The organism is Pseudoalteromonas sp. NZS37 (assembly GCF_015864265.1).
Classification (GTDB): Bacteria; Pseudomonadota; Gammaproteobacteria; order Enterobacterales; family Alteromonadaceae; genus Pseudoalteromonas; species Pseudoalteromonas arctica.
Window position 1 is genome coordinate 1 of record NZ_JADYXL010000004.1, and the last position, 115,343, is coordinate 115,343.

A 115,343-nucleotide genomic window follows, 5' to 3' on the forward strand; every position below is an offset into this window, starting at 1 on the left:
CTTTTATAAGTTCAGGCTCCCACAACCACTGAAATAAATAAGAATGAAACGACACGCTTAAAGCGTGTTTTTTTATGTCTAAAATTTGGTGTGTATATTGTGGCTCATAACCCGAAGGTCGTCGGTCCGCTTTTTACAAACTCAGGCTCCCGCAACCATTGAAATAAATAAGAATGAAACGACACACTTAAAGCGTGTTTTTTTATGCCTGAAATTTGATGAGTGTGGTGATTTAGCTTATAGGTTAAAGATCGTCTTCACAGCATGAGGCATTCACTACTCATAAGCACAAGCTCCCGTCCCCTGAGATACACTTCACAAAAGTTATAAACGACTTAAAATAAATCGTTATTACTTAAAACTTTGTTTAGTTTGTGTTAAAACGGCACAAATATTTTTGGGTTGTTACAAATATGACTGAACTTTACCACTGGTTTGATTTAATAGGCATTGCGGTGTTTGCTGTATCGGGCACTTTGCTAGCGTACGAGAAAAAAATGGATGGCTTTGGGGTCGTAGTTTTAGCGACAGTAACTGCTATTGGTGGTGGTACAGTGCGAGATCTAATTTTAGATGTTCCTGTGTTTTGGTTACACGATCAAAGTTACTTTTTTGCCATACTAGCTTCAGTATTTGTTACAACACGCCTTATAAATAAACAAAAGCCGATACCTCATTATATTTTACAAACAGCGGATGCGTTTGGTTTAGCTTTTTTTGCAGTAATGGGGGCACAAAAAGCGCAGCTTGTTGGTATGCCCGATATGACTGCGGTAATTATGGCTGTAATTACAGGCTGCTTTGGTGGATTAATTCGAGATGTGCTTGCACGCGAGATCCCTATGCTATTAAAAGGTGAGCTTTACGCTATTACCTGTATAGCGGGTGGCACTGTTTATACGCTGGGCATTAGTTTTTCGTTAGCAACCGAAATGGCGATGGTATTAGGTATGTTAATGACCTTATTACTTCGTTTGGCTGCTATAAAATGGCAAATCACATTACACGTTTTTAAATATCCTGACTAAACTGGTGTAATCACACCATTTACTAGGATAAGGAATGTCGTTAGCTCGTATATTTTCTCGTGCTCAAGTGGGTATAAATGCCCCTGAAGTTATTGTAGAAGTTCACCTAGGCAATGGGTTACCCGCTTTTCATATTGTAGGCCTGCCTGAAGCGTCCGTTAAAGAATCAAAAGACAGAGTGCGTAGCGCACTCGAAAACTCTCAATTTGGTTTTCCCGACCAACGAATAACCGTAAATTTAGCCCCAGCTGACTTGCCAAAAGATGGTGGCCGGTTTGATCTTGCTATTGCGGTGGGTATTTTAGTCGCCTCTGGGCAAATAGTGTGCCCTGATATTCATAAGTACGAGTTTTATGGTGAGCTTGCTCTTAATGGTGAGGTGCGTGGTGTAAACGCTATTTTACCTTCGGTACTTGCTGCAAAAGAGCAAGATCGTTGCTGCTTTTTACCTCTTGCAAACGACAGCCTAGCAAGCCTAGTTAATGGCGTTAAACGCAAAGCCGTAAGCTCTATTCAAGAAGTGTGGGGGGACTTACTTAATCAACAACCCTTACCATTGAATATAGAGTACCCCGACTGCACACAAGCCCCTGACTTTTTACTCGATTTAAGCGATGTGAAAGGTCAGCCCGGTGCAAAGCGAGTACTCGAAATTGCTGCAGCTGGCGGGCATAATTTATTATTTTTAGGGCCTCCTGGCACTGGTAAATCAATGCTTGCCCAGCGAATGGCTACAATTATGCCTACTATGTCGGACGATGAAGCTATTTCAACAGCTGCGCTTTACTCTATTATTGGGCAATCCATAGATTTAACTAATTGGCGACAGCGGCCATTTCGTAATCCACATCATACTTGTTCAGCTGTTGCTTTGGTGGGGGGCTCTTCGAATCCCAAACCTGGTGAAATTTCTCTGGCACATAATGGTGTGCTCTTCTTAGATGAGTTACCGGAATTCGAGCGTAAGGTACTTGATTCACTGCGTGAGCCAATGGAAACCGGTACAGTTACTATTTCACGTGCAGCTAGGCAAATGGAGTTTCCGGCGCAGTTTCAGCTTATTACAGCATTAAATCCAAGCCCAACAGGAAGTCATACAGATAAGCGGGCAACTCCCGATCAAGTTATGCGTTATTTATCGCGCGTGTCGGGGCCTTTTATTGACCGTATTGATTTGCAAATAGAACTACCTCGTTTAACGAGTGTTGAACTACAAAGTACTCAGCCGGAGGAAAGTAGTGCTGAGGTTAGAGCAAGAGTTGAAACGGCTTATTACCTACAACTAAAACGTCAAGGTAAGGTTAATGCGAGGCTTAATAATAAAGAAATGAGTGTGCACTGTGTACTGGCGCCAGCAGAGTTGCAGTTTTTAGCCAGAGCAAGCGAGAAGTTGTCTTTATCGCCACGCTCTTATCATAGAGTGATTAAAGTGGCGCGGACTATTAGTGATTTAAAAGGCGCTGAAAACATTAGTTTAAATGAGCTTAAAGAGGCACTTAATTACCGCGCATTTGAGCGCCTTATTGCGCAATTAACTAAGTATTAAATAGAAAGCATATACCCTTTACCGCGTACGGTAACAATGCGTTTTTGATCTTTTTCGTCATTTAATTTTTTACGTAAACGACCAATCAGCACATCAACAGTACGATCGTTTGGACTCCAATCGGGCTGGCCTATTTCTTCTGATATTTTTTCACGGGATGTGGCTTTACCCGCATTACTAATTAAGCAAATAAGCACTTTATGTTCGGCTTCAGTTAAGCGTGATTCAACGCCTGCAGCAGTAATTAGTGTGCGGTTATCGGGGTGAAGCTTAAAGTCAGCATACTCTATAAATTCTTCGCTTTCGTCGTCTTCTAGGTTAACGGCAACACGCTTATAGAGCGCGCGCATGCGAAGTTCTAACTCAAGTAAATCGACGGGCTTACAAATATAGTCATCAGCACCTTGTGCAAGGCCTGCAATACGATCGGCTTGGGAGTCACGACTCGATAATACAATAACGCCAATATCGGTAAGTGTGTTTAATTCTTTTGCCAGCTGAAGCCCATCACGCTTTGGCAAAACAATGTCAATTATGGCTAATGATATAGCACCGCGCAGGTTTACCCGCTGCCTTACAATGTTAAGTGCATCAGCGCCAGTTGGGTCTACCTCTATTGTAAATTCGGTATCTGCAAAGTGATTTTGGATGCGTTTAACGAGTAGTTCATCGTCTTCAACCAATAAAACATTAATAGCCATAGTACTTTATTTTGAATGCTTATAGCTCTGTATGGTAGCACCATTAGGTAAATGCTGAGAAGGGGGTTTATTAGTTTTAAGTAACTTAATATTTCAAAGGTGTATAAGACGTTATTAGAGGATGAGGTTAGCACCTTTAAACTAATTAAAAGGTGCTAAATAATTAATACTACTATTAATAAATCTGTATTAAGTCGTTATTTTAAAGGTTCAGGCTCAGTTATTTTTATACATTGAGTCCCACCATTGAGGTTCATCTTTTAGCTTTTTATCAAAGTATGCGAGCATGGTGTTCCACCAATCAAATCGTTTATCGCGTGCAAAAATTTGGTGGTCGGCGCCTTTGTATTCGATTAACTCTACGTCCTTATTAAGCAGTTTAAGCGCAGTGTACATTGTTAAGCTTTCGCCAACAGGTACATTGGTATCGCTATCACCATGAAGAAGCAGCATAGGTGTTGTTACTTTGTCGGCATGAAATACAGGGCTATGTTGGCTGTAAAGCTCAGGGTTATTCCATGGGAAGCTATTTTTTGATGCTTCGCCAGAATATAAGTAGCCCCACCAACCTTCACCCCAATACGAGGTAATATTAGAAATACCCGCATGAGCTATTGAAGCACTAAATATATCGGTTTTAGTTGCCAATAACATGGTCATGAAGCCACCGTATGATGCCCCTAAATTTCCTACCTTTTCACTATCAACATAGTTGTATTTCTTTAAAAAGGCTTGCGTGCCTTCGATAATATCGTCTGCAGTGTAGTCGCCCCAGGCATTAACATGCTGCGCTGAAAACTTTTGTCCAAACCCTGTTGCGCCAGTAGGCTGTACTACATAAACAACGTAGCCATTTTCTGCCCATAAGTTAAACGGATAACGACCTGTAAAACCACGCGTAACTGGTGAAGTGCCGCCGTAGTAATACACGAGCGCCGGGTGCTTTTTAGTTTTATCTAAATTGCTAGGAATATAAACGCGGCCAGTTATTTCAACCCCATGTTTATTTTTAAAATTAAACTCCTCTAATGTAGGGAGTCGTGTATTTGCATAGCTACTTGGTTTTGAATCCCATATTAAATCTGTTTTATTTTTACTTACGTTAAGGCGTTTTAGCTGTTGTGGCGCTAAAGCGTTAGTGCCACTTAATAAAATTTCGGTATTACGGTCGTGTGAGTAACTAAATTGTTCAACAATATCCAATCCTGTATTTAACTTTTTAAAGCGCTGTTTACTTAAATCAAATAGGTAAAGCGGTTGAGTGTCTTGCTCTGTTACTTTAATGAGCGCATCGCCGTTTTCTAAAACTTGCAGTTGGCCAATAGCAGAATCGAATTGTTTACTAAGTGCTTTTACGTTTTTACCGCCTTCAGTAAGTAGGTAAAGTTGCCCGTCGTAGTTATTAGCAAGCATTGCTTTTGGTAGAGCTCTGCCTGCGCCATTTTTAAAGTCAGGGCCTGCAATTACATAAATATCTTTATTTGCGTATTTGGCTAAATTAAATGTTTTGAATTTACCAAGCGATGAAAGCTTGTTTGATTTTAAATCGAGTTCGGCTAACTCTGTTTCAGGGTGGGTTGATGCTTGCATTGCCATTACTGGGCGGCTCATTAATATTTTGCCACGGTTACTATTTGAATCTTCAAGGCTGTAAGAAAGAGGACCTTGGCTAAGTGCTTTTGTTAAACCACTTTTAGTATCAAGCATGTAAATTTGGCTGGTGGTACGTGCATACGACCAACGATCTTGTAGACCTTTATAGTGCTTGGTTAAGCTGTTAGTGCTCTCAGGTGATTTAGACCAGCTAAACAAAAGACTGGTGTCGTTATAAAAGGTAAAGCCATTGGCTCCTTCTAAATCGTTTGCTAATGTTTTTATTGAGAAGTTTTTACGGCTAAGTTGTTTAAGCTCACCATTTAACAAATACACTAAATATTGGTTATCTGGACTCCAAATAATGTTACTTGGTTGGCCTGCTTCGAAGCGATAAAGCGTTTGATTATCTGAATCTTTAAGTACAGTAACTGTATTTGCTTGGTTTTGTGTTTTATCGCTATAAGTGCGAGTAGTAGTAACGTACTGCTTAGCATTAGGTGCGAGTGATAATTGGCTGATCGTAGGGGCATCAAACAATTGTTTTGCAGATAAGCGTTTTGTTTGTGAGGCGCTAAGCGTAATTTTATCAACGTCGCTTTTAGGTGCAAAATCAAGCGTTACATCGTGCCAATTAGCTACTTGTTGGGCTACTATTAAAATAGAGTGAGTACTGTTATTTAAAGCTAACTTATAGCTATTTTTATCACCTGTTTGTAGTTCGCCATTAATAAATAACTGACCTTGCTCAATCCCTTTTAAGGTAAGCGTACCTTGTGTAAAGCGGGTTGTTTCAATATTAAATTTTAGTGCCTGTAACCCACCTAAAGTGAGCGCATTGATTTTATTAAACGGCTGCCAGTTTTGTTTTTTCCCAAATACAGAAAAACTATCTGAGTCTGCTTGTAGCTGCGGCAATAGGTTATTAATAATGGCATTGCCATGAGGTGTTTGAAAAGGCTTTAACTGCATGTCCTCGGCAAGTGGGCCGATAAACTGAATTTTTGATTTATCCAATGGTGCAGCTATTGCAGCAAAGCTTAAGCTGCTAAGCGTTAAAAGAGCTGCTGCGTACTTAAATAGCTTATTTTGATGACACCATGGTGCGCTAAATTTCATTATTATGCCTATTATTATTGGAAGTTTGGCCAAATATAGCATGTATTGATACCATGCTCACATATCCAATATAGAGGAGAGAAAGTGACTTTACTGATAGTTTATATGGTAGTGGCGATTGTTATTTCGTTTTTATGTTCTGTGATGGAGGCTGTGTTATTAAGTATTTCGCCCAGCTATGTTGCATCACTTAGGAAAGATCATCCTGAGCTTGCTAAACAGCTCGAAAAACTTAAAAACAATATAGATCAGCCTTTAGCTGCTATTTTAACTTTAAATACGGTTGCCCATACTGCGGGTGCTGCTGGGGTAGGCGCACAGGCAGCTGTCGTGTTTTCCGATGCGGCTGTAGGCATTGCATCAGCCATTATGACATTCCTCGTATTAATTCTTTCTGAAATTATTCCTAAAACCTTGGGGGCTAATTACTGGCGAGCTCTAACGCCAAGTGTTACTTACGCTTTGAGGTTTTTAGTTATATTGCTAAAGCCTTTTGTATGGTTTGCACAAAAGCTAACAAATTTAATGGGTCCAAAGCACGATGAGGCTTACTATATTCGTCAAGAGATAGAGGCAATGGCTGATATAGGTACGGAGTCGGGTGCATTACATCAGGATGAGTCCGAAATAATTCGTAATTTATTGCATTTTAGACATGCAAAATTATGCGACTTAATGACGCCTCGAACGGTTATTTTTAAAATCCACAAAGACTTAACAGTGAATCAGTATTTAAACGATCACGGCTCGTCGTCATTTTCTCGTATATTGGTATTTGATAAAGACAGCGACGATATTGTTGGGTTTGTGCATAAAAACGATATTATGCTGGCATTTCACCGCTTAGGTACCGATTACAAAATTAGCAAATTGATTAAGCCTATTTATACGGTGCCGAGTTCTCAAAATGTATCGTCGTTACTGCAAACTCTTTTAACAAAGCGCACGCATATATGCCTAGTTGTAGATGAGTACGGTGACGTGCAGGGTATTGTAACGCTAGAGGACATGATTGAAGCTTTAATGGGGCTAGAGATTGTAGATGAGCGTGACCAATCTACTAATATGCGCGCAGTAGCAAGGCAGCGTTGGCACAAACGTTTAGCAAGTAGTGCACATATAGTCAGCGAAGAAGATAAACACACTCGGGGTGATAATTAGTTAACCAGCCCCGATTAAATATTAATACCGCTTTAAGCGGGGCTACCATCAGTTTTCAGCCAATCTTTAGCCCAAGATATAAATTCGTTTTGTGGTTTAGGACGACTAAATAAAAAACCTTGTATGGCTAGTTTTCTTTTATAGTGCCTTAAATAAACGAGCTCTTCTGGGCGTTCAACGCCTTCTGCTACTAAGTCTAAATTATCTTTACTCGTAATATTAAATAACGAACTTACGACCACTTGAGAAAATAAATCTGTTTCTATATGGCTAATAAGTGAACGGTCTATTTTAATTTCAGTAAAAGGAAGATTTCGAAGCTGATTCATATTAGTAAAACCAACACCAAAGTCGTCTAGCGATATACCAAAGCCATGCATTCTTAATCTGTTTAGTGTTTCTAATTGCATGAGGCTTGAGAGTGCATGTTGTTCTGTTATTTCTATAATTATGTTACTAGGCGTGAGTTGGTTTAATTCTAAAATGAGCAGTAATTTATTAGGGCAGTTTAAGTCGTCGAGCTGAGTTGGCGATAAATTAAATGCCATTTTAAAATCATGACCTAGTTGCGCTTTCATATTTTTGAATTCGCTGGTGGCCTTTTCAAAAAGAGAAAATGTAATTTGATTAATTAAGTTGTGTTGTTCGGCAGTGTTTATAAAACGGTTAGGTAAAATAATATTGCCGTCTTTACTTGATAAAATACGTGCTAAGACTTCAACGCTTTCAATTTTATTGTTATCAGCGTTTATTTTTGGTTGGTAAAAAGGCGTTATTTCATCGTTTTTTAATGCATCAATAAGCTCATCTTGTGAAATGGCTGACTCTTTTAATAAAGTGTGGCTGTTTAATTGCGCCACTTTAATAAGTAACCTACTAACCTGAGACAGTTGCACTGGCTTTGAAATATTACCAATGAGGTGAGCGTTATGTTGTTTCGCGAGATTGGCAGCTAAGCTAATAACTTTATGGTCCATTTCAGAAACAATTATAATACCGCCTTGATAATGTAACTCTCCTAAGTGGCGGATTAGTTCCATGCCGTCCATTTCGGGCATATTGAGATCAGTAAAAATAGCATCAAAGTAGTTGATATCCTCTTTAACTTTTTCAAGAGCTTCTTTTGCATTCAGGCACGTAGTTATAGTGTTAGACATACCCAATTCGTTAAGTATAGCTTCCATAACGATCAAAATTGCTTTTGAATCGTCAACAACTAAAATATTAGGCACTATTTTGTCCACTGTTATCCCTTTCAATGTATCGCTTGGAGTTACTATAAAAGTAGTAGTGTTTTTTTATTTTGTCAGTATCAAATACTTTTATTTTGAAAATAGTTACCTAGCACCTTCACTCGTGTTTTTAAGCTGATTAGGTATACTAGCGCCATTATTTTAAACGGTCTTAATTATGATAAGAATAGATCTTACTTTAGCCGAGCAACCATTTTCGCTTATGGTGTCTGGGCAAAGAATTGTGCAGGTATTTCACGCGCAACAAGCCATTACCTTTGATAACCCTCGTGAAAACTATTTTCAATTTACTTACGACAACAAAGTAATAGGTATTGATACAGCGGCAGTGGAAGAGCAAAGCATTTCGCTCTTTGTGGATGAGCAATTTGTGACACAACTTGCGTTACCAGCACCTACAAATGGATCACCTAAAAAAGGCTTTTTAGGTCTGGCTGCATTAGGTTTTAAGCTTTTTAAAAGTGCTAAGGTAATTAAAGTAGTGCTTGCAGGGGCTTCTGTTGCAGGCTATGCGTGGTTATTTAGTATAGAATTTGCATTAATGCTAATTGGGTGTTTAGTTGTACACGAATACGGCCATGTGCGAGCAATGAAATACTTTGGCATAAAAACCAAAGGTATTTACTTAATCCCATTTGTAGGTGGGCTAGCTGTAAGTGACGACAAAATAACGACTCGTTGGCAAGATGTAGTTATATCGCTAATGGGGCCTGCATTTGGTTTAATTACCTCGGTACTGGGTGTCGTTTTATATTACGCCACCGAGATGGAAATATTTGCAGGTGTGGCAGTTCTTAGTGCGTTATTAAATTTATTTAACTTGTTACCTATTTTACCGCTTGATGGCGGGCATGTATTAAAAAGTATTAGCTTTTCAATGCGTTCATGGATTGGTTTAAGCGTATGCTTATTAGGCGTACTATTTGGCTTATGGCTGAGCTACACCTTTGGCTTAATGTTACTGGTATTCTTTTTGTTTGTAGGTGCGCTGGAAATTGTATTTGAGTGGCGAGGCCGTCACTACTCACACTTAATGCCGCTAGATAAATATGGCCAAGGCTTTTCAGCGGTAATGTATGCAGTTGTAGTCGCTGGGCATGTAGCTGTAATGATGCACTTTGCCGATTCGGAAAATCCAATATTGAGCCTGCCGATGACTATTTTATCGAGCTAGTATTTTTATTTTTTCTAACTAAATAAGTTAGTTTTTTGCATTAATATTTTATTTTTCGACTTTTATGTTGATTTATTGTTAATTGAATTCTAGTGTAATATAAATTAGAACAATCTTAGCGGATCAACTGGATGTTATTTAGAAAGGAAGCTGTCGCTCAGCAAAGTGAGCGTTTAACTGGTGTGATTACGCTAGCACAACCACTATCAATAAAACTTATCGTATTTGTTTTGGTATGTATTGCGATTGTAGTGATAAGCTTTTTATTTACAGCAGAGTATTCCCGCAAGGAAACAGTTCGGGGGTTTTTAATACCCAATAAAGGGATAATCCAAAGCTTTGCTAGTCAAGGTGGTATGATTGAGCTGCTATTTGTACAAGAGGGTGATGCCGTTACTAAAGGTCAGCCGTTGGCGACCATTATTGTGCAACAAAATAACAGCCAAGGCATAGCCTTGAGTACCCAGCTTGTTGAGCAGCTAAGTATGCAAATACAGTTGCTCAATGATGAGATAACACAAAACCTTACCCTAAAAAAGCAAGAGTCACTTAACTTGCAAGCGCAAAAACGTGCACTTACTAATGAGCAAGCTGCATTACAAAGTCAACTTGCTCTAGCTGATGAAAAATTAGGGCTACTTAACCGCCAACAAAGCAACCTTAATCAACTTAATAAAAATGGCTTTTTATCAAACATCGAGCGAGAGCAACAGCAGCAAGCCCTGTTAGATGCTAAGCAAGAAAAACAAAACCTAGCGCGCTTGCTGATGCAGCAAGAAAACCAATTAAGTCAACTTAGCTTTAATATTGCCAATGTGCCCCAGCAGTATACGTTGCGTATAAATAGTCTTAAACGCCAACAAGCGGATATTCAAAACCAGCTCACACAAATTAAAAGTAACTATCAATATACCATAACAGCCAGTAACAGCGGTGTTGTTACTGGCATTCAAGTGGTTGAAGGCGAAACACTTACCCAAGCCAAACCACTGTTGCATATTATTCCCGAAGGCTCAGAGCTAGTAGCAGAGTTGCTGCTACCAACACGTTCAGCAGGCTTTATACAGCTAGGTAACGATACGCGCCTGCGTTTTGATGCTTTCCCTTATCAACGCTTTGGTTTCATTAACAGTAAAATTATCCGCATCGACAAAGCACTCATTACCCCAAATGAAATACGTTTGCCTATAGCACTGCAAGAGCCAGTATATCGTTTGCGAGCGACACTCAGCCAACAACAAATGCAGGCCTATGGTAAGGCGTTTGAGCTGAAAAGTGGCATGTTGTTTGAGGCAGATATTATGTTGGAGCAGCGCACATTAATCGAGTGGTTACTCGAGCCACTGTACAGCCTAAAAGGGCGCGTAAGTTAAGTGTAGCGTTTTATAAAATAAAGAAAAATTTGAAAGTTTTGGTGGTTTGCTAAATGCAAACAACCGAAAAAGACGGCCAGCTTTAGTTAACTTTAGCGAGCAGCTAAAGCTAGCCTATTAATCGCTCACCTTTATTGAAGGGGAGTATATTAACAACCCGATGACTTAACTAAAAAGCATCGGATTTATGGAGTATAACATTATGCGTGAATTAAACGTAAAAGAAATTAATGAAGTAAATGGTGGAGTGAGGGGTTTTATTCTCTCTTATATAGCAGGTAAAGTTTTAGATGCTGCTATATCTGCAGATTGGAGTCAAGCAAGTCATAACTCAAGCAACCCAATGGCGGCTACTAACCGTCTTTAACTAAAGGCTGAATAATTAAAGGTTAAATATCTAATCTATAAATTTCGATATTTAACCTTTTATAAAGTGAAAGCATTAAATTGTATTGATGTTTGAGGTGTATGAATTTTGAATATATTTTTTTATTTAGTAGCTTCTTTTTTTATTTTTTTTATTCCGACACTCTTAGCTGAGGTGACTGTTAGGATTATTTCAAGCTACTACAATCGACTCAGTCTAGATTTGTTACCTTATCTCTCGATTTCTATATCTATTATTTTCTTTATTCCTATTTTGTTTACAGTGACTCCTGGGAGGGGGTGTAAAGAAAAAGTAAAGTTTTTAGAATTAAGAAAAGTGATTTTTTTCAATTTATTATGTCTTTTCTTTGTGGTGGTTTGTCTTTGGCTTTTTTTCGGGTATGTCGACGATTATTTTCTTTTAGAGGGTGAGTGGTTTATGTCCGAGGCGGCAACATTAACGAGTGGTGCAGCTTCGTTAGCTATCTTATTATTTGCAGCCTGTGTTGTGGCTCCTTTAATTGAAGAGCTTGTGTTTAGAGGGTGGTTATATAAAAAAATTGAATTTATTCAACCGCATATAAGAATTTCTGTTATAGCAATCATCTTTAGCTTACTGCATTGGCAATATGAACATTTTCATACTTTTATATCCATTTTCTTAGTAGGTATGTTGCTTGGCTATATTAGATTAATTTTTAATAACTTGTCTTATGCGGTACTAGCTCATGTTGCTTATAATTTATTTACATTTGTTGCGTTGTTGTAAGTTCAAAACTCTGATTATAAAAAGTTGTTGGGAACGCTCTACATGCTCTAAAGCATAGGTTAGATATTTATTTAATTTAAGTTGAGATCCATACCTTGTTAATTATTACTTAGTGACAAAGTTCTGATATTGCAATAGGCAGAATATGAATGAACCAAATTTAAATTTTACTCTTATTAAAAATATACCACTTATCCTTCAATCCGAAATAGCTGAATGCGGCCTAGCCTCTGTGGCAATGGTGGCAAGCTATCACGGTCATAGGCTGGATATGCCAGCCATGCGTAAGCGCTTTTCGGCTAATTTAAAGGGGATGAACTTACAGCAGTTGATTGAGCTAGGTGATAATTTAGGGCTAGCTAGCCGTGCGCTACAATGCCCGCTTGATGAAGTTCATAAACTGCAAACGCCGTGTATATTGCACTGGGATATGAATCACTTTGTGGTATTGACCAAAGTCTCTGGTAAAGGATCTTCAGCTAAGTTTGCTATAAACGACCCAGCTGTTGGTAAACGCAGTTTAAATAGTAAGGAGTTTAGTAAACACTTTACCGGTATTTGTTTAGAGCTGACTCCAACCAGTCAGTTTGAAGCCAAACAAGAACAAGCACAGATGAAGTTTACCCAACTTTGGAGCTCAATGAAGGGCTTAAAAGCAGGGCTAATAAAACTGATTGCGTTGTCACTGGTATTGCAATTATTTGCTTTGATGACCCCTTATTATATGCAGTGGGTGGTGGATGAAGTACTCATTAGTTTTGATGAATCGTTATTAACGGTACTTGCCATGGGTTTTGCTCTGATTGCGATAATTTCAGTGGTGACTAATGCGGTACGAAGTTGGCTAATTTTACGTCTTTCCAGCCTTTTGAATATGCAAATGGGTGTGAACTTACTCCGGCACTTATTGCGGCTACCGATGAATTATTTTGAGTCGCGCCATGTCGGCGATATTGTGTCGCGCTTTGGCTCATTAGCACAAATACGTGAGCGTATTACCACGGGGTTTGTAGAAACACTGGTCGATGGCGTGATGGCTATTACAGTATTGATTATGATGCTAATTTATTCGCTAAAGCTCACTGCAATAGTTGTAGGTGCAATTGTGCTGTATACCTTAGTGCGTTTAGCGCTGTATAGGCCGCTGCACCAAGCTACTGAAGAAGTGATTCAATCATCTGCCAAAGAGCAATCGAACTTTTTAGAAAATATTCGCGGTATGCAAGCCATAAAATTGTTTGGTAATGAATCGCAGCGTCAAGGTATTTGGCAAAACCGTTATGCAGAGGTCATTAATAGTGAAATCCGTTTAGGGCGTTTAAACATTAGCTTTGATTCATTTAATAAGCTGTTATTTGGCCTTGAAAATGTATTGGTGATTTACTTTGCTGCATTGCTAGTTATGAGCAATAGCTTGTCTGTTGGTATGGTACTGGCGTTTATTGCTTATAAAAACCAGTTAACCAGCCGCTTTGCCAACTTAATTGAGCAAATTATTCAATTCAAAATGATGCGCTTACACTTAGACCGTATTGCAGATATAGCACTCACGAAACAAGAAGCTAATCGTGACGGTGAAATGGCCTATACCGGTGATGACGAAGGTAAAGTTAAAGGCCAGCTTACGCTCGAGAATATTTGCTTTAGTTACAGTGAAGAGCAAGTGCCGATTTTAAATAATGTTAATTTAACGCTGAATACCGGTGACTCGATTGCGATTACAGGACCATCTGGCGCGGGTAAAACTACGCTAATGAAAATTATGCTGGGGTTATTACAGCCGACCTCGGGTAAAGTGCTGCTGGATGGTAAAGATATCACCCAGTTTGGTCTTAAAAACTACCGTAAACAAATAGCTGCAGTAATGCAGGATGACACATTGTTAGCTGGCTCAATCGCTGATAACATCAGCTTTTTTGACCCACAGCCGAATTATTTAAAAATAGAGACGTGTGCTCGTCATGCGGCTATTCATGATGATATTACCAAAATGACTATGGGTTATAACTCATTAGTAGGTGATATGGGATCAAACTTGTCGGGCGGGCAGGTGCAGCGGCTATTATTAGCGCGAGCGTTGTATCAATCGCCCTGCGTGTTGTTTATGGATGAAGCGACTAGTCATTTAGACAAAGGCAACGAAGCCAAAATAAGTGAACAAATTCAGCACTTACCCATCACACGGATTATGATTGCTCATCGCCAAGAAACCATTAACATGGCCAGCAAAGTCTATCAACTGAAAGAGGGTAGGTTGGTGGAGCTACAACAGCAGAGCGAGAGTGCATAAAACAATCAAGGCGTGTGTATTACACGCCTTTTTATTATGTTTACAGTTAATAAAAGCTCAATACCAGCGATATAAAAACCCCAGTTACAAACAACTGCACAACACAAAACCCCATAATATCTTTTGCTTTTAAGCCTGCGATAGCAAGGACTGGTAATGCCCAAAACGGTTGAATTAAATTAGTCCACGCATCACCCCATGCAACGGCCATTGCAACGCGAGGTATATCGGCGCCTAGCTCTTGCGCTGCGGGTATTACAATGGGTGCTTGTACAGCCCATTGGCCACCTCCAGAGGGAACAAACATATTAACGAGCCCTGCACTTATAAAACTAAAGAATGGCAAGCTATCAGCATCTGCAACGGCAATAAAGCCACGTGATATTTGTTGTGCTAATCCGCTATCAACCATTACCGCCATGATGCCGGCATAAAAAGGAAATTGAATAACAATGCCAGCCCCGCTTGGAATTGCTTGTTGCAGACTGTTAAGTAAATTATGGGGTGTTTGATGCAGCGTAATAGCTAAAAACAAAAATACGGCAATAACGCTATTAAGGTTTAAGTTTCCGCCAGCAATAAAAAAGTAATAACCTAAATATGCCAAACCTAATAAGCCAATTGCCATACCAAGTAGTTTACTTTGTTCCAAATGTTGGGCGGGTCTGGTTATTGTTGTGGGCTTAGGTGTTGTCTCTTGTAAAAGAGCTGGGTCGATATATACGCTTTCTTGCTCGCTTGGCAGCATATAGCAATTAACGAGCGGCATAATAATGAATAAACCAATTAATATGGCTATATTAAAGCCCGCAAATAAAGTGTGCTCTGTACTAATAATACCAATGCTGGCCTCTGAAAAGTGATCATCGGTTGCGATAGTTAAAGGAATCGAACCGGCTAATCCGCCATGCCATACAACAAAACCTGAGTAAGCGCTGGCTACTAATAATCGATAATCAACACGAGTATGTTTAGCAATTGCCTTGGCAAAAAGGGCACCAATAACTAAGCCAAATCCCCAATTTATCCAGCTCGCTAAAAGCGAAATAAGCGTTACCAATATAATTGCTTTAGGTGCTGTATTTGCGAGTGTTGCTAGTTTTTCTAATAACTTACTTATAGGTGGCGTACTTGCCAACATGTAGCCTGTAATTAACACTAGTAGCATTTGCATAGCAAAGCTTAATAAGTTCCAAAATCCACCTCCCCACGCTTGTAATACTTCAATGTTGGTTGCGGTTGTAAATAAGCTCGCACTAATAAGGGTGATTATTGTAAGTATAATTACAAATATAAAAGGGTCGGGAAGATAGCGCTCTACAATTTTAGTAAAAGGGCGGGCTATTTTATTAAGCATAAGCACAACTGTTTTGGTTATTATTTTAACGCTAATTAATCATGAAAAATCACCATTGGCAAACAGCATTTAGTTTTATATTTGCGGTTAAAAGCTTAAACATTGCTTAAAAGCATCGCTTACAGTAACGTACTGTTTATAGATAATTTACTAACGAAGACTTTGTATTATGCCGGTGATATTTAAAAGGCTAGCGTTACTTGTTCGCGCTCATATAGATCAGTTGAGTTGGCAAGCAGTGGCATTAGCTATTTTGACTCATATGCTATTAACATGGAGCTTACTATTTATAGCGAATGAGAAAGCGTTAACCTCGCTTACTACCTTTTTTTACTATTACACAGTAACAACATCAACGGTGGGATATGGTGACTTTAGTCCAACTACTGATCTTGGTCGTTGGGTGGTTGCATTAATACAAATTCCATTTGGTTTAGCTTTATTTGGTGTTTTGCTAGGAAAAGCAGGACAAACTGTTACTTACTTAATTAGGCGCGCTATGACTGGTGATAAAAACTTTGCTCACAGTAACCACCATATTATTATTTTTGGTTGGCACGACACTCGTACAAAAAAGATGATTGATTACATTTTGGCAGATACGAAACGTACTGACCGTCGTATTTTACTCGCGGTAACAGAGCAAATGGATCATCCTTTTTTAGCTAACGAAAGCGTTGATTTTGCACGTTTAACGAGTTTTACAAATTTAGCTGAACTAGAGCGGGTAGCTATTTGCAGTGCTGATAAGGTGATTATTGATGGTCAAGATGACGACCAGACATTTACGACAGCCCTGCGCATAAGTCGCTTAGTAAAAGATGATTGTCATATAAGTGCTCACTTTTTAGATGAAACTAAAGTTGAGATGATGTTAGAGCATTGCCAAAATGTAGAATGTAGTAGTGCAAAATCAGCTGAGATATTAGTACGCTCAATGCAAGATCCAGGTTCGAGCCGTGTGCAAGAGGAGCTGCTATCTACTTTGCACGGCGATACACAATTTAGCTTGAAAGTACCAAGTGGCTGCAAAGATATGGAGTTTGGTACTTTGTTTCATCATTTTAAGCTTGAGCATGATGCAATACTGTTAGGTGTTGCCCATAATTTAAGTGCGCAAAATATGGATTTAAACCCACCATTAGATTACAAAGTAAGTGAAGGCGATATTTTGCACTATATATCGGTAGATCGAGTATTAAGTAGTGAAGTAGACTGGTCGAGCCTAGAAAAATAATGAATGAAGTTGTATTTTTAATTGTTGTTTTAAGTGCTTACATATTACCTGTCGTTATTGTACTCAACAGTAAGCGTACACAGGGTCATGAAAAGAATGGCTGGCTAATGGGAATCATTATATTTTCTTGGTTAGGTTTAATGATGTACTTTACCATTGTGCCCAAGCATAGGCACAAAAAGAAAAAGGCTAAATAGAGTAGTTAGCCTTTATAGCCGTTTTCGTTGGAATAATTACTCTTCCAACTGTTTGAGTTTATGCTCAATTAGAGGGTCGTCAGGTAGAAGTTGCTGGGCGACTTCTAATAGCTGAATAGCATCATTAGGGTGCTCATCTTGGTGCTTAAGTGCCACATCTATTAATGGCTGAATATCAATTTTTGCTTGATGCTCTTGTACATACACTTTTTTTTCATCAGCTAAAATTTTATGCGCTGTACTCAATAATGCTAAACGATGGGGGGAGCCTGCATTAGCCGTATTGAGACTTTGATAATAATCTTCTTTTAAGCGTAAGGTTTTGGTTTGCAGGCGAAACTGTGCAATATCGATTTGCTGATGTTGAATGAAATCAACGGCTACTTGCTTATAAAACCCAAACTTATTCAAATATGTAGCGTGTGTGCCATGTCCCATACCAAATACTCGCAAGTGAGTTAACTGCTTATAGCGCTTGGCGTGCATTCGGTCTATACGATTAGTAGGATCGTAAATAATATAGCCTTGGGCATCTCCTAAATCTAGATCGTGATAATCTTGCTGCCAATCAAACTGCTGAGCTATATCGGTACTAGAGCGGTCATCCCACGGTACTAATTCTTTATTTTTAGTACTTACCGGATGGAAGAACAATACTTGGTTTAGTTTTAATAGTTTAGCAAAAGCGCCAACAGCAAATCCGCCACGACTTAAACCATAGCCAAGTCGACAGTCAAATGGAGTGATTAATGTTGATAATTGCTCGAGAAAAAAGATTAAATTACGATTACGAAACCAATTACTTTTACCTAAATGCTGAAAAGCGATTACGTTTACGTTTTGTTTTTGAGCCAAGTGATAACCCCATGGTGCAAAATCAGGGTGAAGATCTTGCTCTTGCACGTTAGTGCCAGCAGGGGAAAAGGTAAAAAGCAGGGGTTTATTAACGTCAACAAAATCATACTTAACAAATACATCGCCGAGTAAATCACTACCCGTCATGGGTAATCGAGTTTGTTGCTCATTGCGCGGGAGAGTTAACCATTCATCTAACCAATACAGTAATTTCATTAATCCTCCAGCTATAAGTCAATATAGATCATATCAAACTCAATGAAATTAGGTCAAACCGATAGGGTATTACTGCGCCATTTTGATTATTTCATCCCAGTCATTTTTAGTAACAGGCATTATTGATAGTCGTCCGCCTTTTTTAAGTGCGATTTCAGTAATATTATTATTGGCTTTAATATCTTTAAGGCTAATTAATTTTTTTAAATGGCTTTGGTAAGTAACCTCAACAACAACCCAGCGTGGTTTGTCGCTGGTGGCTTTTGCATCGTAATAGTCGCTACTTAAATCAAACTGAGTAGGATCTGGGTAGGCATCGTGTGCCACTTCGGCAATACCCGCTACACCTACGTGTTTACAGCTTGAATGGTAAATCATCACTGAATCACCGAGCTTAACGCCATCACGCATGAAGTTTCGCGCTTGGTAATTACGCACGCCTTCCCAAAGAGTCGTTTGTTTTGGTGCGTTTTTTAAATCATCTAATGAAAACGCATCGGGTTCAGTTTTAAATAGCCAGTAAGCCATAACAGTATTCCTAACAAATATTTACTTCCCACTATTGTATAGTATCATTTGGATACTAGGGTAATGAGGAAGAAGTAATGAGCCAAGTATTAGATGATTTATTGTCGTTGTTAACACTTGAAGAAATTGAGCAAGGTTTATATCGAGGACAAAGCCAAGATTTAGGCTTTGGTGCTGTGTTTGGCGGTCAAGTTATGGGGCAGGCGCTTTCTGCCGCTAAAGAAACTCTACCTGAGGGGCGTATAGTTCATTCATTACATTCTTACTTTTTACGCCCAGGCGATCCAGCTAAACCGATTGTTTATGATGTCGAAACTATTCGCGATGGAAAGAGCTTTAGTACTCGCCGAGTAAAAGCGATTCAGTACGGTAAGCCAATTTTTTATATGACAGCGTCGTTTCAGGGTGAAGAAAATGGTTTGTCGCATCAAGCAACAATGCCTGATGTACCCGCACCTGAAGAGTTACGCTCATCACTTGAGTTTTATCAAGATAACGCTTCGCATATCCCTGAAGTCATCCGTAATAAGTTTACGCGTGAAATGCCAATTGAAATGCGACCAGTTACTTTTCATAACCCGTTTAAACCAGAAGTTATGGAGCCGGTAAAGCATATTTGGTTTAAAGCTAATGGTGAAATGCCAGACGATCAGCGCATCCACAATTACTTATTAGCGTATGCCTCTGACTTTGAGTTTTTACCAACTGCATTACAGCCACATGGTGTGTCGTTTATGCAGCCAAATATGCAAGTAGCAACGATTGACCATGCCATGTGGTTTCATCGCCCATTTAAAATGGATGATTGGATTTTGTATTCAATCGATAGCCCAAGTGCGAGCAATGGATGTGGTTTGGTACGCGGGCAGTTTTTTGATCGCCAAGGCAACTTGGTTGCCTCAACAATGCAAGAAGGGGTTATGCGCCAGCGCTAACTCCCTTCTATAGATATAGTACTAGTTACACTGATCTTGTACTATATCGCTGATTGACTGCCAGACGCGTGCTGGCAGTAATGTTTTAAGGTGTGCGTAGGTTTCGCAAAGTTGTGTACTGCCTACTAAGCCTTTATCACCCTCTGTTATTAACGACTCGCCACGTAAGTTCTCGATAAAACTAACAAGTACTTTTTTATCAAAAAATTCAGGTGTTTTAATACCATGCAGTGTGCCTAAACGCTGTGCAAGCACTTGGCTCTCTCGTTCTAATTCTGCTTTTTCAATGCCATCACTTGTTTGAATAAAACCAATCACAATAGCGTAACGTTGTAGAGTAAAACTAAGTGCTCGTCCAAGCATTTCTAGCTTAGCTAAGCAGTCATTACTGTTCGTTATATGAATGTTATCGCCATCAAACTCAATTAAATTTTGATCAGCAAAGTTAGCTAAAATACGCGTTATATAGTTTTCATCAAGAGGCTGTAAATACCATTCTTTAGCAAATAATGGATAAAACGTTTTTACAAGTTGCTGGCATTGCTCAATAGTTGTGCTGTGTTGTTTAAATAGATGTAGTGCAATTAAGCTTGGTACTGCAAATAAGTGCAAAATATTGTTTCGGTAGTAATTAAACAGTACTTTTTCTTTATCGCTAATAGTAATAATTTCGCCAAATTCATCACTGATAACTTCAAACTTATTCAGCTTTAATGCATGCGTTAGTAATTGCTCAGGTGTTTCGTCTGGCGCGGTTACTTTATCGCTATAGCTTGCATCGCGCTGTAAGCGCAGATAAAAATCAAGTTGTGCTAATAGCTTTGGTTTACTCAATGCTTGTTTATCGTTAACCAGCAATATCATCGCTAGTAAGTTAACCGCATTAAGCGCCGCCGCATTATTAATTTTAACCATTACTTGGTCGGCAAGTTTAGTTACTTGTGGCGCTAACCATTGTGGCTTTTGTACATCGGTAGGGTGTATTGAATCACGCCAATCAGGTTGGTTATCGTTTAAGTATTGGTTAATCGAGATTGGATCACCAAAGTTTAAATTACCACGACCGTAGTTTTTAAGGTTTTTGATTGCCTTAAAAATACCAAATATAGATTCGCCTTTTTTATCTTTTCCATCTAGCTCTTTAAGGTAGGTGTTAATTTCCATTACGTGCTCGTAGCCAATGTACACAGGAACGATAGATATTGGTCTGTCTATTCCGCGTAGCATTGCTTGTAATGTCATAGATAGCATACCTGTTTTAGGTGGAAGTAAGCGCCCAGTTCGGCTTCGACCGCCTTCCGTGTAAAACTTAACAGAGTAACCTTTAATAAACAGTTGGCTTAAATACTCTTTGAATATGGCAGAATAAAGTTTATTGCCTGCAAACGAGCGACGAATAAAAAATGCCCCAGAGCGTCTAAATATGCCACCGGCAGGGAAAAAGTTAAGATTTATACCTGCAGCTATATGTGGTGGAACTAAGCCTAAATGATAAATAGAGTAAGTAAGCAGTAAGTAATCCATATGACTGCGATGACAAGGCATATAGATTATTTCATGGCCTTTATCTGTTAGTTCATGAATTTGTTCTGCGTGTTTAATATCAATACCGTTATAGAGCTTATTCCACAACCAAGTTAAAAATCGCTCGGCCACACGTATCATTGCTTCAGAGTAATTAGCAGCTATCTCATCAAGTAGCTTAAGTGCATTTTGGCGGGCTTCTGTTTGGCTAATGTTTTTAGCTTTAGCTTCATCTTGAATTGCTTTTTTTATTGTAGGTGACGCTAATAATGAATTAAATAATTGTTCACGAGAGGGCATTTTAGGGCCTGTAGCAGCTAGCTTTTGGCGCTTAAAGTGAACACGAGCTACACGTAATAATTTATGTGGTAACTCGCTTACATCGGCTTTTTCATTGACTAAAAGCGATAAGTCGAGTGGTTGGCTAAAGCGAATAAAGTTGTCGCGTCCTGAAAACAACACCACAAAAAACTTTCTAAACCAGCTAGGAGTTAGAGAGTGCGTAATTAAAGTTCGTAGCCCCGGCTTTTCTTTACCCGGGTCGCGACCCCATAAAATAGTAACCGGAACCACTTGTACGTTTTGCTGCCCACTTTGTATTAGGTATTCAATAATTTGTTTACCTTGAGCTAAAGCATTGGTTGGCTTAGCTTCATCACCAAACAGTGGTGGTGGATTTTTAATACCAATAAAACGGTCTAAATCTTGGTTACCTAATACTTGCTCTTCGGTTGGGCTAGGTAGACCATTTTTTTTACACGCATGTGCGAGAGCCGCTAAATCAAATCGTGAATTTAAACGCACTATATAAAATGTAGGGTACTCAGGGTTTAGATCATACTGTTTAATCGGATTTTCTGGCAGCACTTTGCTTTTTACAAATAAGCGGCTAAATCCAGCAGACATAACATTTAAACAATAATTAAAAATACGCATCGACTCACCATATTGAGAGTATTAAGGGCAAAATTAGCGCAGTAGGATACCATAATATCTAAAAATCCCTTAGTTTGCGTAATTAAGGTGTTAACTTGTTTATTGACTAACAGTAGAGGTATTAGTTCAAGTATAGCTAGTAAGCATGTATGGGTGCTTATTTAATCAAATTTATAGGCATTGTATTGTTTCTAAATAGTTGTTGCATTTATCACCAATACCTCTATAATACGCAGGCTTTCAAAATTCCTCTGGGAACTAGAAAGGATAAATTAAGCTTGGATTTCAAGCTAATAAACAGGAGTTCCGATTTGGAACTCAACGTAGATATAATCAAACAGCCGACATCTTAAGTTTTAAGATTGTTTCGGTCGTTTTTTTATGCTCTTTTATATGCTCTTTATATTGAGGTTAAGAATGTCAAATCAACGCATTCGTATTCGCCTAAAAGCTTTTGACCACCGTTTGATTGACCAATCAACGGCAGAAATCGTGGAAACTGCGAAACGCACTGGCGCACAAGTACGTGGTCCAATCCCACTACCTACACGCTTTGAACGTTTTACTGTACTAACTTCACCGCACGTTAATAAAGATGCGCGTGATCAGTACGAGATCCGCACCCATAAACGTCTGATAGACATCGTAGAACCAACTGACAAGACTGTAGACGCGCTTATGCGTTTAGATCTTGCTGCTGGTGTTGATGTTCAAATCAGCCTGGGTTAATCGAAAGATTAGAGAGGTTTTAGGAAAATGGCATTAGGTCTAGTCGGTCGTAAAGTGGGTATGACACGAATCTTCACTGAAGATGGTGTATCTATCCCTGTGACAGTTATTGAAGCGACACCTAACCGCATTGCTCAGATCAAATCTGACGCAACAGACGGTTATAACGCGCTTCAAGTAACCGCAGGCACTAAAAAAGCAAGTCGTGTAAACAAAGCTAAAGCGGGTCATTTCGCTAAAGCTGGTGTTGAAGCGGGTCGCGGTCTGTGGGAATTCCGCCTTAACGGTGGTGAAGGCGATTTTGAAGTAGGCGCTGAGCTTACTGTTGAATTATTCAACGAAATCAACAAGGTTGACGTAACCGGTACTTCTAAAGGTAAAGGTTTCCAAGGTGGTGTTAAGCGCTGGAATTTCAGCATGCAAGACGCTACACATGGTAACTCTCTATCTCACCGTGCTCCTGGTTCAATCGGTCAAAACCAATCACCTGGTAAGGTGTTTAAAGGTAAGAAAATGGCCGGTCATATGGGTGCTGAGCGTGTAACGACTCAAAACTTAGAACTAGTTCGCGTTGACGCTGAGCGTAATTTGCTTTTAGTTAAGGGTGCAGTACCTGGAGCTATTGGCGGTGACGTTATCGTTAAACCAGCTGTTAAAGCATAAGTCCTGGAGATTTAGTGATGGAATTAGCAATTAAAGACGCTTCTGGCGGTCTTGAAGTTTCTGAAGCTACTTTTGGACGTGAGTTTAACGAAGCATTAGTACATCAAGTAGTTGTTGCATACGCAGCAGGTGCTCGTCAAGGTACTCGTGCTCAGAAGACACGTTCTGAAGTAAGCGGTGGTGGTAAAAAACCATGGGCTCAAAAAGGTACTGGCCGTGCACGTGCCGGTACAATCCGTAGCCCAATTTGGCGTTCAGGTGGCGTTAGCTTTGCAGCTAAACCACAAGACCACAGCCAAAAAGTAAACCGTAAAATGTACCGTGGTGCGATTAAAAGCATCTTATCTGAATTAGTTCGTCAAGAGCGTTTAATCGTTGTTGAAAGTTTTGCTCTAGCAGCACCAAAAACTAAAGAACTAGTTGCTAAGCTTAAAGAACTTGAGCTTAAAGATGTTCTTATCGTGACTGAAGAAGTAGATGAAAATCTTTTCTTATCGGCACGTAACCTTTATAAGGTTGACACACGTGATGTAGCTGGTATCGATCCTGTAAGCTTAATTGCTTTCGATAAGGTACTTATTACAGCCGCTGCTGTTAAGCAACTTGAGGAGGCGCTAGCATGATTCGCGAAGAACGTCTTTTAAAAGTGATCCTTGCTCCACATATCTCTGAAAAAAGCACAATTGCTGCTGAAGAAAACAATACTATTGTTTTTAAAGTAGTAAATGACGCAACTAAAGCTGAAATTAAAGTAGCAGTTGAGAAGCTTTTTGAAGTAGAAGTAACTGGTGTTCGCACACTTAACGTTAAGGGTAAAACAAAACGTACTGGCGCACGTTTCGGTCGTCGTAGCGACTGGAAGAAAGCTTACGTTACTCTTAAAGAAGGCAGCGAGCTAGACTTTGTCGGCGGCGCCGAGTAATAAGGGGATAGAATTATGGCACTTCAAAAGTGTAAGCCTACTTCTGCGGGCCGTCGTCACCTAGTTAAAGTGGTTAACTCTGATCTACATAAGGGTAAGCCATACGCACCACTTTTAGAGAAAAACTCTAAATCAGGTGGTCGTAATAACAATGGTCGTATTACGGTTCGTCATATCGGTGGTGGTCATAAACAACACTACCGTTTAATCGATTTTAAACGTACTAAAGATGGCATTCCAGCTACTGTTGAACGTTTAGAATACGATCCAAATCGTAGCGCAAACATCGCTCTTGTATTATATGCAGACGGTGAGCGTCGTTACATTATCGCACCTAAAGGCTTAAAAGCTGGCGATGCAATCCAGTCTGGTGTTGATGCACCAATCAAGCCTGGTAATGCATTACCAATGCGTAATATGCCTGTAGGTTCGACTGTTCACAACGTAGAATTAAAACCAGGTAAAGGTGCTCAAATCGCACGTTCTGCTGGTGCATACGTTCAAATCCTTGCTCGTGATGGTCAGTATGTAACATTACGTCTTCGTTCAGGCGAAGTTCGTAAAGTTGAATCTGATTGTCGTGCGACTCTAGGTGAAGTAGGCAATGCTGAGCATATGCTTCGTTCACTTGGTAAAGCAGGTGCAAATCGCTGGCGTGGTATTCGTCCGACAGTTCGTGGTGTTGCCATGAACCCGGTAGATCACCCACACGGTGGTGGTGAAGGTCGTACATCTGGTGGTCGTCATCCTGTGTCTCCATGGGGTAAACCGACTAAAGGTGCGAAGACGCGTAAGAACAAGCGTACGGATAAATTTATAGTACGTCGTCGTACTAAGTAATATTGAGGAATAGCCATGCCACGCTCTCTCAAGAAGGGTCCTTTTATAGACCTACACTTGCTGAAGAAGGTAGAGAAAGCTTTGGAAAGCGGTGAGAAAAAGCCAATTAAAACTTGGAGCCGTCGTTCAATGATCATACCTAACATGATCGGATTGACCATTGCTGTCCATAATGGTCGCCAGCACGTACCAGTTTTCGTTTCTGACGAAATGATCGGTCACAAACTAGGTGAATTTGCACCAACTCGCACTTACCGTGGCCATGCTGCGGATAAGAAAGCGAAGAAACGATAAGAGGGGAAGATAAATGCAAGCATTAGCTAAACATAAATTCGCCTCTGGTTCGGCGCAAAAAGCACGTCTAGTTGCAGATCAGATCCGCGGGTTACCTGTAGATCGCGCACTAGAAATCCTGGCGTACAGCCCTAAGAAAGCGGCTGTATTAGTTAAGAAAGTACTTGAGTCTGCTATTGCTAACGCAGAGCATAACGAAGGTGCTGACATTGATGAGCTTCGTATAACAACGATCTTTGTGGACGATGGTCCTACAATGAAACGTATTATGCCTCGTGCTAAAGGACGCGCAGACCGCATCCTTAAGCGTACAAGCCATATCACTGTTATGGTTTCAGATAGCTAGGAGTATAAGTAATGGGACAAAAAGTTCATCCTACTGGTATTCGCCTAGGTATATCTAAACCTTGGGTTTCTACCTGGTACGCGAGTTCAAAAGATTTCTCTGCACAGCTTTTTGGCGATCACAAAGTTCGTACATTCCTTACTAAGGAATTGAAAACGGCTTCTGTGTCTAAAATCGTTATTGAGCGTCCAGCAAAATCAATCCGTGTAACAATTCATACGGCTCGTCCGGGTGTTGTTATCGGTAAAAAAGGCGAAGACGTAGAAAAATTACGTCAAGCGGTAACTAAAATCGCTGGTGTACCTGCTCAGATTAATATCTCTGAAGTACGTAAACCAGAACTAGATGCACAACTAGTAGCAGACGGCATTGCCTCTCAACTAGAACGTCGTGTTATGTTCCGTCGCGCTATGAAGCGTTCGGTACAAAATGCAATGCGCATCGGTTCTAAAGGGATTAAAGTTGAAGTTAGCGGTCGTCTTGGCGGCGCTGAAATCGCACGTTCAGAATGGTATCGTGAAGGTCGTGTACCTCTACATACTCTTCGTGCTGATATCGATTACGCAACTTCTGAAGCCTTAACCACTTATGGTATCATTGGTGTTAAAGTTTGGATCTTCAAAGGCGAAGTTATTGGTGGTTTACCACTAGTACAAGAGCAAGAGAAGCCAGCTAAACGCGCACCAAAGAAAGCCAAGAAAAGTGCTAAGTAGAGGTAGCGACTAATGTTACAGCCAAAACGTACAAAATTCCGTAAAATGCACAAAGGCCGCAACCGCGGTTTAGCGCAAAACGGTAACAAAGTAAGCTTCGGTACTTTCGGATTGAAAGCAACTGGCCGTGGCCGTATGACTGCTCGTCAAATCGAAGCAGCTCGTCGTGCTATGACGCGTCACGTGAAACGTCAAGGTAAAATCTGGATTCGTGTCTTCCCTGACAAACCGATTACAGAAAAACCTCTTGAAGTTCGTATGGGTAAAGGTAAAGGTTCTGTTGAATATTGGGTTGCTGAAATTCAGCCTGGTAAAGTACTTTACGAAATGGAAGGTGTTTCAGAAGAGCTTGCTCGTGAAGCATTCGACCTTGCTGCTCGTAAATTGCCATTCAAAACAACTTTCGTAACTCGGACGGTAATGTGATGAAAGCTAGCGAACTAAAAGACAAAAGCGTAGAAGAGCTTAATGCTGAACTTCTAGGACTACTTCGTGAGCAATTTAATATGCGCATGCAAGCTAGCACTGGTCAGTTAGCTCAGACACACACGCTGAGAACAGTACGCCGCGATATCGCGCGTGTAAAAACAGTTATTAACCAGAAGGCAGGTCAATAATGAGCGATAAAATTCGTACTCTTCAAGGCCGTGTAATCAGCGACAAGATGGAAAAATCTTTCACTATCGCTATCGCACGTTATGTGAAGCACCCAATCTATGGGAAATTCATTAAACGTACGACTAAGTTACACGTACATGACGAAAATAACACAGCAAAAGCGGGTGACGTAGTTACTATCCGTGAATGCGCACCAATTTCTAAGAATAAATCTTGGACTTTAGTAGACGTTATTTCTAGTCCAAAACAAGCTTAATTTTTTAATTAAGTTAGTTTTGTAAAAAAGCCCCGGCATTAGCTGGGGCTTTTTGTTTTTAAAGCACCTGCAAACAGTAAACTAGGATGAGCGGGTCACCTGGATTAGTCTTCTATCTGAAAATACAAAGTTATCTTGGGGAGTAGTGAGAGTTTCATGTACCAGTTACTTTTTTGCTAGCAGAACCATCTACTGAATCAGAAGAAGTTAGATAATAAACTTACATATCTCAGTTAATTTAATGCCAATATGGGGTCATCTAATTCGTGGTGTTACTTTTCTTTTACAGTCTTTTAGTCTGAGAACTCACTTACCTTATTTTATTACAATAATACAGTTTCAAAGTATCTAAAATAGACATCCATACACAACTTCTATCATTAGCTTATCTGGTTTTTTTATGTCTAAAACCTCAATTTATCGCCTTAAATTAATATTCTGGTATGATTAGCAAATATGCGCTTTTGAATGAATTTTTGAGGTAGTAATGACGCGTAGTTTTGAATTTCATTTGACTGATGAAGTAGCCACGGTTGCAATGGGTAATCGCGTTGCTGATATTATAGAGCAAGGTGCGGTTATTTATTTACATGGTGATTTAGGCGCTGGTAAAACAACGTTTACAAGAGGGGTAGTGCAAGGCTTTGGACATACAGGCAAAGTTAAAAGCCCAACGTATACACTTGTTGAACCTTATGAACTCGAGCGCGCAAATGTTTATCATTTTGATTTATACCGCTTAGGTGACCCTGAAGAACTAGAATACATGGGAATACGCGATTATTTTTCACCAGATGCAATTTGCGTTGTTGAGTGGCCTGAAAAAGGTGGTGAATTTATTCCTGTGCCTGATTTAGATATTACTCTAAGCTATATGGGTAACGAACGTAAAATTGTTATTAATAGCGCCAGTGAGCGTGGTGTAGCAATTGTCGAAAAACTAAATAACAAATAATAATATAGTTAAGGCAGTAATTATCAAATGAGCCGAGGTGTAGTTAAACTCTTTATTTACCTTATGGTTATTACCATAAGCTTGCCGCTGTGGGCCAAAAATACAATTAATAGTGTACGCGTATGGCCGTCCCCTGATAGTACGCGTGTGGTATTTGATTTAAATGATAAGCCTGACTTTAGCTATTTCATGCTTAAAAACCCAAGCCGCTTAGTAATTGATTTAGAAAACACTAACGAGTTAAAAATACTACCAGGTGTACCACCAAAACATCAAATAGTGAGCAAGCTACGCTACTCAAAACCTAAAAATAAGCACAGTGTTCGGTTAGTGTTTGAATTAAACGCACCAGTAAAGCCAGTTGTATTTGCTTTAGCGCCTACAGGCCCTTATAAAAATAGGCTCGTTGTTGATTTATACAATAAAAGCCAAGCTGCCACAGTTGTTTCTCCTGCTCAAACAGCAGCTAAAAACCGCCAGTTAAGCCAAGAGCGCGATATTGTGATTGCAATTGATGCGGGTCATGGCGGCGAAGATCCAGGTTCAATTGGTCCATCTGGCACGTACGAAAAAACAGTAACACTGCAAATTGCAAAACGTTTAGAGCGCATGATTGATGGCGAACGTGGGATGATTTCGCGCATGGTACGAAGCGGTGACTACTTTGTAAAACTTAATACGCGTACCAATCGTGCTCGTGAAAAAAAGGCCGACTTTTTTGTCTCTATTCATGCTGATGCATTTACGAGCCCGGGACCAAATGGTGCCTCTGTTTGGGTGTTGTCGTTAAGGCGTGCTAATTCAGAGATAGGTAAATGGATAGAAGATAAAGAAAAGCACTCTGAGCTTTTAGGTGGCGCTGCGGATGTAATGAAAGATGCCGCTAACGAAAAATACTTAGCGCAAGCATTACTTGATATGTCGATGGATCACTCTATGAAAACCGGCTTAAACGTAGCTGACGAAGTGGTTAAAGAGCTACGTAAAGTTGCTAAGTTGCATAAGAAAGATCCCCAACATGCGAGTCTTGCTGTACTTAAATCACCAGATATCCCATCAATTTTAGTAGAAACAGGGTTTATATCTAACCCACGAGAAGAAAAGCTGCTTAAAAGTGCTAACCATCAAGAGCGTTTGGCTAAAGCTATATTTACTTCAATTAAAAATTACTATTTAAAAAATCCACCTGATGACTCTTTATTTGCTAAATTAAAGTCGCAATATCCAACAAAGCACAAGGTACGCCCGGGTGAATCTTTAAGTATGTTGGCGAGTCGCTATGGCATTACAGTCACTGAATTAAAACAAGTTAATAAGCTTAGCTCTAATACTTTGTTTATTGGGCAAGAGCTCGATATACCACAAAGTTAGTCATTATTATTAGCGCAATGCTTGCTAGGAAATCTCATGAATATTGAAATATTACCCGCGCGTTTAGCTAACCAAATTGCCGCAGGCGAAGTGGTTGAGCGCCCAGCGTCGGTAGTAAAAGAGCTAGTCGAAAACAGTTTAGATGCTGGCGCTACACGTATTCAGATAGATATAGAGCGTGGCGGTCATAAGCTTATTCGTATACGTGATAACGGTTCAGGGATAAGTAAAGATGAGCTAACGCTCGCGCTTTCTCGTCACGCTACGAGTAAATTAAAATCTCTAGATGACCTTGAAAATATTTGTTCACTTGGTTTTAGGGGAGAAGCGCTTGCGTCAATTAGCTCTGTATCGCGTTTAACGCTGAGCTCAAAACCAAAAGATCAAGAAGCTGCTTGGCAAGCATTTGCAGAAGGTCGCGATATGGCCGTGCAAGTAAAGCCAGTAGCGCACCCTGATGGCACAACCATTGAAGTAAAAGATTTATTTTTTAACACCCCAGCTCGTCGTAAATTCTTGCGTACCGAAAAAACTGAATTTAGCCATATTGATGAGTTGATAAAGCGTATTGCGCTTAGTCGCTTTGATGTCTCTATTACACTAACTCACAACGAAAAAGTAGTAAGGCAGTATCGTGCGAAGACAGATCCCTCTCAGGCTATTACACGTGTAGCGCAAGTTGCAGGTAAGGCTTTTGCTGAGCAAGGTTTGCATATTCAATCAGGAGAGGGTGGCTTACAGCTGCATGGTTGGGTGCTACCTGTAGGGTCAGCTAATACGACTCAGTATACTTATGTTAATAATCGTATGATGCGCGATAAACTTATTCTGCATGCTATACGCCAGGCATTTGAAGAAGTAAGCGGAACACAAGAATTACCCGGTTTTGTCATTTATATTGATATAGACCCTCGGCAGGTTGATGTAAATGTTCATCCAGCTAAGCATGAAGTGCGTTTTCATCAAGGGCGCTTAATTCATGACTTTATATTACAGGCTATTAAGCAAGTGGTAGTGCCGCTGCAAGGTGAGTTTACGAATGAACCACTTAGCTCTGAGGTGGAATCTGCGCCTGTGTTTATGGGGTCAGCGCATAGTAGTTCTAATGATACAAAAGCGGATGGAGTATTTGATTACCCTAAATCGCAATTACAGCCCTCTTACTATGGAAGTGCTGGTAGTTCGTCATCAGGTACTAGAAGTGTTGGCGGTGGCGGGGCATACCGTGCTACACCAAGTACAAGCCATCATGATGTAAACGCGTTTTATCAAGGTGTGAGTGAGCAACATGCTGCGCATTTTGATAATGTAGCAAACATACCTGTAGCACAACACCAGTTAGAGTCTGCGCATAATGTTTTAAAGACAGTTTCAATCATCAGTGTTAATGAAGGTGCGTGTGTATTTAGTGTTGAGCAGCAATTGTATTGCTCACATTTCAAATATGCATTGGTAGATGATTGGCATAATCAAATTAAAGAGTCCGGAAGTTTAGAAGGGAAAGCTCTTTTGCTGCCCGTAAGAGTAAACTTATCAAAAGAAGATTGCTTACTTATAGAAGCTCAGCAATCGTGGTTTACTTTACTTGGTTTTGAACTCGTAATAGAAAAACAGTTTGTAATGGTTAAAAAATTGCCAGCGTGCTTATATTTACTTGATGTAAGTACAGCGATAGGTGAGCTACTTGATGGGTGTAAAGCAGGGCTTGAAAATATAGAGAATTGGTTAGAGTGGCAGATAAAATGTGTACCCCCCCGGTTTTATTTAAGCAATGTGTTTTTAGCGCAACAAATGCGCTTACAAAATAATCCGCAAACTATTGAACGCTTACGCGAAAAAGCAGTTAAAATAGAGCTAAATCACTATTTAATGCAATTAGATTAAGGTATCAGTGTTGAGTAATTTACCAGTCATATTTTTAATGGGTCCAACTGCTGCTGGTAAAACAGCATTGGCAATCTCACTGTGCGAGCATTTAAATACAGAAATAATCAGCGTTGATTCAGCGTTAGTGTATAAAGATATGAACATTGGTACTGCAAAACCTGATGCAGAAGAACTTGCTAAAGCTCCGCATCATCTGATCGACTTACTTGACCCGAGTGAAACATATTCAGTTGCTGATTTTAGGCGCGATGCAGTACAAAAAATTGACGAATTTCATAGACAAGGTAAAGTGCCTGTATTGGTTGGAGGTACAATGTTGTACTTTAAATCTTTAATTGATGGTTTATCGCCTTTGCCTGAAGCAGATACAGTAATAAGATCAGAGCTAGAAGCACAAGCTAAAGAATTTGGCTGGCCTCATTTATATAAAGAATTAGTTAAAGTTGACCCAAAAGCAGCCGAAAAAATAAGTGAGAATGACTCACAAAGGATTAACCGAGCTTTAGAGGTTTACAGGTTAACTGGTAAGACCATGACTGAGTTGCAAAAGCAAAAACAGCCGGCTTTACCTTATACTTTTCATCAATTTGCGATTGCACCGCAAGAACGTAGCGAATTACATCGCCGAATTGAAGAAAGGTTTAAAATAATGATTGATCAGGGGTTTGAAAATGAAGTTTCGACCCTATATCTACGTAAGGATTTACACCCCAATATGCCTTCTATTCGTTGTGTTGGTTATAGACAAATGTGGGATTACCTTGCGGGTGAAACAAGCCATGATGAAATGGTTTTTCGTGGCATCGCAGCAACACGTCAATTGGCAAAACGTCAGTTAACGTGGCTTCGTAGCTGGCCTGATGTTACTTGGTTAACAACGGGTGACGAAGAAAACTTGCATCGTGTAGTAAGTTCGCTAAGCTAGTAGTAGTTGAATATTGTTTTTTATCAAATAAGTTCAGCCACTTAATTATAATAACACCTAGAACGAAGGAACAATAACATGGCAAAAGGCCAATCGTTACAAGACCCATTTTTGAATGCACTACGACGTGAGCGCATTCCAGTATCAATCTTTTTGGTAAATGGCATAAAATTACAAGGCAAAATTCAGTCATTTGACCAATTTGTTATTTTACTAGAGAACACCGTAAATCAAATGGTTTATAAGCATGCAATTTCAACAGTTGTCCCTGCTCGCGCAGTTAACTTCCAAGCAGTTCAAGGGAGTGAAGACACTGAAGAACCAGAAGCTGGTAACTTTTAATTAGGAGCATAATGTTTGTTTGACCGCTATGAATCCGGCGAACAGGCAATTTTAGTTCATATCGACTTACCTAAAGAAGGGGATCGTGAAGATCTTCATGAATTAGAAATGTTGGTATCTTCTGCTGGTGTTAGTAGTTTGGCGGTTGTGCAAGGCAGCCGTCAAGCACCACATCCGAAACTATTCGTCGGTACCGGTAAAGCAGAAGAAATAGCTGAGATTGTCAAAATCCACAATGCAGATGTCGTAATTTTCAATCATCAACTCAGGCCGTCACAAGAGCGTAATTTAGAGCGTGTTTGTCAGTGTCGTGTGCTTGATAGAACGACGCTAATTCTTGATATTTTTGCCCAACGTGCACGTACCCATGAGGGTAAGCTGCAGGTTGAATTGGCACAACTTCGCCATATGTCGACTCGATTAATTCGGGGCTGGACCCATCTTGAACGCCAAAAAGGCGGGATTGGTTTACGTGGACCTGGTGAAACCCAACTTGAAACAGATAGACGATTACTTCGTGCCCGAATTCAAAATATCCGTGCGCGTTTAGCTAAAGTAGCAGTGCAACGCGAACAAGGTAGGCGAGCTCGTACTCGTAACGAAATACCTACGGTATCGTTAGTTGGCTATACCAATGCGGGTAAATCTACATTATTTAATCGAATTACGAATTCAGATGTATACGCGGCCGATCAGTTGTTTGCAACGCTTGACCCGACTCTACGTAAGCTTGAATTAGGTGATGTTGGTCCTGTTATCTTAGCCGATACAGTGGGCTTTATTCGTCATTTACCGCACGACTTAGTTGCTGCTTTTAAAGCAACGCTAACTGAAACTCGTGAAGCTGATTTACAGTTACATGTAATTGACGCAGCAGACTCTCGTCTTCAAGAAAATATTGAACAAGTACAATCGGTGCTTAAAGAAATTGAAGCCGATGAAGTACCACAGCTATTAATTTATAATAAAATTGATGCGCTGGATAACGTAAGCCCACGTATTGATCGAGATGACGAAGGCCAACCTATAAGAGTATGGCTTAGCGCTCAGACTGGTGAAGGGTGTGAATTACTTAGTGAGGCTATTAGTGAACTGCTTGCTAAGAAGATGTTTAACGAAACATTATTTCTTACGCCATTGTATGGTCGCCTAAGGGCTGCATTGTTTAGTTTAAATGCAGTACATGAAGAACGCTTTGATGAGCAAGGTAATTGGCTGTTAGATGTTAGAATGCCAATGGTTGAGTGGAATCGTTTAATTAAAGAATTTGGTCCTGAAATTGCTGGTTTTATCAACCGTAATTAAAAATTGACGTTTTAATGTCGGTTTTTGTATGAGAAACGCGGTAGATTTGTTAGATTTAACACAATTTCCTAATTTATTTAGATAACAATGGAGTATAGCTATGGCCTGGAATGAACCGGGTAATAATGGCAATGACAAAGATCCGTGGAATAATAAAGGCGGACGTGATCAAGGCCCACCTGATTTAGACGAGGTGTTCCGCAAGTTTAGTAACAAGTTCGGCGGCTTATTTGGCGGGAAAAAATCCGGCAATGGTAGCGGCGGTGGACTTGGCGGAGCCGGTATTTCATTCATACTTATTATCGCCGTTATTGTATGGGCGTTAAGTGGTATTTATACGGTTAAAGAAGCCGAGCGTGGTGTGGTTCTTCAATTTGGTAAATATGACCGAATTGCTGATCCTGGTCTGCGTTGGAAAATGACGTTTATTGAAACGGTAATCCCAGTAGATATTGAAGCAGTTCGTTCATTATCGGCTTCTGGTTTTATGCTTACTGAAGACGAAAACGTAGTGAGCGTTGAGTTTCAGGTGCAATACCGTGTTATTGACCCATACCTTTATGAATTTAGCGTAACTAACGCTGATAGTAGCTTAGAAGAAGCACTAGATAGTGCACTACGTTACGTTGTGGGCCATGCAAAAATGGACCAAGTATTAACTAATGGCCGTGAGGTTGTTCGTCAAAATACATGGGATGAGCTTAATAAGATTATCGAACCATATAACTTAGGTTTAATTGTTACTGACGTGAACTTTAAAGACTCTCGTCCGCCAACTGAAGTTAAAGATGCATTTGATGATGCGATTGCTGCACAAGAAGATGAAGAACGTTTCATTCGTGAAGCAGAAGCATATGCTCGTGAAATTGAACCGCGTGCTCGTGGTCAAGTAACGCGTATGACTCAAGAAGCGGAAGGTTACCAAGAGCGTATTACATTAGAAGCACAAGGTGAAGTAGCTCGTTTTGAAAAGCTATTACCTGAATATCAAGCAGCTAAAGAAGTTACTCGTGAGCGCTTATACATTGATGCAATGGAAGAAGTGTTAGGGAGTAGTTCTAAAATATTGGTTGATGTTAAAGGCGGTAATAATATGCTTTATTTACCACTTGATAAGATCATGGATAAGCAAGGGACAGCAACACGTGTTGCACTTCCAAGCTCTAGTGATATTCAAGATTTACGCAATAAAGTAAATACGTCACGCAATAGCTCTGTTAATAGTGGCAATGACCGCTTTAACAACGACCGCTTCAATGATGGGAGATAATCATAATGAAAAACTTTAGTTTAGTAATACTATTAGCTGCCATTGTTATGTCTTTCTCATCGGTATTTGTTGTACCTGAAGGGCAAAAAGCAATTGTAATGTTATTCAGTAAAGTACAAAAAGACAGCGACGATCAAGCGATTGTATATGGCCCAGGCCTACAATTTAAGGTGCCATTTTTTAGCCAAGTTCGTCGCATTGATGCACGTATTCAAACGCTAGATGGTGCGCCGGATCGCTTTGTTACTAGTGAGAAAAAAGACTTAATTGTTGATTCGTTTGTAAAATGGCGTGTTAATGACTTTAGCGCTTTTTACTTACGTGCCCGTGGCGATAAGCAATATGCTGAAACGCTACTTAAACAAAAAGTAAATAATGGTCTTCGTACAAACTTTGGTACACGTACAATTCGCGAAATTGTATCGGGTGAGCGTAGCGAGTTGATGGAAGAAGCGTTAGTACAAGCTTCTGAAAGTGCACGTGAGCTTGGTATTGAGGTGCTAGACGTACGTGTTAAGCAAATTAACCTACCACAAGAAGTGAGTAGCTCTATTTACCAACGTATGCGCGCTGAGCGTACTGCTGTTGCAAAAGAGCATCGTTCTGAAGGTCAGGAAAAAGCCGAGACTATTCGTGCGGGTGTTGACCGTCGTGTAACAGTAATGCTTGCCGATGCAGAACGTAATGCGCGTTCTGTACGTGGTCAAGGCGATGCTGATGCCGCAGGCATCTATGCAAGCGCGTATAACAAAGACCCTGAGTTCTTTAGTTTTGTGCGTTCGCTTGAGGCTTACAAAAAGACTTTTAAAAATAAGCAAGACGTTATGGTGCTTTCACCAGATAGCGACTTCTTCCAATATATGAAAGGCGCTAAAGCTCAATAGGCTTTACGTTAATTATTTAGAAGTTAAAAAGCCTCGCATTTGCGGGGCTTTTTGTTAAACACAGTCTAGTGCTTTAAATCACTGTTATTTATGTGGTTATTAGCTAATATTTGGATATAACAAATGCGCGCAGAAAAAATAAGCTGAACAGGGGTGATCTTTACTTTAGTTTTCTGGTAAAATCTCGTCCTAATTTTCTCTAAGTGAATTTACGATGGGTAAAAACGTTGTTGTATTAGGCACCCAATGGGGTGACGAAGGAAAGGGTAAGGTAGTTGATCTCCTTACAGACAAAGCATCTTTAGTAGTTCGTTATCAAGGTGGCCACAATGCGGGTCATACTTTAGTTATCGAAGGTGAAAAGACGGTTCTACACCTTATTCCATCGGGTGTATTACGTGACAATGTTAAATGTGTGATTGGTAATGGTGTAGTTTTATCACCAGAAGCGCTAATGAGAGAAATTGGCATGCTTGAAGAACGCGGCGTACCAGTACGTGAGCGTCTTTTAATAAGTGAAGCATGTCCGCTAATCTTGCCTTTCCATGTTGCATTAGATGTAGCCCGCGAAACTGCTCGTGGCGATAAGCCAATTGGTACAACTGGCCGTGGTATCGGTCCTGCGTACGAAGATAAAGTGGCTCGCCGTGGTTTACGCGTAGGCGATTTATTTAATCCTGAATTATTTGCAGCTAAATTAAAAGAAGTTCTTGAATACCATAACTTCACTTTAGTTAACTACTACAAAGTAGACGCTGTAGATTTCCAAAAAACGTTTGATGATGCAATGGCTGTTGCTGATATCTTAAAAGCAATGGTTGTAGATGTAACTGAGCTTTTAGATCAAACGCGTTTAGCAGGCGAAAACATTTTATTTGAAGGTGCACAAGGTACGTTACTTGATATCGATCACGGTACTTACCCTTATGTAACATCTTCAAATACTACAGCTGGTGGTGTTGCTACTGGTGCAGGTTTTGGTCCATTAAACCTTGATTACGTTTTAGGTATTATTAAAGCGTACACTACACGTGTTGGTTCAGGTCCTTTCCCTACAGAGCTTTACGACGGTCTTGAGAAACAAGATCCAGTTGGTAAGCACTTAGGTGATAAAGGCCATGAGTTTGGCGCTACAACAGGTCGACTTCGTCGTACTGGTTGGTTAGATGCAGTGGCTATGCGCCGTGCGGTTCAAATCAACAGTATTTCAGGTTTTTGTTTAACTAAGCTTGATGTTTTAGACGGCTTAGAAACGCTTAAAATCTGTATTGGTTACAAGCTTGAAGATGGCACAGTTACTAACGTAACACCATTAGCAGCTGAAGGTTACGATAAAGTAACGCCAGTATACGAAGAAATGCCAGGTTGGTCAGAAAACACTGTTGGTGTAACGAGTCTTGACGGTTTACCAAAAGCTGCGATTGACTACATCAAGCGTATTGAAGAAATTACGGGTGTTCCAATTGATATTATTTCTACAGGTCCAGACCGCGTAGAAACTATGGTACTTCGCAATCCGTTTGCGTAATTACCATTAGATTAAAAAAAGCTGCCTAGTGCAGCTTTTTTTGTATCTAAAATTCACCTTGGAACGATCTTTGTATATATTTTAATAAGTTTATTTTTATAAGTGGTGAGCATGCGTTTATTTTACCGTAATTGCGTATTAAGGCTTTCATTAATTCCGCTGTCTTTATTTATAGCAACCAACAGCTTAGCTACAGAAAGCCCTGCTGCTGTACCGCTGTATACAGAATCTGAGCTAATTGCGTTAATAAATAAAAATACGCATTTAGCGCGGGTGAAGGCAGATGATTGCCAGTTAGTGCAAGATATAGAAGCACGAGCCAATAAAATGGCATTGCCGTCTTATCAATTTTTATACGGCGATATGCTGGCTTATAACGTGTGCGTGGATCGTAATGTAGAGTTAGGTGTGTATTACATGCGAAAAGCGGCTGAACAAGGCTTAGCGGCAGCGCTAGAGCAGTTAGGGCGTTACTACGACACCGGGCGTTTAGTTCAGCAAGATAAAGCAATGGCAATTACGTATTTGCGTGAAGCGTCGTCGCAAGGCAATTTAAAAGCACAACTACGTTTGGTTAAATTATTTAATGATGGCTATGGCAGCCCGCGTGATTTTGAAGATGCATACCGTTGGCTATTTAATTCTATGGTCGCAGATAAAGCGACTCATAAAAAAATTGAGCGAGCGCTGACTAAGTTAGCGCAAAAAATGCCAGATAGTGTGGTTGCGCGAGCTCGCCTTCCTATTTAATGGCTCTTAAAAAACAAAACCCTAACTTTTTAAGTTAGGGTTTTTGAGTTTTTACAGGTAGTAAAAGTGTTTAACTTTCTTCTTTAGCCTTTGTTTGCGGGTCTTTTAAGACCGACATTTTAGGCGGCTGTAATGCAACAACACGCTCGCCTTCTTGCGGCGGTTTTTCCATGTTAATTGTAAATGGTCTTAGCTTAATTGGCGTATCGTCGTCGCTGTCTTTATCACCTTTAAGAATAAACAAAGGGATAGCCTCAGGGTTCATTTCTAGGTATTGCTCCCAGCTAAACTCATCTGAGATACGTGTTGAACTAACCTTACCGCCTTTAGCTATGATACTGCTCAAACGTGCGTATGAGCCTTCGTCTCCAAACAGTATTTGTCTAGATAAAAACGTTGCGCTGTCTTTATTTGCTTTAGCATGCGACGTTGATGAGCGAAGCGAAAATACATTTTTTTCATTAAGTAAATGCGAAAAGTATTGAACGCCTAGCGCATTATGATGACGGTTTGGCGATAGCGCTAAGACACTGCGAATAGTTGTTAGAGGTAAGTAGCGTTCAGCATGCTCTGATTGCGGGTTACCATAATAACAAGCTAAGCCATCCATACGTGCCATTCTGCAGTTTTCCCATGCAGGATCTGAAAGGTGAACCGGAATATTCTGCTCTTGTAAGCCACGTCCAATTGCACGCGATACATGGTTTGCACCAATAATTAATATTGTGTTTGGCGATGGTTGGCGTACACCTAATAGCTTGGCAACAGGGATGGCTGTTAAGCTTTGCAGCACAACCGTAATGATGATCACCGTAAATATAAGTGGCACCATCTTTTCAGCATCAGCAACGCCAGCTTCCATCATACTTAGTGCAAATACCGACCCAACGGCTGCGGCAACTATACCGCGTGGAGCAATCCAGGCAAGTACCAAGCGAGACTTCATTGGTAAGTCAGTACCAAAGGTCGAAATAGCAATACACAGTGGGCGTGCAACAAAAAGCACAATAGCTAAAAATATAAATACATCGCTGTCGAGCATCATCAAATCAGAAAGCTGTAAACGTGCTGCAAGTAAAATAAACAGCGTTGATATTAATATCATCGACAAGTCTTCTTTAAACTCAAGTACAGAATCTATTTCTAAATCGTCTTGGTTCGCAAGCCAAATACCAAATACAGTTACTGCTAATAAGCCTGATTCATGGCTTAAATAATTTGATACAGAAAAACTAATAAGGACTAGTGCTAAAATCCCAAACTTATGTAATTCAAATGGCAGCCACTCGCGACGCATTAATAGGGTTGTTAGCCAACCTGCAGCAACACCAATACTTAAACCAACACCTAGGGTTTTAACTAAAGCAATAATAGTATGACTAAATACTTCGCCTTGGCCTACAAGCATTACAGCTTCAAATACCAATACAGCAAATAATGCGCCAATAGGATCTATTACAATACCTTCCCAGCGAAGTATGCGGTCTATGTCTTGTGTTGGGCGCATTGAGTTTAATAGCGGTGCTATAACGGTAGGGCCAGTAACAACGAGTACTGCGCCTAGTACCGCAGCAACACGCCAGTTAAGCTCAAGCAACCAGTAGGCGCTTAGGCTAATAATAATGCAGGTAGTAAGCATACCGATTGAGCAGAGATTCCTTACAACTTTTCCTATCCCTTTTAATTCTCTGAAATGCAGAGTTAAGGAACCTTCAAATAAAATGATGGCAACGCTTAGTGATACTACTGGAAACAGTAAATCACCTAAAAGTGCATCAGGGTCTAAAACACCACTAAATGGTCCAAGTAAAAGACCAGTAAGCAATAAAAAAAGAATAGCGGGTACTCTAAAAGCCCACGCGACCCATTGGGCAAGCACAGAGCAAAGTGCGATACCGGCTATGTAAATTGCTGACATAGATTAAGAATTCCTTATTTATGACGATATGTTTAGAAAGTATAACTTTTGTTAATTATTAATACAGGGGTATACACCGGAAACTGAAATATTACTAATCAATTTTAGCTGCTTATAAAAGATTAGTAGGCTTAAATTATTTAGCGAGAACTTAGCCACCTTATTTTAAAGTGTATTAATTGTTTAATTTATTGAATTTTAATAACAATATAAAGGGTATGAGTGTTTCGTATTAACTTAGTTCGAATTTTAACCTTGATTTTAAAGGGGTATTTGGTGTATTATACTTCGTGTTCTAATAATTAGTCATCTAACGAAGTTTATTGAAGATAAAAGATGCTTGTTAATCTTAACGTCATTTTTAATCTTTATAATCATGTGTTAGTGATGTTTCTAGTATTTGAGCATTACAAAATATCATTTGCCGAATTCTTGGTATGGTTTTGCCAAACAAGTTTATTTAATTATTTAAGTAAATAAAGGTTTGAGTTGAACTATTACTTTCAATATTTAGCCCCCCATCGTGGCGGTTAAATCTCGGTCCTTTGGTCTTCACCCTATCTGTTGGTGTATCAGACTTTAGAGGCTCTATGTATGTTGTTAATAAAAAAGCCACACACAGCTTTTTACAGCGATGCATAAACAACACTTTTAAATTTTTTGATTAGTGCTGCTCAATATTATTGGGTTGTTGCTACTTTTACTTAACCTCAAATCTAAGCTTCTTGTTTTAGATATGGTTTTTGCGTGTGTGTAAAAAAGTGTTGCCTAAATGAAAAGAAAAATTCGAAGCTATGTTTTAAACCTAGCTACTTAGTTTTAGCTCGTCTAATTAAGATGAGCGCAGATAAAATGGAAAGTTGAGCATTTATGCAAAAGTTAAATTGGCGACGTATCGTACTTAAAGTAGGTAGTGCATTAATTGCACCAGATCAAGATGGCTGCCGTTCGCGTTACATATTAACCATCGCACAGTTCATTGTTCGTTGTCGTGCCCGTGGAATCGAGGTGATTTTAGTATCATCGGGTTCTGTAGCGGCTGGAGCGCATTTATTCCCATCAGACAAACCTCGCTCTGTGGTGATGAAAAAAGCAATGGCAGCAGCAGGTCAAACAGAAATGATCGCCATGTGGGACCGCTTTTTTGACTTTCCATCTGCGCAGCTATTATTAACGCACGGCGATTTACGTGACCGCGAGCGTTACCAAAGTATTCGCGAAACTGTGTTCACTCTACTTGAGCACGGTATTCTCCCTATTATTAATGAAAACGATGCGGTGACAACCGATGAGCTACGAGTGGGTGATAACGATAACTTATCAGCGATGGTTGCAGCTGCAGCGGATGCCGATGCTTTATTAATATTCTCAGACGTTGATGGGCTATATGACAAAAACCCTAACTTACATAATGATGCGGTGTTACTGCCTGAAATAAAATCAATTGATGAATCTATTTATGCTATGGCAGGATGTGCTACAAGTGCTGTTGGTACTGGTGGCATGAAAACCAAAATAGAAGCTGCAGAAAAAGCAACGTCACATGGTATCGCGACTTACATTATAAACGGCTTTAAAGAAGAAACATTTACGAAACTGCTAGCTGGGGAAAATCCTGGTAGCATATTTTTACCGTACGAAAAACCGATGCTGGACTCTGTGCATTGGATGACACACACAGCAAATGAGCAAGGTGAAGTTGTTGTTGATGGATCATTTGATGAATCCCTTGAAGGTGAAAGTGGCTGTATTCGCGGTGATGAAATCATGGAAGTCCATGGTGAATTTGCTGTTGGTGATACTATTTTAGTACGTAGTGAAGACGGTACGCGTTTAGCTAAAGCGACCGCAAATTACAGTAGCTGTTTGTTAAACTTTATTGCAGACAACGAACAGAGTGAATTCAGCGAAAAAATGCAGGATTCAATTGGACCAGTTATATCTGAAAAACATATCGCATTATTGGAGAAGTCATGAGTTTAATTACGGACATTTCACGCCAGACAGCTAAAGCTGCCCATACACTTGCTTTACTCGATACCGAGACTAAAAATCAAGTACTAATTGAAATGGCAGCGGCACTAAGAGAGCAAAAAGCATTTATAATCAAAGAAAACGAAAGTGACCTAAGCGCAGCACGCGACAATAACTTAGCAGCCTCAATGATCGACCGCTTAACGCTAAACGATGAGCGTATTGAAGCAATGGCAGAAGGCATTGAAGTAATCGTAAGCCTGGACGATCCTGTTGGTCAGCTACGTGATATTACAGAGCGTCCAAATGGCATTAAAATTCGTAAAATGCGCGTACCTCTTGGCGTTGTATGTATGATTTACGAAGCACGCCCAAATGTAACAGCAGATGCTGGCGCATTATGTTTTAAATCAGGTAATGGCGTAATTTTACGTGGCGGTAAAGAAGCACTTAAAAGTTCGCAAGCTATCGCAAGTGTAATGCACAGCGTACTTGAAAAGCATAACTTACCAGTATCACTTATTTCAGTGATTCCAGATCCAGATCGTGCACTATTAATGGAATTAATGCAGCAACGTGAAAGCATTGACTTAATAATTCCACGTGGCGGTGAAGGCTTAATTAACTTTGTTACTGAAAACAGTACGATTCCAGTAATTCAGCATTACAAAGGCGTTTGTCATCTATATGTAGATAAAGATGCAGACCTAGAAATTGCGCTTAACTTACTACTTAACGGTAAAACGCAGCGTACCGGTGTTTGTAATGCACTTGAGGGCTTAGTAGTTCATCAAGATGTTGCAGATGAGTTTTTAAATCTGTGCGCAGTTGTATTACGCCAAGAAGGTGTAAAAATAAATGCTGACAGCTTTGCAGCTAAATACTTTGATAATGCAACTGTGTTAGCCGATAACGAATTTGGTGAAGAATATCTAGACCTAGAAATCGCTATTCGCGTTGTACCAAACTTTACGGCAGCGGTTGAACACATTGCACAGTTTGGTTCAAACCACACTGAAGTAATTTGCACTAAGAACGCAGCCGCTGCAGAGTTATTCCAGCGTAGTGTTGATGCTTCTGTAGTTATGGTTAATACATCATCTCGCTTTTCTGATGGCTCACAGCTGGGTCTAGGCGCAGAGATTGGTATAGCAACTTCTAAGCTTCATGCATACGGCCCTATGGGACTTGAGTCACTGACTACTGAGAAGTACTTAGTGAATGGTGAAGGCCAAGTTCGCGAGTAACCGCTAAAGCTTAATTTCATTAAAAAGCCGAGTATGGAAATACTCGGCTTTTTTGTTTTTTCAGACTACTCTGTAATTAATTTAGTTTTTCAAGCCAGTCGCTTGCAGGTTCAGGCCTGTGTAAATAATAGCCTTGAAGAATGACTTCTGGATATTCTTGCAATAAATCAAAGTGGGACTGGTTCTCTACACCTTCGGCAACTATCTCGAGTTCAAATAAACGGCCTAAGCTTACAATCATATCAATAATTAACTTATCGTTATTATCAGTCGGTGCTTCCAATACAAAAGAACGGTCAATTTTTAGTTCTTGTATGGGTAATTGTTTAAGATAAGTTAAACTCGAATATCCAGTACCAAAGTCATCAATTGATACCCTAATACCTAGCTTCTTGAGAAAGTGAACAGCCTCAATAGCCGCTTCCATGTGATTAAGCAATGTACCTTCAATTATCTCAATAGTGAGTTGCTGAGGATTAATGCTATGTTGCTTTATTTGTTGGCTAATAAAGCTTAAAAAACGCGCTTCATGAAAGTGCCTGCCACTTACATTAATTGATAGGTTTAACTCAGGGTGAGTTTTACTAAGTTGCGTTAATATTTCAAGTGCATTTGAAGTTACCCAGCAATCTAAGTCATAAATTATATCTGACTCTTCGGCTATAGATATAAACTCACCAGGGCTAATGAAGCCTTTTTGAGGATGCTCCCATCTTAATAAAACCTCAGCCCCTTTAAGGGTTTGGCTTCGGTCAAATTGGGATTGTAAATATAGGGATAACTCATTATTTGAGATTGCTTTACGTAAATCTTGCTCTATTTCAAAACGGCGTTTTGCTTGCTCGCCAAACGAAGTATCAAAAAAGGTAACTCTATTACCGCCTTTTTCTTTTGCTTTGTAACAAGCCGCCTCACAGTTACGGATTGTTTCTATAGCACTTTCCCACTGATCTTCCCGAGGAAAAATATACGTGCCAATACTTACTGTTAAGCTAACGTCTTGTTCATCAACGACAAAGGGGTGGTTTACACTTATGATCAGTTCTTGGGCTTTATTTTCAGCCATAGCTTGGGCTCTGATCCTGCCAACGCCTTTTTCAACTGTACACAGTACTGCAAATTCATCACTGCCTAAGCGAGCAATAACATCTTTTTTATTCACCTTAGAATGAATTCGTTTAGTTAATTCTTTTAAAATGTTATCGCCAGCGAGTAGGCCTAATCCATCATTTATTGAGTGGAAGCTGTCTATGTCAATAATATAAATATAGGCATAACTATTTTCGGTACTACAAACCTGAAGTTGCTGCTCCAACTGCTTTAAAAAACCATTTCGGTTGGGCAAACCTGTAAGTTCATCATGCCATGTGAGGTAGTGAATTCTTTCTTGCGTTATCTTAACGCTAGAAATATCACTAAATACACCAATATAGTGCACGTTGGTATCTTGCTCGCCTTTTACCATACTAAGAGTTAATAACTCAGGATAAAGCTCGCCATTTTTTCGTCTGGTTACTAGCTCTCCACTCCAATAGCCTGCTTGGTTTGCATGATGCCATACTTGATCAAAGCTAATACTAGGGTGGTTATTTTGTTTAATATCGTGCAACTGCATTTGCAGGGAGTCAGATTCAGAGTAACCTGTAATCCGGCAAAATGAAGGGTTTACGGCAATAATTTTTCCGTTACTGTCGGTAATAACAACGCCATCAGCGGTTCCCGTTAGGGCTTGATAAAATAATTTTTGTTTTGATGAGAGCTCTTTTAATTCTTCTTCTCGCTGGCTTAGCTCTTGTATTAGTGATTCTATTTCAAGTAGCTTGTCGTGCAGGTCAAAGTTTTTTTCTATAAGCCTATCTAGCATGCCTTGAGCGGTAATATGAGTGCGAATGCGTGCTCTAACGAGCGCTAGCTTGTAAGGTTTGTGTATGTAGTCAATTGCGCCCATAGCAAAGCCTTTTTCTTCAGACTCTTCTTCGGTAAGCGCAGTTACAAATATGACGGGGATACCTTTGGTATTTTGTTTCGCTTTGAGTATATTACATACTTCGTAGCCGTCCATGCCAGGCATCATTATGTCTAATAAAATCAAGTCAGGCCGAGTTGACTCAATAAAGATCAAAGCCTGCTCACCACTAGTAGAAATACGTACATCGTAGTCAGTTAAAAGTCCTTCTACTAATACGTGTAAATTACTAGGTTCGTCATCAACAATAAGAATTAAAGGTTTATGTTTTTTCTCTGTGGTTAATCCATTACTGTTTGCGAGGTAATTTGAATGCACTATCTGTCCTTCTCTGCGTTCTTTACAATATTAAATCTAGTTCAGGTTAGTGGTTATGCCTAATTTTTATTATCGTTTCTATACTTATCAATAAGCTCAATTACTAACGCGTAGTTAAAATGATCAATTGCTTCTTTGAGCTTAAATAGAGAGTGGCCTCTCTCATATTGATACATTTCTAGCTGTCTAATCAAACTGCTAGGTACGGGGCGAGCCGTTAATGCTAATGAGTATATATTATCAATAACCGAGTCTTCGTTTTCTAGTTCATGTTGCTGTATATGTTCTTTTTTAAAGCTGTAAGCTATCAAAAATTGTTTTACAGCAAAAAGTGTAAGTATTAATTGCTCATTAAAATGAGATAAATTAATACTTTTCTTATCTATTAAGCTTTTCTCAACACTTTGCGCACTTTGTTGCAGTAGCTCAAAGCCTAATGTGCCGGCCAAGCCTTTGAGTGTATGTACTAGTCGAATTAAGCTTTCTAACTCTCCATTTTTGATTAATATATCAGCTTTAATCGAAAAGTCATTGTAATCGTTGACAAACTGAGTAAATAATTTAGCTAACAATTCGTCATTGTTTTCTAGGTTTTCTTTTGCTAAAGGCAGGTTTATAGTGCTCAGAGATTCGCTACTTTGCAGATGCTTTTCAATACTTTCGTAAAGCGCATCAAAAATAATCGGTTTTACTAAAAAGTCATCCATACCCGCTCTAAACGCTGCTTTTTTATCATTAGGATCTGCGGCTGCAGTAATTGCAATTATGGGAGTTTTGTAGCCTCGCTCTCTTAATATGCTTGTTGCTTCAAGCCCATCCATAACTGGCATTTGAACATCCATAAAAATAATATCGATGTCATTTATCTCTACTTTATCTAATGCATCATGTCCATTATCAGCAATGATCACGGTCATATCTAATCTTGCTAAAAGGGCGGAGGCTATTTCTTGGTTAATTCTATTATCATCAACAACTAATGCATTAAAACCCGAGAATTTAGGGTGAGGCTTTAATTGCTTTTCTTTAAAATTATTTGGTGAAAGCTTTCTTAAAATTTCAACTTCACTATTTTTATTACCAATAATTATAATGTCTATATTTTCATTTTTTGCAATTGGCTCAGGAGACTCTTCATCGGTAATTAATAAAATTAGTGTCAATTTTTCATTAACGTTTTTATTTTGAGCGTACAGTTGTTGTAAAATAAAGTTATCGTTGAGCTCTTTTTTTTCTATCGACATTATTACAATACTAAATGGGCTACTAGGCTGAGACATTTTTGCAATGGCCCTTAATGGTTCTTGTGTTGTTTCTGTCGTTATATTTATATCACTTAGTAAGTCCATTAATTTTTTAATTTGCTCATTATCGGGGCTAATTAATAAGGCGTGTTTTTTAAGCTTTTGTTGCTCAGATAAAGTAAAGGGTAGAGTAAAGAAAAACTCGCTACCTTGATTAATCGTGCTCCTTACTTGTATATCTCCGCCCAGCAATTTAGTTAATTGTTTGCTTATAGTGAGTCCTAAACCGGTCCCACCATACTTTCTTGTTGTGCTTGAATCACCTTGCGAGAAAGACTGAAATATAATTTTTGATTGCTCTTCAGTCATCCCAATACCCGTGTCTTTTATACTAAAGCGTAGGTTTATTGTTTTTTCGTGTTGAGATGTCGCTTCTATAATTAATGATATTTCACCATGCTCTGTAAACTTAATTGCGTTACCTACACAATTATTTATTATTTGGCTTAAGTGCATTGGGTCGCCAATAAGCTCAAGTCCTGCATCAACGTGTAAAGTGAAATTTAGTAGCAAGCCTTTTTGCTTGGCATTTGTTGAGAATAAATTTTGAACGTTAGAAACAATAGTATATAAAGTAAAAGGGATTTGCTCTAACTGGACTTTTTCCGATTCTAGTTTAGAAAAATCTAGAATATTATTTAAAATCTGCAATAAATTTTGAGCACTTGAAAAAGCTTTATCTGCATAATGTTTTTGTCTTGAGGGAAGCTCACTGCTTTGTAAAAGCTGCAACATACCTAATATGCCATTCATTGGAGTGCGAAGTTCATGACTCATATTGGCTACAAAATCTATTTTTGTTTTATTGGCTTTATCGGTTTGCTCCATAGCGCTCGTCAGGTCGGCATTCATTGCTTCCATTTGGGAATTTAATACGCGGGTTTCATTGAGTAGCTCTTTGGTTTGCTTATTTTTTAAATATAAAGCGTTGGCTGCTTTTATTACCGATGCTATTTCAGTTTGATTTTGGCTGGTATTTGAAATAGTTACTGGCTTTTCGTTGTTCATGTCTTTAAGTAATAAAGTGAGCTGGGTAATCGGTTTTATAACTGATCTAAAAATAAAATAGCTTAATAATAAAATGATTAACATAATTAAAACGGCAAATATATTTGCCTGTTCTGTATTTTTTGTTAAGTGGCTACTTAGTAGCTCTTCTGTTTCGGTTAGTTTATTTTTTTCTATATTTTTAATTTCATTAGTTAAATACAGCAATTCGTTTTCTATGCCTGTAAGCACTACATTTACAGAAAAAGTGTAGCTACGGGTGAGTAATACAAGTTGGTTATAAGCTTGTTTTAAGCTTGTTGTTTTATTGGAGAGGGATTCATTTATTACAGAGGTGCTCGTTAGTTTTTTATGTAAGTGATTTAAGTTTTGTTTTACATTTTGTGCTTCATCAAAATTAGGTTTATAGAGATAGCTTATAATTGCGTGTTTTAAATTACTTATTGTGAGTAAAACATCGTTAAAAATAACTTTATTAACATTGTTTGAAGACCCTTCTAAATCACTAATTGTTACCTGTAGGTCATCAATAGGCTGTTTGAACTGAGTAGTGTAAAGGTGTTCGCGTTTTTGTCTGTTTACGACAACTTGGCCAAATGTATCTTGGTAATTATTTAGATACTCGCCAAGGCGTATTAGTGAGTTTTGATACTCAGGGGTTTGGTTTTGAGTGTTTGTTTTTAGCTGCTCGAGATTTAGATTTGCCTTATTTAAATAAAAATTAAATTTGGTAATCGTATTTTCATTTGCATTGTCAATAAATGAAACTGCATGCCCTTGCAGGGAAATAATATCGTTTTCTAAGTGATTCACAGCTTCACTTTGAATAAGCGCGTTATGCTGCGACTTTTGCAAGTTAAGTAAGGACGTTTGCGAATAGTTAAACAAATAGCTTTGTAAAAGAAGTAATCCAATCAGCGAACACAAAGCTAATATTATTTTTGATTTAATTGAATTTATTATCATTATCGGCTAATCAACTCATACCATTTTTGTAGACTGTAGTCATAGGTTGGCATAACTGTATTCCATACTGCTACATTGCTAAAGCGTTTATGGTAACTACCGCCATTACGTTGCGCACCAGCTTTAATAGCTACGTCGCCATTTGTATTTAATAAGTCTATGTTTGTTGCTTTTCCACCGTACCAGTAATCCCATTCGGCCGGCGATAAGAGTAGTTTAGAGCGTTGTGGGTTACTAATGTAATAACCTTGGCGAGCAATAAATGCACCAGGCCAGCCTGAAAGCCACCAATTCATATAATCGTAAGCTGCATCTTTTACGCTACTTTGTGTTTGTGACGATAAACACATAACACCATGCCAGCCTCGGTAGCCTTCTTTTGGCGCGGCAAAACGAATATTAATATTTTGGCTGTTTAACGCAGAGACGGCAGGCGAAAACATACTTTCTATATGGGCTCGCTTACTTCTCATAAATTCAATCGACTCAGGAACCGAGTTCCAATAGCCACTAAAGTGACCTTGGCGTTTAAAGTCGAGTAATATACTAAACAATCTATCAAGTTCTGGGCGAGTCATCGCACCTATATTTTTAAATTTTATAAGCCCTTTACTTTGCGCTGCTAGGGCTAGGTCAAATAATCCAATGGTAGGCGCATTTACGATAGCTACTTTACCTCTGTTCTCGTCATCAAGCAGCCAACTCCAGCTTTCGGTTTCGTATGCTATACCGGGCTTAATAAAATCGGTGTTGTAACCAAAAGAGTCAACATTATGCACATAAGGTAAAAAGCTAATATGATCGCTTTCTTGTGCGCTTAATGTGCCATCGGGTTGAACATTTAATAATTTATAGGGAGCATCACCTGCACCAATACTTGCAGTTTCGGTTAATTTTCCCGTTTTAGTAAGTGGATTTATCTCGTTAAAGTAGGTGAGTCGTTTTTTTTCTATTGGCTGTATAGAACCTGCATCCCAAAGCACATTAATGCTGTTTGACCATTGTTCGTATAAATCAAAGGAGCTAGGGTCCATTGATGCCTTTTGCAAAACGGCAGCGCTGCCTGCGGGAGTAAATTCTATATTAATACCCAAGTCACTCATCGCTTGTTTGCGGATAGCCTCTTGGAGTGTTACATGCGTACCAAGCACTCTTAATGTGACTTTTTTTCGGGCAAAAACATAAGGCGCATGTGTTATTGCACCAGCTGTTAAACCTATAGCAGCTAGCTTTTTTAGCGTCGAACGCTTAGGGTTGTCCATGTTAAGCCTAAAGTACTAATGTGTGACATTATGTATAGCTAAGAACTTGTAAAGACACAAGTTGAATGGATAAATTTAAAATTATATAGAATGAGAAATTAAAATAGTAGGGTATCAAAAAATAATAAAACAATGGAAAAATAGAAGAGTAGAGCGAATTTGAAAAGGAGTAGGAAAGTGGTGGAGCTAAGCAGGATCGAACTGCTGACCTCCTGCGTGCAAGGCAGGCGCTCTCCCAGCTGAGCTATAGCCCCACATTCCTAAGTTACATATAATGTAACTGCTTGACTGCTGAGTTCCAAGCGGGACGAACTTTAAGTTTTTTTATAAAATTGGTCAAGTATTTTTTCGTAAATTTTCACTGTTTACGTCAATTTTTGTTAGACTCGGCTTAATTCAAAACTAAAACGATAAAAAACAATGAAAAAATGTGTTCTAGCGCTTATGGTTTTACTCGCTGGCTGTGCCTCAAATGATGAGCCGCCTTTTGAAATAAATAATAAACAGTTTCACGAAAAGCAAGATGAGCAAGGCAATAAGCTTTTTGCTTATGTTGTTTCGGTAAAAGCTAAGCATCGTGAAAACTTTAACCTAGACCGTGGTCCTAACAATAGACCAAGCCGTGGTGAGGTTAAGCAGTATATAGAGAAAGAGCATTTTGAAGAGTCGAGCATTCTGAAGTTGCAGCTAGAAGATCAAGCAGTTGAATTATTAAATCAAGAGCTAAAAGAGCGTGAGTATTGCGATAACAAACATGAAGTTAATGATGTTTTATGGCGAGATTTGAGTGTACAGCTAAGAGGGCGTTGCTTGTAATATGTTGGCTGATAAAACGAAGTTAGCAGAGCTTTTGGCGCACCTAGATATTAACTATGATGTAATAGAGCATCTGCCGCTACATACTAGCTTAGCGGCTGATGAGTTTATGATTGAGCGCCCAGGTACTCGTCTTAAAAACCTATTTTTACGCGATAACGAAGGCAAGCGACACTTTTTAGTTATTACAGCGCACAATAAGCAACTCGATTTAAAGGCACTATCAAAGCAACAAGGGCTTTCGCGTTTAGGGTTTGCATCGAGTGAACGCTTAGCAACGTATTTAAAAGTGGCTCCTGGGTGTGTATCTATGTTGGCTCTTTTAAATGATAAGCAAAACGAAGTGAGCTTATGGGTCGATCAAGATATTTGGGGTGGTGATTTGTTTCATTGTCATCCGTTTGAAAACACCCAAACATGGTTGCTTAGTAAAGCTGATTTAGAAACATTTTTTAATCACACAAAGCATCAACCGCGCGTTGTATTTTTACCCTCAAAATAAGCCCACATAATTAACGATAAACCGCATAAGCAAACCGCGAGCAGCGTAAACATAAACGCTGTTTGCCCATGATGTTGGTACACCACACCGGGTAATAACGACCCCAATGCCCCACCACTGTAATAAAACGATACATATCCGCCATTGGTTACGCTTGGCGGGGCTTTACTTATTTTATTAACGAGCGGTGCGGCAGTTGAATGAATCACAAACATAGCACCACAAAACAAAGTAAATGCGATTAAAAATAAGCTAAGCTGGTGGCTCATTAATAAAATAATACTCACACTATAAAAACTAAATACCGCAGTTAATAAATGCCAAGGCGAAGGGACTTTTTTAAGTAACCAAGGTGCAGCAATAGAGGCGAGGGCACCAACTAAATAACCACTGTAAACTAAACCTATGTCACGAGTATTGGTAATTAAAAACGTGTTTTGTAATATAAACGGTAAGTAATTAAGTAGTGCAGCAAAGCAAAAAAACATACAAAAGACGGCACCGTACACTTTAAGGATAGCGCCTTCTTTAAGTTGTTTAATGTAATCCAGAGGGGAGAGCTGCGACGGTGTAGCTGGGTTTGTAAAGCGAGAATGCTTAATTGTCAAAGCTAAGCAAATAAGCATAAAAGCAATTACGTAATAAAAGCTCTGCCAATTCCATAAGTCGCTAAACAAAGCTGCGAGCACACGACCAAAGTAACCACCAACTATACTGCTACCAATATATAGGGTCATATTTTTTTGAAGTGTATCAGCGCTATAGCTCATACCTATATAGCTAGTCATTGCTGTTAAAGCTGCAGGGAGTGTTAAACCTTGTAAAAATCTGACTAATAATAAAAGCTCAAAGCTAGGTACATAAATAAAAAGTAAGCAGCTAAGGCCTAAAAGCACCATTGCAATACGTAATATAAGTAGTGGATTTATTTTTGCTAAAAATAAACCATAAACGAGCGGGGCAATGGCTAAGGGCAGCATAGTTGCAGTCATTAAGCTGCCAGCTACCGCAGGTGCTACATTAAATTCGCTCGCAAAAAGGCTAAGTAGGGGTTGGGGTGCATAAAGCACAAAAAATATAAATACCGAGCAAACGAGTAGATGAGGTAAACGCATTATATGGCTCGTGCATTTGCTGATTGGTTGCGTGGTATTGTATTAAAAATTGCTTTTAATTCATAATTAAAACCATAGTCATTGCGCTATATCATGGTTTGTTTTAACTAGTTTGCTAGATTAATGTCGATAGCGCTGTTATTTGAACTCGTTGGTGATTAAAATAGCGATAATATTAGTTTTTAGTGGAACAAAGCCATGGGTTCATTACAAGACCAATTGCTTCAAGCAGGATTAACAACATCGCATAATGCTAAAGTTGCTAAATCAGAAAAGCGTAAGCAACAAAAAAAGCAAAAGAAAGGGGCTACTAGCAACCCAAGTGATCTGCAAAAGCATATTCAACAAACCAAGCTAGAACAGCAAAAAAAAGCTGAAGAGCTTAACCAAACACGCCAAGTGAGCTTAAAGCAGCGCGAGCAAGAAGCGCGTGTTAAACAAATTTTAGAGCACCACAACCAAGACGCTATTCGTGGTGAGCGCACATTTAATTTTACTTATCAAAACAAAGTAAAAAATATCGACGTGAACGAGAAAACGCAAAAAGCGTTATCGGGCGGTCGTTTAGCTATTTGTGTACTAGAAGGGCAATTTTACGTATTAGACGACGAACCAGCACGCAAAGTGGCTGAAGTTGACGAAAAGTATATTGTTTTTCATGTAGAGCCAGAAAACAAACCAAAAGATGAAGATGACCCGTACGCAGACTTTGAAGTACCAGATGATATAGTGTGGTAATAGTCCATTAAGGGTAAGCTCATTTTTATTTGCTAAAGTATATAAAAGTGAGACAGAAACGAGTTAGCGGTTTTTGGTTAAGTTGATCGTCTAGCGTCGTTTCGTACGTATGCTTTTTATTTGATTGTTTACTACAATCAATAGAACAGTTTTTCTAACCGTCAAAAAAGAAGAGTAAATACAATGAGCAAGATGAAAACACTACTATTAGGCGCGGGCATTACTTTAGTCGCAAGCTTCTCGTTTAATGCAGCTGCTGCCGATGGCGCTGCACTTTATACCGCTAAAAATTGTCAAACTTGTCATGGCGCTGAAGGTAAAGCACCAATTATGGGTATGTACCCTAAACTAAACGGTCAAAACAAAGATTATTTAGTAGCGCAAATGAAAGATATTAAGTCAGGTGCACGTAATAACGGTATGACCATGGCTATGAAAGCAATGGTTGCAACGGTAACTGATGAAGAGTTTGAAGCAATTGCAGATTACCTAGCTAACGTAAAATAATTTACGCAGTTATACCATTTTAATACAATTGGTATTTTAGTTTTACAAACAGCCACACAATAGTGTGGCTGTTTTGTTTGGTGTTTGCTATAAAATAGAGACTGCTTTAGACTTCTAAACATCTGTTCGTACAGGTTAATAATGTACGTTTTTAAAAGGCTTATTATGTTTGATTTACCCCAACTCGATTTAAAAAATAAAGTATCGGCACAAGAGTGGCAACTGCGTATTGATTTAGCTGCGTGTTACAGACTGGTAGAGCACTTTCGTTGGGGGGATTTGATCTATACGCATTTATCAGCACGTTTGCCTGGCACCGATCATTACTTAGTGAATGCCTTTGGTTTAACCTTTGATGAAGTAACTGCCTCTAATTTAGTGAAGGTCGACTTAGACGGTAACATTATTGACGATACGCCATTTAGTATTAATCCAGCTGGTTTTACTATTCACAGTGCGATTCATGAGGTACGCGAAGACGCTCATTGTGTTATTCACCTTCATACTAAAGAAACAATCGCTGTAGCTACACAAAAAAATGGTTTATTACCGCTTAGCCAATATTCAATGTTTTCACTGCCATCGCTTTCTTATCATGGTTACGAAGGGCTTGCAGTAAACGACGACGAGCGAAAAGTGCTGCAAGATGATTTGGGCAGTACTAACCATATGTTATTGGTAAATCATGGTGGCTTAACAGTAGGGCCAACGGTAGGCGATGCGTTTATGCGCTTTTATGATTTACAGCGAGCGTGTGAAATTCAATTGGCGCTACAATCAAGCTCGCAAGAGGTGATTGAAGTACCGCAACCTATAATCGACAATATTTATAATCAAGCAAACGTAGTACACAGTGGCAGCACTGGCGGGCAACTTGCGTGGCCTGCGATGTTACGTAAAGCGTATCGACTTGACCCTAGTTTTGCAAAATAACCCATAGCGGTTAATAAGGAATTTTAATGAAAGTAAATCGCGTTGAAGTATTTGATATTCACTGTCCTGATAGACCTTCTTGGACACCTGTGTTTGTACGTATTCATACTGACGAAGGTATTAGTGGTGTTGGCGAAGCGGGCCTTGCATACGATTTAGGTCACAGTGCTGCAGCGGCTATGATTAAAGAAATGGCCGACGCCTTTTTAATCGGCCACGACCCTTTTCAAACAGAAAAACTATGGTCACGTATGTTACGTGAGAGCTTTTGGGGTTTAGGCGGCGGACCTGTTGTATATGCTGCAATGAGCGCAATTGATACCGCACTTTGGGATATAAAAGGTAAAGCGCTTGGTTTACCTGTATATCAATTGTTAGGCGGTAAAGTTAACGACAAACTACGCACTTACGCTTCGCAATTACAGTTCGACTGGGATAGCGAATTTAAAGCGCTCGTACAGCCGCAAGAATATGCAGAAGCGGCTTTAAAGGCGATGGCCGAAGGTTACGATGCAGTAAAAGTAGATCCAATTCAGTACGATAAAGACGGCAATACTTATTACGACCGTACAAAAATAATCTCACGTACTGAAATGAAGCTATACCGTGCGCGTATGCAAGCTATTCGCGAAGCAGTAGGCGACGAAGTAGACATTATTTTCGAATGCCACAGTTTACCGGGTGTTACAACCGCCATTCAGTTGGGTGAAATTGCAGAAGAATTTGACTGTATGTACTTTGAAGAGCCAGTTAACTATTTAAACCATTCATTACATGCAAAAGTAGCAGATAAAGTTAATGTGCCAATTGCTGGTGGTGAACGTTTGTATAATCGCTGGGGTGTGCGCCCGTACTTAGAAGATCAAAGTATTGATGTTCTACAACCTGATATTGGTTTATGTGGTGGTTTTACCGAAACCAAAAAAGTGTGTGATTACGCTGATATTTTTGATGTGCGTATTCAAGCTCACGTATGTGGCGGGCCTGTTGCAACAGCAGCATCACTGCACTTAGAAACGGCTATCCCTAATTTTTTGATTCATGAGCACCATACTTATGCGATTAAAAAGTGGAACCGCGAGTTATGTTTACAAGACCCACAACCTAAAAATGGTTTCTTTGAAGTGTCAGAAGAGCCTGGGTTAGGTATTGAATTAAACGATGAGATTGTTATGCGTTCTCAACGCGTAGAAATAAAATAATAGCCTTTTAACCTAACTTTAGGTTATGCATTAAAAAGCCGGTAAGTGATTAGTCACTTACCGGCTTTTACTTTTTTGGGGGGAGGTAAAGCTTGTTATAACTCGTTGATTTTACATTCCACGTCTTTAAGTTCAATAGTTGCTTTGCTATCGAGATGGCGTATGTAGCATTGCTTGCCTTTAATCATCAATTCAAACTGATCGGGTGTATTGCGACTTTGCGTGTCGATAATATTATTACCATCTACATTGCTAAGGGTTACTGTGCTGCTGGTAGTAAATACATCATCAGCTAATTGAGTCTCTTGCATATGTACAAGTGTTTTAATTGCTTTGCTAACCGCTGTTTTATTTGGCTTTGCCAGTAGAGCATGTTGCAGCTTAGGTGTCGGGTCTGGATTTTGAGATATGCAGCCATTGAGAAGAAGCGCTGAAAATACAACGATTAGTAAAAAGTACATTTTCATAAATTGGCCGTATTATCATAAAAAGAGAGTTTAATATAACTAGTTTTACTTACACTTGGTAGTAGTGCTTAGCGTTTGCATAGCTAAGGTCATGCCATGTCTTATCGTTTGAGCATAACGCCTTATGGCAGTGCCATAGATTGTTGTAGCTTGTATTTATTTGGCACACAGGGAAGTTGCTAGCAAACATAATACGCTGCTGGCCAAAGTGATTAAAAAGAAAACTAAAACACGCTGCTTGTTGCTCGCTGGTGAGTTGTAGTAATTCAAAACCAGAGAATTTAATTGCTATGTTGTCATGCTGAGCAAGTAACTCAGCACCTTGTCGCCAATCATTTAAATTACTTGGCAGTCCTGCATGATTAATTATAATTTGAAGCTGCGGTAGCTGCTTAGCGTAGTAAGCTATTTGTTTGGTTATTTCGCTATTTTCAATATCAAACTGAGCTTCAAAATGCAGTTGGGTATCTGATAACGTTGTTAGGTTTTTAAAGCTATTAGCATCTAATAAACGCTTTGCGTCAGTGCCTTCGGTTATATCTCTAATGCCACACAAACTCAGATGAGCTAAAGCTTCCAACGAGTTTATAAACTGATCAGCCGATGAGTCAATTTGGGTGTAACTAATAGCCTTAAATGAAAGGCTTTTTAAATGCGAGCTTAGCCAGTTTAACTCGTTAATAGGGGAGGTGTTATCAAACCCGGCTTCTATATGAACAAGCCCTACGAGCTCAAAGTCAGTACTTTTAACAAGTTGCTGTGCACTTATTGGTTGTTTAATTTTTTCTAGGTTAGGCCATGCTGGTGGGTTAGCGCCTTGTAGCCATGAGTATTGACCTTCTACTAAATTAAAAAAGTGTACGTGTGGGTCAATAATTTTTAGGCTCATTGCACATTACTCATTGGGCAGTGTAGCCACCGTCAATGCTTTGTAGGCTGCCAGTAATAAAGCTGGCATCGTCGCTTGCTAAAAAGCTCACAAGAGCCGCGACTTCGTCGGCTTGACCTAATCGGTTAAGCGGTTGCAGACTTGCTTCCTCGGCAACTATTTCAGCTTTGTTTGCGCCACTTTTTGCGCAGTACGCATCTATCGCGTTATGAAATAGCGGGGTTTCTATTGTGCCAGGGCATACCGCATTTGCTCTAATATTAAAACCCGCGTAATCAAGCGCTGTTGTTTTAGCCATTGAGGCAAGGGCATGTTTTGTTAGGTTATACGCAAAAGAGTTTTGCTTTCCTATAATTGCCTGATCGGAAGCGACTAATATAATAGCGCCGCCATTTTGCGCTTTCATGCTTGGCAATACGCTTTGTATTGCGGCATAAGCGCCTTTAACATTAAGCGCAAAAAGTGCATCGAGAGTTTGCTCGTCGGTGCTTTCTATATTTGCGCTTAAGTGTTTTCCAGCATTAGAAACAAGTACATCAATACGTTTGCTTTGTTCACAGATAGCGTTGATACAGCTCTGTACCGCCGATACATCACTTACATCACACTGATGAAATATACCGATTTCGCTCAGCTCTATATCAAGGTTATGTACTTCATAGCCATTGTTTAGCAAACGCTTAACTACGGCTAAGCCAATACCTTTTGTACCACCTGTAACGACTGCAACTTTAGACATACTTACTTCCTTTATTGCTAACTAGTGAGAGTGACCACAGCCGCCTTCAGCGTGCACGTGTCCGTGAGAAACTTCTTCACTTGTTGCTTCACGTACTGATATAACTTCAACGTCAAACGTTAGCGTTTTACCCGCAAATGGGTGGTTTAAATCACAATCTGCGTTAAAACGACCAACCTTAACAATAGTAACCTGATGACGACCTTGGTTAGAGCTAACCATTGCTGTCATACCTGGTTTCCATACTTTAACATCACCTTGTAGATGCTTAAGCGGGATACGCTGAATTAAGTCATCAACACGCTCGCCGTATGATTCACTTGGCTCTAGAGTTACACTAAATTTTTCGCCAGCTTCTTTGCCTTCAAGTGCTTTTTCTAAACCAGGAAGCATGCCTTCGCTGCCATGAATGTAAGTAAGTGGCGCTTCGTTTGTGCTACTTTCAATTTGCTCGCCCGCTTCGCTAAGGGTGTAATGAAATTCAACTGCTGAATTTTTGCTAATTTGCATGCTTGTCTCTTCAAATAATAACTATGTTAGGGCGCAATTTTACGCGAAATATACTTGTTTATAAACTTAACGTGGCTGATTTAGTGTTTTTTGTAAATTTAGCAGAAAATCTTTTTTTGTTGGGGCTGCTTTTTGCTTTTCAGCTTGTGGTATAAACAGTACTAATTGAGTGCCAGGCTTTAAAATACTTGATGCAGAGAGTTTGTTCCATTTTGCCAAGTCGCTATGAGGTACATCGTAAAGCTGACTTATACTCCAAAGGCTATCGCCCGACTTAACTTCGTAATCTATTTCAATGGTGGGAATCGCAATCTCTTGGTGTTCTAAATAAGGGCTGATTTTGTAATCAACAGTTAATGTGCTTGGCAGGGTTTTAGGTTGTCCAACTAATAACTTTTCTCCAACGCCTATTAAATTATTATTTTTGTTATTAAGTTGTTTTAAAGCTTTTACCGACATACTAAAACGTCTAGCAATACCGTAAAGCGTGTCGTTTTGTTTAACGATGTACTCTCCAGCAAAGTTTGATTTAAAAAACTGACTTTTTAATAAAGCCTCCTGTCCTATAGGAAGCAGTAAAGTATGCGGCCCGTTAGGTGAGCTTTGATTTTTTAAATATCCCTGATTAATCGCGTGTAACTGCTTTGAACCTATACCAGAGAGCTTAGCTATGACTGAAAAGTCGAACTGCTGGCCTATATTCATCTGTGTTGTAAATGGCTTATATGCAAGCTTTGGGCGTTTAATGCCCTTTTGTGGATGCTTAACTAAATAGCTTAAAGCGAGTAATTTAGGTACATAATCGGCTGTTTCTTTTGGGAGGCTTAGTGACCAGTAATCGGTGCTTTTACCGCGCTTTTTGTTTTTTTCTATTGCGCGTTTAACACGGCCCTCACCACTGTTATAAGCGGCCAAAGCATGCAGCCAATTACCATCAAAACGTTTATGTAAGTAGCTTAAGTAATCAAGTGCTGCATCGGTTGAAGCAAGTACGTCTTGGCGCCCGTCGTACCATTGGTCTGACTTAACTCCAAAGTGATGCGCTGTTGCGCCAACTAACTGCCAAACACCAACAGCTTGCTGTGATGAGGCTATCGTTGGTCTAAAATCGCTTTCTACAAATGGTAGTAAAGCGAGCTCCATAGGTAGTTGCTTTTGCTCAATTTTTTTTACGATATGATACAGGTAAGGCGCTGCGCGCTTACTCACAGTTTGCAAGTAGTTAGGTTGCTTTGCGTACCAGCTGATACGCTTTTTTAACGCGCGATTTTGATAAACCGTAAAGTGTAGATTGTTGGCTATGTGCACCCACAGATCGGTGGTTTTTGGTGGGCGCTTTTTTACGATTGTTTTTTTGAATTGAAGTGACGTAACGTGCTCACTAACTTGGGGCGTTTGAGCTACTTCATCATCAGTATCATAAGTATAGTCAGGCTCAAAATGAGTAAATATTTGTGGAGCTTCTTGTGGTTCTTGCTCCGTTGATTGACAACCAAATAACAAAATACCCAAACAACATAAAACCAAACTGCGCATAGTGATCACTTTTGTAAATTCCTTTTATTATTTTAACACAATCCGTTGTGTTGAGTTATTCTGCGCTTTTTGCGCGATTTAGGCCAGCTTGTAAAAAGAAGTTACTCGATTTTATATTAAGCGCTTCTTGTTTATAAGGCTCAATAACTGATTCAGGAAACGATAGCATTAACTGCTCAATACTTTGATCTTTATTGTTTTTAACGTGCTCTATTATGGCTGTTAAAAATGATAGAGGCTGTTTCAGCTGCTCTTTTGTTAATGTGCCGCCGTGCCCAGGTAAAATAATAGTGAGCTTTTCGTCGTTAATATATTGCTTAAGCAACGTTTGCCAACTTTTAAGTTCACCGTGTCCAGGGTAAGGAAGCCAGTCAACGATATCGCCACCAATCAGCACACTGCCATCATTAGTAGTAATAGTTAAATCGCCGTTAGTATGGGCTTGTTGCGGCTCAAGCGTTACCTCAAAATCACCAAGGTCGATAACTTTACGACTATCAATTACTATTTCTGGTTTGCTAAGCTGATACTCCTGCCAGCGAAAAAGTCGTTTTTTTGCAAGCTCTAACTTATTTCGCCATTTAGCTTGCTCTTCTTTGGGCACATTCGCTAATCGTTGGTAGCTCAGCTCAATGCTCTTTTCATACGTGTCTAGTTTGTCGGTATATGCTGTTTGATAAAGGTTAAAATTTTTATTTACCTGCTGATGAACAATGAGCTTAGCATCAGGGTAAAAATTTTGCATAACCGCCATGCCCAGCAAGTGATCGTCATGGTAGTGGGTAGCCACTAAATAGCATAAGGGTGTTTTAAGGCGGTTCTTTAAATCTTCAGCAAGTTGTTCAACTGCAGCAAAATTGGCGCTCGTATCAACAAGTAGGGCACATTTCTCGCCTTCAATTAATACTTGGTTAGAGTCGTAAAAGCGAAGCTTGTCTTGTTGCTTTAAAAACTGAATATGAGGGTTTATTGTATTCCAAGTGACGGCAGCATAGGTGTTAGGTACTATTGATAATAAAGTGCATGCTAATAGTAAGTGCTTACATGAAGAGGCTATGTTTGAAAGTTTTAACTTCATTTATTATCTCTACGCTGATGTTTAATTACTTTAATAATAAACAAAAAGCGCAGTATGCGCTTTTTATTTTTGGTGTTTGGGGTCATTTGCCAAATGCTGACTGAGTTTATCAATCATTTGGTCTTGATGCTGTTGCTCAACTGTAGCCTGTGTTTTTGCTTCTAGCAATTCGTGGCTTAAGTTTAATGCTGCCATTAGTAGGGCTTTTTGATCGTTTCTAACGGTTGAGCGTTGCTTCATTTGCTCAACTAAGTCATTTAGATTTTTAGCTGCTGCTATTAATGCATCTTCCTGCCCTTCAGGGCAAGCAAATTGCTGCTCTTTACCTAGCAACTCAACAGTGACCCGCTGGTTTTGCAGCTCAGACATTAGCTAGCCTGTTGTGCGCTTTGTAACTTATCAAGAAGACCAGATAAAGTAGTGCTGGCATCTTTTTGCTTTTCTTCATTTTCTAAAGCTTCAAGTTGTAGCAATTCGTTGTCATCGCTTAGTTTAGTGTTCTGTTCTTTTAAAGTAACAACATCTGTTTGTAATTGGTTATTACGTTCGATTAAAGAATCGATCAGTTGTTCGAGTTGTTGAAGAGTAGTGTTATTCATAAAGGCGCTCATATAACTGTAATTAATGTCATGCAAATGTAAAGCAAAGTGTGTTGATTTGCCAGCATTTACGGTGGTTTTAGCTGATTTTTCTTTTGCGTTAAGGGATAATTCAGCATATGGGCTTTTTCATTCAGAAATGGTTCACTTAAACACTCTCTTATCTTGGTGTAAGTTGCCAAAGCCTAGTGCTTATGGTTCACTTACGATATTAAATTGCGTATGGCGAAAATAAATAATGCTTAGTTACAGACACTCATTTCATGCGGGTAATCCTGCCGATGTACTTAAACACTTAGTACTGGCACAAGTGCTAAATTATCAAACAATTAAAGATAAACCGCTTGATTATATAGACACACATTCAGGTGCTGGCTTTTTTGAACTTGCAGCTGCCGATGCGCAAAAAACGCAAGAGTATCAAGATGGTATTGAAAAACTTTGGCATCATAAAAGTGAGCATGCTGAGCTTAATGAATACATTGAATTAATTAAGTCATTTAACGACACTGACGAACTTGCGTTTTATCCAGGTTCACCAAAAATTGCAGAGCACTACTTACGCCGCCAAGATAAGGGTTGGTTTTTTGAACTGCACCCGCGCGATTTATTATTACTTGAAGAAAACATGCAAGGTAAGCGATCTATTCGTGTACGTGGAGAGGATGGTTTTGCAGGTTTAGTTGGTTTATTACCACCAGCATCTCGCAGAGCGTGTGTGTTAATTGACCCTCCATACGAAATTAAAGATGACTACGAAACGGTTGTAAAAACCTTAGTTAAAGCTCATCAGCGTTTTGCTACAGGTACTTATATGATTTGGTATCCGGTTGTAGATAGAGAACGCATTGATAATATGGAGCAGGGCTTAATTGATTCAGGAATGCGCAACATTCAGTTATTTGAATTAGGCACTGAAGCGGATACTGACGTACACGGTATGACAGCATCGGGCATGATTGTAATTAATCCTCCATGGAAGCTAAAGCAAACAATGGATGCAATAATGCCTGAACTTGTTAGTTTGTTAAGTGAGCCAAGTGGTTTTTACCGAAGTGAACAACTCGTTGATGAGTAACTTTAAATAGCGCTTATAACGAATAATAAAATGCCCAGCTTTGCTGGGCATTTTATTTAAAATCAATACGAATGTGTTAGGTAATATATATAAGGGAGCTAAATATTAATTAAAATAAACCGCACTAAAAGTAGCAAGCGTATTACCGCGACTGTTTTTAAGTTTTAGTGATTCACCTGTTATTTCCCACTTTGAAGTTTTGCTAAGTACGTCAGACATAGCCGCTTCTTGGCTCATATTATCCGAGCACATCTTTTTTGTACTTGCTAGCTGACTAAGTGTTATTGTTTGCTGCTCGGTACTATAGCTTCCGCTAAAATTATTACAGCCTAAAAAGCCATTAACGCGGTGGTCTTTATTGAACTGAATGAATGGTTCTTTAGTTGTAACATTCACAGTTTGAGCATTTATTGTTATTGCTTTCCAGTAAGTATTTGTGAGTGTTACATCGGGTTTTTGAGTCGACACTTTTGAAAGCTCAATTTTATAGGGGGTAGTTAACTGTGATTCTGCAAACGGGTCATGATTTGTTGTACTTGTGTAAAGCACTTTGTCTTTATTTATAATTCTGGCGCTTAGGCTATAGCGATGTTTATCGCTAATTTTGCTGGCATCATAAATTAGCTCAACGGTAAATGGCGGGGCTTGGGTAACATCAATCACTTCTTGTGTGATTATATCGGCTTTTACATCCATTTTAGATACATTGGAAAGCGTAACTATTAATTGCGAGCCAGGGCGAAGCATACTGCGATCTTTGTAGCTAGCTTGGATAGTAAGGCTGGTTATTGCTTCTGCAATTTCTGTGTTTTCAGTCGATTTAGTTTGCTCACCGCAGCCAGTTACTGCAAAAGCGCTAAGCGCCAATAAGCCAATCCCTGCAACTGCTTTTGTACGCGAAGATACTGCTTGATGCTTTTCCATGTTGGTTATCCTTACTCAATATTATGTCCTTAGTGTATTACCTAGTTACTTAATCATTCCTTAACTTATTTTAAACATAAAAAAAGGCGCATTAGCGCCTTTAATAATTAAAAATAAACGATTATTTTTTAACAAACTTAGTTAAAATAACAATGCGCTGGCCGTCAACTCGCCCTTCAATATGTTCAGGGTTGCTGGTTAGGCCAATATTACGAACAGCTGTTCCACGTTTAGCGGTAAGGCTACTGCCTTTAACGTCTAAGTCTTTAATTAGGGTAACAGTATCGCCTGCTTGAAGTACTACACCGTTGCTATCTACATGCTTTAAATCGTCATCTTCGGCAAGTGCTTTTTTAGCCCAGGTTAGCGTGTCTTCTTCAAGGTAAATCATGTCTAGCGCATCTTGTGCCCAGCCATTATCAGGCGCTAAACGCGAAAGCATTCTGTAAGCTACAACTTGTACTGCAGGAGTTTGGCTCCACATGCTATCGTTTAAACAGTGCCAATGTGTAGGCGTTATTTCGCTGTTATTCTCGATTTGATCTTTACATGTTTGACACGTGTAAATACATTTATCTGAGTGGGTTTCAGTTACCGGTGGTACTTCATAAACAGATAAGTTCTCGGTGGCTGCACACAATTCACATTGATTATTACTACGTTCGATTAAGGCTTTTTCAATACTCATGGGGCTCTTTCTGATTCTGGTCGAGTTAACATTTGCTGCTATTGTACTCCAAAACACGAGCTCTGCGCCATTAGTCCCTTAATTTTGTGTGGGTATATTACTCATATACTTATCTTCAATACTTTTTATATATCCTTGAGCGTGAAGGTTTTTAATTGCTAGGTTTATTTGGGGCAATAACCCTTTATGTTTGCTCAATAAACGAATTCTTAAAAAACCATGGGAATGCTGTGCGCCAAAGGCAATGTTTATCCCTAACTGCTTTGCCCAATAGAGCGCAGTTAACTTACCTATTAGTGCTGCTTCTACACGGTTTCTTGATAGAGCGGTCATAAGTTCTTTCTCGGATGGAAAGTCAACACGCTCAAAGGTGTTGTCATTAAAGTAATAGTAACCTAGTACTGTTCCTATATTTTTGCCCTTTAAGCTATCAGCGTTTTGCCAGTTCTGGGCATTTTGAGGCAAGGTAACAATCATTTCTGTGGCATAAATAAGGGGCTCTGAAAAAACATAACGAGAGTCATTTCTCTCATCCTTTGGAAGCCATTCTAATGAAATAACATCAAAATCGATTATTTCATCTTGTAAATATTTGGTAATACGCTTTGTGGGTAGGTCGATATGAGAAGCTGCAATATTTGCATCATCGAGTGCTTTTTCAATAATTTCGGGTAATACACCAGGCTTTTCTGGATCATTTGTATAATATGGATAATGACTACCTGACGCGCTAACATTGTATTTGAGAGGAGTAGGGTTAATGCTGGCATAGCTAAAAAATACAAATAGCAGAGGGCTCAGTACTAATAACCGAATAAAGTTAGCCAAATCTCCACCTTTTATATTAATATTTTTATATTAGTGTTATGTAATTTTAACATTTTTGCAATGACGACTATGTTTATCTTATGCGAGTTGCATTAAAGTACACATATTATTGGCTGTTTTGCCATCTCTTATTTATAGGTTTAGAGCCAAGTGAAATTAAATAACATACCTGATGAGGTACAAAAAATAACTCAGTTTGTCGCGCGGCAACCTATTTTTGATATAGAGCAGAATGTTTTCTCTTACGAACTGCTTTATCGAGACTCAGCCAACAATGCGTTTCCTGTGGGCACTTCTGATGTGCATGCGACAAGCCGCCTGTTTTTTAATGCATTAATGTTGGTAGGTTTAGATAGACTTACCGCGCATCATTTAGCTTTTATAAACTTGTCATCAGAAACTATTCTCGATAACTTTCCCAAACTTTTATTGCCAGAAAATAGTGTTATTGAAATAGTAGAGCGCACGGGTAATATTCCTGCGGTTGCTGAGCGTGTGCAAGAACTTAAAAAAGAAGGGTATGTTTTTGCACTTGATGATTACGATGGCGATCCAAAATGGGAGCCACTATTAGCACATGTTGATTACATAAAAATTGAGATAGATGATCCGGTTATTAAAACCAATATGCGCATTAAAAAAATAAAACGCGCAAATCCACATGCAAAAATAATTGTTGAACGAATAGAGACGCATGAACAATTTAATATATTAAAATTGGCAGGCTGTGATTTATTTCAGGGGTTCTTTTTCTCTCGCCCAGAAATGATTACGTATAAAGGTGTAGAGCCTTCAAAGTTAACTGTTTTTGATCTATTGCGTTTTACAGCAAAACAAAAACTTTGCTTTAAAGAAGTTCATCAACGAGTGGCCAGAGATGTAGCCATAACAGCCAGGGTTTTAAAGCTGGCTAACGCGCGTTCAGGAAAAGCAAATTTAGTTATTACTTCTATTTCACAAGCGGTTATTTATTTAGGTGAAGATACAATAAGGCAATTTGTTCGTGTATTAGCAATTAGTGAGTTGGGGGTCGAAAAACCAACCGAATTAACTAAGCTTGCTTTAACGCGGGCTCAATTTATGTCGCTTATTTTAGAGCAAAATAATAAAGAGCTGACCGAGCAAGGGTATCTAGTGGGTTTGTTCTCGGTGCTTGATGCTATTTTAGATGCTGATTTAAAAGACATAGTTAAAGAGTTTACCTTAGATGCAGCTATATCTGATGCGTTACTATTAGAGAGCGGCATTTTAGGAAACTGTTTATCGCTTATAAAAGAATTTGAATTAGATAATGTAGATGAAGCTATGGTCCATTTGGCCAACATAAACTCAGAGCTACACATTGGCGATATATTTAATTTTTTACTGGATGCTGTTTTATACAGTGACGATATTATTGAGGCAATAGCAGAATAAATATGCGTAATTGGTTGTCGGTTATAAGTGTAGTGGTTGCTCTTTGTTTATTGTTTCCTGGTATTACAAAACCAGTATTAACAATAGAGGGCAACATAGATAAATCAAAACTAGCGCAAGCGGGTATTGAAATGCTGGCTGAAGAGGGCGATGGTCGAACTCGCAGTATGCTAATGATGTTCTCGAACATGCTAGGGCTTGATAAGTTAGAAGGTGAGATTAGCGCCTATAACAAAACACAAAGTATTTTAGGCACAGTTAAAGAGCTTGCTAGCAATAATAATTTATTTGTAGCCGCTTTAGTGGGGTTGTTTTCTATTGTTATTCCAAGCTTAAAGCTGCTATTACAATTGCTTTATTGTTGCCTACCTTTGAATGGGTTTAAGCAAAAGCTCGGTCTGGTTATTTGTGCATTAAGTAAGTGGAGCATGGTTGATGTATTTGTTATTGCATTAATAGTGACTTACTTAGCAGGTAACGCCCATGGTAAAAGTGGCGAGCTACTTGTTATGAATGCACAATTTGGTGAAGGGTTTTGGTATTTTAGCGCATATTGTATATTTGCAATTATCGCGAGTAACTTAATTAAAACACCTGCTAAACCGCAGTCTACATAATTAAAGTATTTGTGGTTGCCGTTAGGTTACCTTACAATCATTTTAAAGTTTATTAAAAGGCATAATGTTGCAACGTTTTTACTCTAGTTTACTCATGATAACTTTACTGCTCACTTTTGTGGGTCAGGCAGTTGCGTCTGTAGCTATGGTATGCGAAATGCCACATATGCCAACTAAGACAGCAACGCATGCCCAAATGCCAATGACACAAAGTAGTGATGCAACAGCTGTCGTTAGCATGTCTGAAAATATGATGCAGATGGATTGTTGCGACGACGAAAGTACGCCACAAAATGACTGTAAATGCCCTATGAGTGGCTGCGCTGCTAACTCAATGCTTAATGTTGATACTTTATTTAGCGTTACTTTACTTGAATCTGAAAAAGTAAATGTACGTGTATTTACTACACAAATTAATATACCTCGTTCACTCTACCGCCCTCCTATGTCTGCTTAATAGCAGGATAGGTGTAATATCAATTTTATTGAAAACATGCTCATTCTAGCGAGTTAAATAACTCTCTAACTGCGTTAAAAATTACTTATATAAAGCAACTATACTGCGTAATTTTTTCCTTGTTATAGAGCTATTTCCCTACCGCAATAATAGATCATTAATTCAATGCAATTGATATAAAAGGTTTTTGTAAAACTCCTAAACACCTTTTTTGCTTCCTAATTTAAGATTTTCTTTTATTTTTAGATGGAGCAGGTGATGAACCACGCTGTAAGTATTAAAGTCGTATTATGTAGTGTTGTGTTATTTAGCACAGCTGTTAATGCGCAAAACAATCAAAATAACCTAAATACCGAAACACTAAAGCAAACTAGTAATGAGCAAACGCTTAGCTTAACGCAAGCGCTTAATTATGCGCTAACGCATGAGCCATGGCTAAAAGCGAGTGGCTACCAAGAAGATGCAGCAATAGCGCAAAGCATTGCCGCTGGCACCTTACCCGATCCTGTTTTAACGGTTGGCTTACTCAACTTACCTACTAACGGTTATGCGTTTGATCAAGAAGGGATGACGCAGCTTAAAGTTGATTTGAGCCAAAAGTTTAGCCGAGGGAATAGTTTAGCGCTTAGACAAAAAGCATTAGCACAGTCTGCTCAACAATACCCTTGGCAGCGCGCCGATCGCTTAGCACAAGTAAAAGCAATTGTGATTGAGTCGTGGTTAAACGCGTATCGTGCTCAGCGAAGTATTGCTTTAATTGAGCTAGATAAAGGGCTATTTACTCAACTTATTGACATTACCGAAGCAAGCTACGCAAGCACCTTAGGTAAAACACGTCAGCAAGATATTATTCGTGCGCAATTAGAACTCACCCGTCTTGAAGATAAGCTGGTTATGCTTGAGCAGCAATTTGAAAGTGCTAAAAACCGTTTAGCACAGTGGTTACCTATGAATATGCTTATGCAGCCTTTAAATACTGAGTTTACTAAAACCACAGGGCTGGTTGATTTTGCGAGCCTTGAATTTGATGAGCTAATACAGTTGCTTATGGCGCATCCCGCAATTATTGCGATAGATAAAACCGTAACGGCAAAGCAAACCGAAGTTGCGCTCGCTAAGCAAAGCTACAAACCTCAAATGGGCGTTAATGTGGGTTATGGTTACCGAGATGATACCCCGATGGGTGAGTCGCGAGCTGATTTACTCTCTGTAGGGTTTAGTATTGATTTGCCATTGTTTACTGATAACAGACAAGATCAACAGGTTAAATCGGCTATTGCTAGTGCAGAAGCTATTAAAACACAAAAGCTGGTGGCGCTTCAAAAACTCAAAGGCATGTACTTTAAGGAGTTTAGCCAACTCGCTCGTTTGCAAAAACGCGATGCGCTTTATCAAAATACGTTATTACCGCAAATGTCAGAGCAATCTCAGGCAACACTAAATGCTTATACACGCGACGACGGGGATTTTTCTGACGTGATGCGCGCGCGCATTGGTGAACTTAACGCCAAAATTGATGCACTGAATATTCAAGTAGATCAACATATTATTACCGCCCGCCTTAATTATTATGCAAGTAGCTTAGACACCCAAGTAATGAGCGAGCAAACTGGAGAATTACACAATGAATACTAATTTAAAGTTACTTGTTGCCGCCTTAGTTGGCGCAGGCGCCTTTGGGTTAATAGGCGGCTTAGTAATGCAGTTTTTACCTAGCAACTCGGCAATGAATGAACAGCAAAGCGCTGAAAAACAGCCCTTATATTGGGTAGCCCCTATGGATAGTAATTACAGGCGTGACGCGCCAGGGCTTTCGCCAATGGGAATGGATTTAGTACCTGTGTATGAAAACGCTAGCAAGGCTCAGGATGGACCAGGTGCTGTAACTATTTCGCCTGCAGTCGTTAATAACTTTGGTGTAAGAACTGCCAAAGTGCAGCTTAAAACACTTCACAGAGATATAAATACTGTGGGTTATGTGCAATATAACCAAGACCAACTTATTCACATTCATCCGCGTGTAGAAGGCTGGATTGAAAGTTTATACGTTAAAGCACAAGGCGCAGAAGTTAAAGCCGGTGAGCCTTTATATACATTGTATTCACCACAATTGGTGAACGCACAGGAAGAGCTTTTATTGGCGGTTAATCGTAATAATACCGTGTTAATTCGCGCTGCAAAGGCGCGTTTAGAGTCTTTAAATGTGTCTGATGGATTTATCGAGCGCTTACAAAAAAATAAAAAGATAATGCAAAATATTACTTTTTACGCAAAGCAAAGTGGTGTGGTAGATGAGCTAACAGTACGAGAGGGCTTTTACGTTAAACCAGGCACATCAATGATGAGTATTGCCCAGCTTGATGAAATTTGGGTAGAGGCGGAAGTGTTCGAGCGCCAATCAGAACAAGTGAGTGTTGGGTTGCCCGTTACAATGACGCTTGATTACTTAAAAGGTCAAAAGTGGGAAGGTAAGGTTGATTACATTTACCCCGCGCTTGATGCTAAAAACCGGACTCTGCGTGTAAGGCTTAGGTTTGAAAATGCAGATCATCGGTTAAAACCAAATATGTTTGCACAAGTGAGCATTCACGCTAAAGCGAGTAAGGCGCAATTTACAGTCCCTAAAGAAGCGGTAATCCGCACGCAGCATCAAAACCGCGTGGTTATTGCATTAGGTGAGGGTCGTTTTAAATCGGTAGAAGTTGAAGTTGGGCAAATTAATAGTAATGAAGCGGTCATTTTGTCAGGTGTAATGACAGGTGACACGGTAGTGACTTCAGCGCAATTTTTAATAGACTCTGAATCGAGTAAAAGCTCCGACTTTAAACGAATGGAAATGCCTAGTTCTAGTATTAACTCAGGTATGAGTTCGGATTCTGGTTCAGACTCAAATATGAACATGGATATGCAGCCACAAAATGCGACTGTTAACGGTACTATTAACGCCATAGATACACAAAATCGCATTATTAATATTAGCCGAGAAGCCATTGAAAAATGGAATCGAGAACCCGCCACAATGGACTTTGTATTAGCGCCAGATATTGATATTAGTCAGTTTGAAAATGCCCAGTATATTAATTTTACTTTTAGCATTATTAACGATGAATTTGTAATTACTAAAGCGCAAAACGCAGAGCCGATTGATCATTCTACTATGCAACATAGTTCTCACTAGGAGCCATTATGATAACTGCCATTATTCGCTGGTCTGTTAGCAATCGCTTTTTTGTGTTGTTGCTTACATTAATTTTACTGGGTGGAGGATTGTTTGCGGTAAAAAATACTCCCGTGGATGCCTTGCCTGACTTATCTGATGTTCAGGTCATTATAAAAACCACTTATCCGGGGCAAGCGCCGCAAGTAGTGCAAGACCAAGTTACATTTCCGCTCACCACAGCAATGCTTTCTGTGCCGGGTGCGCAAACTGTAAGGGGGTTTTCGTTTTTTGGAGACTCGTACGTTTACGTTATTTTTGACGAAAAAACCGATTTGTATTGGGCGCGTAGCCGAGTACAAGAATACCTAAGCCAAGTAGCGAGTAGATTACCCGATAGCGCTACGCCAGAGCTTGGCCCTGATGCAACAGGCGTAGGTTGGATTTACTTATACGCACTAGTTGATAAAACAAATAAACACGATATTAGTCAGCTACGAAGCTTACAAGATTGGTTTTTAAAGTTTGAGCTACAAACTGTGCCCGGTGTATCTGAAGTGGCTGCTGTTGGTGGCATGGTTAAGCAATACCAAGTCAATGTAGAGCCCGATAAATTACGGGCATATGGTATTCCGCTAAGCCTTATTCAAACAGCTATTCAACAAGGCAACCAAGAGATGGGCGCCTCGGTAGTTGAAATGGCTGAAGCTGAATACATGGTAACAAGCACCGGCTACATTAAGAGTGTTGCCGACTTGGAAGCTATTCCGCTTGGTGTAAACGCCAACGGTACTGCGCTGCAATTACGTGATGTAGCTGATATTCGGGTCGGACCGCAAATGCGCCGTGGTATTGCAGAGCTAAATGGCGAAGGCGAAGTAACCGGCGGCATTGTTATTATGCGCTATGGCGAAAATGCACAAAAAACCATTGAGCTCGTAAAAGAAAAACTAGAATCGCTTAAAAAGGGATTACCAGAGGGCGTTGAAATAGTCCCTGTGTACGATCGCTCTAACTTAATAAATAACGCGGTAGATAATCTAACAAGTAAGCTAATTGAAGAGCTTATTGTAGTTGCCTTAGTGTGTGTGGTGTTTTTGTTTCATGTGCGCTCATCGCTGGTGGCGATTATTACGTTACCGCTTGGGATTTTAACGGCATTTATAATTATGTATTGGCAGGGGATTAACGCCAACATTATGTCTTTAGGAGGAATTGCAATAGCGATAGGCGCAATGACCGACGGCGCTATCGTCATGATTGAAAATATGCATAAGCATATGGAAAAAACGCCCCTTACCAAGGAAAACCGTTGGGAAGTTGTGGCTAAATCGGCGAGTGAAGTGGGTCCTGCATTATTTTTTAGTTTATTAATTATTACCGTCAGCTTTATGCCGGTATTTATTTTAGAAGCGCAAGAAGGACGTATGTTTGCGCCACTCGCTTACACTAAAACCTATGCTATGGCAGCGTCTGCTGGGCTTGCGATTACCTTAGTGCCGGTATTGATGGGTTACTTTATTAGAGGTAAAGTTATTTCGGAGCAAAAAAATCCAGTTAACCGATTACTTGTTGCAGCGTATCGGCCATTACTTAACTGGGTGCTTAAATTTCCAAAAATGACATTGGTACTCGCGGTGGTTGTTTCTGTTATTGGCTTTTACCCGGTAAACAAAATAGGCAGTGAATTTATTCCGCCACTCGATGAGGGCGACTTAATGTATATGCCCACAACGTATCCAGGTTTATCGGTAGGTAAAGCGCGCGAAATACTACAGCAAACCGACAAGTTAATTGCCACAGTACCCGAAGTTAAAACGGTATTTGGTAAAGTTGGGCGAGCAGAAACTGCAACAGATCCTGCGCCTCTTACAATGATAGAGACGTTTATTCAGCTAAAACCAAAAGACGAATGGCGCGAGGGTATGACCCTTGAAAAGCTGAAAAAAGAACTCGACGGCTTAGTTAAGTTTCCAGGGTTGACGAATGCGTGGGTAATGCCAATTAAAACACGTATTGATATGCTCGCAACGGGTATTAAAACTCCCGTGGGCATTAAAGTTGCGGGACCAAAGTTGAGCGAAATTCAAAAAATTGGTCAACAAATAGAAGTGCTTTTAAAAGATGTGCAAGGCACCGCATCGGTTTACTCAGAGCGAGTAGCCGGTGGACGTTATATAAAAGTAGATATAAATCGTGAAAAAGCCGCGCGTTATAGCTTAAACATTAGCGACGTACAGCAAGTTGTATCTACTGCAATAGGTGGTACAAACGTAACACAAACGGTAGAAGGGCAAGAGCGTTACCCTGTTAATTTACGTTATCCGCAAGCATACAGAGACTCGCCAGAAGAGTTAATGTTGTTACCTATTGTAACGCCTACAGGGCAGCGTATAGCACTTGGTGATGTAGCCGATGTATTTATTGAAGATGGACCGCCTGGTATAAAAAGCGAAAATGCACGTTTAAACGGTTGGAGTTTTATTGATATAGATGGCGTTGATATTGGTACTTACGTTGAGCACGCTCAGCAAGTGCTCAATAAAGACCTAATACTACCTGCTGGCTACTCAATTACGTGGGCTGGGCAATATGAATACATGCAGCGCGCTAAAGACAAATTGACTTATGTATTACCACTTACATTAGCGATTATTATTGTATTGCTTTACCTTAATTTTAGAAGCTTTGCTGAGGTCACTATTATTATGGCTACGTTGCCACTGGCAATGATTGGTGGCGTATGGCTAATGTATTTAGAGGGCTTTAACTTTTCAGTTGCAGTAGGTGTAGGCTTTATTGCCTTAGCTGGAGTAGCGGTAGAAATAGGAGTCATTATGTTGGTGTATTTAAACCAAGCCTATCAAGAAAAGTGCCTCGAAGCAGAGCAAGCCGGAAAACCGCTTAGTTTAGTGCAATTACAGCAAGCTATTATTGAAGGAGCAGGGCTTAGAGTGCGCCCGGTTATGATGACTGTCGCGACAATTATTATCGGTTTATTACCTGTACTTTATGGTACAGGCACCGGAAGCGAAGTAATGAGCCGAATAGCAGCGCCTATGGTTGGCGGTATGGGCAGTGCAATTGTACTCACCTTACTTGTTATTCCTGCTGTTTACTTGCTGTGGCGCAAACAAGGACTTAAATAATATAAAACAACAAGACTATAGAGCAGTGCGGTTACTACTCACGCATTGCTCTATAAAAATTACCTATAATTTGTAAGTTGTTCTATTAAATAGCTAGTTATTACTCATATTTAAATTAACTAACTGTTTTTAAATAGCTTTTTAATTGGCACGCTTTACGCAGTGTATTACCTATACAGTCAACTAAGTAAGGAATGCACATGCAAGTTAAAACAATTAAAGAGGTATACGATTGGACCGTTTTGTTTCATACGCAAATGGCGGCTAATTTTTATAGCGTAAAGGATTTACTCGATGAACATAATGCAATGCTGGTGGACTACTACCTAAATTACGAAAAAAAACTCGCCGAAGATTTAGTCGGGTTTAAAGCGATAACCGAAATAAATACGCTCGATACGTACAGTTATGAATACTTTGCTAAAAATCCTGAGCTAATTACTTTTGAAGACATTAGTAAAGATCAGCAATTCGATGAAGAAGTCATTCAAGGCTATTTAGCACAGCAACATCAAAAAGTGATTGAGTTATATGAATACTTACTTGAACGCGCCGAAACCGAAAGTGGGCAAGAAAAGCTTCAACAAATACTAGAGCTTGAAAAGCAAGGTATAAAGCAAATGATGCAAAGTACTAATCGTCATATGGATATGTAGCTTTATAAAAGAGCGGGATTACTGAGTTTATCTCGCTCTTATTAGCTTTAAGGTGATTATTTAAAATAGCTGATGCTTGCATCGGCTTATTTTATGTCTGCGTTAAATAATCTGCAGAGCATTTTGATGGACTGAAATGGTATGCGTGTCAGTTGTATGGCACGCATAAATGGAGGTTAAACTTCTTCCGTATCTACAATTAAATCACTTGTAATTGATTCCAATGCTTCAATAACTTCGTCTTTATCCATACCATTTGGCAAAGTAACGGTAGCAACAGCGCTAAAAATAGGCACTCCCCAATTAGGTGCACTTTGTTGTCTTGAATTTAAGTGAGTAATATTAGCGCCTTTATGACGTATTACACTTGCCAGTTCTTGAACAATACCAGGACGGTCGTTACCTGTTATAACTAGATTAATTTGCTCTAGTGTTGATGGTTCAATCTCTGTGTTTCCGGTTTCAATACGAACGTCTAACTTAGGTAACTTATTTAAAGCACTTTGTAATGATTGAAAATGCTCCTCAGCAACTTCAAGTTGAATAATACCTGCAAAATGACCTAATAAATGGCTTAAGTTACTGCTTAGCCAGTTGCCATGATTCTGTAATACGACTGATGAGATGCTCTCTACTAAACCAGGGCGATCTTTCCCTAAAATAGTTATAACCAACTGCTTCATAAATAATTCTCTTTTTAAGCCCAAAGAAAGTAAATGCATAGGCATTAAGTATGTTGTCTAATTTAAATTGTGTGTTGTTGCACTTTTTTATAAATCTTTGATTATAAGTTAAAAAAATGGATATAGTTGTGTTGACTATACGCAGTATTAATAGTCATTATTATTTACTAAGTACTCTTTTAGTATTGACCTCGATAAATACTTTGTCCAATTATTTTATAATTTAGTTCACTTATAAATCACCTATTTGAAGCTAATTTAGACTTTTCCCTCGTTAGTTTTATTTAAAGCTGTTTTAGAGTGCTTATTGTTACCGTTGTAACAATACTGTCATCTTGATGAAATATAATTTATGCAACGTTAAGATTTAAGGGTGTTTTGATGACTTCAAATCCGAATAAGCCGACTTTTAATACGGATCGAAGCCGTCTATTTAAAGATCGGTTTGCCAAATTTGGCATAACCGCAGGTGGGATAATGGTATTAGTAGCGCTGCTATTAATATTCTTTTACCTTCTTTATGTAGTACAGCCAATTTTTGAATCAGCAAAAGTAGAAAAGCGCGATAGCTTTCATGTTGCTAATTCACAGCAAATAGTAGGTTTAGGCGTAGAAGAGCAAACTGAAGTAGCTTATTTACTAAGTGAGCAGGGGCAGGTTGATTTTTACAGTGTTGAGTCAGGTAGTTTTGGTAAAAAACTCAAAATGCTTAATGCAGAGTTACCTAGTGATGCAACAAGCTTTGCAACTAGCGCGCCTTTTCAAGGGCATTATGCGTTTGGTTTAAAAGATGGCACCGTAATGGTTGTTGCACCTAAATTTTTAGTTACCTTTCCAAACAACGAACGTAAATTAACACCTCGCTTAGGTTTTCCTCTTGGGGAAATGGCTTTAGAAGTAGATGAGCAAGGTGCGGCTATTAAACGCTTTGCATTTAGTCACTATGAAGACAAAACAGCAGTTGTAGCACTTACCGAAGATAAACGTGTACTGTTTAGCAGTTTTGTTGCTGAAGAGAATATGTTTACTGGTGAAGTTGAGTGGGTTGTTGAGCGTACAGAACTTGATGTTGAAGGACGTGTAGACGAGTTATTAATGTCGCCAGATACAACACGTACTTTTGTGCGTTCTGCTAATCAAGTGTATGTATACGATACACGAGACCCAAGTGATGTAGAGCAAATTCAATTACTTTCGGCTAACGAAGAAAATGCAAATATTGTATCTGCACAGTTGTTGGCTGGTGCAAACTCATTAATGCTTGCGAATGATAACGGTGAGGTTTCGCAGTGGTTTGAAGTAAACACTGACACAGGCCGCGAATATCAAAAAATTCGCTCATTTGAAACGACTAAGCAAAGTAAGCTAAATATATTTACTGAGTTTTACCGTCGTACTTTTTTTACTACCGGCAATAATGGTGAGCTAGGTGTGTATTACACAACAAGTGAAGCAAAACTTTGGCAAGGTAAAGTAAGTGAAGGTGCAATAGAGAACTTTGCAATTGCACCACGTTCAAATGCTGCGTTAATTTTAGCGGATAACAAACTAACCGTATTAGATATTCACAACGAGCATCCAGAAGTTACTTGGTCAGCACTTTGGCAAGAAGTGTGGTACGAAGGTTACCCAGAGCCAGGTTATATATGGCAGTCAACATCAGCTAGTGATGACTTTGAGTCTAAGTTTTCATTAGTGCCAATTTCGTTTGGTACATTAAAAGCTGCACTTTACGCTATGTTGTTTGCTGTACCAATCGCGCTTTCGGCGGCTATTTACACGGCATACTTTATGTCGAGCAAATTACGTAAAGTGGTTAAGCCTACCGTAGAAATAATGGAAGCATTACCAACGGTTATTTTGGGTTTTTTAGCGGGTCTTTGGTTAGCACCGTTAATAGAAGAACACTTACCTGCGATTGTTGGGTTACTCGTACTATTACCGCTAGGTATGTTAGCGACGGGCTTAGCTTGGACTAAATTGCCAACAAAAATTCGCCATAGAATTCCTGAAGGTTCTCATTCAATAATCCTTATTCCGGTCGTCTTACTTATTGGTTGGTTTTCGTTTGCGATGAGTGGATTTGTTGAGCTTTGGATGTTTGACGGCAATGTACGTCAGTACTTAACAAATGAGCTGGGTATGACATTCGATCAACGTAACTCACTTGTTGTAGGTATTGCGATGGGTTTTGCGGTTATTCCTACCATATTCTCAATTGCAGAAGATGCTGTATTTAGTGTTCCAAAGCATTTATCAAACGGCTCATTAGCATTAGGTGCAACGCAGTGGCAAACACTAATACGCGTTGTATTACTAACAGCAAGCCCTGGTATTTTCTCAGCGGTAATGATGGGACTTGGCCGAGCAGTTGGCGAAACCATGATTGTACTTATGGCCACGGGTAATACACCTATTATGGATTGGAGTATTTTCCAAGGTATGCGAACGCTTGCGGCAAATATTGCAGTTGAAATGCCAGAGTCTGAAGTAGGCAGTTCACATTATAGAATACTGTTCTTAGCGGCCTTTGTACTATTCATATTCACATTCATTTTTAACACAGTAGCTGAGTTTGTTCGCCAGCAACTGCGTGAAAAATATAGCTCGATGTAAGCGGAGAGACACGACATGGTAAAGCAGTGGTTTAAGTCTGGTTCTCCTTGGATTTGGATGACCGGTGGTGCAGTGAGCATCAGTTTGATTTCAGTTTTAGGCTTATTAGCAATGATAGCCTGGAAGGGATTAAGTTTTTTTTGGCCTTCGGAAGTTGTGCAATTTGAACTTGAAGGGTCGATTGCAAAGCAAACCGTGATTGGCGAAGTTTACGACCGTGAATTAGTACCAAAAACGCGTTTAGCCGCGACAGGTATTGATGTTAGCGAATTTGAAAAAGAAGAAATAGAGCGCTTGCTTATTAAAACAGGTAACCGCGAATATGTAGATTTAGATTTTCGTTGGATATTAGAAACCGACATAAAAAATAAAACAGCACCAGCGGCGCTTGCTGTATTTGAGCGTAGTAAAAACGGTAATTTTTATGGTTATGTTGAAAGTGTAATTAAAGATGGTAAACCAGTCGAAGGCGATAAGATTGAAGCGCTGCATGAGCTTGTAGAGCGTGCAGTTGACTTAAATGACGAAGCACTTGATTTGCAAAATGGTGACATTGGGCATATTAACTACGCACTTGAACGCCTTCGTTTAAAAGAAAAGGGCTACTTACTCGATAATGCACTTACTGATGAGCGTGTTGCTGAGCTTGCTCAAGAGCGTGCTGAATTACGTGCACAGTATGGTGTACTTGAAAAAGATTTATTTGCACTACGCAAGCAAGCTAAGCGTGACCACGTAACTGTAAAAGATATGCGCGGTGAGGTTGTAACGATTCCAATGTACCAAGTACTTGATGTTTGGTTTCCAAACGACATGGGCTTTTTTGCAAAGCTAGGTCACTATTTTGTACAGCTAGGTAAGTTTGTATCTGATGATCCACGTGAAGCAAATACAGAGGGCGGTGTTTTCCCTGCTATATTTGGTACTGTGTTTATGGTTATGTTGATGGCTGTAATAGTGACACCGTTTGGCGTTGTTGCTGCAATTTACTTACACGAGTACGCCGCTAAAAATGCAATCACTAAAATGATTCGTATCGCGGTGATTAACTTGGCTGGTGTTCCTTCAATTGTATATGGTGTATTTGGCCTTGGCTTTTTTGTATACATGTTAGGTGGTAGCTTAGACCAACTATTTTATCCAGAATCGTCGCCAACGCCAGTATTTGGTACGCCAGGTGTAATGTGGTCGGCATTAACGCTCGCTATACTAACGCTGCCAGTTGTTATTGTATCGACTGAAGAAGGTTTATCTCGTATTCCAAGTACCGTACGTGATGGTTCACTAGCGCTTGGCGCAACAAAAGTAGAAACGTTATGGCGCATAATTATTCCAATGGCAAGCCCTGCAATTATGACCGGTTTAATACTGGCAGTTGCGCGTGCTGCAGGTGAAGTTGCACCGTTAATGCTAGTAGGCGTCGTAAAAATGGCCCCTACATTACCACTTGATGGCAACTTCCCGTATTTTCACTTAGATAGAAAGTTCATGCACTTAGGCTTTCATATATACGATGTTGGCTTCCAAAGCCCTAATGTTGAAGCGGCACGCCCGCTGGTATACGCAACGGCCTTTTTATTGGTGTCGGTGATTATTACCCTAAACATAACGGCCATTGGTATACGTAACCATTTACGTGAAAAGTACAGATCGCTTGAACACTAATTAGTAAAGATTTTATAGGTAACAAAAATGATTACAGTCGCTCCAAAAGTAAACCAAGCTAATATAGGCCAGAAGTTAGACCTAGAAAATTTAACGGATGACCAAAAAGCACTAGAGATTAAAGATCTCGATCTTTACTACGGTGATAAGCAAGCGCTTAATAAAGTAAATATGAACATTCCAAAAGGCCAAGTAACTGCGTTTATAGGACCATCGGGCTGTGGTAAATCAACTCTATTGCGTTGTATCAACCGCATGAACGATTTGGTAGATATTTGTCGTATTGAAGGTGAAATATTACTTCACGGTCAAAATATTTACGATAAGAGCGTAGATGTAGCAGCACTTCGTCGTAATGTAGGTATGGTGTTTCAGCGTCCTAACCCATTTCCTAAATCAATTTATGAAAATGTGGTTTATGGCCTACGCTTACAAGGCATTAAAGAGAAGCGTAAGTTAGACGAAGTGGTAGAGCAATCACTTCGTGGTGCTGCTTTATGGGATGAAGTAAAAGATAGATTACACGATAGCGCGTTTGGCTTATCGGGTGGTCAGCAACAGCGTTTAGTTATTGCTCGCTCAATTGCAATTGAGCCAGAAGTTCTTTTATTAGATGAACCTACATCAGCACTTGACCCTATTTCTACTTTGGTAATAGAAGAGCTAATAAACGATTTAAAAAACCAATTTACCGTTGTTATTGTTACACATAACATGCAACAAGCAGCACGTGTATCTGATCAAACAGCCTTTATGTATATGGGCGAATTGATTGAGTACTCAGACACAAATACCTTATTTACTACACCAACGAAGAAAAAGACCGAAGATTATATTACCGGTCGTTACGGTTAATTAGCCCGTTGTAGCGTGTTGTGCAAGATTAAGAGAGAAGGTAACTATGGAACATAATATTAATAAACATATTTCTGGGCGTTTTAACCAAGAACTAGAAAATGTACGTAATCATGTATTAAGTATGGGTGGCTTAGTTGAGCAGCAGTTAAATAGTGCGCTTGATGCGGTGAGTCGTAACGATGCAGAGCTTGCTCAAAAGGTACGTCAGAACGATTATAAAGTGAATGCAATGGAAGTAAGCATTGATGAAGAGTGTACGCGTATTATTGCTCGTCGTCAGCCTGCAGCAAGTGACCTGCGTTTAGTGATTGCAATTGCTAAAACAATTGCTGATTTAGAGCGTATTGGCGATGAAGCTGAGCGAATTGCTAAAGTTGCACTAGACTCATTTACCAAAGATCAGCAAGATTTATTAGTAAATATTGAAAATATGGGCCGCCAGGTTTTAAAAATGCTACACGACGTACTAGATGCATTTGCCCGTATGGATGTGCAACGTGCATTTCAAGTACATAAAGAAGATGCAAAGGTTGACCGCGAATATGAAGCCATCACACGTCAAATAATGACTTACATGATGGAAGATCCACGCTCAATACCTAAAATCATGGACTTAGTCTGGTCTGTTCGCTCATTAGAGCGTATTGGTGATCGCTGTCAGAACATTGCTGAATACATTATTTATTTTGTTAATGGCAAAGATATTCGCCATACATCTCAAGAAGATATAGAAAAATCACTATGATTTTTTACCCATCATGCTTTTCTATTAAAGCGGCTTAGTGTCGCTTTGTGTATTGCAAGCTTTAGTGAAGTAATAAAAAGCGTTCACAATCTTGGTTAATACTGTAAAATTCATGCTGCAAAGCATATCAATTTGATTAAAGGGTCAGTTATGCCTACAAACGCGTTTTTAGGAGTATTTGCAAAATCTCCTATCAAACCAATGGAAGAACACATCAAGAAGGTTCATCAAGCAAGTAAAGCTTTGATACCTTTTTTTAATCACGTATTTAAAGAAGAGTGGGTACAAGCAGAAGAGCTTCGCATCACTATTCGCAATTTAGAACGTGAAGCTGATGATATGAAAAGAGATATACGTTTACAATTACCGCGTGGTTTATTCATGCCGGTAGAGCGTACAGATCTTCTCGAACTAGTAACTCAACAAGATAAAATTGCCAATAAAGCAAAAGATATTGCAGGGCGAGTGATTGGTCGTGAAATGACCATTCCAAAAGTTATGCAAGCTGATTTCTTAGCTTACTTAACCCGTTGTGTAGATGCGACTAAACAAGCATCTAAAGCAATTAACGAATTAGAAGAATTGCTAGAAACGGGTTTTAAAGGTCGAGAAGTCACCTTAGTAGAAAAAATGTTAGTTGAATTGGATGCCATAGAACAAGACACGGACGAAATGCAGATAAAAGTACGCCGCCAGCTACGTGATGTAGAGGGTGAGTTAAATCCAATTGATGTTATGTTTTTGTACAAAATCATTGAATGGGTTGGCGAGCTTGCAGATATTGCAGAGCGCGTAGGATCACGTCTTGAGCTGATGTTAGCTCGTTAATTTAAAATCAGTTCAAACACGAAAGATTAAGGTTTTACAATGGATATCATTGCATCTTACGGCACGGTATTAATTTTAATTGCCGCAGCAGTCGGCTTTTTTATGGCTTATGGTATTGGCGCGAACGACGTAGCGAACGCCATGGGCACATCTGTAGGTTCAAAAGCGCTAACAATCAAACAAGCTATTTTTATAGCGATGATTTTTGAATTTGCAGGCGCTTACTTAGCAGGTGGTGAGGTTACATCAACAATTCGTAAAGGAATTATCGATGCCGCACCATTTGCAGACATTCCTGAACTTATGGTTCTGGGTATGATTTCATCTTTATTTGCAGCGGGTGCTTGGTTATTAATGGCCTCGTTCTTGGGTTGGCCAGTATCAACGACTCACTCAATCATTGGTGCAATCATTGGTTTTGCGTTAGTTGCTGTTGGTACTGAGGCGATTCAATGGGATAAAGTAGGTGGTATTGTTGGTAGTTGGATTATAACGCCCGCCATATCAGGCTTTATTGCATACTTAATATTTATGAGTGCACAAAAACTTATTTTTAATACAGATGCACCACTAAAAAATGCTAAACGCTATGTACCACTTTATATGGGTTTAGCAGGTTTTATAATGGCCTTGGTTACAATTAAAAAAGGTTTAAAGCATGTTGGTGTTGATTTAGGTGCAGCCGAAGGGTACGCCTTAGCAATAGCTGTAGCAGTTGTCGTTGCTATAATTGGTAAAATTGCTATTTCTCGTTTAAATATCGATCCAAAAGCAGATAAACAAATGCAATTCAACAATGTTGAAAAAGTGTTTGCTGTTCTTATGGTATTAACAGCATGTTGTATGGCCTTTGCACATGGTTCTAACGATGTTGCTAATGCAATCGGTCCACTAGCTGCTGTTGTAAATATTGTTGAAAACAATGGTGAAATTGCTAAAAAAGCGGCTATTGCTTGGTGGATTCTACCTCTAGGTGGTTTTGGTATTGTTGCGGGTCTTGCTATTTTGGGCAAAAAAGTAATTAAAACGATTGGTGAAGGCATTACACATTTAACGCCTAGCCGTGGTTTTGCTGCTGAACTAGCCGCTGCTTCTACCGTTGTTATTGCATCAGGTACTGGTATGCCAATCTCTACTACTCAAACCTTAGTAGGTGCGGTATTAGGTGTAGGTATGGCACGTGGAATTGGTGCACTTAACATGGGTGTTATCAGAAACATTGTAGTTTCTTGGGTAATTACATTGCCAGTTGGCGCTGCCCTTGCTATTGTTATTTTCTACGTACTAAGAACCGCATTTGGGGTTTAACAAAAAAGTACTCAAAGACTTTTAGCTTGAAAAGATCTCAATGCCCTAGGTGTTGGGGTCTTTTTATTTGTGGAAAGAAAAAATGACCAATCTTCCAAGTATCAAACAGCTACAGTATTTATTAGCTGTTCATCAACATCAGCACTTTGGCAGAGCTGCCAGTGCCTGTTTTATTGGGCAATCTACTTTAAGCAGTGCTATTCAAAATCTTGAAGAAACGTTGGGTTGCCAGCTTATTGAACGCGAAAATCGCAGCCTTATGTTTACCAGTATTGGTGAAGAGGTTGTTGAGCGCTCTCGTAAAATAATTAACGATACAATTAGTTTAAAAGAGCTCACTAAAAGCTTTTTAACACCACTGAGTGGTAAATTAACGGTGGGTGTTATACCTACAATTGCTAGCTTTATAGCGGCTCCTCTGTATCACTTTTGTAAAGAAACCTTTTGTGATTTAGAGCTGGTATTAATAGAAGATACGAGTGATAAGCTACTGGATAAACTTGAGCATGGGCATATTGATTTAGCGCTACTTGCACTGCCATACGAAACCGATAAATTTCATACACAAGTATTGGCAAAAGATCAGTTTAGTTTAGTGCACCATAAGGACTACAGCGCTGCAAAGGGCGTAGTCGACTTTAATCTATTACCAGAGGCTAGCGTATTCTTACTCGAGCGTGAGCACTGTATGACAGGCCATGCGCTTAGTGCATGTCATTTAAACCGTGCTAGTTGTATTAACCCATTTGAAGCAGCAAGCTTGCATACATTATTGAGTATGGTTGAGCATCAGCTCGGGGTGACTTTTTTACCACAAATGGCGATTAACGCCGGAATTTTAGATAATAAAAATATGGTGGCAACACCATCACAAAGCGATGCATATAGAGATATTGGCATATTGTGGCGGAAAACTACGGGGCGGATCCGCGACTTTAAGTTATTTAGTCAACAGCTTGAGGTATTTTTAAAGCGCCAATGTAGTTTAGATTTTTCTAAATAAGAATAGTAAATGAATGAAAGCAGCCTATAAAGGCTGCTTTTGATTTTTAAAATGGCTTTCAAAAGGCTCAAGTTCGGGTAAAAATAGTAAATAAATCCATACCACCAAGTTAAAGTAAGGCACGCAACCTAATACAGTAAAAACCTTAACTGGGTAGCCTTTAATATTTGCGTAACGATAACACTGATACGCGATTGCAAAATGTATAATCAGTAATAACATAACTAGCTGTGTCATACCTTTCTCCTTAAAAGCTTAAATAGCTTTGAAACCCACTATAAATATCAGTGCTACGTCGCCAAAAGGTAATGTCATGTTTTTAAAGTGAAATACATTAAAATGCACGACATTTTTTATTTGATACTGAAAGTATAGGCAAGAAAGGTAATATTGGTAGTAACAAATTGTTTAATTTTGTTTATTTTGGGCTAGCTTGTTGTTGGTAAAACGTTTTATTTTTTGAAATTTTTTCAAGCTCATCTTTTACTTTTTCAACAGGTACTGGGCGTGCAATAAAGTAGCCTTGTCCATAATCAACACCTATCTCTTTTAGTGCAAAAAATATCTCTTCGTTTTCAACGTACTCAGCTACAGAGCGCTTATCGAGAGACCGACTAATATCATTTATTGCTTTTACTAACGCTAAGTCTATAGGGTCATTAAGCATGTCGCTTACAAATGAGCCATCAATTTTTACATGTTGTGCTGGAAGCTGCTTTAAATAGTTAAATGTACTAAAGCCAGTTCCAAAATCGTCAATAGAAAAATGACAGCCTAAGCTATTAAGCTTCTCAATCATTTTACGAGTCGCTTTTAAGTTGTTAATACTTGCTGATTCAGTTATTTCAAAAATTATCCGCGAAGGGGGCACGTTATACTTTTCAAGATTTGATTCAATTAATGGCAATAAGCGTTCATCTAAGAATGATTGTGCTGACAAATTAATAGCAACTTGGTTTAACTCTGGGTGCTTAGACACACAAGCAACGGCATTACGTATAACGCATTGATCCATCAAAAATGTGTCGTTAAGCATCTCTAAAGAGGGAATAAATTGATTTGGGTACACAAGTTTACCTTTGAGTTTTAAGCGTAAGAGCGCTTCAAAATAAGCAACTTTACACTCTTTAAAATCCCAAATAGGTTGGTAATGCAGTTCAATATTATCTTGCTGCAGTGCTTGTCGAATTTCGTGACCCCATTCAAGCCCAGTTTGAAGCGTATTGTTTTGAGCGTCCTCTTTTGAGTAGCAATGTACTAAGTTACGCCCTAAATTTTTGGCAATATACAAAGCAATATCGGCTTGTTTTAAACACTCATTAGGGTCGTTATTTTGTGTCGTGATTTGAGTTAAACCAATAGAGCAGCTAATAGTGTATATCTGATCTTCTGATTTAAAAGCATGTTTTTCTATCGCACTACACACACCTTCTGCAATAAGGTGTGCATCCAGTAAATTCATATCGGTAAGTATGACTGCAAACTCATCGCCGCCTATTCGGCACACCAAATGGTCTTCGCCAATATTTGTTTTAAATAATTGCGCCACTTCTTTTAATACTATGTCACCTTGGTGGTGACCTTTGCTGTCGTTTATTATTTTAAAGTGATCGAGGTCAATATAAATAACAGCATGCTCTATGCCATCATACGTGTATTTATCTTGGCATATTTTATTAAGCTGTTGATCAAAGTAATAACGGTTATGTAAACCAGTTAATGGGTCATGGTGTGCTAAATGACGTAGTTGAATTTCTGCTTGTTTACGTTCGTGTATGTTGTCGATAGTGGCGGTTATGGTCGCGTTATTACGACTATTTTTGATTAGCTGTAATCTGCATTCGACCCAGATTAAATTGCCATTTTTATGGGTGAGCTTTACTTCTATTTGTTGCTGTTGCTCGCCACCATGTAAAATGTCATTAATAGTATAATTTAGTCTTCCTTTATCTTCGTTATTACAATAAGCGCTTAATGGGGTTTGTAGTGATGATTTAACACCAAAACCGCTTAATGTCTCCCATGCAGGGTTAATAAAACGAATATGCCCTTGCTGATCAAGCTCTAAAACAACCGTATTCAAATGCAATAAAATACGCTGATGAGCCGAAAATAACTCTTTGTAACGCACTTCGCTCACGCTTAGCTGCTCTACTTTGTAAGCAAACTCAGCATAACTCACCATAAAATCTTCACGTCGTGCGGCATGGTCACACACTTTATTTAAAAATGAAGGGTCGTATGGGGCTCTAATAAAATCGGTAACACCAGACAGCAAAAGCTGCTCAGCGTAATCAGCATCATCACTTTCTATAATTGTAACAATAGCTTGTTTAGAATTGTGCTGTAGGATTTCTTCAACGAGTACACTCGAGCTCTCTGCACTTGATGTAGTGGCATCGAGTAGCACAATTGAAAACTGCTGTTGGTTGTAAGCGTTTAGTGCTGCTTTGGCTGAGGTAACGTGAGTAATAGCAAAGTTTAACTTTAACTGTTCACTTATTTTGTCGGCCGTATTTTGAAGTGGCTCTAATAATAATAAGTTTAGCCGGCTACTTTTTTCTAAGTGAGTAGATAAAACATTCGCAAGTACTTGAGGGAGCATGTCTTTATGTTCAAACGGCAGTACAGCATCTATCCCGTAGCTTCGGGCTGTTGTTTCTGCAATACGCTCACAGTAAATTGGCGGAATAAGTAAAATTGGGGTGTTTTTCGGTGTTTTTAATAATCCTGAGCGGATCATCCTCGAAAAGCGCCAGCCGTCAATTTTCCCAACATTAATGCCCGTTATTATAATATCAACAGGGTGTTGTTTTAAAAGCTTTAAAGCTTGTTGGCTATCTTGCGCATCAATAAAGGTAAATACATTTAAGCTATCTAAAGTGCCTTTAATCGCGCGGCGTTCAGCACTACTTGCGTTTAATATTAGCAATTTAAGCTGGTTTGGCACGTGTTGAACACCCCTAATGTAACTTATAATAATTCAGCCGAACAAGAATAGTGACATTTAACCATAAGAACAAGAAAATTTAATGATAAACACGCAAACAAGATATTATAAGTTTGGCTGATTTCTTGAGCTTAATATCCGATACATATACACTTGGCGCGATTTTAAATGATGTGGATTACTAATTATGCGCGTGGCTGACTTTAGCTTTGACTTACCTGATGAATTAATAGCTCGTTTTCCTAAAGCGGACAGAACTAGCAGCCGTTTACTTACTTTAGATGGCCCAAGCGGAACTCTAGAACATAAAGTGTTTAGCGACATACTTGATTTAGTAAACGAAGGCGATTTGTTAGTCTTTAACAATACACGCGTTATTCCAGCACGTATGTTTGGTCAAAAAGCCTCTGGCGGCAAAGTTGAAGTGCTTGTAGAGCGAGTGCTAGATGAACATCGCGTACTTGCGCACGTACGCGCGAGCAAGTCGCTTAAGGTTGGTAACGAAGTTATTCTTGAAGGCAAAGCTAAAGCAATAATGGTTGCACGCCACGATACATTATTTGAGCTTGAGTTTGATCATAGCCAAAACGTGCTAGATATACTTAATGATATTGGTCATATGCCACTGCCTCCTTATATTGACCGACCTGATACCGAAGCTGATCGCGAGCGTTACCAAACTGTTTATGGAGAAAAGCCAGGTGCAGTTGCTGCGCCAACAGCGGGCTTACATTTTGACGATAAGTTAATGACGGCACTAAAAGATAAAGGTGTAAACATGGCTTTTGTTACTTTGCACGTTGGCGCCGGTACTTTTCAGCCAGTACGAGTGGATAGTGTTGATGAGCATGTAATGCATTCCGAGTACATAGAAGTGCCCGATGATGTAGTTGCTGCCGTTGCACAAACCAAAGCAAGTGGCGGGCGTGTAATTGCGGTTGGCACAACTTCAGTACGCTCATTAGAGTCGGCAGCTAAAGTTCACGGCGGCAAGTTAGATACGTATTTTGGTGATACCGATATATTTATTTTTCCGGGTTACCAATTTAATGTTGTTGATGCCATGGTCACTAATTTTCACTTACCTGAGTCAACACTCATTATGTTAGTAAGTGCTTTTAGCGGACAAGACAATATTATGGGCGCATACAATACCGCAATTGAACAAAAATACCGCTTTTTTAGTTACGGTGATGCGATGTTTTTAACACGCAAGTAACAGCTTGTTATTTAATACTCAGTAAAAAACATTAAAAACCCCAGCTTCGTTGCTGGGGTTTTTGTTTAGCGTAATAAGCAAGATTGAATTTATCGCAGCTAATAGTATTAATGAGGCAAAAAGGGTAGAATCGAGCGGTTAAATTATAGCTTGTTGGACTGTTTTTCCGACATTGAGGATGATATGAAATTTGAATTAGATTGTACTGACGGAAAAGCGCGCCGCGGCCGCTTAATTTTTGACCGTGGTGTAATAGAAACACCTGCATTTATGCCTGTTGGTACTTACGGTACTGTAAAAGGTATGACGCCAGATGAAGTAAAAGCCACTGGTGCGCAAATATGTTTAGGTAATACCTTTCATTTAATGCTTCGCCCAGGTACTGAAATCATTAAGCAACATGGTGATTTACACGACTTTATGAATTGGGATTTCCCAATTTTAACTGACTCAGGCGGTTTCCAAGTATTTAGCTTAGGCGCAATGCGTAAAATCACTGAAGAAGGCGTGTTATTTCAATCTCCAGTAAATGGTGATGAAATTATGATGTCGCCTGAAAAGTCGATGGAAGTACAGCGCGACTTAGGCTCAGACATCGTTATGATTTTTGACGAGTGTACGCCATACCCAGCAACTGAAAAAGAAGCTAAAGATTCTATGGAGTTATCTCTTCGTTGGGCTAAGCGTTCAAAAGAAGGGCATGGCGACAATCCATCTGCTTTGTTTGGTATTATTCAAGGTGGTATGTACCCAGAATTACGTGCACAATCGCAAGCAGGCTTAGAAGAAATTGGCTTTGATGGCTATGCATTAGGTGGTCTATCAGTAGGCGAGCCTAAAAACGAAATGATGAATATTCTTGATCATTGTGCGTTTAAAATGCCAGAAGACAAACCACGCTACCTTATGGGTGTAGGCAAGCCAGAGGATTTAGTTGAGTCTGTTCGCCGTGGTATTGATATGTTTGACTGTGTTATGCCAACACGTAATGCGCGTAACGGCCATTTATTCATTACCACAGGTGTAGTTAAAATACGTAACGCAGTACATAAAACAGACACAGGGCCACTTGATCCTGAGTGTGATTGCCATACGTGTGGAAACTATTCACGAGCTTATTTGCATCACCTTGATAAATGTAACGAAATTTTAGGTGCGCGACTAAACACAATTCATAATTTACGTTACTATCAACGTGTTATGGAAGGTTTACGTAATGCAATTAGCGAAGGTAAATTAGAAGAATTTGTACAAGATTTTTATGCTCGCCGAGGCCAAGACGTGCCAGAGCTAGTAGATATAAAAAATTAAACTTTAAAATTAAAGAGGAAGTATCATGAGTTTATTTATTTCAAATGCACACGCAGCAGCTGGTCAACCTGCGGCAAGCGGTGGTTGGGAAATGCTAATAATGTTAGCTATTTTCGGTTTGGTTTTTTACTTTTTAATCTACCGCCCGCAAGCTAAGCGCGTTAAAGAGCACAAAAGCTTAATGAGTATGATGGCTAAAGGCGATGAAGTACTTACCCAAGGCGGTTTAGTGGGTAAAATTGTGAAGATTTCTGAAGAGAAAGATTTCATCGTTATCTCTTTAAACGAGCAGGCAGAAGTAACAGTACAAAAATCTGCAGTATCTGCAGTATTGCCAAAAGGCACAATGAAGTCGCTATAAAAATAATAAGGACGACCCCGTGTTAAACAAGTTTCCAGTTTGGAAGTATTTACTTGTTTTAGCTGTGGTAGCCATTGGCCTTTTATATGCCTCTCCAAACTTGTATGGTCGTGATCCGGCTATACAAGTTTCAGGTGCTAAAGGCGCTGATGTCGATCTCAGTGTTGTAGACAAAGTAAACGCAATCCTTGAAAAAAATAATGTAACCGCTAAATCGACAATACTTGAAGATGGGCAAATTTTAGTTCGTTTAAAAAATGTTGAAGAACAGCTTAAAGCGCATGACTTACTGCGTGATTCGCTGAGCGACGATTACATTTCTGCTATTAATATGGCACCTGCTCAACCAGCTTGGTTAAAAGCGGTTGGTGGTAACCCTATGAAGCTAGGTCTTGATTTAAGTGGTGGCGTACATTTCACCATGGAAATCGACATGGCAACAGCGGTTGATAACCAGCTTGAGCAAATGGAACAAGATTTTCGTAGCGACCTGCGCGAAGAAAAACTACGTTACCGTAGTGTTCGCCGCGTAGCAGGCTCCGATCGTATGCGTGTAGAAATGCGTACCGAAGCAGATAAAGACGCAGCAGAGAGCTTCTTAGAAACTCGCTACCCGCTAAATGTCTACATTGATGACAGCAGTAACGATAAAGCATTTTTTGCGACAATGAGTGAGCAAAAACTCAAAGAAATTCGTGACTACGCTATCAAGCAAAATGAAACGATTATTCGTAACCGTATCAACCAAATTGGTGTTGCAGAACCTAACGTACAACGCCAAGGCGCTGAGCGTATTATTGTTCAACTACCAGGTATTCAAGACACAGCACGCGCTAAAGAAATTTTAGGCGCAACAGCAACACTTGAATTTCGCGAAGTAGACGAAAACGCTGATATCAGCGCTGCTGCTCAAGGTCGTATCCCAGCGGGTACTGAAATGATCATGAGCCGCGACGGTTACCCTGTTGTACTTAAAAAGCGTATTATTCTAGAAGGCAGTCATATTACTGGCGCGCAATCTGGCGCTGATGAATACCAACGCCCGCAAGTGAGTATTACGCTCGATAGCAAAGGTGGGGCAAAAATGAATGCCTTTACCAAACGTGCTATTGGTAAGCGTATGGCAACGGTATTTATTGAATATAAGCCATCAGGTAAAAAAGATGCAGACGGTAAAGCGCTTCCGCCTATTAAAGTTGAAGAAGTTATTAACGTAGCAACAATTCAAGCACGTCTTGATCGCTCGTTCCGTATTACAGGTATCGATAACCCAGCTGAAGCACATAACTTAAGTTTGCTACTTCGTGCAGGTGCGCTTGTAGCACCAATTCAAATTGTTGAAGAGCGCACTGTAGGTCCAAGTTTAGGTCAAGAAAATATTGAAGCGGGTATGACTGCGGTTGCACTTGGTTTTGCGTTTGTACTTGTGTTTATGCTTGTGTACTACAAAGGCTTTGGTATGGTTGCAAACCTTGCTCTTGCGGCTAACTTAGTACTGATTGTTGGTGTTATGTCTTTAATTCCAGGCGCTACACTTACGCTACCTGGTATTGCCGGTATTGTATTAACGGTAGGTATGGCGGTTGATGCTAACGTACTTATTTTTGAACGTATCCGTGAAGAGCTAGCCGATGGCCGAAGCCCTCAACAAGCAATTCATTTTGGCTACGATAGCGCATTTAGCACTATATTCGATGCCAACATCACCACGCTAATTGCTGCCATTATACTGTTTGCAGTAGGTACCGGCCCAATAGCGGGCTTTGCAGTAACACTTGCGATTGGTATTTTAACTTCAATGTTTACAGCCATCGTTGGTACCCGTGCGGTAATCAACTTATTTGTTGGTGGTAAACGTATTGATAAACTTTCGATTTAAGGAGCTGACATGCAAATTTTAAGTTTGGGTAGTAGAACCCTTCGTTTCATGTCTCTTCGTAAAGTGGCTATGGGTTTTTCGACGTTATTAATTTTAGCGTCGTTTGCATCAGTTTTTGTTAAAGGTCTAAATTTTGGTTTAGATTTTACCGGCGGTACTGCGGTAGAAGTTGGTTTTTCACAGCCAGCAGACCTTAAAAAAGTACGTGCTGCGCTAGCTGATAATGGTTTTGCTGATGCATCAGTACAACTATTTGGTTCAAGCCAAGAGATTTTAGTTCGTTTAGCACCGCGCGGTAGTGATGTTAAAGCTGAAGTAATTGGTAACCAAGTAATCGATGCGCTTAAAAAAGCTGATGACAGCGTAGTAATGCGCCGTATTGAGTTTGTGGGCCCAAGTGTAGGTGAAGACTTAAAAGAGCAGGGTGGCCTTGCCATGTTAACTGCACTTATTTGTATCTTAATCTACGTTGCATTTCGTTTTGAATGGCGCTTTGCTGTGGGTGCGGTAGGTGCACTACTACACGATGTTATTATTACTGTGGGTTTATTTTCGATATTAGGTTTAGAGTTTGATTTAACTATATTAGCGGCAATTCTTGCGGTAATAGGTTATTCACTTAACGATACGATTGTTGTATCTGACCGTATTCGTGAAAACTTCCGTAAAGTGCGCATTGACGATACTGTAGAAATTATTGATATTTCACTTACGCAAACACTTAACCGTACACTTGTAACTTCAATCACCACTATTTTAGTATTGATTGCTTTGTTTGCATGGGGCGGACAAACCATTCATGGCTTTGCAACTGCATTGCTGTTTGGTGTGTTTATTGGTACTTATTCTTCGATTTATGTTGCGAGCTCTGTTGCTATAGCAATGGGCGTAAGCAAAGAAGACTTAATACCAGAAGTAATTGAAAAAGAAGGTGCAGACCTAGACGCAATGCCGTAGTAGAGTCTCATTAAATAAAAACCGCTCCTATGAGCGGTTTTTTTATACCTGCAATTTACGAATTTCTCAGGCGTCTAAATTTTCATTAGCGGATGTAACAGTGCAAGTTTACGAAACAGTGCTAACTTTGTAGTGTGAATCGGTAGGACCTTTTTGCAATAATATATAAATCGCCACAGGTTAAGGCACCGGCCACTGAGGCTAAAATAAGCCAAGTGTTATCGCTCTAGTTATCTATTTATTCATGTGCTCAAGGGATGCTTTAGAAGTGTTTAGCCTTGCAGCCAATAATAGGTAATTTAAACAAAGCAGGTAATTATTATGTTACCAATAAAAGTTTCTATCAGTGTATTTAGTTTGTTTGTAAGTTTTTCACTCATGGCGCAAGAGCAAATAATTAATGTTGCTCAAAAGCAAGATACCCAAAACGCACGAGAAGAGTACCTCAATGAGTTATTAGTACGTGCACTTGAAAGTGTTAACTACCCCGGTGTTATCCGAATGACCCCCATATCAGAACTGCAAAAGCGTAAGCTAATAAACCTAGATGATAACGAATTAGACATGTATTGGAGTATGAGTAGTCCAGAGCGAGAGGCGCTTGCTTTGGCGATAAAAATACCACTATTTAAAGGCTATATAGGTAAGCGAGCTTTATTAACTAATAAGCAAAACTTGGCGCGCTTTAAAAAGGTAAAAAATATTGAGCAGCTAGCTACGTTTTCGGCTGTACAAGGGCACAACTGGCCAGATACAAGAATAATGTCCTATAACGGATTACATGTAAGGCCGCTTACTAACTACCAAGCCATGTTCACTTTAACGAGCCGTGGTCGAATAGATTACTTTCCTCGCTCGTTTATTGAGGTTAACTCTGAACTTATTGAAAACAAACAAAGTAATTTAGTAATCGTGCCTAATTTATACATAAGTTATCCAACCGGTATTTATTACTTTGTGACTAAGAGTAAACCTGAATTAGCAAAGGCTGTTGAAGAGGGATTAATAATGATGCAGGAAAGCGGTGAATTTGACGCATTATTTAATGAATACTTCGCAAAGGATTTAAATACACTACCTTATACAAAAGGCAAAACGATAGAGATTAAGCTCGATAACCCTTATTTTTAGGCACAAAAAAAGGAGCCTGAGCTCCTTTTTAGCATGCTATTAATAGCATCAAATTAGCGAAGTAACGACTCAGTTAGTACTGGACGAATTTCACGAATAATTGCTTGAGTCAATTTTGGTGAACCACAGATAATATTGCCGCTGTGGTTATAGTTATTACCACCAGCGAAATCTACAACCATACCGCCCGCTTCTTTAACCATAAGTTCGCCTGCAGCAGAGTTCCAAGGTTTTAAACCAATTTCAAAAAATCCATCAACACGGCCAGCTGCAACGTATGCCATATCTAAAGCAGAACAACCTGCGCGGCGAATGTCTGCAGTGTGTACAAATAATGCTTTAAACGCTTCAGTGTATGCATCCATGTGGTTTTTGTTTTTGAAAGGGAAACCAGTAGCAAGTACAGTGCCTGCAAGAACCGTAGTTTTGCTAACACGTAGACGTTTGCTGTTTAACTGAGTGCCTTGACCGCGAGATGCAGTGAAAAGCTCACCACGAATTGGATCATAAATAACAGCTTGGTCTAAACGACCTTTAACTTTAAGTGCGATAGAAACCGCGTAATGAGGGATACCTTTGATGAAGTTAGTTGTTCCATCGATAGGATCTACAATCCATTGGTAATCATCATCCTTGCCTTTATGCTCACCTAATTCTTCACCAACAATAGAGTGAGTAGGGTAAGACTGTAAAATAGTGTCACGAATTACGGCTTCGGCTTCTTTATCAATGTTAGTTACTAAGTCGTTAGCGCCTTTTTGTTGCACTTCAACTTTTGATAAATCTTCACTTGCGCGAAGTAAAATTTTGCCTGCGTTGCGCGCAGCGCGAACCGCAATGTTTAACATTGGATGCATGGTATTACCTTTGGGTTGTAAAAGAACGTTTATATATTTCAGCCGGCGTATTTTAGCGACTTTTGACATAAAGTAAACAATAAACCCCAAATACTTATGTTTGTTTTTTATACAAGATTGAAAAATGTCTATATTTTTAAAAAATAATAATGAGCAATTAATAAGTCATTATGTTCCTTTGTGTGTTAATTAAATTGAATTAATTTTAAATAACGCTTTACCTAAAGTTAGCTTGAGGTTTTATCGTGCCCCTAACTTAATTGATAGGACAACATTATGTATTTAGAGCACGTAAACTTAGTCGCGAGTGATATAGATAGTATGCTTAAATTTTATCGCGCTGTATTTCCACATTGGTCGATTAGAAGTGAGGGCAGAGGCGATTGGCATGGAAAACCAAGACGCTGGGTACACTTTGGAGATGACACGCATTACATTGCGATAAGCGATCATGGTGAGGGTGAAAACAGAAACTTATCGGGCCATCAAATTGGTTTTGCACACTTTGCTTATGTAACTAATAATTTAAGCGCAGTAGTAATGCGCTTAAATAAAGTGGGTTTTACAGTAAGCAAGCAAGGTAGCGAGAATCCTTTCAGAAAGAATGTCTACTTTATTGATCCCGCCGGGTTTGAGGTGGAATTTGTAGAGTATTTAAGTGATGTACCAAGCGAGCGAAATAACGATTTATAATAAAATACTAAGCAGCACGCTAAAGTGCTGCTACTCAATTATAGTGAGCGGTTATTATTACCGGTGCCAAACTGGGTTTTTAGCTCATTTGCAAAGCTCATAAATTTTTCTTTAATTGTGCGCTTTATTTTTACTTCAACCGATCCCATAACTGCCTTTCCTTCAATATGAATAGTAGGACCTTGGCGTTTGTTAAGCGACACAGATTTATTTTCAAGACTACTTAAAATACAAAACATTTTAGACACTACATTTACATGCTCTGGTACGTAAATCTCATCACTACCAAAAATACAGTTAACGTGAATAGTTACATTTTGATGCGCAAAAATGGCATCGGTAAAATCTAGCACCACCGATCCCATAAAGTTACTCAAATATATATTCTTTGGCACGACCCACTGACCGCTTCGCTCGTTAGAGCCTAAAATGCTGCGTAATGTAAAATCATCATCACTGTTTTGTTGTGCACTATAATGTGGTGTAAATTGCGATTGTTTTTCTGCTTTATATTGCTGATCAGTATTAAGTGTTAAATCTTCTACTAAGGCTAAAAGAGCTTCGTTATTAGGTGCATCCATCGCGTTATCTAAGCGTCTCTCAAATGCATCAACAGAAATAACCCCATGACTGTAATTATAAATTAATTGATCAATTACTTGTTCGCGTACTTGCTCTATTGGGCGGTCTTCGACTTTTACAGACATGGGGCATTCCTTATTATATTTACTATTAATACAGCTCTTGATGTTTATATGCAAAGCACGCACCAAATATAATAACCTTAATTATCAATGATTTAATTTTAAATGATGTTTTATGTTTTGTTATATTAACGATAGATTAACCAAAAATGCAATTATCTAGTTATTTTCACTATTTGAGAAAGTTTTACCGAGTAGCCTGTAAATAGTTACACAGCTATAGATAGTGCCTTATCCCAAAATTACATCAAGTTATTGAAATGTATATATAAATAAAGTTGGCCTAAAGCTCGCATTAGTTAAAGTGTCTTTAATCAAAAGGAGAAAGATTATGAAAACATTTAACAAATCTATTATCGCAGCTCTAGTTCTTGGTACTACGGCTATGGGTGCCCAAGCAAACAGCTGGGAAAACGAAAGTAAAGATGCTTGGATTGATGGTAAGGCAGAAACAGTTCTACTTATGAACACTAATCTAAACAACTTTGACATTAACACTGATGTAAAAAATGGCAAGGTAGTACTTACAGGTAAAGTTAATAGCGAGCTTGATAAAGAGCTAGCAGAAGAACTTGTACTTAGCCTAGATGGCGTATCTGATGTTGAAAACAGCCTTACCGTTGTTAAAAGCATGGACACAAAAGATAGAAGCAAAGACATGATGGACGATGATGATAACGACTTAACGGACGCTAAAATCACCACTGTAATCACAACTCGCTTCCTGTTTGATTCAGAAGTTGGTGGTACAGACATCGATGTTGATACCGACAACGGTATAGTAACTCTGAATGGCTCAGTAGAGTCTGAAGCTGAAAAGCAGCTAGCAGTTAAAATTGCTAAAAATGCTGAAGATGTTCGTGACGTAGTTGATAAACTATCTATTATTGCTGAATAACACAGTATAGTTAAGGCCCACTAACACTGGGCTTTACGCCTTTTTAATGCTTAATTTAAATGGAGTTTAATCATGGATATTATTCGTATAATACTTTCAGTTTTATTGCCGCCATTAGGTGTATTTTTGCAAGTTGGCTTAGGTATGCATTTTTGGTTAAATATTGTATTAACACTGTTAGGTTATTTCCCAGGGTTAATACATGCAATCTACATTATTGCGAAAAAATAATGACAGATTATATATTGTGTAAGCCGACTACTGAGGTTTAACTAAATAAAAACTTCAGTACTGATCGGCTCACAATATCAGTTTTTAAAGTAAATATTTTTTATCAAAATCTAATTTTTAATTGACTCAAACTAAGTGATTTATTTCTTGTAACTCACTCCCAACATTCCCTCAGCCACACCTATCGTTTACTTCAATTAAGCTTTCTAACTAACAGCAGTGTTCTGATTCTGTATTGATGCCATTTAGGAAGTCTTTAACATTAGTTTGTTTATATATCTACAATACGCGATTAATTACTCTATTATTAAGTGGCAATATTACCATCACTTCTAGTGTTATCATTAAACCAAGTTTTTACGCATATTGAGGTAGCTAATTGAATATTCGACTTATACTGTCAGGCGTTGTGTCATTCGTTTTTTATTTTAGTTGGGCCTACTGGGCAAATAGTTCGGCAGATATTGCTAAATCTGTCACGTTTCAAGCTGCATTAGTACAAGGTTTGTATAGTGGATTTGTAACGCTGTTTTTTACTTTTATTTTAGAAAAGGTCGTCAACAAGTATAAGTCTAGTTATGTAACGCTTGCGTTTGTAACTCCAATTATTTGTATGTTTCATTCTAAAACACCACAAAACGTAGCAATACGACAAAGCTTCAATAATGCAATTAACTCTAGCGCCTCGTATTTAGGTAACAAAAAAATAGCAGGTGTACTTTTTGCGCCTATTATTCCGATTACTGTTCAATCGAGCTTAGTGATTATGGTGAATGTAATTAATCAGACACCTAATTTGGCACTTACAGTAGCCCCAAGCATATTTTTTACAGCCTTGTATGCCTACACATATATGTTAGCTTTACTTAAAAAAGTAGAGCGTTAAATATAAAAGACTACATGTGGGGGGAAGGTTTTTATAATTTAATGCAGAAAATATCATGGGAAATATCTTACATTTTATGCTTATACCCACCTAAAAGATTACTATTTAAGCAGTTAGCTTACTGATTGTTAAAATAAAGGTGTTTGGTAGTGACAAGCACCTAAAAAGTTTTTATACTGCAACCCGCTTTAGTCGCTCTGTGACTGAACGCTTCAAAAATTAACTGCCTAGCAGTTATATAAAAGTTGGCCCCTTAGCTCAGTTGGTTAGAGCACACGACTCATAATCGTTAGGTCCCCAGTTCGAGTCTGGGAGGGGCCACCACTTTTACAAACTTTCCAAAAAAATACCTACTCAAATTATTTAATGCTACATGAATTTAATATCGTGTAATTTATTATTCTTTATTTACCCCTAATAATAAATATAATTTAAATAAAGTTAATCCATAGATTAAGCTAAGCTTTCTTAAATTTGAAAGAGTGCGAATGCACTATTAAATTCCAGCGTTAGATCGGACGCTATTCATGCTCTGTCTTGTAAATAATAATGAGCTGCATCTGATTTCAGAATACAAAAAAAGCCCCTATTGGGGCTTTTTACTTGCTAGTGTTTACTTCTATTGCTCAAAACTACAAGAGTTAACTAATTTTTACGGTATATCTCATGCTCAATATCGTAAATATTTACGCTTAGGCTGTCTGATGCTCTGCAGTATGTTTTTAAGCATGAAAGTAGCAGTTCGCTTAACATTTGTTTTTGCTCAATTGAGCGCCCAGCCAATATATGTACCGCGATATGTATAAACCCTGATTTTCCTGCGCCAAGTTGATATTGCTGATAAGCAATAGCGCGCGTTTTTATGGTTTCTAACTCAAATAAATCGCTTTCAAAGGCGGTATTGTGAATTTTTTCTACGAGAACTTGTGGTAATACAGGGAGGTCTTCTGAGTGTTCAATAATAATGTGCGGCATTTAGGCGTTTCCTATTATGAGTTACTGCATGAGCGAGAGTTAATTGTATCAAATACAACAGGGTTCGCTAAACCCTGAGCTATCTAAAATCTTTACTTTAAACTAATTTAGTCGTATTTATTTTTGATGTTAGTATAAAAACATACAGGTGAACCTTCGCTTAGTAACGTAGGTGCTAAGTTACTTATATATTAATTAAGGATAAGTATGAAATTACCACAAAAATTTAAACGTTTAGTTTTACTTGCAGGTGCTGTTGTTACATTAAGTGCTTGCTCTGATGATGTTGCGTCGGTAAGTCTTGGGTTATTTACAACTAAAGATGTTGTAGTTAATTCGCAGCAAGATCCCATTGTTGAGGGCGTTACTTGTCATATTAGTCATATAGAGGCTAATTTGGATTTTTCTGATCCCTCTGATATGTCTATAGCGTGTCGTCAAACGGGGCCTATTACAGCGCAGCAGCTACAAAAAATAGACCGCAGTAAATCAGGTGAAGTGATATTCAAATCATCTAAAAGTATATTATTTAAATCACTAAAAGTGCGCCGTATTTACGATGCTGAGAATCGTACTTTATTGTACTTATCGTACTCAACTAAAGAATCCAGTGGTAGCCACCACCATGCGCTATCAACAGTGCCGCTATACAATACTCAAGCGTGGGATTGGGCGCTTACACAGAAAGACTAAACTAGCACTAAAACTTATAAGAGCACCTTATGTTAGCTTTATTTAAATCGGCACCTTTATTGGAAGATCAAGAGCAGCAATGGCTTATTGATACATTTATTTGGGCTGTAGAAAATTTTGATGCTGAGTTTTTTACAAAGCAAACACAAATAATACTGCCAACGGCCACTTTCTTCCCTGATTCGGTATCGAGCATTGAGGAAATGGCGAGTAATGTTTTTACCCGCGTTACTAATTACGCGGGTATGAATGCATGGCCTATTCAATTAGTTGCACCTCAGCAGTTACAACCACAAGTTTTTCCGCACTTTGAATTTAGTGATGAAATACGTGGCGAAGGCAGCCACCTAATTGTGCCGCCAAGCCATAAGGTCAGTATCTCTTTTAACCCTAATCAGATTAATCAGCCACAAGATTTAGTGGCAAGTTATGCGGGTACTCTGGCCACCATACTTATCCATCACGTTGGGGTGCTACCGCCAGGCGGTAGGGAGTATTTACCACAAGCTGCCGATGCACTTGCTTGTTTTTTAGGATTTGGTGTGATGATGAGCAACACGGTGTATCAGTTTAAAGGCGGTTGTGGCTCTTGTTATAATCCATACGCTAACCGTGAAGCTAAGTTAAGTGAAACACATACGGTATTTATGCATGCCCTGATTAGTTACTTTAAAAACGATAAAGTGTCTAAAAAACATTTAAAGCCGCATTTACGTGGTCAGTTCAAAAAAGCACAAAAAGAAATTAAAGCATTGGTAAATAACTCGGCTAACCCGCTGTTATTAGCTTATTCGCCAAACTAGCAAGGATCTGCGTGGAATACTTAGATGAATTTTTACTGATTGTTATTGCTCATTTTTTTGCAGTAGCAAGCCCAGGGCCTGACTTTGCCGTAGTACTTAAGCAAAGTGTGCAACAAGGAAGGCGCAATGCATTGTGGACAAGCGCCGGTGTTGGCGCTGCTATTTTACTGCACGTTGCCTATTGCGTTTTAGGTGTTGCGCTTATTTTAACGCAATCGCCTAGTTTATTTATGGCGCTTAAGTATCTTGCCGGTGCATATTTAGCTTATTTAGGCGTACAAGCACTCAGAGCTGCAAAACCTACAGCAAGTAATGAAGGCGAGGCTGCAAAAGATGTTGAAAACAAAACCGTCCAAGAAGAATCCGTTTGGCTTGCTTTTAGGCGCGGCTTTTTCACAAATGCATTAAACCCAAAAGCCACGTTATTTTTTATGTCGTTATTTACACTCGTGATTAGCCCAACAACACCGACTAGCGTACAGATCGGTTACGGTGTGTACATGGCACTGGCTACTTGGGCGTGGTTTTCAATGCTTTCAATAATACTTTCTAGAAATAATGTAAGGGGTTTTTTCCAACAACGCGGTTATTGGTTTGACCGTGGAATTGGCGTTATTTTAATTGCCCTTGCAGTACGTGTTGTTATTTAACTTATTTAAAAAGTACAGGAGATAAAATGCCGTTATATAATTTTTCGTTTGGCTCTAATATGTCATCTAATCGTTTGTTAGCGCGCTTACCTAATGTAAAGCGTGTAGGAACAGCGGTACTTAAAGGTTACGAGCTAACTTTTGATATGCTATTTAAAGATGGCTCTGGCAAATGCAGTATTTGCCCAAGCGATAAAGAAGGCGCGCTGGTTTACGGCGTTATTTATGAGCTTAATGAAGATGAAAAAGTTATTTTAGATGGTATTGAGGGCGTAGGTTACGACTGCGTAGATATAGCCCCAACGCTTCTAACGGGTGAGACTGTAACTGCACATTGTTATATAGCTAATACCCACGACAGCGATGTACTCCCATACGATTGGTACATAAAACACGTTCATCGCGGATCACTTGAAGCGGGCGTACCAAAAGAATACAGTGATGCGATATTAAATCGCGCACAAAAAAGCGATACCAATCAAGAGCGCGCAGCAATTGAATTTGCAGTTCATCAAAAATAATAAAATAGGATTGATATGAAATTAACCAAACTTGCCGCAATGGCACTACTAGCAGGCACTACATTTAGTAGCTGGGCACAAGTTGATACCAACAAAATTGACGATGTTATTAAAGCCTCAATGGCACGTTTTGACGTACCCGGAATGGCAGTTGCCATTGTTGAAAACGATAAAGTAATATTTGCTAAAGGCTTTGGTGTAACTAATCTCGATACCAACAAAAAAGTAAACAAAGACACCTTGTTTGGTATTGCTTCAAACACGAAAGCGTTTACAACAGCAGCGCTTGCCAAGTTGGTTGATGAGGGGAAGTTAAGCTGGGATGACCGCGTAATTGATCATTTACCAGAGTTTAGATTATACGACTCATACGTAACACGCGAAATGCGTATTCGTGATTTATTAAGTCACCGCAGTGGGCTAGGGCTTGGGCAAGGCGATTTAATGATTTGGCCAAGTACCGATAAGTCAGTTGATGAAATTTTAGCGGGATTACAGTATTTAAAACCAGCGAGCAGTTTTCGTAGCAAGTATGCTTATAACAACTTGATGTTTGTTACCGCTGGTGAGGTGGTTGCACGTGTGTCGGGTATCAGCTGGAACGATTACATCGAAAAAAATATATTACAGCCGCTGCACATGGATAACTCACGCGCGGGATTTTCACGTATTCCAAAAAGTAATAAAAACTGGGCGACAGGTCATATTCCTATGGATGGCACGCTTCATCCATTTTTTGTGAACTACCTAGAAGATTTTAGAGGTGCAGGTGCCATTGCTTCAAGTGTAAGCGACATGAGCCAATGGCTTCGTACGCAATTAGCGGGCGGTAAAATGCCAAGTGGCGAGCAGCTATTTAGTGAAAAGCAACAAGCGCAAATGTGGCACCCACATATTACGTCTATGGCGTCTAAAAGTGCGTTTGAATCGTATCATCAGCAGTTTAGGGGTTATGGGTTAGGTTGGAGTATTGAAGACTACCACGGCTTTAAAAAGCTAGGTCACGGTGGTGGTATTTTAGGGATGGTATCGCAAGTTACTTTATTGCCTGAGAAAAAACTTGGTATTGTTATTTTATCTAATCAACAAGCTTTTGGTGCACTTTCGGCAGTAACCCACGAAGTACTTGAAGATGCACTTGAGCTCGAAGATAAAGACTGGGTAGAGGATTTAGCTAAAAGTCATTTTGAAGGTAAGCAACATGCGTACGCTAATGCAAAACCAGAAGCCCCCGCTGACTACCAACCACAATTACCAAACATTAATTACACCGGTACATTACATGATGATTGGTATGGCGATGTAATTATTGAGCAGCTTGATAGTAAATTGCATATTGATTTTACGCATACCAAGCGCTTAAAAGGCACACTTGAGCATTACACTGGTAATACATTTATTGTTAAGTGGGATGAAAAGCTACTTGAAGCGGATGCATTTATTCGTTTTGAAATGAGCTCACAAAACCGTGTAAACAGCGCTAAAATGCGTGCAGTATCAACACAAGTTACCGACTTTAGCTTTGATTTTAGAAACCTACATTTAAAAGCAAAATAGCTAATAACATTAGTATTTAAAGTACCGATATTTAAAGTATCAATATTTAAAGTATCGATATAAACCAAAGTCGCAAAGCCACCCGTCGGTGGCTTTGTTATATTAAGCATTCAATTTACTTTGGCTAGGAGCATTTTATGCGTACTGCAGTTATTTCACACCCTCATTGCCGTAAACATAAAATGATAGACGACCATCCTGAGTGCCCAGAGCGCTTAGATGCAATTACCGACAGGTTATTAGCCAGCGGTGTAGATGTTGGCTTAACACACCTGCAGGCACCTAAGGCCGAGCGTGAGCATTATTTACTTGCTCACGATGAGGCTTTAGTTAAACACGTAGAAACTACACTACCAACCGAAGGACTCGCTAATTTAGATGGCGATACGTGGTTGTGCCCCGATTCGTTTAAAGCGATTGAGCGGGCAGTAGGTGCCGGGTTGTTAGCTGTTGATGAAATACTTGCCGATAAACTCGATGCTGCTTTTTGCTCAGTACGCCCGCCAGGGCATCATGCTAATAAGGATTCATCATCTGGGTTTTGTGTGTTTAATAACTTAGCTATTGCCGTTAAGTACGCACAAAGCAAAGGGATTAAGCGGATTGCGATTGCTGACTTTGATGTACACCATGGTAATGGCACACAAGACATTTTTATTGATGACGAAAACGTACTGCTTTGTTCGTTATTTCAGTATCCGTTTTACCCAAATACAGCGGTTAAAAATAATAGCCATATAGTTAATTCTCCTTTGCCAATTGCCAGCAATGGCGATGACCTAAAAGAGGTATTTACTGGGCAATGGCTACCAAAATTAAAAGCGTTTAAGCCTGAATTACTTTTTATAAGCGCAGGGTTTGATGCACACCTAGAAGATGATATGGCGAGCTTAAAGTTTGTAGAGGATGACTACATTTGGCTTACCGAGCAACTATGTGGTGTTGCTAAAGAGGGCGGCTGCAAAGGTGTTATTTCGTATTTAGAAGGTGGCTATGCGCTATCAGCTTTGGGTAGAAGTGCTGTAGCGCATATAAAAGTGCTTACTGATATCTAAATAAAGAGAGTGTTTATAGCCCTAATAAATCAAACGCCTGCGCTGTGCTTAGGGTTTTTATTTTACCAAGGCAGCATTGACCTTCATTTAATAAGTAAGCTGTAACAAGCTGTGCTAGCTGCTCGCCATTCAATTTAGGGTAAACAGTGCCTTGTAAATTAAGGTAGTCACCTTGCTTGTTAAGTACTCGCACATCGCTTAGTTCACTTTGCATAACGCTGTGTAAGCACTCTTGTTGCTCTTGTTGGTTATGGGCTATCTCAAGCTCATTATAAATAACCAATAACTGTGGGTAGCTGTTTAACATAGCCCGTTAACCTACGGTTACTTCATAAGACGTAAATTTACGAATATTAATAACGCCTTTTTCAAAAATTAAGTATTGGCCTTTAATACCTTGTAAAACACCACTTACAACAGGGTCTTTATCAAAGTTAAATGAGCTGATTTTTGTTGGGTATTCGGTTACTGGAAAGTTTAAATCAACCACATCTTCATCAAGTTGTTCTATTGCTGTTGCGCCAAATAATTCACTGAGCTCGTTTAGCTTTTCACTAATTTGTGGGATCAGCTCGGCTGCAGCTGCTTTTAAGTCAATTGCTTCGTTTTGACCTTTTAGCATATTGCGCCAATTCGTTTTATCGGCAATAAATTCAGCCAATGCAACTTCCACTAAACCTGATTGCAGGCGAGTTTGCACTTTAAAAATAGGTAATGCTTGAGTCGCGCCTTGATCAACCCAACGAGTTGGTATTTGTGTGTGGCGGGTAATACCTACTTTTAACCCAGAGGTGTTAGCGAGATATACATAGTGTGGGATCATGCAGTTTTCTTCGCCCCACTGTGGCTCTCGGCAAGTGCCTTGATCGTAGTGGCAGGTTTCTGGTTTCATAATACACATATCGCAACTAGCGAGCTTGCGCATGCATACAAAACAGTGACCTTGAGAATAGCTTTTTTTGGTTTTTTTACCGCAGTTAGAACATAAAATAGTGCCACTAAAGGTAAGCGTAAGCTCCTTACCTATAAATGCATTTAAGTCTACTAGGTGTTCACCTACAGGTAAGTGATATTGTACTGGTTCGGTTAAGCTCGATTTTAATTTACGCAGTGTGCCTTGCATCTTTACTTGGCCCCTAAAGATGTTAAAAAGAGGAGTCTAACATTTTTAAGCTATATTGGCTTTTTAAGAAGTGTAAATAGTCGGTGTAAGGCAGTGCTTTTGCGTATAAATAACCTTGGGCGTAGTCAGCGTTCATATCTTTGAGTAAGTGATGGATTTCCTGGGTTTCTACCCCCTCAATTGTTATTGATAAATTGAGGTTATGCGCCATATCAATGGCTGTTTGTACAATAACCTGGTGAGTAGGGTTATTAGGTAAATCAAAAACAAATGACTTATCTATTTTAAGTTCACTAAAGTGATAATTGACTAAGTAGCTAAGTGACGCATAGCCTGTCCCAAAGTCATCCAGTACTACTTTAATACCTAATGCGGTTAGCTCATCAACTAACTTTATAAGTGCATCCTGGCTATCTACGAAGGCCGATTCGGTTAGTTCAAATTTAAGTAACTGTGCCGGCACTTGGTATTTAATTAAAATATTTTCTACTTTTTCGGCTAAGTTATTTATAGTTAAGTTTTTAGCGCTTAAATTTACGCTAATTGTGTGCTCGTTATAGCCATTTTTTGTAAGCTTGACTATGTCTTTACAGGCTTGCTCTATTACCCACAGTGTTAGCTCGTTAATAATGCCTGTGTGCTCAGCAAGTATTATTAGTTCTTCAATTGATAAGTTGCTGTAAGTTGGGTCGGGCCAACGTAATAAAGCTTCAGCACCACTTACGTGGTTACTTAATAAGTTTATTTGAGGTTGGTAATAAAGTGCCAGTTGATTTGTTTTGATGGCTTGTTGCAGCTTAGCGGCTAGAGCAACGTCCATCATTAGATTATTACCGTTTGACGATGACCCAACTTGATTAACGCTACCTTTTGCTTTTTTAAGCGCTAAATATCCACGCTTTAACCAATATTCAAAGTCGTTACTCTTACCTGCACTACTAATACCTATACTGTAACTAAGCTGCAGGTTTAGCCCTTTAATTTCATATTGTTTTGGTAGGCTGCTAATTATTTTAGTCAGTAGTGCTTCTAGCATTTCTTGGTTTTGTGTTTTAGTAGAAATACAGGCAAATACGCCACTGCTTAAATCGGCTAAGCGTGGGCTGGTGTTTAAATCTGTTTCGAGGTTTGTAAATTCGCGTTCATGGCTGAGTTCTAATTCAAGCTCTTTGGCTACATGCTTTATAAGTGTGTAGCCCTGAGAAGAGGTAATAATTGTATTGAGCGAATTAAAGTGACGTATTTTTATTAAACATAAAGTTGTTGAGCGGTTTTGGCTTTGTAGCGCCATAAATGCTTGTTTTAGCTTGGAGCTATTAAGTAACTTTGTTTGTTGTGTGTGCGTGGCATGGTAAAGCGCACGTTCGCGCTGATACCTTACTCGGTCAGCTAACGCCATTGCCATTAAAATAACTTCGCACAAAATAGCCATTAAAAAGGCATGGCGGGAGGTAAAGCTATAAGCCAAAAAGCCGGTGAGCTCCATAGGCTGTATTACCGCACCAAATATCAGCGGTATCCACGAAAGTACATAAAACTTAGCCCACCTAAGGCCGCTACGTAGCTTGTTATAAATTAAAATAATACAAACAACGTATAAAAGTGCCATTACACAAAAAAACAACGGGGCTGCAATGTACTCAGGAATAAATAGACTAGCTATAGCCATTACTGACATAAACAAAAGCAGTTTTACGCTCATTTTGTATCGCCAGCAATTGTCCTTGTGATAGCGTAAAAACATAGTACAAAAGGCGAGAGTGAAAAATGATATTGCGTAGTTAAAAAATATGACTTTTTCGTGAATATATAACTGCCATTGCACTGGCCATAAATAAAATCCAAAACCAAGCACTGCACCCAATAAGGTTAACGCACTAATGATATAGCCAATATAAATTAAATAAACACGGTCTTTTATGCCAAAATAAAGCACCAAGTTATAAAGCGCAGCCATCAATAGCACGCCTACAAAAATACCCCAGATCCCAGTTTGAGAGCGCACTAAGTCAATAAACTCTTTATCACGATATAAGTTTACAGGTGTTTTACTTATGCCGACTGTGTCTATTTTCATTACTAGGCGCTGTGACGATTTTCTTTCTACTAAAAAACGAATATGCGGTACGCTGTATTCAAACAAAGAGAGGGCTTCTTCTTTATCGCCGAGTTTGTATGTTTCAATTAGTTTGTTGTTTTTATCGAGGCGATAAACCGTAAGGTGATCGACCATAGGGTTGTCAAAATGTGCCACAACATTTTGCTTGTTAAGGCTTTTATTTTCTAAATCAAGAAACAACCAATAGTTTTGCTGGCTAAAACTCCATGGAACATCTGAAAATGGTTGATGAGTAAGTAATTCAGGTTGGTTAATGATGGTATCGAATGTTTTAGTTTTGGTTTCGTCAATATAGTAGGCGTAATCGAGGTACATTGGAGCCGTTTTATCAATTGTATATCGTGTAGGCACGACAAGGTTTGATGCCAATGTACTGATTATAAAAAATATAAATATCAGTATGGCAACAGCAATTGCATGGTAACGTAAAGTTCTTAGTTCCAACGTTAATTTACTTTTAAAAAACCTTTTAATTAGTGTAGCACTAAAAAAGCGCAGATAAACTGCGCTTTTGTAGTTAAATTAACTGGTTATACCAATGAATAGGTATTACAGGCTATTGCTCGCGTGCAATAGCACGGTAAGCTATATCAGTACGATATTCCATACCATCCCAGCTAATTTGTTTAACAAGCTCATAGGCGCGCTGCTGCGCTTGCGTAACGGTGTTACCAAGTGCTGTTGCGCATAATACGCGACCGCCTGCGGTTACAACGTCATTGCCACTTTGCTTAGTACCCGCATGAAACACTTTTTCACCCGCAGGGTAATCAACTTTTAGCCCCGAAATTGCATCACCTTTAGGGTAATCACCAGGGTAACCTTTAGCTGCAAGTACAACACCAACGGCTGCGCGTGGGTCAAACTTAATCGTTGTTTTATCAAGTTCTACACGGTTAGCAGCTTCAATCAATTCAACTAAGTCTGATTGTAAACGTAGCATCATTGGTTGAGTTTCAGGGTCGCCAAAGCGACAGTTGTACTCAATTACTTTAGGGGTACCTGTTTCGTCAATCATCAAACCTGCGTATAAAAAGCCGGTGTACGGATGGCCTTCGCTTGCCATGCCTTCTACCGTAGGGTAGATCACTTCATTCATAATACGCTGGTGGATTTCATCCGTAACAACTGGCGCAGGTGAGTATGCACCCATGCCACCCGTGTTAGGACCGGCATCGCCATTGTAAGCGCGTTTATGGTCCTGACTGGTAGCAAATGGTAATACGTTTTTGCCATCAACCATTACAATGAAAGACGCTTCTTCACCGTCTAAAAACTCTTCGATAACAACACGACTTCCCGCATCACCAAAAGCATTACCCGCAAGCATATCGCGAATAGCATCTTCGGCATCGGCTTCCGTCATTGCTACAATTACGCCTTTACCCGCAGCCAAACCATCTGCTTTTACAACAATTGGCGCGCCTTTTTCTTTTAAATAAGCAAGGGCAGGGTCAATTTGTTCAAACGTTTGATAATCGCCTGATGGAATATTGTGGCGCGCTAAAAAATCTTTAGTAAACGATTTAGAGCCTTCAAGCTGGGCTGCGCCTGCCGTTGGGCCAAAAATAGCCATGTTATGTTCACGAAACTTATCAACAACACCCAGTACTAACGGTATTTCTGGACCTACAATAGTAAGCTCTACCTTGTTTTGCTGTGCAAAACTAAGTAAACCCTCTAAGTCGTCAACGTTTATTGCTACGTTTTCAAGTTTTGGTTCAAGTGCAGTACCTGCATTACCTGGGGCTACAAATACAGTATTTACTTTGGTGTTTTGAGCGGCTTTAAACGCAAGTGCGTGTTCGCGGCCGCCGCTGCCAATGACTAAAACATTCATGGCGAAAATTCCTATTTAAAGCGGTTTCTTAAATTTCAGCGTCATGCGGTCGCTTTCACCAATGGCTTTATATTTGTCAGCATCTTGTTCGCCGAGTCTTAAGCTTGGTGGTAGCGTCCATACACCTTTAGGGTGATCGGCTGTATCTTTTGGATTTGCATTTATTTCACTGCTTGCTACTAATTCAAACCCAGCTTGTTTAGCAAGGTCTACTACGTAGCTCTGCTTCATATAACCTGATGTTTTTTGATCTTCGTCAGCACGCTCTTCAGCTAAACGGTGTTCAACTAAACCTAATGTACCACCTGGTTTAAGGGCTTTATAAAAAGCTTGGAATGCACTTAATGCACCGCTTTTATCTTTGCCCATATACCAGTTATGCACATTACGGAAAGTTAAAACCATATCGGCACTGCCAGCTGGCGCAATATCTAAATGTGTTACAGGTGCAAACTCAGTAATTTTAACGCTACTAAAGCGCTCATCTTCAGCTACTTTTTGTTTAAAGCCCGCAAGAGAGCGTTGGTAGTAGCCAACTGATGAATCAGCAGGAAAGTGCGCGGCATAATAAGTGCCTTGCTCTTTTAGTGCTGGCGCTAAAATTTCACTATACCAACCACCGCCTGGCGCAATTTCAACAACTGTCATAGTGGGTTTAAAGCCAAAAAATGCCAGTGTTTGAGCCGGGTGACGATATTCGTCACGAACGCTGTTTTTAGCGCTACGTTCGCTTGATTGAAGTGCATGCTCAAGGCTCGATTCGTGGTTATGGCTAAGCGCCATAGTCGATGTCATCGTTAGTGTGGCTACAAGTAGCGATTTTAGCGCAAATTTCATTGTTTGTTCCTTCACATTATAATTTTAAATAGGTTATTGAATAATCAGAATACGTGAATTTATAGCAAACAAAAAGGGTTAAACCAACGTTTAACCCTTTGTGTGATTAGTGGCGGAAATGGCGCATACCAGTAAGTACCATTGCCATGCCAGCTTCATCAGCAGCTGCAATCACTTCTTCATCACGCATTGAGCCACCAGGCTGAATTACCGCAGTAATACCAGCAGCTGCGGCTGCGTCAATTCCATCACGAAATGGAAAGAACGCGTCAGACGCCATCACTGAACCTTTAACTTCAAGATTTTCGTCTGCGGCTTTTATGCCTGCAATTTTAGCTGAGTATACGCGGCTCATTTGGCCTGCGCCTACACCAATGGTCATACCGTCACGGGCATAAACAATTGCGTTTGATTTAACAAACTTAGCTACTTTCCAACAAAATAGTAAATCTTTAAGTTCTTGCTCTGTAGGTTGGCGCTTAGAAACAACTTTTAAGTCGCCTTGCGTTACCATGCCTAAATCGCGGTCTTGAACTAAAATACCGCCGTTAACGCGTTTAATATCTTGGCCAGCTGCTTTACCTGTCCACTGTCCACATTCTAATAAACGAACGTTCTTTTTAGCTTCAACAATTTTTGCAGCGTCGCTCGAAATACTAGGTGCGATAATTACTTCAACAAACTGACGATCAACAATTGCTTGTGCAGTTGCTGCATCTAGCTCTCGGTTAAAGGCAATAATGCCACCAAATGCTGATGTAGGGTCTGTTTTAAAAGCGCGCTCGTATGCTTGTAGAATATTGTCCCCAATTGAAACACCACACGGGTTAGCATGTTTTACAATTACGCACGCAGGTACGTCAAATTCTTTAACACATTCAAGTGCTGCATCGGTATCTGCAATGTTGTTAAACGAAAGGGCCTTACCTTGCAATTGAGTTGCTGTTGCAACTGATGCTTCAGCAATGTCACTTTCAACATAAAAAGCAGCATCTTGATGTGAGTTTTCACCGTAACGCATATCTTGCTTTTTAGTGAACTGCATATTGATAGTACGTGGGAATTTAGTCTCTACAGCAGCTTCCTCGGTGTAATCAGGAACCATTTTACCGAAGTAGTTAGCAATCATGCCATCGTATGCGGCAGTGTGCTCGTAAGCAGCAATCGCTAAGTCAAAACGTGTTTTATACGTAGTAGAGCCATTGTTGTTTTGCATTTCACTAATAACACGGTCGTAGTCGCTCGCGTTTACCACGATTGTTACGTCTTTGTGGTTTTTAGCGGCTGCACGAACCATTGTAGGGCCGCCAATATCAATATTTTCAATAGCATCTTCAAGGCTGCAGTTTTCTTGAGCGACTGTATTCGCAAAGGGGTATAAGTTAACTACAACTATGTCGATAGCAGAAATGTTGTTATCTGCCATTACGCTTTCATCTTGTCCGCGACGGGCTAATATGCCGCCGTGAATTTTTGGGTGAAGAGTTTTTACGCGACCATCCATGATTTCAGGGTGGCCTGTGTGATCTGATACTTCAGTCACTTTTATGCCGTTATCAGCAAGTAGTTTACATGTGCCGCCAGTTGATAATATATCAACGCCTTGCGCTTCTAGTGCGCGGGCAAATTCAACAATACCGGTTTTATCAGACACACTTAATAGTGCGCGACGAATGGGACGATGAGTATCCATTGTAGTTTGATTTCCTCAGTTAATGAGCTAGCTTAGAAGCGGGCATTTTAACTGATTACAACTCAAAAAACGACTTATAAAGCGCCGATGAGGGTGAGCATTTTGCAACTCGGCTATTAAACTACGGGCATAAAAAAAGCACCCTAGGGTGCTTTTTTAATAATTAGCTGTGATAAATCACAGCCAGCATATTAGTTCATGCCGTATTTTTTAAGCTTTTTACGTAAAGTACCACGGTTGATACCTAGTAAAATTGCTGCACGAGTTTGGTTACCACGTGTATATGTCATTACTTCTTCAAGTAATGGCGCTTCTAGCTCTGAAAGAACAAGGTCGTAAACGTCTTGCACATCTTGACCGTTAAGCTGCTTTAAATAGTGGTGAACAGCTTTTTTTACTGCATCACGCAATGGCTGCGGTTTCTCGTGTGACTGAACATGAGGGTTAGTGATAAATGGAGAAGTCACGTTTTGTTCGAACATTATTAAGTCTCTTTCTTTCTTAGTTAGCTGCTAGTGTTTTAAAGTATTGCTCTAATGCGACGACCTGTGCTTGTGGGTTGTCGAGCGCATTAAATACTCGCCTAAACTGACCATCACTGTCATGGGTTTGCAAATACCAAGATACATGTTTGCGAGCAATTCGCGCTCCCATTGGCTCACCGTAAAACAGATGGAGGTTTGTTAAATGCTCCATTAAAATACTGCGCACCTCTGCAATAGCAGGCGGCTGTAAGTGTTCCCCAGTTCGCAAATAGTGGTCTATCTCCCTAAATATCCAAGGGCGACCTTGGGCGGCTCGGCCAATCATAATGGCATCTGCACCCGTATAGTCTAAAACCTGTTTTGCTTTTTCTGGTGATGTAATATCACCATTGGCAACAACAGGAATCGACACTGAACGTTTTATATCCCTAATCGTGGCGTACTCAGCATCACCTTTGTACATACATGCGCGCGTACGCCCATGTACAGCAAGTGATGCAATGCCATAACGTTCAGCTATTCTCGCAATCTCTACACCATTACGGTTATCCGGATCCCATCCTGTACGGATTTTAAGTGTCACAGGTATATCAACAGCATTAACGACTGCATCAATAATCTCTTCCACAAGTTCAGGAAACTGTAATAAGGCAGAGCCTGCGAGTTTCTTGTTCACTTTTTTTGCTGGGCACCCCATATTGATATCTATGATCTGTGCACCGTTAGCAACATTGAATTGTGCGGCCTGCGCCATAAGCTCAGGATCTGCTCCTGCAATTTGCACAGCGCGTATACCCGACTCACCGCTGTGATCCATACGGTTCATCGACTTTTCCGTTTTCCAAACCTTAGGATTAGACGATAGCATTTCAGAAACAGCTAGCCCTGCGCCTAAACGACGGCAAAGTTGTCTAAATGGTCTGTCTGTAATGCCAGCCATTGGCGCGACAATTACATTATTCTCAAGTTGGTATTTACCGATACGCACTATATTCAATAGGCCTCTTTTCAAGGGGCGCTAAGTTTACGGTTTTTTTCACAAAAATCAAAGGCTATAAATTGAACAAAAGTAACTTTTTTTTGCCCTTTTCGTATTGACATTTGATAACCACATGACAAGTAGGTTGATTTGTTTGAAATTTATACAAGTTTTATTTTTTACACAATAATCAGAAAACTTTTAATATGTAAAAAAATAGTAAAGCCTGTTAAATACAGGCTTTACATGCAGGTTTTGAGTTAATGCTCTAAATTTGGTTATGCAGTTTATTACGCTTTTTTAGTGCCACTTACTCGAGTCCAATCACCTTCAACGGCAATGTCATCTAGTTCAATAAACGGTGCATAAATATCAGCAACTGATTGTGCTTGTTCTTCTAAAATACCCGACATTGCAATCTTGCCGCCAGGCTTTAATAAACCTAAAATTACACTGTGCAATTCGCGAAGTGGCTGGGCTAATATATTTGCCACTACTATGTCGGCGGTAAACTCAGGTTGGTTTTCTGGAAGGTATACTTCAAGTTTGTCTGCAACGCCATTACGGTTAGCATTATCTAAGCTTGCCTCAAGCGCTTGAGGATCAATATCAATCCCAATCATGCGCTCTGCGCCTAGTTTTATAGCTGCAATACCTAAAATGCCTGAGCCACAACCAAAATCAACAACCGTTTTACCTGTTAGATCTTGGCTTTCTAACCACTTAAGACATAAGGCCGTTGTTGCATGTGTGCCCGTACCAAAAGCAAGGCCAGGGTCCAGCAGTACATTTACTGCATCAGGATCTGGAATGTCGCGCCAGCTTGGACAAATCCATAGTCTTTCACCAAATTGAATAGGGTGGAAGTTATCCATCCATTCACGTTCCCAGTCTTTATCCTCAAGCTGCT

109 protein-coding genes and 2 tRNA genes (1 of these 111 running past the window's edge) are annotated in these 115,343 nt (G+C 39.4%); 72 read left to right on the forward strand and 39 right to left on the reverse strand.

Going from position 1 to position 115,343, the window contains the following annotated elements; all coding sequences use genetic code 11:
• Positions 1-413: 413 nt before the first annotated feature.
• Positions 414-1,028, forward strand: coding sequence for a trimeric intracellular cation channel family protein (locus I6F47_RS08255; RefSeq protein WP_002957915.1), 615 nt, complete (start codon positions 414-416; stop codon positions 1,026-1,028).
• Positions 1,029-1,062: 34 nt separating this feature from the next.
• Entirely contained in the window at positions 1,063-2,574 is a 1,512-nt protein-coding gene (locus tag I6F47_RS08260; protein WP_007587019.1) for a YifB family Mg chelatase-like AAA ATPase, read from the forward strand.
• Here the strand turns inward: I6F47_RS08260 and I6F47_RS08265 are convergent.
• Together I6F47_RS08265 and I6F47_RS08270 are read right to left on the reverse strand one after the other, a co-directional pair.
• A complete protein-coding gene (locus I6F47_RS08265) occupies positions 2,571-3,275 on the reverse strand; it encodes a response regulator transcription factor (RefSeq protein ID WP_002957913.1) in 705 nt (234 codons plus the stop codon). The two genes, I6F47_RS08260 and I6F47_RS08265, sit on opposite strands and share 4 nt — an antisense overlap.
• A gap of 216 nt (positions 3,276-3,491) precedes the next feature.
• On the reverse strand, positions 3,492-5,987 hold the full coding sequence (locus I6F47_RS08270; RefSeq protein ID WP_197183677.1) for an alpha/beta hydrolase family protein: 2,496 nt from the start codon (positions 5,985-5,987) through the stop codon (positions 3,492-3,494).
• Positions 5,988-6,071: 84 nt separating this feature from the next.
• On the opposite strand from I6F47_RS08270, the gene I6F47_RS08275 reads away from it, so the two are divergent.
• Positions 6,072-7,148: a hemolysin family protein gene (locus tag I6F47_RS08275; protein WP_007587021.1), complete on the forward strand. Its 1,077-nt coding sequence runs from the start codon at positions 6,072-6,074 to the stop codon at positions 7,146-7,148.
• A gap of 32 nt (positions 7,149-7,180) precedes the next feature.
• Here I6F47_RS08275 and I6F47_RS08280 read toward each other — a convergent pair whose 3' ends face one another.
• Positions 7,181-8,392 (reverse strand): EAL domain-containing response regulator, encoded by a 1,212-nt coding sequence (locus tag I6F47_RS08280; protein WP_197183678.1) that lies wholly within the window; start codon positions 8,390-8,392, stop codon positions 7,181-7,183.
• Positions 8,393-8,558: 166 nt separating this feature from the next.
• On the opposite strand from I6F47_RS08280, the gene I6F47_RS08285 reads away from it, so the two are divergent.
• The 5 genes from I6F47_RS08285 to I6F47_RS08305 all read left to right on the forward strand — a co-directional run bounded on the left by I6F47_RS08285 (position 8,559) and on the right by I6F47_RS08305 (position 14,373).
• On the forward strand, positions 8,559-9,575 hold the full coding sequence (locus I6F47_RS08285; protein ID WP_197111527.1) for a metalloprotease: 1,017 nt from the start codon (positions 8,559-8,561) through the stop codon (positions 9,573-9,575).
• A gap of 131 nt (positions 9,576-9,706) precedes the next feature.
• Complete coding sequence (locus tag I6F47_RS08290; protein ID WP_197183679.1) at positions 9,707-10,948, forward strand: HlyD family efflux transporter periplasmic adaptor subunit; 1,242 nt, start codon at positions 9,707-9,709, stop codon at positions 10,946-10,948.
• A gap of 202 nt (positions 10,949-11,150) precedes the next feature.
• Positions 11,151-11,315: a hypothetical protein gene (locus tag I6F47_RS08295; RefSeq protein ID WP_165722372.1), complete on the forward strand. Its 165-nt coding sequence runs from the start codon at positions 11,151-11,153 to the stop codon at positions 11,313-11,315.
• A 108-nt stretch (positions 11,316-11,423) separates the two neighbouring features.
• Complete coding sequence (locus I6F47_RS08300) at positions 11,424-12,083, forward strand: CPBP family intramembrane glutamic endopeptidase (protein ID WP_197183680.1); 660 nt, start codon at positions 11,424-11,426, stop codon at positions 12,081-12,083.
• A gap of 145 nt (positions 12,084-12,228) precedes the next feature.
• On the forward strand, positions 12,229-14,373 hold the full coding sequence (locus I6F47_RS08305; protein WP_197183681.1) for a peptidase domain-containing ABC transporter: 2,145 nt from the start codon (positions 12,229-12,231) through the stop codon (positions 14,371-14,373).
• A gap of 46 nt (positions 14,374-14,419) precedes the next feature.
• On the opposite strand, the gene I6F47_RS08310 is transcribed toward I6F47_RS08305, so the two are convergent.
• Positions 14,420-15,730, reverse strand: a complete 1,311-nt coding sequence (locus I6F47_RS08310; protein WP_197183682.1) for a short-chain fatty acid transporter — start codon at positions 15,728-15,730, stop codon at positions 14,420-14,422.
• A gap of 169 nt (positions 15,731-15,899) precedes the next feature.
• Here I6F47_RS08310 and I6F47_RS08315 point away from each other — a divergent pair, with 169 nt between their 5' ends.
• Positions 15,900-16,967 (forward strand): potassium channel family protein, encoded by a 1,068-nt coding sequence (locus I6F47_RS08315; protein ID WP_197183683.1) that lies wholly within the window; start codon positions 15,900-15,902, stop codon positions 16,965-16,967.
• Positions 16,967-17,164 carry a PLDc N-terminal domain-containing protein gene (locus I6F47_RS20585; RefSeq protein WP_007587044.1) on the forward strand — a complete coding sequence of 66 codons (198 nt, stop codon included), beginning with the start codon at positions 16,967-16,969 and terminating at the stop codon, positions 17,162-17,164. Before I6F47_RS08315 ends, I6F47_RS20585 begins: the two co-directional genes overlap by 1 nt.
• Before the next feature lie 36 nt (positions 17,165-17,200).
• Here I6F47_RS20585 and I6F47_RS08320 read toward each other — a convergent pair whose 3' ends face one another.
• Complete coding sequence (locus I6F47_RS08320; protein WP_197183684.1) at positions 17,201-18,235, reverse strand: cytosolic protein; 1,035 nt, start codon at positions 18,233-18,235, stop codon at positions 17,201-17,203.
• A gap of 69 nt (positions 18,236-18,304) precedes the next feature.
• Positions 18,305-18,763, reverse strand: a complete 459-nt coding sequence (locus I6F47_RS08325) for an EVE domain-containing protein (RefSeq protein WP_197183685.1) — start codon at positions 18,761-18,763, stop codon at positions 18,305-18,307.
• 77 nt (positions 18,764-18,840) lie between these two features.
• Here I6F47_RS08325 and tesB point away from each other — a divergent pair, with 77 nt between their 5' ends.
• On the forward strand, positions 18,841-19,698 hold the full coding sequence (gene tesB / locus I6F47_RS08330; RefSeq protein ID WP_197183686.1) for an acyl-CoA thioesterase II: 858 nt from the start codon (positions 18,841-18,843) through the stop codon (positions 19,696-19,698).
• Positions 19,699-19,719: 21 nt separating this feature from the next.
• On the opposite strand, the gene plsB is transcribed toward tesB, so the two are convergent.
• Complete coding sequence (gene plsB, locus I6F47_RS08335) at positions 19,720-22,158, reverse strand: glycerol-3-phosphate 1-O-acyltransferase PlsB (protein ID WP_101217114.1); 2,439 nt, start codon at positions 22,156-22,158, stop codon at positions 19,720-19,722.
• Between the two features lie 417 nt (positions 22,159-22,575).
• Here plsB and rpsJ point away from each other — a divergent pair, with 417 nt between their 5' ends.
• The 21 genes from rpsJ to I6F47_RS08440 all read left to right on the forward strand — a co-directional run bounded on the left by rpsJ (position 22,576) and on the right by I6F47_RS08440 (position 38,756).
• Complete coding sequence (gene rpsJ, locus I6F47_RS08340; RefSeq protein WP_002957900.1) at positions 22,576-22,887, forward strand: 30S ribosomal protein S10; 312 nt, start codon at positions 22,576-22,578, stop codon at positions 22,885-22,887.
• Between the two features lie 27 nt (positions 22,888-22,914).
• On the forward strand, positions 22,915-23,550 hold the full coding sequence (rplC, locus tag I6F47_RS08345; protein ID WP_002957898.1) for a 50S ribosomal protein L3: 636 nt from the start codon (positions 22,915-22,917) through the stop codon (positions 23,548-23,550).
• Positions 23,551-23,567: 17 nt separating this feature from the next.
• Entirely contained in the window at positions 23,568-24,173 is a 606-nt protein-coding gene (gene rplD, locus I6F47_RS08350) for a 50S ribosomal protein L4 (protein WP_002957897.1), read from the forward strand.
• Entirely contained in the window at positions 24,170-24,472 is a 303-nt protein-coding gene (gene rplW / locus I6F47_RS08355) for a 50S ribosomal protein L23 (protein WP_002957896.1), read from the forward strand. The genes rplD and rplW overlap by 4 nt, the downstream gene beginning before the upstream one ends.
• Positions 24,473-24,487: 15 nt before the next feature.
• Positions 24,488-25,312, forward strand: coding sequence for a 50S ribosomal protein L2 (gene rplB, locus I6F47_RS08360; RefSeq protein WP_002957895.1), 825 nt, complete (start codon positions 24,488-24,490; stop codon positions 25,310-25,312).
• Positions 25,313-25,327: 15 nt separating this feature from the next.
• A complete protein-coding gene (gene rpsS / locus I6F47_RS08365; protein WP_004588689.1) occupies positions 25,328-25,606 on the forward strand; it encodes a 30S ribosomal protein S19 in 279 nt (92 codons plus the stop codon).
• A 13-nt stretch (positions 25,607-25,619) separates the two neighbouring features.
• Positions 25,620-25,952, forward strand: a complete 333-nt coding sequence (gene rplV / locus I6F47_RS08370; RefSeq protein ID WP_002957892.1) for a 50S ribosomal protein L22 — start codon at positions 25,620-25,622, stop codon at positions 25,950-25,952.
• 11 nt (positions 25,953-25,963) lie between these two features.
• Entirely contained in the window at positions 25,964-26,665 is a 702-nt protein-coding gene (rpsC, locus tag I6F47_RS08375; RefSeq protein WP_002957891.1) for a 30S ribosomal protein S3, read from the forward strand.
• A gap of 12 nt (positions 26,666-26,677) precedes the next feature.
• Complete coding sequence (rplP, locus tag I6F47_RS08380) at positions 26,678-27,091, forward strand: 50S ribosomal protein L16 (RefSeq protein ID WP_002957890.1); 414 nt, start codon at positions 26,678-26,680, stop codon at positions 27,089-27,091.
• The gene (gene rpmC / locus I6F47_RS08385; protein ID WP_002957889.1) at positions 27,091-27,282 is read left to right on the forward strand and encodes a 50S ribosomal protein L29; all 192 of its coding nucleotides are present in this window, start codon (positions 27,091-27,093) and stop codon (positions 27,280-27,282) included. The genes rplP and rpmC overlap by 1 nt, the downstream gene beginning before the upstream one ends.
• The gene (rpsQ, locus tag I6F47_RS08390) at positions 27,282-27,539 is read left to right on the forward strand and encodes a 30S ribosomal protein S17 (RefSeq protein WP_002957888.1); all 258 of its coding nucleotides are present in this window, start codon (positions 27,282-27,284) and stop codon (positions 27,537-27,539) included. Before rpmC ends, rpsQ begins: the two co-directional genes overlap by 1 nt.
• A gap of 487 nt (positions 27,540-28,026) precedes the next feature.
• Positions 28,027-28,494, forward strand: coding sequence for a tRNA (adenosine(37)-N6)-threonylcarbamoyltransferase complex ATPase subunit type 1 TsaE (tsaE, locus tag I6F47_RS08395; RefSeq protein WP_024608194.1), 468 nt, complete (start codon positions 28,027-28,029; stop codon positions 28,492-28,494).
• Positions 28,495-28,521: 27 nt separating this feature from the next.
• Positions 28,522-29,865: an N-acetylmuramoyl-L-alanine amidase gene (locus I6F47_RS08400; protein ID WP_007586394.1), complete on the forward strand. Its 1,344-nt coding sequence runs from the start codon at positions 28,522-28,524 to the stop codon at positions 29,863-29,865.
• Positions 29,866-29,901: 36 nt separating this feature from the next.
• The gene (mutL, locus tag I6F47_RS08405) at positions 29,902-31,749 is read left to right on the forward strand and encodes a DNA mismatch repair endonuclease MutL (RefSeq protein ID WP_197183687.1); all 1,848 of its coding nucleotides are present in this window, start codon (positions 29,902-29,904) and stop codon (positions 31,747-31,749) included.
• Positions 31,750-31,759: 10 nt separating this feature from the next.
• Entirely contained in the window at positions 31,760-32,677 is a 918-nt protein-coding gene (gene miaA, locus I6F47_RS08410) for a tRNA (adenosine(37)-N6)-dimethylallyltransferase MiaA (RefSeq protein WP_007586400.1), read from the forward strand.
• 78 nt (positions 32,678-32,755) lie between these two features.
• The gene (gene hfq / locus I6F47_RS08415) at positions 32,756-33,019 is read left to right on the forward strand and encodes an RNA chaperone Hfq (RefSeq protein ID WP_007586402.1); all 264 of its coding nucleotides are present in this window, start codon (positions 32,756-32,758) and stop codon (positions 33,017-33,019) included.
• 15 nt (positions 33,020-33,034) lie between these two features.
• Positions 33,035-34,324: a ribosome rescue GTPase HflX gene (gene hflX, locus I6F47_RS08420; RefSeq protein ID WP_007586404.1), complete on the forward strand. Its 1,290-nt coding sequence runs from the start codon at positions 33,035-33,037 to the stop codon at positions 34,322-34,324.
• 100 nt (positions 34,325-34,424) lie between these two features.
• Positions 34,425-35,594, forward strand: coding sequence for an FtsH protease activity modulator HflK (hflK, locus tag I6F47_RS08425; RefSeq protein WP_010554352.1), 1,170 nt, complete (start codon positions 34,425-34,427; stop codon positions 35,592-35,594).
• Positions 35,595-35,599: 5 nt separating this feature from the next.
• The gene (gene hflC / locus I6F47_RS08430) at positions 35,600-36,478 is read left to right on the forward strand and encodes a protease modulator HflC (protein WP_010554353.1); all 879 of its coding nucleotides are present in this window, start codon (positions 35,600-35,602) and stop codon (positions 36,476-36,478) included.
• 214 nt (positions 36,479-36,692) lie between these two features.
• Positions 36,693-38,006 (forward strand): adenylosuccinate synthase, encoded by a 1,314-nt coding sequence (locus tag I6F47_RS08435; protein WP_010554354.1) that lies wholly within the window; start codon positions 36,693-36,695, stop codon positions 38,004-38,006.
• Positions 38,007-38,117: 111 nt separating this feature from the next.
• Positions 38,118-38,756, forward strand: coding sequence for a tetratricopeptide repeat protein (locus tag I6F47_RS08440; protein ID WP_007586412.1), 639 nt, complete (start codon positions 38,118-38,120; stop codon positions 38,754-38,756).
• A 70-nt stretch (positions 38,757-38,826) separates the two neighbouring features.
• Here I6F47_RS08440 and I6F47_RS08445 read toward each other — a convergent pair whose 3' ends face one another.
• Complete coding sequence (locus tag I6F47_RS08445) at positions 38,827-40,674, reverse strand: cation:proton antiporter (RefSeq protein ID WP_007586413.1); 1,848 nt, start codon at positions 40,672-40,674, stop codon at positions 38,827-38,829.
• Between the two features lie 870 nt (positions 40,675-41,544).
• On the opposite strand from I6F47_RS08445, the gene proB reads away from it, so the two are divergent.
• Both proB and I6F47_RS08455 read left to right on the forward strand, forming a co-directional pair.
• Entirely contained in the window at positions 41,545-42,651 is a 1,107-nt protein-coding gene (proB, locus tag I6F47_RS08450; protein ID WP_197183688.1) for a glutamate 5-kinase, read from the forward strand.
• Entirely contained in the window at positions 42,648-43,895 is a 1,248-nt protein-coding gene (locus I6F47_RS08455; RefSeq protein ID WP_165736109.1) for a glutamate-5-semialdehyde dehydrogenase, read from the forward strand. Before proB ends, I6F47_RS08455 begins: the two co-directional genes overlap by 4 nt.
• Before the next feature lie 76 nt (positions 43,896-43,971).
• On the opposite strand, the gene I6F47_RS08460 is transcribed toward I6F47_RS08455, so the two are convergent.
• The 4 genes from I6F47_RS08460 to I6F47_RS08475 form a co-directional block, all read right to left on the reverse strand.
• The gene (locus tag I6F47_RS08460; RefSeq protein ID WP_197183689.1) at positions 43,972-46,179 is read right to left on the reverse strand and encodes a two-component system response regulator; all 2,208 of its coding nucleotides are present in this window, start codon (positions 46,177-46,179) and stop codon (positions 43,972-43,974) included.
• A 59-nt stretch (positions 46,180-46,238) separates the two neighbouring features.
• Complete coding sequence (locus I6F47_RS08465) at positions 46,239-49,457, reverse strand: ATP-binding protein (RefSeq protein WP_197183690.1); 3,219 nt, start codon at positions 49,455-49,457, stop codon at positions 46,239-46,241.
• Positions 49,457-50,719, reverse strand: coding sequence for an ABC transporter substrate-binding protein (locus I6F47_RS08470; protein WP_197183691.1), 1,263 nt, complete (start codon positions 50,717-50,719; stop codon positions 49,457-49,459). The genes I6F47_RS08465 and I6F47_RS08470 overlap by 1 nt, the downstream gene beginning before the upstream one ends.
• 178 nt (positions 50,720-50,897) lie before the next feature.
• Positions 50,898-50,973 (reverse strand) — tRNA-Ala (locus I6F47_RS08475).
• Between the two features lie 166 nt (positions 50,974-51,139).
• On the opposite strand from I6F47_RS08475, the gene I6F47_RS08480 reads away from it, so the two are divergent.
• Positions 51,140-51,535 carry a hypothetical protein gene (locus I6F47_RS08480; RefSeq protein WP_010554359.1) on the forward strand — a complete coding sequence of 132 codons (396 nt, stop codon included), beginning with the start codon at positions 51,140-51,142 and terminating at the stop codon, positions 51,533-51,535.
• A gap of 1 nt (position 51,536) precedes the next feature.
• Positions 51,537-52,037 (forward strand): prolyl-tRNA synthetase associated domain-containing protein, encoded by a 501-nt coding sequence (locus I6F47_RS08485; RefSeq protein WP_197183692.1) that lies wholly within the window; start codon positions 51,537-51,539, stop codon positions 52,035-52,037.
• Here the strand turns inward: I6F47_RS08485 and I6F47_RS08490 are convergent.
• Entirely contained in the window at positions 52,004-53,152 is a 1,149-nt protein-coding gene (locus tag I6F47_RS08490) for an MFS transporter (protein WP_010554361.1), read from the reverse strand. The two genes, I6F47_RS08485 and I6F47_RS08490, sit on opposite strands and share 34 nt — an antisense overlap.
• A 198-nt stretch (positions 53,153-53,350) precedes the next feature.
• Between I6F47_RS08490 and I6F47_RS08495 the strand changes: the two genes are divergently transcribed.
• From I6F47_RS08495 to I6F47_RS08510, 4 genes are all read left to right on the forward strand, one after another.
• Complete coding sequence (locus I6F47_RS08495; protein ID WP_002957867.1) at positions 53,351-53,890, forward strand: DUF2058 domain-containing protein; 540 nt, start codon at positions 53,351-53,353, stop codon at positions 53,888-53,890.
• Between the two features lie 183 nt (positions 53,891-54,073).
• Complete coding sequence (locus I6F47_RS08500) at positions 54,074-54,397, forward strand: c-type cytochrome (RefSeq protein WP_165722402.1); 324 nt, start codon at positions 54,074-54,076, stop codon at positions 54,395-54,397.
• A gap of 165 nt (positions 54,398-54,562) precedes the next feature.
• Positions 54,563-55,330, forward strand: a complete 768-nt coding sequence (locus I6F47_RS08505) for a class II aldolase/adducin family protein (protein ID WP_121953742.1) — start codon at positions 54,563-54,565, stop codon at positions 55,328-55,330.
• 26 nt (positions 55,331-55,356) lie between these two features.
• The gene (locus I6F47_RS08510; RefSeq protein WP_007375956.1) at positions 55,357-56,532 is read left to right on the forward strand and encodes a mandelate racemase/muconate lactonizing enzyme family protein; all 1,176 of its coding nucleotides are present in this window, start codon (positions 55,357-55,359) and stop codon (positions 56,530-56,532) included.
• Positions 56,533-56,627: 95 nt separating this feature from the next.
• Here I6F47_RS08510 and I6F47_RS08515 read toward each other — a convergent pair whose 3' ends face one another.
• From I6F47_RS08515 to I6F47_RS08550, 8 genes are all read right to left on the reverse strand, one after another.
• Positions 56,628-56,999, reverse strand: coding sequence for a hypothetical protein (locus I6F47_RS08515; protein ID WP_165722404.1), 372 nt, complete (start codon positions 56,997-56,999; stop codon positions 56,628-56,630).
• Positions 57,000-57,048: 49 nt separating this feature from the next.
• Positions 57,049-57,888, reverse strand: coding sequence for an amidohydrolase family protein (locus tag I6F47_RS08520; RefSeq protein ID WP_197183693.1), 840 nt, complete (start codon positions 57,886-57,888; stop codon positions 57,049-57,051).
• A 10-nt stretch (positions 57,889-57,898) separates the two neighbouring features.
• A complete protein-coding gene (locus I6F47_RS08525; RefSeq protein WP_010554366.1) occupies positions 57,899-58,627 on the reverse strand; it encodes an SDR family NAD(P)-dependent oxidoreductase in 729 nt (242 codons plus the stop codon).
• Between the two features lie 21 nt (positions 58,628-58,648).
• On the reverse strand, positions 58,649-59,137 hold the full coding sequence (locus tag I6F47_RS08530) for an FKBP-type peptidyl-prolyl cis-trans isomerase (protein WP_007586440.1): 489 nt from the start codon (positions 59,135-59,137) through the stop codon (positions 58,649-58,651).
• Between the two features lie 66 nt (positions 59,138-59,203).
• Complete coding sequence (locus I6F47_RS08535; protein WP_197183694.1) at positions 59,204-60,673, reverse strand: LysM peptidoglycan-binding domain-containing protein; 1,470 nt, start codon at positions 60,671-60,673, stop codon at positions 59,204-59,206.
• Positions 60,674-60,728: 55 nt separating this feature from the next.
• Positions 60,729-61,751, reverse strand: a complete 1,023-nt coding sequence (locus tag I6F47_RS08540) for an MBL fold metallo-hydrolase (protein ID WP_165736120.1) — start codon at positions 61,749-61,751, stop codon at positions 60,729-60,731.
• Between the two features lie 63 nt (positions 61,752-61,814).
• On the reverse strand, positions 61,815-62,120 hold the full coding sequence (locus I6F47_RS08545) for a cell division protein ZapA (RefSeq protein WP_007586447.1): 306 nt from the start codon (positions 62,118-62,120) through the stop codon (positions 61,815-61,817).
• Positions 62,120-62,350: a hypothetical protein gene (locus I6F47_RS08550; RefSeq protein WP_007586448.1), complete on the reverse strand. Its 231-nt coding sequence runs from the start codon at positions 62,348-62,350 to the stop codon at positions 62,120-62,122. The genes I6F47_RS08545 and I6F47_RS08550 overlap by 1 nt, the downstream gene beginning before the upstream one ends.
• A gap of 238 nt (positions 62,351-62,588) precedes the next feature.
• Here I6F47_RS08550 and I6F47_RS08555 point away from each other — a divergent pair, with 238 nt between their 5' ends.
• Positions 62,589-63,428 (forward strand): 23S rRNA (adenine(2030)-N(6))-methyltransferase RlmJ, encoded by an 840-nt coding sequence (locus I6F47_RS08555; RefSeq protein WP_007586449.1) that lies wholly within the window; start codon positions 62,589-62,591, stop codon positions 63,426-63,428.
• Positions 63,429-63,533: 105 nt separating this feature from the next.
• Here the strand turns inward: I6F47_RS08555 and I6F47_RS08560 are convergent, their stop codons facing one another.
• The 3 genes from I6F47_RS08560 to I6F47_RS08570 form a co-directional block, all read right to left on the reverse strand.
• The gene (locus I6F47_RS08560; protein WP_197183695.1) at positions 63,534-64,352 is read right to left on the reverse strand and encodes an META domain-containing protein; all 819 of its coding nucleotides are present in this window, start codon (positions 64,350-64,352) and stop codon (positions 63,534-63,536) included.
• Between the two features lie 121 nt (positions 64,353-64,473).
• Positions 64,474-65,040, reverse strand: a complete 567-nt coding sequence (locus I6F47_RS08565) for a PhnA domain-containing protein (RefSeq protein WP_007586451.1) — start codon at positions 65,038-65,040, stop codon at positions 64,474-64,476.
• Between the two features lie 78 nt (positions 65,041-65,118).
• Entirely contained in the window at positions 65,119-65,868 is a 750-nt protein-coding gene (locus I6F47_RS08570; RefSeq protein ID WP_165722410.1) for a substrate-binding periplasmic protein, read from the reverse strand.
• Between the two features lie 150 nt (positions 65,869-66,018).
• Between I6F47_RS08570 and I6F47_RS08575 the strand changes: the two genes are divergently transcribed.
• The 7 genes from I6F47_RS08575 to I6F47_RS08605 all read left to right on the forward strand — a co-directional run bounded on the left by I6F47_RS08575 (position 66,019) and on the right by I6F47_RS08605 (position 75,320).
• On the forward strand, positions 66,019-67,284 hold the full coding sequence (locus tag I6F47_RS08575; protein ID WP_165722412.1) for an EAL and HDOD domain-containing protein: 1,266 nt from the start codon (positions 66,019-66,021) through the stop codon (positions 67,282-67,284).
• 2 nt (positions 67,285-67,286) lie between these two features.
• On the forward strand, positions 67,287-67,901 hold the full coding sequence (locus tag I6F47_RS08580) for a paraquat-inducible protein A (RefSeq protein WP_007586454.1): 615 nt from the start codon (positions 67,287-67,289) through the stop codon (positions 67,899-67,901).
• Positions 67,902-67,995: 94 nt separating this feature from the next.
• Positions 67,996-68,358, forward strand: coding sequence for a hypothetical protein (locus I6F47_RS08585; RefSeq protein WP_225913250.1), 363 nt, complete (start codon positions 67,996-67,998; stop codon positions 68,356-68,358).
• A 258-nt stretch (positions 68,359-68,616) separates the two neighbouring features.
• Positions 68,617-69,993, forward strand: a complete 1,377-nt coding sequence (locus I6F47_RS08590; RefSeq protein ID WP_165722414.1) for a TolC family protein — start codon at positions 68,617-68,619, stop codon at positions 69,991-69,993.
• Positions 69,983-71,536 (forward strand): efflux RND transporter periplasmic adaptor subunit, encoded by a 1,554-nt coding sequence (locus I6F47_RS08595; RefSeq protein ID WP_197183696.1) that lies wholly within the window; start codon positions 69,983-69,985, stop codon positions 71,534-71,536. Before I6F47_RS08590 ends, I6F47_RS08595 begins: the two co-directional genes overlap by 11 nt.
• A gap of 8 nt (positions 71,537-71,544) precedes the next feature.
• A complete protein-coding gene (locus I6F47_RS08600) occupies positions 71,545-74,664 on the forward strand; it encodes an efflux RND transporter permease subunit (protein WP_165722418.1) in 3,120 nt (1,039 codons plus the stop codon).
• A 200-nt stretch (positions 74,665-74,864) separates the two neighbouring features.
• Positions 74,865-75,320 carry a hypothetical protein gene (locus I6F47_RS08605; protein ID WP_007586459.1) on the forward strand — a complete coding sequence of 152 codons (456 nt, stop codon included), beginning with the start codon at positions 74,865-74,867 and terminating at the stop codon, positions 75,318-75,320.
• A 176-nt stretch (positions 75,321-75,496) separates the two neighbouring features.
• On the opposite strand, the gene I6F47_RS08610 is transcribed toward I6F47_RS08605, so the two are convergent.
• A complete protein-coding gene (locus tag I6F47_RS08610) occupies positions 75,497-76,003 on the reverse strand; it encodes a glycine cleavage system protein R (RefSeq protein ID WP_007586460.1) in 507 nt (168 codons plus the stop codon).
• A gap of 381 nt (positions 76,004-76,384) precedes the next feature.
• Between I6F47_RS08610 and I6F47_RS08615 the strand changes: the two genes are divergently transcribed.
• The 7 genes from I6F47_RS08615 to I6F47_RS08645 all read left to right on the forward strand — a co-directional run bounded on the left by I6F47_RS08615 (position 76,385) and on the right by I6F47_RS08645 (position 85,026).
• Positions 76,385-78,619, forward strand: a complete 2,235-nt coding sequence (locus I6F47_RS08615; RefSeq protein ID WP_121953755.1) for an ABC transporter permease subunit — start codon at positions 76,385-76,387, stop codon at positions 78,617-78,619.
• 15 nt (positions 78,620-78,634) lie between these two features.
• Complete coding sequence (pstA, locus tag I6F47_RS08620) at positions 78,635-80,284, forward strand: phosphate ABC transporter permease PstA (protein WP_197183697.1); 1,650 nt, start codon at positions 78,635-78,637, stop codon at positions 80,282-80,284.
• 27 nt (positions 80,285-80,311) lie between these two features.
• Positions 80,312-81,139 (forward strand): phosphate ABC transporter ATP-binding protein PstB, encoded by an 828-nt coding sequence (gene pstB / locus I6F47_RS08625; protein WP_007586464.1) that lies wholly within the window; start codon positions 80,312-80,314, stop codon positions 81,137-81,139.
• 46 nt (positions 81,140-81,185) lie between these two features.
• A complete protein-coding gene (gene phoU / locus I6F47_RS08630) occupies positions 81,186-81,887 on the forward strand; it encodes a phosphate signaling complex protein PhoU (protein WP_007586465.1) in 702 nt (233 codons plus the stop codon).
• 150 nt (positions 81,888-82,037) lie between these two features.
• Positions 82,038-82,715 carry a TIGR00153 family protein gene (locus tag I6F47_RS08635; protein WP_002957838.1) on the forward strand — a complete coding sequence of 226 codons (678 nt, stop codon included), beginning with the start codon at positions 82,038-82,040 and terminating at the stop codon, positions 82,713-82,715.
• 39 nt (positions 82,716-82,754) lie between these two features.
• On the forward strand, positions 82,755-84,023 hold the full coding sequence (locus tag I6F47_RS08640; RefSeq protein ID WP_007586466.1) for an inorganic phosphate transporter: 1,269 nt from the start codon (positions 82,755-82,757) through the stop codon (positions 84,021-84,023).
• An 82-nt stretch (positions 84,024-84,105) separates the two neighbouring features.
• On the forward strand, positions 84,106-85,026 hold the full coding sequence (locus I6F47_RS08645; protein WP_166376397.1) for a hydrogen peroxide-inducible genes activator: 921 nt from the start codon (positions 84,106-84,108) through the stop codon (positions 85,024-85,026).
• A 24-nt stretch (positions 85,027-85,050) separates the two neighbouring features.
• On the opposite strand, the gene I6F47_RS08650 is transcribed toward I6F47_RS08645, so the two are convergent.
• Together I6F47_RS08650 and I6F47_RS08655 are read right to left on the reverse strand one after the other, a co-directional pair.
• Positions 85,051-85,263 carry a hypothetical protein gene (locus tag I6F47_RS08650; RefSeq protein WP_121953757.1) on the reverse strand — a complete coding sequence of 71 codons (213 nt, stop codon included), beginning with the start codon at positions 85,261-85,263 and terminating at the stop codon, positions 85,051-85,053.
• A gap of 181 nt (positions 85,264-85,444) precedes the next feature.
• Positions 85,445-87,976, reverse strand: coding sequence for a two-component system response regulator (locus I6F47_RS08655; RefSeq protein ID WP_165722424.1), 2,532 nt, complete (start codon positions 87,974-87,976; stop codon positions 85,445-85,447).
• Positions 87,977-88,163: 187 nt separating this feature from the next.
• Here I6F47_RS08655 and queA point away from each other — a divergent pair, with 187 nt between their 5' ends.
• The 6 genes from queA (at position 88,164) to I6F47_RS08685 (ending at position 94,834) form a co-directional block, all read left to right on the forward strand.
• Complete coding sequence (queA, locus tag I6F47_RS08660) at positions 88,164-89,195, forward strand: tRNA preQ1(34) S-adenosylmethionine ribosyltransferase-isomerase QueA (protein WP_010554380.1); 1,032 nt, start codon at positions 88,164-88,166, stop codon at positions 89,193-89,195.
• A gap of 183 nt (positions 89,196-89,378) precedes the next feature.
• Positions 89,379-90,506: a tRNA guanosine(34) transglycosylase Tgt gene (tgt, locus tag I6F47_RS08665; RefSeq protein WP_007586471.1), complete on the forward strand. Its 1,128-nt coding sequence runs from the start codon at positions 89,379-89,381 to the stop codon at positions 90,504-90,506.
• Positions 90,507-90,531: 25 nt separating this feature from the next.
• Positions 90,532-90,867: a preprotein translocase subunit YajC gene (gene yajC, locus I6F47_RS08670; protein ID WP_007586472.1), complete on the forward strand. Its 336-nt coding sequence runs from the start codon at positions 90,532-90,534 to the stop codon at positions 90,865-90,867.
• Positions 90,868-90,886: 19 nt separating this feature from the next.
• A complete protein-coding gene (gene secD / locus I6F47_RS08675) occupies positions 90,887-92,746 on the forward strand; it encodes a protein translocase subunit SecD (protein ID WP_010554381.1) in 1,860 nt (619 codons plus the stop codon).
• A 9-nt stretch (positions 92,747-92,755) separates the two neighbouring features.
• Entirely contained in the window at positions 92,756-93,703 is a 948-nt protein-coding gene (gene secF / locus I6F47_RS08680; protein WP_007586474.1) for a protein translocase subunit SecF, read from the forward strand.
• Between the two features lie 321 nt (positions 93,704-94,024).
• Positions 94,025-94,834, forward strand: coding sequence for a substrate-binding periplasmic protein (locus tag I6F47_RS08685; protein WP_010553382.1), 810 nt, complete (start codon positions 94,025-94,027; stop codon positions 94,832-94,834).
• Between the two features lie 53 nt (positions 94,835-94,887).
• Here I6F47_RS08685 and suhB read toward each other — a convergent pair whose 3' ends face one another.
• On the reverse strand, positions 94,888-95,691 hold the full coding sequence (gene suhB / locus I6F47_RS08690) for an inositol-1-monophosphatase (protein WP_002957826.1): 804 nt from the start codon (positions 95,689-95,691) through the stop codon (positions 94,888-94,890).
• Between the two features lie 276 nt (positions 95,692-95,967).
• Between suhB and I6F47_RS08695 the strand changes: the two genes are divergently transcribed.
• A complete protein-coding gene (locus I6F47_RS08695; RefSeq protein ID WP_165722426.1) occupies positions 95,968-96,384 on the forward strand; it encodes a VOC family protein in 417 nt (138 codons plus the stop codon).
• A 38-nt stretch (positions 96,385-96,422) separates the two neighbouring features.
• Here I6F47_RS08695 and I6F47_RS08700 read toward each other — a convergent pair whose 3' ends face one another.
• Positions 96,423-97,091 (reverse strand): LiaF domain-containing protein, encoded by a 669-nt coding sequence (locus I6F47_RS08700; protein ID WP_024597540.1) that lies wholly within the window; start codon positions 97,089-97,091, stop codon positions 96,423-96,425.
• A gap of 328 nt (positions 97,092-97,419) precedes the next feature.
• Between I6F47_RS08700 and I6F47_RS08705 the strand changes: the two genes are divergently transcribed.
• The 4 genes from I6F47_RS08705 to I6F47_RS08720 all read left to right on the forward strand — a co-directional run bounded on the left by I6F47_RS08705 (position 97,420) and on the right by I6F47_RS08720 (position 99,427).
• A complete protein-coding gene (locus tag I6F47_RS08705) occupies positions 97,420-97,986 on the forward strand; it encodes a BON domain-containing protein (RefSeq protein WP_165722428.1) in 567 nt (188 codons plus the stop codon).
• Between the two features lie 72 nt (positions 97,987-98,058).
• Entirely contained in the window at positions 98,059-98,217 is a 159-nt protein-coding gene (locus tag I6F47_RS08710; protein ID WP_121953763.1) for a YqaE/Pmp3 family membrane protein, read from the forward strand.
• Between the two features lie 379 nt (positions 98,218-98,596).
• Positions 98,597-99,103 carry a hypothetical protein gene (locus I6F47_RS08715; protein WP_101162741.1) on the forward strand — a complete coding sequence of 169 codons (507 nt, stop codon included), beginning with the start codon at positions 98,597-98,599 and terminating at the stop codon, positions 99,101-99,103.
• A gap of 247 nt (positions 99,104-99,350) precedes the next feature.
• Positions 99,351-99,427 (forward strand) — tRNA-Ile (locus tag I6F47_RS08720).
• Between the two features lie 321 nt (positions 99,428-99,748).
• Here I6F47_RS08720 and I6F47_RS08725 read toward each other — a convergent pair.
• The gene (locus I6F47_RS08725) at positions 99,749-100,078 is read right to left on the reverse strand and encodes a 5-carboxymethyl-2-hydroxymuconate Delta-isomerase (protein ID WP_024590599.1); all 330 of its coding nucleotides are present in this window, start codon (positions 100,076-100,078) and stop codon (positions 99,749-99,751) included.
• 207 nt (positions 100,079-100,285) lie between these two features.
• On the opposite strand from I6F47_RS08725, the gene I6F47_RS08730 reads away from it, so the two are divergent.
• The 6 genes from I6F47_RS08730 to I6F47_RS08755 all read left to right on the forward strand — a co-directional run bounded on the left by I6F47_RS08730 (position 100,286) and on the right by I6F47_RS08755 (position 105,357).
• Positions 100,286-100,771: a CreA family protein gene (locus tag I6F47_RS08730; RefSeq protein ID WP_121953764.1), complete on the forward strand. Its 486-nt coding sequence runs from the start codon at positions 100,286-100,288 to the stop codon at positions 100,769-100,771.
• A gap of 29 nt (positions 100,772-100,800) precedes the next feature.
• A complete protein-coding gene (locus tag I6F47_RS08735) occupies positions 100,801-101,574 on the forward strand; it encodes a hypothetical protein (RefSeq protein ID WP_121953765.1) in 774 nt (257 codons plus the stop codon).
• Between the two features lie 11 nt (positions 101,575-101,585).
• On the forward strand, positions 101,586-102,224 hold the full coding sequence (locus I6F47_RS08740) for a LysE family translocator (RefSeq protein ID WP_165735441.1): 639 nt from the start codon (positions 101,586-101,588) through the stop codon (positions 102,222-102,224).
• A 26-nt stretch (positions 102,225-102,250) separates the two neighbouring features.
• Entirely contained in the window at positions 102,251-102,745 is a 495-nt protein-coding gene (locus tag I6F47_RS08745; protein WP_007586500.1) for a gamma-glutamylcyclotransferase family protein, read from the forward strand.
• Between the two features lie 15 nt (positions 102,746-102,760).
• The gene (locus I6F47_RS08750) at positions 102,761-104,302 is read left to right on the forward strand and encodes a serine hydrolase (protein WP_197183698.1); all 1,542 of its coding nucleotides are present in this window, start codon (positions 102,761-102,763) and stop codon (positions 104,300-104,302) included.
• 137 nt (positions 104,303-104,439) lie between these two features.
• Complete coding sequence (locus tag I6F47_RS08755; RefSeq protein ID WP_010553374.1) at positions 104,440-105,357, forward strand: histone deacetylase family protein; 918 nt, start codon at positions 104,440-104,442, stop codon at positions 105,355-105,357.
• Between the two features lie 13 nt (positions 105,358-105,370).
• On the opposite strand, the gene I6F47_RS08760 is transcribed toward I6F47_RS08755, so the two are convergent.
• The 9 genes from I6F47_RS08760 to prmA form a co-directional block, all read right to left on the reverse strand.
• Positions 105,371-105,664 carry a hypothetical protein gene (locus I6F47_RS08760; RefSeq protein WP_197183699.1) on the reverse strand — a complete coding sequence of 98 codons (294 nt, stop codon included), beginning with the start codon at positions 105,662-105,664 and terminating at the stop codon, positions 105,371-105,373.
• 6 nt (positions 105,665-105,670) lie between these two features.
• A complete protein-coding gene (locus I6F47_RS08765) occupies positions 105,671-106,480 on the reverse strand; it encodes a DUF2797 domain-containing protein (RefSeq protein ID WP_010553372.1) in 810 nt (269 codons plus the stop codon).
• Between the two features lie 22 nt (positions 106,481-106,502).
• The gene (locus I6F47_RS08770) at positions 106,503-109,043 is read right to left on the reverse strand and encodes an EAL domain-containing protein (protein ID WP_197183700.1); all 2,541 of its coding nucleotides are present in this window, start codon (positions 109,041-109,043) and stop codon (positions 106,503-106,505) included.
• A 112-nt stretch (positions 109,044-109,155) separates the two neighbouring features.
• Complete coding sequence (gene purD / locus I6F47_RS08775; RefSeq protein WP_182193902.1) at positions 109,156-110,439, reverse strand: phosphoribosylamine--glycine ligase; 1,284 nt, start codon at positions 110,437-110,439, stop codon at positions 109,156-109,158.
• Between the two features lie 15 nt (positions 110,440-110,454).
• Positions 110,455-111,276 carry a class I SAM-dependent methyltransferase gene (locus I6F47_RS08780; RefSeq protein WP_007586523.1) on the reverse strand — a complete coding sequence of 274 codons (822 nt, stop codon included), beginning with the start codon at positions 111,274-111,276 and terminating at the stop codon, positions 110,455-110,457.
• 106 nt (positions 111,277-111,382) lie between these two features.
• Positions 111,383-112,969 (reverse strand): bifunctional phosphoribosylaminoimidazolecarboxamide formyltransferase/IMP cyclohydrolase, encoded by a 1,587-nt coding sequence (gene purH / locus I6F47_RS08785; protein ID WP_007586526.1) that lies wholly within the window; start codon positions 112,967-112,969, stop codon positions 111,383-111,385.
• Between the two features lie 191 nt (positions 112,970-113,160).
• A complete protein-coding gene (gene fis, locus I6F47_RS08790) occupies positions 113,161-113,451 on the reverse strand; it encodes a DNA-binding transcriptional regulator Fis (RefSeq protein ID WP_002957804.1) in 291 nt (96 codons plus the stop codon).
• A 19-nt stretch (positions 113,452-113,470) separates the two neighbouring features.
• Entirely contained in the window at positions 113,471-114,442 is a 972-nt protein-coding gene (gene dusB / locus I6F47_RS08795; protein ID WP_010553368.1) for a tRNA dihydrouridine synthase DusB, read from the reverse strand.
• 281 nt (positions 114,443-114,723) lie between these two features.
• Positions 114,724-115,343 carry the 3' portion of a 50S ribosomal protein L11 methyltransferase gene (gene prmA, locus I6F47_RS08800; protein ID WP_197183701.1) on the reverse strand. It continues 262 nt past the right edge of the window, so only the last 620 of its 882 coding nucleotides appear in the window; the start codon falls outside the window, past its right edge — the gene reads right to left on this strand; it ends in the stop codon at positions 114,724-114,726.

Excerpts from the sequence above, each read along its gene's own strand:
- rpsQ (WP_002957888.1), top strand. The coding sequence starts at position 27,282 with ATGAGCGATAAAATTCGTACTCTTCAAGGCCGTGTAATCAGCGACAAG.
- I6F47_RS08705 (WP_165722428.1), top strand. The coding sequence starts at position 97,420 with ATGAAAACATTTAACAAATCTATTATCGCAGCTCTAGTTCTTGGTACT.
- I6F47_RS08400 (WP_007586394.1), top strand. The coding sequence starts at position 28,522 with ATGAGCCGAGGTGTAGTTAAACTCTTTATTTACCTTATGGTTATTACC.
- I6F47_RS08595 (WP_197183696.1), top strand. The coding sequence starts at position 69,983 with ATGAATACTAATTTAAAGTTACTTGTTGCCGCCTTAGTTGGCGCAGGC.
- I6F47_RS08640 (WP_007586466.1), top strand. The coding sequence starts at position 82,755 with ATGGATATCATTGCATCTTACGGCACGGTATTAATTTTAATTGCCGCA.
- I6F47_RS08590 (WP_165722414.1), top strand. The coding sequence starts at position 68,617 with ATGAACCACGCTGTAAGTATTAAAGTCGTATTATGTAGTGTTGTGTTA.
- rpsC (WP_002957891.1), top strand. The coding sequence starts at position 25,964 with ATGGGACAAAAAGTTCATCCTACTGGTATTCGCCTAGGTATATCTAAA.
- I6F47_RS08265 (WP_002957913.1), bottom strand. The coding sequence starts at position 3,275 with ATGGCTATTAATGTTTTATTGGTTGAAGACGATGAACTACTCGTTAAA.
- I6F47_RS08480 (WP_010554359.1), top strand. The coding sequence starts at position 51,140 with ATGAAAAAATGTGTTCTAGCGCTTATGGTTTTACTCGCTGGCTGTGCC.
- I6F47_RS08540 (WP_165736120.1), bottom strand. The coding sequence starts at position 61,751 with ATGAAGTTAAAACTTTCAAACATAGCCTCTTCATGTAAGCACTTACTA.
- tsaE (WP_024608194.1), top strand. The coding sequence starts at position 28,027 with ATGACGCGTAGTTTTGAATTTCATTTGACTGATGAAGTAGCCACGGTT.
- I6F47_RS08310 (WP_197183682.1), bottom strand. The coding sequence starts at position 15,730 with ATGCTTAATAAAATAGCCCGCCCTTTTACTAAAATTGTAGAGCGCTAT.
- I6F47_RS08755 (WP_010553374.1), top strand. The coding sequence starts at position 104,440 with ATGCGTACTGCAGTTATTTCACACCCTCATTGCCGTAAACATAAAATG.
- I6F47_RS08325 (WP_197183685.1), bottom strand. The coding sequence starts at position 18,763 with ATGGCTTACTGGCTATTTAAAACTGAACCCGATGCGTTTTCATTAGAT.
- I6F47_RS08465 (WP_197183690.1), bottom strand. The coding sequence starts at position 49,457 with ATGATAATAAATTCAATTAAATCAAAAATAATATTAGCTTTGTGTTCG.
- I6F47_RS08490 (WP_010554361.1), bottom strand. The coding sequence starts at position 53,152 with ATGCGTTTACCTCATCTACTCGTTTGCTCGGTATTTATATTTTTTGTG.
- pstB (WP_007586464.1), top strand. The coding sequence starts at position 80,312 with ATGATTACAGTCGCTCCAAAAGTAAACCAAGCTAATATAGGCCAGAAG.
- I6F47_RS08315 (WP_197183683.1), top strand. The coding sequence starts at position 15,900 with ATGCCGGTGATATTTAAAAGGCTAGCGTTACTTGTTCGCGCTCATATA.
- I6F47_RS08565 (WP_007586451.1), bottom strand. The coding sequence starts at position 65,040 with ATGAGTATTGAAAAAGCCTTAATCGAACGTAGTAATAATCAATGTGAA.
- I6F47_RS08580 (WP_007586454.1), top strand. The coding sequence starts at position 67,287 with ATGCGTAATTGGTTGTCGGTTATAAGTGTAGTGGTTGCTCTTTGTTTA.
- I6F47_RS08505 (WP_121953742.1), top strand. The coding sequence starts at position 54,563 with ATGTTTGATTTACCCCAACTCGATTTAAAAAATAAAGTATCGGCACAA.
- I6F47_RS08695 (WP_165722426.1), top strand. The coding sequence starts at position 95,968 with ATGTATTTAGAGCACGTAAACTTAGTCGCGAGTGATATAGATAGTATG.
- I6F47_RS08685 (WP_010553382.1), top strand. The coding sequence starts at position 94,025 with ATGTTACCAATAAAAGTTTCTATCAGTGTATTTAGTTTGTTTGTAAGT.
- rplC (WP_002957898.1), top strand. The coding sequence starts at position 22,915 with ATGGCATTAGGTCTAGTCGGTCGTAAAGTGGGTATGACACGAATCTTC.
- secF (WP_007586474.1), top strand. The coding sequence starts at position 92,756 with ATGCAAATTTTAAGTTTGGGTAGTAGAACCCTTCGTTTCATGTCTCTT.
- rplP (WP_002957890.1), top strand. The coding sequence starts at position 26,678 with ATGTTACAGCCAAAACGTACAAAATTCCGTAAAATGCACAAAGGCCGC.
- proB (WP_197183688.1), top strand. The coding sequence starts at position 41,545 with ATGCAAAAGTTAAATTGGCGACGTATCGTACTTAAAGTAGGTAGTGCA.
- rpmC (WP_002957889.1), top strand. The coding sequence starts at position 27,091 with ATGAAAGCTAGCGAACTAAAAGACAAAAGCGTAGAAGAGCTTAATGCT.
- fis (WP_002957804.1), bottom strand. The coding sequence starts at position 113,451 with ATGTTCGAACAAAACGTGACTTCTCCATTTATCACTAACCCTCATGTT.
- I6F47_RS08725 (WP_024590599.1), bottom strand. The coding sequence starts at position 100,078 with ATGCCGCACATTATTATTGAACACTCAGAAGACCTCCCTGTATTACCA.
- I6F47_RS08780 (WP_007586523.1), bottom strand. The coding sequence starts at position 111,276 with ATGAAATTTGCGCTAAAATCGCTACTTGTAGCCACACTAACGATGACA.
- hflC (WP_010554353.1), top strand. The coding sequence starts at position 35,600 with ATGAAAAACTTTAGTTTAGTAATACTATTAGCTGCCATTGTTATGTCT.
- rplB (WP_002957895.1), top strand. The coding sequence starts at position 24,488 with ATGGCACTTCAAAAGTGTAAGCCTACTTCTGCGGGCCGTCGTCACCTA.
- I6F47_RS08320 (WP_197183684.1), bottom strand. The coding sequence starts at position 18,235 with ATGAAATTACTGTATTGGTTAGATGAATGGTTAACTCTCCCGCGCAAT.
- I6F47_RS08585 (WP_225913250.1), top strand. The coding sequence starts at position 67,996 with ATGATAACTTTACTGCTCACTTTTGTGGGTCAGGCAGTTGCGTCTGTA.
- I6F47_RS08760 (WP_197183699.1), bottom strand. The coding sequence starts at position 105,664 with ATGTTAAACAGCTACCCACAGTTATTGGTTATTTATAATGAGCTTGAG.
- queA (WP_010554380.1), top strand. The coding sequence starts at position 88,164 with ATGCGCGTGGCTGACTTTAGCTTTGACTTACCTGATGAATTAATAGCT.
- I6F47_RS08555 (WP_007586449.1), top strand. The coding sequence starts at position 62,589 with ATGCTTAGTTACAGACACTCATTTCATGCGGGTAATCCTGCCGATGTA.
- I6F47_RS08290 (WP_197183679.1), top strand. The coding sequence starts at position 9,707 with ATGTTATTTAGAAAGGAAGCTGTCGCTCAGCAAAGTGAGCGTTTAACT.
- rpsJ (WP_002957900.1), top strand. The coding sequence starts at position 22,576 with ATGTCAAATCAACGCATTCGTATTCGCCTAAAAGCTTTTGACCACCGT.
- I6F47_RS08435 (WP_010554354.1), top strand. The coding sequence starts at position 36,693 with ATGGGTAAAAACGTTGTTGTATTAGGCACCCAATGGGGTGACGAAGGA.
- rplW (WP_002957896.1), top strand. The coding sequence starts at position 24,170 with ATGATTCGCGAAGAACGTCTTTTAAAAGTGATCCTTGCTCCACATATC.
- I6F47_RS08470 (WP_197183691.1), bottom strand. The coding sequence starts at position 50,719 with ATGGACAACCCTAAGCGTTCGACGCTAAAAAAGCTAGCTGCTATAGGT.
- tgt (WP_007586471.1), top strand. The coding sequence starts at position 89,379 with ATGAAATTTGAATTAGATTGTACTGACGGAAAAGCGCGCCGCGGCCGC.
- I6F47_RS08700 (WP_024597540.1), bottom strand. The coding sequence starts at position 97,091 with ATGTCTGTAAAAGTCGAAGACCGCCCAATAGAGCAAGTACGCGAACAA.
- I6F47_RS08610 (WP_007586460.1), bottom strand. The coding sequence starts at position 76,003 with ATGAAGCAGTTGGTTATAACTATTTTAGGGAAAGATCGCCCTGGTTTA.
- I6F47_RS08600 (WP_165722418.1), top strand. The coding sequence starts at position 71,545 with ATGATAACTGCCATTATTCGCTGGTCTGTTAGCAATCGCTTTTTTGTG.
- I6F47_RS08735 (WP_121953765.1), top strand. The coding sequence starts at position 100,801 with ATGTTAGCTTTATTTAAATCGGCACCTTTATTGGAAGATCAAGAGCAG.
- pstA (WP_197183697.1), top strand. The coding sequence starts at position 78,635 with ATGGTAAAGCAGTGGTTTAAGTCTGGTTCTCCTTGGATTTGGATGACC.
- I6F47_RS08445 (WP_007586413.1), bottom strand. The coding sequence starts at position 40,674 with ATGTCAGCAATTTACATAGCCGGTATCGCACTTTGCTCTGTGCTTGCC.
- I6F47_RS08495 (WP_002957867.1), top strand. The coding sequence starts at position 53,351 with ATGGGTTCATTACAAGACCAATTGCTTCAAGCAGGATTAACAACATCG.
- I6F47_RS08255 (WP_002957915.1), top strand. The coding sequence starts at position 414 with ATGACTGAACTTTACCACTGGTTTGATTTAATAGGCATTGCGGTGTTT.
- phoU (WP_007586465.1), top strand. The coding sequence starts at position 81,186 with ATGGAACATAATATTAATAAACATATTTCTGGGCGTTTTAACCAAGAA.
- I6F47_RS20585 (WP_007587044.1), top strand. The coding sequence starts at position 16,967 with ATGAATGAAGTTGTATTTTTAATTGTTGTTTTAAGTGCTTACATATTA.
- mutL (WP_197183687.1), top strand. The coding sequence starts at position 29,902 with ATGAATATTGAAATATTACCCGCGCGTTTAGCTAACCAAATTGCCGCA.
- I6F47_RS08525 (WP_010554366.1), bottom strand. The coding sequence starts at position 58,627 with ATGTCTAAAGTTGCAGTCGTTACAGGTGGTACAAAAGGTATTGGCTTA.
- I6F47_RS08485 (WP_197183692.1), top strand. The coding sequence starts at position 51,537 with ATGTTGGCTGATAAAACGAAGTTAGCAGAGCTTTTGGCGCACCTAGAT.
- purD (WP_182193902.1), bottom strand. The coding sequence starts at position 110,439 with ATGAATGTTTTAGTCATTGGCAGCGGCGGCCGCGAACACGCACTTGCG.
- I6F47_RS08530 (WP_007586440.1), bottom strand. The coding sequence starts at position 59,137 with ATGCAAATTAGCAAAAATTCAGCAGTTGAATTTCATTACACCCTTAGC.
- purH (WP_007586526.1), bottom strand. The coding sequence starts at position 112,969 with ATGGATACTCATCGTCCCATTCGTCGCGCACTATTAAGTGTGTCTGAT.
- I6F47_RS08765 (WP_010553372.1), bottom strand. The coding sequence starts at position 106,480 with ATGCAAGGCACACTGCGTAAATTAAAATCGAGCTTAACCGAACCAGTA.
- I6F47_RS08440 (WP_007586412.1), top strand. The coding sequence starts at position 38,118 with ATGCGTTTATTTTACCGTAATTGCGTATTAAGGCTTTCATTAATTCCG.
- I6F47_RS08545 (WP_007586447.1), bottom strand. The coding sequence starts at position 62,120 with ATGTCTGAGCTGCAAAACCAGCGGGTCACTGTTGAGTTGCTAGGTAAA.
- I6F47_RS08515 (WP_165722404.1), bottom strand. The coding sequence starts at position 56,999 with ATGAAAATGTACTTTTTACTAATCGTTGTATTTTCAGCGCTTCTTCTC.
- I6F47_RS08615 (WP_121953755.1), top strand. The coding sequence starts at position 76,385 with ATGACTTCAAATCCGAATAAGCCGACTTTTAATACGGATCGAAGCCGT.
- I6F47_RS08260 (WP_007587019.1), top strand. The coding sequence starts at position 1,063 with ATGTCGTTAGCTCGTATATTTTCTCGTGCTCAAGTGGGTATAAATGCC.
- I6F47_RS08285 (WP_197111527.1), top strand. The coding sequence starts at position 8,559 with ATGATAAGAATAGATCTTACTTTAGCCGAGCAACCATTTTCGCTTATG.
- rpsS (WP_004588689.1), top strand. The coding sequence starts at position 25,328 with ATGCCACGCTCTCTCAAGAAGGGTCCTTTTATAGACCTACACTTGCTG.
- I6F47_RS08650 (WP_121953757.1), bottom strand. The coding sequence starts at position 85,263 with ATGACACAGCTAGTTATGTTATTACTGATTATACATTTTGCAATCGCG.
- I6F47_RS08635 (WP_002957838.1), top strand. The coding sequence starts at position 82,038 with ATGCCTACAAACGCGTTTTTAGGAGTATTTGCAAAATCTCCTATCAAA.
- I6F47_RS08305 (WP_197183681.1), top strand. The coding sequence starts at position 12,229 with ATGAATGAACCAAATTTAAATTTTACTCTTATTAAAAATATACCACTT.
- I6F47_RS08605 (WP_007586459.1), top strand. The coding sequence starts at position 74,865 with ATGCAAGTTAAAACAATTAAAGAGGTATACGATTGGACCGTTTTGTTT.
- hflK (WP_010554352.1), top strand. The coding sequence starts at position 34,425 with ATGGCCTGGAATGAACCGGGTAATAATGGCAATGACAAAGATCCGTGG.
- I6F47_RS08745 (WP_007586500.1), top strand. The coding sequence starts at position 102,251 with ATGCCGTTATATAATTTTTCGTTTGGCTCTAATATGTCATCTAATCGT.
- I6F47_RS08750 (WP_197183698.1), top strand. The coding sequence starts at position 102,761 with ATGAAATTAACCAAACTTGCCGCAATGGCACTACTAGCAGGCACTACA.
- I6F47_RS08535 (WP_197183694.1), bottom strand. The coding sequence starts at position 60,673 with ATGCGCAGTTTGGTTTTATGTTGTTTGGGTATTTTGTTATTTGGTTGT.
- I6F47_RS08710 (WP_121953763.1), top strand. The coding sequence starts at position 98,059 with ATGGATATTATTCGTATAATACTTTCAGTTTTATTGCCGCCATTAGGT.
- I6F47_RS08295 (WP_165722372.1), top strand. The coding sequence starts at position 11,151 with ATGCGTGAATTAAACGTAAAAGAAATTAATGAAGTAAATGGTGGAGTG.
- I6F47_RS08560 (WP_197183695.1), bottom strand. The coding sequence starts at position 64,352 with ATGGAAAAGCATCAAGCAGTATCTTCGCGTACAAAAGCAGTTGCAGGG.
- I6F47_RS08520 (WP_197183693.1), bottom strand. The coding sequence starts at position 57,888 with ATGAGCCTAAAAATTATTGACCCACACGTACACTTTTTTAATTTAGTA.
- I6F47_RS08270 (WP_197183677.1), bottom strand. The coding sequence starts at position 5,987 with ATGAAATTTAGCGCACCATGGTGTCATCAAAATAAGCTATTTAAGTAC.
- I6F47_RS08645 (WP_166376397.1), top strand. The coding sequence starts at position 84,106 with ATGACCAATCTTCCAAGTATCAAACAGCTACAGTATTTATTAGCTGTT.
- yajC (WP_007586472.1), top strand. The coding sequence starts at position 90,532 with ATGAGTTTATTTATTTCAAATGCACACGCAGCAGCTGGTCAACCTGCG.
- tesB (WP_197183686.1), top strand. The coding sequence starts at position 18,841 with ATGAGCCAAGTATTAGATGATTTATTGTCGTTGTTAACACTTGAAGAA.
- rplV (WP_002957892.1), top strand. The coding sequence starts at position 25,620 with ATGCAAGCATTAGCTAAACATAAATTCGCCTCTGGTTCGGCGCAAAAA.
- I6F47_RS08550 (WP_007586448.1), bottom strand. The coding sequence starts at position 62,350 with ATGAATAACACTACTCTTCAACAACTCGAACAACTGATCGATTCTTTA.
- I6F47_RS08500 (WP_165722402.1), top strand. The coding sequence starts at position 54,074 with ATGAGCAAGATGAAAACACTACTATTAGGCGCGGGCATTACTTTAGTC.
- hfq (WP_007586402.1), top strand. The coding sequence starts at position 32,756 with ATGGCAAAAGGCCAATCGTTACAAGACCCATTTTTGAATGCACTACGA.
- rplD (WP_002957897.1), top strand. The coding sequence starts at position 23,568 with ATGGAATTAGCAATTAAAGACGCTTCTGGCGGTCTTGAAGTTTCTGAA.
- I6F47_RS08730 (WP_121953764.1), top strand. The coding sequence starts at position 100,286 with ATGAAATTACCACAAAAATTTAAACGTTTAGTTTTACTTGCAGGTGCT.
- I6F47_RS08510 (WP_007375956.1), top strand. The coding sequence starts at position 55,357 with ATGAAAGTAAATCGCGTTGAAGTATTTGATATTCACTGTCCTGATAGA.
- suhB (WP_002957826.1), bottom strand. The coding sequence starts at position 95,691 with ATGCATCCAATGTTAAACATTGCGGTTCGCGCTGCGCGCAACGCAGGC.
- plsB (WP_101217114.1), bottom strand. The coding sequence starts at position 22,158 with ATGCGTATTTTTAATTATTGTTTAAATGTTATGTCTGCTGGATTTAGC.
- I6F47_RS08455 (WP_165736109.1), top strand. The coding sequence starts at position 42,648 with ATGAGTTTAATTACGGACATTTCACGCCAGACAGCTAAAGCTGCCCAT.